The sequence below is a fragment of the Cystobacter fuscus genome, assembly GCF_002305875.1.
GTDB lineage: Bacteria > Myxococcota > Myxococcia > Myxococcales > Myxococcaceae > Cystobacter > Cystobacter fuscus_A.
In genome coordinates this window covers 1,608,173-1,721,702 of record NZ_CP022098.1, presented here as the reverse complement: position 1 = coordinate 1,721,702, position 113,530 = coordinate 1,608,173, and the positions used below count along the sequence as shown (strand labels likewise).

Genomic DNA, 113,530 nt, shown 5'->3' with positions numbered 1-113,530 from the left:
TCTTCTCAGGAAGCCATCTGGAGGGCTGAAGGCGGTGGGGGGGAACCTCCTTCGACCAGCTCCGACGTGCTCCGTCTCCATGCTTTAGCACTCCCCGTGCCACTCCTCTCCTCCACCAGAACTCCAAGGATTCCAGTGACTTGGCTCCTGGGCGAGAGACGCGGGAGCCGGGCCGCTTTCAGCTCTGCATTGCAACCCTGCAATCGCCTTTCACATGTGAAAAACCCCCAGCCCTTCCTTCCCGGGAGGCGGAGTTGGATCAGCGCCCGAGGCCCAAAAAGAAGGCGGCCCGGACCCCTCGAAGAGGGGACCGGGCCGCGGGTTCTTCTAAAGAAAACACACCGGAGACACTGAAGCGGTGGGGGGGAACCTCTTCAGCGCCACATCAGCGCATTCTGACTCCAACCTTTAGCACGCTGCATGCCAGCTCTCCCGGCGCCTCAAAGCCCCGTCATTTCAAGGACTTGAGCGGCACTCCCCTCTCCAAGGGACACCTTCCGGCATTGCAGGGCTGCAATGCGTTTTCAGCGCTGCAAATCCGCTGTCATCCCGGGGGGTTCCAGTTTTCATCATTGAACGGCCCTTGCAGCTCCGCTGTCACTCCCGATGTTCTCCCCCAGGTGGACGGAGGTTGAGGCGCTTCATCTTCCGCCACAGCGTGGTGGAGGAGACGGCCAGTTCCTCGGCCACGCGGCCCAGGTCCATCGCGTAGCGCTCCAAGGCCTGGGCGATCGCCCGCCGCTCGGCCTCCTCCACCGCTTCTGCCAGCGTGGGCACGCGGGAGCTGAGGTCCGTGGTGAGCGGCGCGGGCGGCGCATCCGGCGTCCCCCCCACCCGGGTGTGCGGACGCAGGGGAAAGTCCTCCGGGAGCAGCTCCTCGCCCTCGGACAGCGCCGCCGCCTGCTCCACCAGGTTCTCCAGCTCCCGGACGTTGCCCGGGAAGTTGTGGCCCATCAGGTGCTCCACCGCCGCCGCCGACAGGCGCTTGGGGTTGGGGCTGCGCGCATTGGCGCGCTTGAGGAAGTGCTCGGCCAGCGCGGGCACGTCCTCCAGTCGCTCGCGCAGCGGGGGCACTCGCAGGGTCACCACGTTGAGCCGGTAGTAGAGATCCTGCCGGAAGCGCTTCTCCTGCACCTCCAGCTCGATGTCCCGGTTGGTGGCGGCGACGATGCGCACGTCCACCTTCACCGCGGTGGACTCGCCCACGCGCCGCACCTCGCCGTCCTGCAACGTGCGCAGCAGCTTGGACTGGAAGGCGGGCGTCGTCTCCGTCACCTCGTCGATGAAGAGCGTGCCCCCGTCCGCCTCCTCCACCAGACCCCGGCGGGCCCGCACCGCACCCGTGAAGGCGCCCTTGGCGTGGCCGAACAGCTCGCTCTCGAGCAGCGACTCGGAAATGGCGGCGCAGTTGACGGGCACGAAGGGCAGGGCCTTGCGCCGGCTGTGCGCGTGCACCGCGCGCGCGACGAGCTCCTTGCCCGTGCCGCTCTCGCCCTGCACCAGCACCGTGGCGTCACTCTGCGCCACGCGCATCAGCCGCGACGTCAGCTCGAGCATCGCCGGACTGCGGCCCACCAGCGCGCTCAAGCCGTGACGCTCGTTGAACTCGCCCGCCAGCATGTCCACCGTGGCCTGCAACCGCGCCCGCTCCTGCGCCCGCTCCACCCGGTAGCGCAGCTCCCCTTCCTTGAAGGGCTTGGTGACGTAGTCGAACGCCCCCTGGCGCATGGCCTCCACGGCGCTCTCGATGGAGCCAAACGCCGTCATCATGATGACCTGCAGGCGCGGCGACACCTCCAGCGCCTTCTTGAGCAGGGTGAGCCCATCCATGGGCTCCATCTTGAGGTCGGTCAGCATCAGCTCCACGCGGCCGCCCGACAGGATCTGCAGCGCCTCCTCGCCCGTGGCGGCCTCGAGCACGAAGTAGCCCTCGGAGCGCAGGAGCAGCGCGGTGGTGGCGCGCATGTTGCGCTGGTCATCCACCACCAGGATGCGGCCACGAGGAAGAGTAGTCGTCGATGGGTCTGTCACGGCGGACTCGTCGGCTGGTTGAGGGGGAGACGGATGGAGAAGGTGGTGCCACGGCCCGGAGTGCTCTCCAGGGAGAGTTCCCCGTGGTGCTCCTCGATGATGCGTTTGACCACCGCGAGCCCCAGGCCGGTGCCCTGGGCCTTGGTGGTGAAGAAGGGCTCGAAGACGCGGTGGATGAGCTCGGTGGGAATGCCGCTCCCCTGGTCCACCACGTCGATGCGCAAGAGCTCCCGGTCCTCATGCAGCTCGCGGCGGGCGAGCACCCGCACCCCGCCGCCCTGGGGCATCGCCTGCATGGCGTTGACCAGCATGTTGATGAGCACCTGGCGGATGTGGCGCCGATCCAACGGCACCCGGGGCAACTGCGGCTCCACCTCGATGGTGGGCGTGATGTGGCTCGGGCTGCCCTGCTGCTTCCACGCCGCCTCCACCGCGTCCTGCAGCATGCGCGCCACGTCCTCGAGCTGGCGGATGGGCTCGCGCGGCCGCGTGTAGTCGAGCAGGTCGCTCACCATCCGGTCCAACCGGTCACTCTCCTCGGCGAGGATGTCCAGGAGCATGGCCGTGTCGCCATCCGGCTTGAGCAGGTGGCGCAACGAGGCCACGGCGTTGAAGATGGCACCCAGGGGATTGCGCACCTCGTGGGCCACGATGGCCGACAGCTCGCCCAGGGCCGCCAGGCGCTCGCGCTTGACCATCTCCGCGCGCGCGGCGGCCAGCTCCGCGTAGGACGCCCACAGAGACTCGTACAGACGCGCGTTGGTGATGGCCAGGGCGATCTGCCCGCACGTGGCCTCGGCCAGTTCGATGAACGCCGTGGGGAAGATCCGGGGCCGGCGGATGTCGTCCAGCAACACCACGCCGATGAGCTGCTCGCGCGAGGTGAGTGGCAGCGCCAGCATCGCCTTCTGCTCGAGCTGCTGCACGAGCGAGCGCCGCCCGATGGACCCGGCCTTCGACAGGTCCGGTACGGAGATGGACCGGCGCTCGCGCGCCACGCGCGCCGCGAGGCTCTCGGGGTCATCCACCGGCACCACCAGACCCCGGAAGAAGTCGCGATGGGTGACGGAGGCCGCGGCGCCCCGCAGCACCCCCGCCTGCTCGTCATGCAGGAGGATGAAGCAGTTGGAGACATCCAGCAGCTTGACGAGGAAGTCCGAGGCCACGTCCAGGATGCTCGCCACCTCCAACGTGGTGGCGGTGGTGCGCGCCAGATCCAACAGCAGGCGCGAGTCGGTGAGCTGGCGCGCGGACTCGGCCCGCAGCCGGCGCTGCTCCAGCAACATCATCAACAGCTCGGCCAGCGTGCCCAGCAGCCGCAGCTCCTCCGCGCTGAAGGGAGGGTCCGCGCCGCGCAGCACCTGCAAGAGCCCCCCGGGCTGACCTCCCAGCAACAACGGCACCGCCGCGCTCCGGACCAGACGGCCCGCGGACAGCGCGCTCCACTCGCGCTCCTCCGCTTCGCTGGAGAGCACCACGCCCCGAGCCGACAGCTCCGCCGACAGCCACTCCTCCCGCGGCATCGGGAGTGCCTCCACCTGGGCCGGCTCCAGACCCACCTGCGCCACGAGCCCAGGAGGCCCCTCCGGCGAGTCCGACCCGTACAACACCACGGCCTCCGCGCCCACCAGCAGCGACAGCCGCGCGAGGAAGTCCTCGGGCGAGGGAGGCTCGGGCAGCGCGACGAAGCGCGCCACCTCGGCCACGGACGACAGCTCCCAGCGGCTGCGCTCCACGTCCGCCAACAGCCGCGCGTCGGTGAGCGCCGCCCCCACCACCTTGGCGAAGAGCTCCAGCACCGGACCGTACGAGGGCCGCACCTCCGGGCCCGCCACCCACAGCATCTCCGACGACGTGGTGCCCAGCGCGAGGTAGACGGCCGTGGACTCGTTCTCGAAGTGGCCGAAGACGGGGCGTCCCTCGGTCAGGGCCCGCCAGGCCAGCGCCTCCTCGAAACCCTCGAAGGGGCTGAAGCGCTCCCCGTCCCGCGCCAGGAAGCGCGCGACGAGCCCCACCCCCTGGAAGCCCTCCAGGGCGATGCGCCGCACCGCCTCCTCGGAGCGCGCCGCGACGAGCTTCGCGGACGTCTCCACCAGGCGCTCGGCCATCTCCAGCTCGCTCGGACGATCGCCCAGCACCAGGTGGTTGCACAGCAGCGCGAAGCCACTGCCCTCCAGCTCCACCTCCTGCACGTGCACCGCCAGCTCCCGCGGCCCCACGCCCGGACGCGACGGGAGCACGTAGCGCCGGGGATCGCTCTCCGCCAGCATCCCCTGCTCCCGCAGGCGGTAGCGCGTGCGCAGCCTCGCCAGGTCCTCCGGGTGGAGGAAGTCGAAGAAGGAGCGGCCCTCGACCTGCTCGCGCGACAACCCGTGCATCGCCAGGTAGGCGTCGTTGGCCATCCGGATCCGACCATCCTGGACCACGGAGATGGGATTGGTGAAGTGGTCGATGAGGCTGCGCAGGGTCGCCTCGTTGTAGAGATTCCTCGTCATGCGCGCCGCAGCACCCGTTTCTCTCCGACACGAAGCGTGACCTTCTCGCGATCGAAGTACTCCGAGAGGGGAATGACGAACTTCCGGCTCTGCCCCACCAACTCCTTGAACGCCTGGGTGGAAATGTCGCTCTTGTCGCGCAGGTAGGCAACGAGCCTCTCCTTGAGGCCAGCCAGCGCGCCCGCGTCGAAGTAGAGTTCCTCGCTCACCCCCACCGCCCGGCCCTCCGCCACCGCCACCCGCAGCAGCTCCCTCACCCGGGGCACGGGCAGGCGCAGCCGCTCGGCCAGCTCGTGGAGCGTGGGCGGAGCGAGCCCCGCCGCCCCCAGGTCCGCCACCAGCCGCGTGCGCGCCGCGTCCTCATCCAGGGACAACGTGCGGCCCCGCCCCACCCGCCTCACCGTCTCGCGCTCCACCTCCACCTTGCCCGCCTCCACCAACGTCTGCACCAGCCGGGAGAACACCCGGGCCTCGAGCTCGCCCGACAGGCGCTGGCGCAGCTCCTCCCTCGACAGCCCCTCGCGCAAGGGCTCGCGCTCGTGGAAGGCGTCGAGCAGCGCCAGGGCCCGCGCCCGCATCCCCTCGAACACCTCGCCCGAAAGGTAGAGCCGCCGCTCCTTGTCCACCAGTAGCGCCGCGCCCCGCGCGCCGAGCGTCTCCAGCGCCCGCGACAACACCCGGGACGCCAGGGCGGAGCGGGCGAAGAGTTCCTTCCAGGTGAGGCCCCGGTAGCCCGCCTGTCTCAAGAGCCACGCCACCTGGGTGCCCGGGTCCGCCTCCAGCAGGGGCGCCACCACCCCGGCCCCGCCCCTGCGCCGGCGCGGAGGCGAGATGGACAACACCCGCCCCCCGGCCAGCGTGGCACCCCGGCCCGGCAGCGCGCGCGGACCCCGGAGGATGAAGCGCTGGCCGGGCAGCGCCGCCACGGGCGTCGCCAGCCGTAGCTGCGCGAGCCCCGTCTCGCCCGGCTCCAACCGCTCCAGGTCCAACAGCGCCACCGTGGCCTCCGCCTGCGCCGTGCCCAGGTGAAGGAGGAGCTTGCGGCGCCGGGGCAGCGCCTCGGGCGCCGCGGCCAACAGGCTCAGCTCCACGTCCAACATGGACGTCTCGGACACCTCGCCCGCGTGCACCAACACCGCGCCCCGCGCGACGGCCTCGGCCTCCACGCCCACGAGGTTCACCGCCGCGCGCTGCCCGGCCACCACCCGCGGCACCCCCTCGCCATGCCGCTGCACTCCGCGCACACGCCAGGGTCCGGCGAGGCCCGGCAGCAGGGAAGCGGAGTCCTCCGCCGCGAAGGCCCCCGACAAGAGCGTGCCCGTCACCACCGTGCCAAAGCCCTTCAAGCTGAAGGCCCGGTCCACCGGCAGGAAGGCGGGGCCGTCCACGCCGCGCGCGGGCACGTCCCTGGAGACCTCGACGAGCGCGGCCCGCAGCGCCTCGAGCCCCTCGCCCGTGCGCGACGAGACGGGCACCACGGGACGGCCCTCGAGGAAGGTGCCCGCCACCAGCGTGGCCACGTCCGCGTCCACCAGCGCGCGCCACTCCGCGCCCAGCCCCGGAAGCAGATCCGCCTTGGTGAGCGCCACCACTCCGGCCTTCACGCCCAGCAGCCGGCAGATGTCCAGGTGCTCGCGCGTCTGGGGCATCACCCCCTCGTCCGCCGCCACCACCAGCACCGCCAGGTCCACCCCGCCGGCCCCCGCCGCCATCGCCTTCACGAAGCGCTCGTGGCCGGGCACGTCCACCACGCCCGCCACCTGCCCCTCGCCCAGCGCGAGGTGCGCGAAGCCCAGCTCCAGGGTGATGCCCCGGCGCTTCTCCTCCTTCAGCCGATCCGTGTCGATTCCGGTAAGCGCCTTGACCAGGGACGTCTTGCCGTGATCGATGTGCCCCGCGGTGCCGATGATCATCGTGCTCCGCGCCCCCCCGCGGCCTTCACGCCCCCGCCTTGTCCGGGTCCACGTCGAAGCGCCCGTCCTCGGCGACGTCCTCGTAGTCCCACGGAAAGACGACCAGGGCGTCGGTGGACAGCGCGAAGAAGTCCGGCTCGAAGCCACCCGGCCGGGACACCAGCGCCGCGGTGCTCACCTCGCGGGCCCCCACCTTGCGCGCCATCGCCACGGCCAGCGCCAGCGTGTCGCCGCTGGCCACCACGTCGTCCACGATGAGCACCCGCTTGCCCTTGAGCTCGCGCGGCATCTCCCCGCTCAGCTTCGGCTTGGCCTGGCCCTTGTCCCGGCTGCGGCGGCTGATGCGCACCGGGAAGAACTCGGCGCCCAGGGCGCTGGACAGCGCCCCGCCCACGAACACGCCCCCATGCGCCACGCCCACCACGGCCGCGGGCGAGTACGACTGGCGGATGGCGAGCGCGAGCGTCTGCACGGCGCGATCGAACTGCGCCCACGTCAGCTCCTGCACCTGGGTCCTGGCACGCGACTGGTCGCGCCCGGTGGCATGACGGGGGGCTTCCACCTGGGGCGCGAGCACCACGTCGGGTGGAATGGAGACGAGTTTCTCCACCTGTTTCTGGGAGGGCTTGCCCTTGGTGACCTTGGGTGTTGCCCGCTTGGTGGCCACGGCGCGGACTCCAGTGTGAGAGGCGGGGCCCGCGTCATACCCCGGGCCGTGCGCTACCGCCACTCCCGGCAGCAACCCCGCGCCCGCCTCCTCGCTCAGCTCGTGGAGGCCTCCATCTCCCCGAGCAGGCCGCGAATCTCCTCCCCGGTGATGACGTAGTGCATCGTGCAGAAGTGGCAGTCGGCCTCGGCCTTGCCATCCGTGGCGAGGATGTCCTCCAGCTCCGCCTGGCCCAGGGTCATCAGCGCGCGCTTGACCCGCTCCTTGCTACAACTGCACGTGAAGGACACCGGGTAGCGCGACATCACCTCCAGGTCCGGCTGGGCCACCAGCGCCTTGAGCAGCGCGCTCGTGCCCTGGGAGGCGTGCGCCCGCACCGCGGACTCGAAGTCCCGGGCGAGCCGCTCCCCCAGTGTCCGGAAGGCCTCCATGTCCCCCTGCGGCAGCGGCTGCAGGAGCATGCCGGCCACGAGTCCCAGCGGCTCGACCTGCCCGCCCTGGGACAGCGGCTGCACCGAGAGGTAGACCCGCGTGGGGAGCTGATCCGAGATGCGGAAGTAGCGCTCCAGGTCACTCCCCAGGTCGAAGCTCTCCAGCTCCACCGCCGAGCGGTACTGTTCGCCCCCCCCCAGGTCGCGCAGCACGGACAGGAAGCCCTTGTTCCCGAGCGCCGGACGCCAATGGTACTCGCCCTCGGCGCCCACGTGCGACACGAGGGGATTCTTGGCGTAGCCCCGCACCACCCCCGCCCCATCCCCATCCACGAAGAGGCCGCGCAGGGGGCCATCGCACTCCACCTGGAGGTTGATGCGCGAGTCATTCTTCTGCAACGAGCCGAGCAGGGCCCCGGCGGTGAGGGCCTGCGCCATCAGCGAGGCCGACGCCGACGCCGAGCGGTGCAGCTCGCGCGCCCGGCGGGCCAGGTCGCTCGCGGTGACGAGCACCACGCGCAGGTCGGTCTCCTTCAACAAACCACTGACGAGTTCATCGGCCATGAGGGGGCAATAGCCTGCCGTCCCCCGGGGCGCTCGCCAATGACAATACGCACCCGGGCGCTCCCCCGGTGGCTCCCCCGCCAGGAGCGGAGCCGGACCCGGTCATCACCCCCGCTGATACCTCCCTGTGGCCCGGAGGCGTCTTCCCATGGCGGAAAATCCTACCCCGGTCCCAGGACCGGCTATAACACCCCGTCCGACTGACTTCCTGGCGCGGTCCCCTCGGGCCCGCGCGACGTCCGGAGTTCCGATGAGCACCCAAGCCGCTACCGCCGACGCCCTTCCCCAGAAGACGCCCTTCATCCAGTCCCGTCTGGGCTCGTTCCTCGCCGTGGTGCCGCTGAGCATCTGGGTGGTGAACCACCTGTGGGACAACCTCGCCGCGTTCCAGGGCGCCCAGGCCTGGCAGTCCGCGGTGACCGAGTACAAGCACCCGTACTCGATGATCTTCACCTTCATCATCGTGCTGCTGCCGCTGCTCATCCACACCGCGTGGGGCGTGGCGCGGCTGTTCAGCTTCCGGCCCAACCTGGGCGCCTACCCCAACTACGGCAACCTCAAGTACATCCTCCAGCGCGCCGCGGCCCTGGGCGTGCTCGGCTTCATCGGGGCCCACATGTGGCTGGCCTTCCTCCAGCCGCGGCTGGTGCACGGCGCGGCCGAGCCCTTCGCCGCCATCGCCTACGAGATGCGCTGGCACACGCCCACCATCGTCGTCTACGTGCTCGGCATCCTCGGCACCGCGTACCACCTGGCCAACGGCCTCCAGGGCTTCGCCATGGGCTGGGGCCTCTTGGCCAGTGAGCGCTCCATGCGCCGCTTCGAGCCGTGGTCCATCGTCCTCTTCCTGGTGCTGCTCGCCATGGGCTGGGGCGTGCTCTTCGCCATGTACCAGGCCGGTGGCACCCAGGCCGTCATCGACGCGCGCAACGCCATCGTCCAGACGCAGGGCGACATGCACTGAGTGGCGCGCAGGGCGCTCCCCCCGAGCGCCCGCAACGACAACGGCCGCCCCGGTCTCCCGGGAGCGGCCGTTGGTGTTTCAGCGGGAAGGCCTAGAACGGGATGTCGTCGTCCCCGCCGTGGCCGCCGCCCATGGGGCCACCGCCATCGTCCATGGGAGGAGCGCCGTAGTCGTCGTAGCCGCCGCCCTGGGACTGGCCACCGCCACCACCGCCGCCGCGCTGCTGCGAGTAGCCGCCACCGCGGCCCCCACCACCACCGCCGCCACCACCACCCATGCCCGCTCCGTCACGGCCCCCGAGGAAGGTCACCGCGTTGGCCACCACCTCGGTGGTGTAGTTCTTGCGGTTCTCCTTGTCCGTCCACTCGCGCGTCTGCAGACGGCCCTCGATGTAGCACTGGCGGCCCTTCTTCAAATACTCACCGCACAGCTCCGCGAGCTTTCCCCACACCACGATGCGGTGCCACTCGGTGCGCTCCTGCTTCTGGCCGCTCTTGTCGGTCCAGTTGTCGCTGGTCGCGATGCGGAAGTTGGCCACCGCCTGTCCGCCCGGGGTGAAGCGCACTTCCGGGTCCGCCCCCAGGTTGCCAATGAGGATGACCTTGTTGACGCCTCCAGCCATGATGCCGTCCTTTCTCGAGCACCGGCCCACCACGGGCCGGTTACCTACATCCAAGAGCGGGAATGCCGCTCGCGCCACTTCCCTACCATAAGGGGCTGACAAGCACCTGAACAGGGCTTCAGCCCCCGCCCTTCCCGGACGGTCGGAAGAAGGGAAGGAGGGAGGGCGAGCGGGCGGGCCCTCACCCGCCGGGACGGGTCTCCGAGAGGCCGCTGCCGATGACGGGCGGCGAGGCCAGGACAGGGTTGCCCAGGGGCGGCTCGGCCCGGGGGGCCTTGGCCTCGGCGACCTTGCGCGACATCAGGCCCTCGAGCGAGCGGGAGAACTCCGCCACCTTGGGATCCGACGCGCCCAGGCTCTTGCGCAGCGCCTTCCAGAAGGGGTGCTCCGCCTCGCCGGTCTGCACGAGGCCGCGCGCGAGCAGCGTGGTGGCCGCCTCGCGATCCTTGTCGCTCGCGACGCGCAGCGCCTGCACCAGATCCTCGGGCGCCGAGCGGGCGATGGCACCCAGGCCCTCGGCCATCTCCCCCTCGGCGAGGTTGTCGCCGGCGGACGCCCCGGCCAGCTCGGCGACGCGCGAGAGCGCCTCGACGTTGCCGCTCGCGGCGAGCTCCACGAGGCTGCCCAGCCCCGGCACCCCCACCGACAACTCCCGCGCCACCGTGCGCAGCCGGCCGTACACCTCCGAGCCCGCCGAGTAGCTGTCCAGGAGCGTGCGCACCCCGAGGTAATCCTGGGGATTGGACTGGTAGAGGCCCTCGGCCACCACCGCGCGCACCGCCGGGTCGCGCTCGCTGCGCCACGCCGTGCGCAGGAAGCCGATGTTGCGCGGATCATGCTGGCTGCTCAGGGCGAGGTACGTCTTCACCCGGCTGCTCATCTCGCCCATGGGGCTGCTGGACTTCTCGCCGCTGGCGAGCTCGGCCACCGCGCGCCCGGGGCCCATCGTCGAGCCCACCGAGGCCACCGCCGTGCCCAGCGCGTCCAGGCCCCGCACCACCGGTCCCGAGCGGCCCGGGTAGTCGTTCACCATCATGGAGAAGATGAACTTCTCGCCGCCCGCCGCCTGCACGTAGCCACTGAGCGCCGACACGTTCTCCAGCGTGCCCGTCTTGGCGCGCAGCCGGCCCACCGCCTCGGTGCCATCGAAGCGGTACCTGAGCGTGCCGTCCTTGCCGGCGATGCCCAGCGAGGACAGGTACTCGGGCGCGAGCGGGAAGCGCTCGTACATGTAGCGGAGGATCCGGTCGAGCTGCGTGGCGGAGAAGCGGTTGGCGTCGTTGAGTCCGCTGCCGTTCTTCATCACGTAGGTGCCACGGGGGATGCCCACCTCGCGCGCGAGGAAGTCCTCCACCACGTCCAGCCCCTTGGCGAACGAGCCCGGAGCGCCCCGCGCCTCCGCGCCCATCGTCTTGAGGAGCGTCTCGGCGATGAAGTTGCTCGACAGCTTGTTGAGCCGCTTGAGCACGATGTCGAAGGTGTCCGAGTGCGCCACGAACACGAGCTTCGCGCGCTGCGGCGTCAGCCCCGCCTTCACCTTGCCCTTCACCTTGACGCCCCGCGCCACCAGCATCTGCTTGAGCGTCTGGCCGAAGTAGAGCGGCGGGTTGTCGATCTTCTTGTACACGCTCATGGCGCCGCCGGCCTCGGGCACCAGGCCGCGCACGATGATCTTCTGCTGCGCGCCCGCCGCGTCCGACGACACCGAGAAGCGGCGCGCCCGCCGGTCGCCCGTGGTGAGCGCGTTCTCCACCACGAAGTAGTCGCTGGGCGGCTCGATCTCCACCACGCCCTTGGCGCCCAGGCGCTCACCGGGACGCAGGAAGACACCCACCGCGTTCCAGTTCAGGCTCAGGGCTCCCGTGGGAGCCATGTAGGCCCGGTCCGAGTCCTCCTGGTCATACCCCGGCGGGGTGCGCTCGTCGTCGAACCACGCCTCGTCCACGACGATGTCCTGCACCTCGCGCAGGCCCGTGTGGAACAGGTCGCCCACCATGCCGTACAGGCGCTCGGTGGTGATGGAGGGGTCTCCCTTGCCTCGCACGTAGAGCGTCTTGGCCTTGAGACCATCGGACTCCGCCTCCACGAGGAACTCGGTCTCGAAACGGAACTCGGGCCCGAGCGTGGAGAGCGCCGCCGCCGAGGTGACGAGCTTCACGTTGGAGGCGGGGTTGAGCAGCTCGTCCGCGTTGTGGCTGAACACCACCGAGCCGTCGTCGAGGCTCATCATGTGGACGCCCACACGGCTGGCGTTGAGGGGGTCGCGCTGCAGCACCTGCAACAACGACGCCTTGAGGGCCTCGCGCTCGGCGCGCTTCTTGTCATCCGCGGCGGCACTCACGCGCGGATGGGCGACGAAAATGGCAATCGTCACGGCCAAGAGGGTTCTGGCTCGGGGGACCTGCACACACTCTCCGGGGAAGGTGTTGGGCATTATGAAAGGGGGAGTCTGGGGCGGCAAGGGAGACACACCCGAGCACCCCGGCTCCGGGGTGCCCGGCCTTCCACCAGGCGGCAAAGCATGCTCGCGCGAGGCCGGGAATTGATCGCTGGCCAACGCGAGGAGCCCACCGCCGAGCGGAAGCAATCGGCTACCAGGCGATGGGCTGGCGATCCCGGAACAGCCGTCCGGTGGGTCCATCGGGAGGGAGGAGCGCCGCCCACACGAGGGTGTCGGCTCCCTGTTCCACATCCCGCGTGGCCCGGGGTCCGCCCATGCGCGTGCGCACCCAGCCCGGACAGACGGCGTTGACGAGCAGGTGCCGGGGTCTCAACTCCTCGGCGAGCAGCCGGGTAAGCGCGTTGAGGCCCAACTTCGAGACGCGGTAGGCCGAGCCTGGCCAGCCCTTCTGCTCATACTGGCCGGCGCGCACGGCCTCGGCGAACTCGTCCACCCAGGCGACCAGCGCGTCCTTCGAGGGGGGTGGATCGATGCGCTGGCGCAGGGCGGGAGCCAGGCCCTCCAGCACGCCCATCCCACTGGACACCATGACGATGCGGCCGTGTTCCCCCATGAGCGGCAGCAGGTGTTCGGTGACGCGCAACACGCCCGTGAAGTTCACGGCGATCGTGCGCTCGACGACATCCGCGTTGAAGCCCTCCAGGGCGATGCCCGCGTTGTTGACGAGCGCCGCGAGCCGCAGTTCCTGACGTCCGAGCCGATCCGTGAGCTGGGCGATGCTCTCCTCGGAGGTGACGTCCAGGGGCTCGAAGCTCACCTCGAGGCCCTCCTCACGCAGCGCGGCGGTGGCCCTGGCCCCCTCGGCGATGTCCCGAGCCGAGAGCAACACCCGCATGCCCCGCTGACCGAGCTGCCGGCAGACCTCGAACCCCAGTCCCCGGTTGCCGCCCGTCACGAGCGCCACTCCCGTTGCCTTGTCCATGAACCCGCTCCTCTGATGAGAAGGGAAAAGTAATGATGGACGGAAGCACGGGTAGGGGCACGCGCGCGACGTGTTCTGTGACACAACGCTCCTTCCATGCTCCCGCCACTCCGATCCGCCCACCTGGGGCTCGTCATGGCGTTCGTCATGGCGCTCGTCGTCACGCTCGGGAGCGGCTGCCGCGCCGAGCCTCCCCTCGAGGGCATCACCGTGCTCATCGAGGCGCCGCCGGACAGCCTCGACAGCCGGCTCGCGCTCACGGCGATGGGCCAGCGTCTGTCCCAGTTGCTCACCCCGGGCCTCGTCACCGTCGATGACAGCGGCAGGCCCGTGCCCGACCTCGCCGAGTCCTTCCAGGAGCTGAGCCCCACGCTCGTGGAGTTCACCCTGCGACCGGGACTCACCTTCCACGACGGCAACCCCCTCACCGCCTGGGACGTGAAGGCCACCTATGACAGCGTGAGGGAGCCCGCGCTCGCGAGCCCCCGGGCCGAGCGCTACTCGGCACTCGAGTGGGTGGAGGTGAAGAACGCGCGCACGGTGCGCTTCCACCTGCGCCAGCCCTTCGCGCCCCTGCTGGCGGACCTGTCCCTGGGCATCCTCCCGGCCCGGCGCGCGTCGGCCGCCTTCAAGCAGGCCCAGGACGAGGCTCCCGTGGGCGCGGGCCCCTTCCGCTTCGAGTCCCAGCCGGACGAGGAGCACCTGGCGCTCGTGCCCTTCGCGGGCTACTTCCGGGGCGCGCCCGCCATCCCCCGGCTGCACTTCCGCGTGGTGCGCGACGAGACGACCCGCGTGCTGGAGCTGCTCAAGGGCCGCGCGGACCTCGTCCTCAACGCGCTCTCCCCCGCCACCCTGCCCGCCCTGGAGCGAGAGCCCTCCCTGCGCGTGCTCACCCGGCCGGGCACGGGCCTCGCCTACCTGGGCATGAACCTGCGCGAGGGGGCCCTCGCCGACGCGCGCGTGCGCCGCGCCCTCTGCCACCTCATCGACGTGGAGCCGCTCGTCACCTACAAGCTGCACGGCCTCGCCCGGCCCGCCCAGGGCCTGCTGCCGCGCACGAACTGGGCCTGGGCCCCCGTCTCCGGCTGCCGATACGCCCCGGAGGAGGCGGCCCGGCTGCTCGACGAAGCGGGCTACCCGGATCCGGATGGCCCCGGCGGCGCTCCCCGGCTCACGCTCCAGCTCAAGACGAGCACCGACCGGCTGCGCCGCTCCATCGCGCTCGTGCTGCGCGAGCAACTGGGCCGCGGCGGCGTGGCCGTGGAGGTGCGCTCGCTCGAGTTCGCCACCTTCTTCAACGACGTGCGCCGGGGCAACTTCGAGCTCTTCACCCTCAAGTGGGCCTCCGTCGTCGAGCCGGACCTGATGCGCGGCGCGTACCACTCGGCCAACGTGCCCTCGGAGAAGAACCACTTCGGCGGGCTCAACCGGGGGGCGCTCGAGGACGCGGCGCTCGACGCCCTGCTCGACGAGGCCAGCCGAGTCCCCACTCCCGAGCGCCTGCGCCTCTACGCCCGCGCCCAGGAGCGCCTGGACGAACTCGTCCCCGTGGTGCCGCTGTGGCACGAGGACTCGGTGGCCGTCGTCTCCCGGCGCCTCCAGGACTTCGAGCCGAGCCCCCATGGCTTCTTCACCCCGCTCGCGCGCGCCCGCCAGGTGGGGCCATGAGGCGGCTCATCTCCACGCTGCTCTCGGGCGTGGGCGCGCTGCTGCTCGTCTCGCTCTTCCTCCACCTCGTGCCGGGAGACCCCATCGACGTGATGCTCGGCGAGCAGGCCACCCAGGTGGACCGCGAGGCGCTGCGCCGCGCGGTGGGCCTCGACGAGCCCATCCCCGTGCAGCTCTGGCACTTCACGAGGGAGCTGTTCACCGGCGAGCTGCGCACCTCGCTGCCTCCCTTCCAGAAGAAGGTGATGCCCGCCATTGGCGCGGCCCTGCCCTTCACGCTGGTGCTCGCGCTCGCGGCCCTTTGCGTGGCTTGCGTGCTGGCCCTTCCGCTCGGGGTGCTCGCCGCGTCGCGCCGGGGTACCTGGGTGGACGCCGCCGCCATGAGCGCGGCGGTGGTGGGCGTGGCCCTGCCTCGCTTCTGGCTCGGGCCCGTGCTGCTGCTCGTCTTCTCCCTGCGGCTCGACTGGCTGCCCGTGTCCGGAGCCGGCTCCTGGCGCCACCTCGTGTTGCCCGCCTTCACGCTGGGCACCGCGCTCGCCGCCTTCCTCGCACGCATGACGCGCGCGAGCCTCCTGGAAGCGCTGCGCGAGGACTACATCACCGTCGCCCGGGCCCAGGGACTCAGCGCCCGGCGCGTGCTCTGGCGCCACGCCCTGCGCAATGCCCTCCTGCCGCTGCTCACCGTGCTGGGGCTCGAGTTCGGCGCCCTGCTGGGCGGGGCCATCGTCACCGAGAAGGTGTTCGCCTGGCCCGGCATGGGCACCCTGCTGCTGTCCGCCATCGAGCGGCGCGACTACAACACCGTGCGCGCCACCGTGCTCGTCTTCACCGGCTGCTTCCTGCTCGTCAACGCGCTCACCGACATGGCCTACGCGCTCGCCGACCCGAGGCTGCGGAGGCGCGCATGAGGCGGCTGTCCCCCGGAGGACGCCTCGGCCTGGCGCTCACGGGCACGCTCGTGTTCGCCGCGCTGCTGGCCCCCGTGCTCAGTCCCTCGACGCCCGAGGCCATCGATCTGGCCGCCGAGCTGTCCCCGCCCGGCCCCGGCCACCCCCTGGGCGCGGGGGAGAATGGGATTGATCTGCTCACCCACGTGCTCCACGGCGCCCGCCTGTCGCTCACCGTCGCCGTGTTCACCGTGGCGCTCTCGGCCGCGGTGGGCACCGTGCTCGGAGGAATCGCCGGCTGGGTGGGCGGGCTCGTGGACGAGGTCCTCATGCGCCTGACCGACGTGCTGCTCGCCTTTCCCGGCCTGCTGCTCGCGCTCTTCCTCACCGCCGTGCTCGGACCCTCGCTCGCGCACGTCGTGCTCGCCTTGAGCCTCACCGGGTGGACCGGCTACGCCCGGCTGGCACGCGCCCAGGTGCTCACCCTGCGCGAGCGCGACTACGTGCAGGCCGCGCGTGCGCTCGGGGCCAGTGACGCGCGCATCCTCTGGTACCACCTGCTGCCCAATGCCGCGGGGCCGCTGCTCATCCAGGCCACCTCCGCCCTGCCGGGCACCCTCCTCGCCGAGTCCTCGCTGAGCTTCCTCGGGCTCGGCGCGTCTCCGGGGACGCCCTCCTGGGGGGCGCTGGTGGATCAGGGCACCCAGTACCTCCTCGTGGCGCCCCACGTGGCGCTCTTTCCCGGACTCGCCCTGGCGCTCGCGGTGCTCGGCTTTCACCTGCTCGGCGACGCGGTGCGCGATACGCTGGATCCCCGGCATGCGGAACGCCGATGACAGGAGAGCCATGCTGACGTGGAAGTGGAAGAACTTCGCGGAGCTGACGCCCGACGAGCTGTACCTGGCGCTCGAGCTGCGCCAGCAGGTGTTCGTGGTGGAGCAGCGCTCCATCTACCTGGACGCGGATGGCTATGATCGAAGCGCCTACCACCTGCTCGGGATGGAGGACCAACCGGAGGCGCCCTGGCTCGCGGCCTACCTGCGCGTGCTGCCCCCCAAGACGAAGTACCCGCAGGCGAGCCTGGGCCGGGTGGTGGTCGCCCCCGAGGCGCGGCGTCATGGCCATGGACGGGTGCTGGTGCAGAAGGGGATCGACTTCATCGAGGCGCGCTACCCGCGCGTGCCCATCCGCATCGGTGCCCAGAACCACCTGCGCGCCTTCTACGAGGACTTCGGCTTCCGGGCCATGGGAGACGTCTACGACGAGGACGGCATCCCCCATGTCGACATGGTGCGCTGAGCCACGCCGCGAGAGGAAAGGAGAGACACGATGAAGGCAGTGGTGCAGCGGGTGCTCGAGGCCTCCGTCACGGTGGCGGGCGAGCGCGTGAGTCAGATGGGGCCGGGGCTGCTGGTCCTGCTCGGCGTGGGCCAGGGAGACAGCGAGGCGGAGGTGGCATGGATGGCGGACAAGCTCGCCACCCTGCGCATCTTCGAGGACGCCGCGGGCAAGATGAACCTGTCGCTGGAGGACACCTCGCGCCAGCTCATCGTCGTCAGCCAGTTCACCCTCCATGGCGACACGCGCAAGGGCCGCCGGCCCAGCTTCATCGAGGCCATGGAGCCGGTGGGGGCCAAGGCGCTCTACGAGCGCGTGTGCGAGGTGCTGCGCGCCCGCGGCCTCACCGTGGGCACCGGCGTCTTCGCCGCGGACATGAAGGTGGCGCTCGTCAACGACGGCCCCGTCACGATCCTGCTGGAGACTCCTCCGAAGGCGCCTGCTCCGGCTTCTCGTTGAGCGGGCGCACCACGTGCGCCACCAGGCCCGCTTCCTCCCGGGCCGCCTCGCGCACGAGCGACGCCAGCAGACCGATGCGCTCCACCCATGCGCCGCCCTGGGACCCCGCCAGCGGCTCCGACAACGCCGGACACTCGGTGGAGTGGCCCAGCAACCAGGCCCGGACCGCCTCCCACTCCGGAGGCTGCGCCGACTCGAGCCGCTCGCGCTCGCGCTCCAGCAGCCGCTCCAGCTTGGACTCCAGCTGCGCGCTCCATTGCACCACCGTGCTCGCCGGCCGCCACGCCCAGTCCGCGAAGGCATACTGCTGGCGCGACGCGTACTCGCCCCGCCCCAGGGTGGAGAAGACGCGATCTGGCGGGAAGGAGGGGAAGGGCTCCCACTGGCCGCCAATCAGCGACGCGAGTCCCAGGTCCGCCATCGGGTAGCGCCGGAAGCCCTCGCGCCGGCCATGCGAGGCGCGCGCCTGGGCGTAGGGATAGGAGGGATCCTCCAGCATCAGCGCCAGGTGCAGGGCCTCGTCCCAGTCCCCCACGTAGCCCGCACGCTCGCCCAGCACCCGCCAGCCCGAGGGGCCAGGCCCCCACTGCATCCGCGTGAGCCTGTCCACCAGCGCCACCCAGGACGTCTGCTCCACGCCCCCGAGCCCACCGCCGATATGCGAGGCGAGCAGCTTGCCGGCCAGCAGGCTCGACTCGTCGTCGTCGAGCTGCCCCAGCAGCGACTGCAACGCGCTGGCCGAGTCACTCATCGCGAGCGACAGGAAGGACAGCACCTGCTCATGGAAGAAGCGGTCGTTGACCGGCCGAAGGACCAGATCCATCCCCGCCAGCCTACCACGGCCCCTCAGGGCCGAGCGTCTTCCTGCACGATGAGGGCGTGAATGGCCTCGACGGTGGGCGCTTCGAGGATGGAAGCGCGGAAGCGCGGATTTTTGAAGAGACGCGAGATCCGCGCGAGGGCCTTGAGGTGCACGCCCGCGCTGTTCTCCGGGGCCACCAGGGCGAAGAAGAGGTGCGTGGACTTGCCGTCGATGGCCTCGAAGTCGACGCCCTGACGGGACACGCCGAAGGCGGCCACGAGCTGGCCGAGCCCCGGCAGCTTGCCGTGGGGAATGGCCACGCCCTCGCCGATGCCGGTGGAGCCGAGCTTCTCGCGCTCGCGCAGCACCTCCACCAGCCGCTCGGCCTTCAGGGTCGGATGGGCATGGGCGAGTGCCGCGCTCAATTCGCGCAACACCTCTTGCTTGTCCCGGGCCTTCAGGTCCGAGACGACGGCTGGTGGGCTGAGGAACTCGGAGATTCGCAAGCTGGCGCTCCCGGCGGTGGCGCTCCCTGCGCGGGCAATTACTCCTGGCCCTTCATTCGCGCAAGGGTCGCCTGCCCTCCTTCGCAACTCCTTGTCCGTCTTCGTGTGTTCCCGCGCCCTGGCGGCCGGAAGATGGAGGGGGTGGAAGGGCTCGTCTAGTCTCCACGGGAACGTGTCCCTCCGGCCCTCGCACGCCCTCGCGCTCTCCCTCGCCCTGCTGCTGGGGGCGTGTACCCTGGCGCCGGCCCCGCGCCCGGCCCCATCCCCTCCCCCGCCGCCGCTCGCGCTCCCCCTGGTCGTCCCCGTCCCGGTGGACGCGCTCGCCGACGAGGTGGAGCGGCTGCTCACCAGCCTCTCCGTCGAGGACAAGGTGGGACAACTGATGATGGTGGGCATCGGGGGACGCGAGGTGGATGGCGCCGTGGAGGCGTTGGTGCGCGGCCACCGGGTGGGGGGCGTCTGCCTCTTCAAACACAACATCTCGGACGGCGAACAGGTGGCCCGGCTCAACCGGGACCTGCGCGGGCTGCTGTCCGATGGCATCCCCCCCTTCCTCGCGCTGGACCAGGAGGGGGGCAACGTCGTGCGGGTGAAGGACGACGTGGTGGTGCTGCCGGGCAACATGGCCCTGGGGGCCACGCGCTCGGCACAGCTCGCCTACGCGGCGGGGCATGCCCAGGCGGAGGACCTGCGGCGGCTGGGCTTCAACATGAACCTGGCGCCGGTGCTGGACGTCAACCTCAACCCGCGCAACCCCGTCATCGGCAGCCGCTCCTATGGGGACTCGATTCCCCTCGTGTCCGAGCTGGGGCGCGCCTTCGTGCGCGGCCAGCAGGACGCGGGGCTCGTCACCGTGGCCAAGCACTTCCCCGGCCATGGCGCCACGGACGCCGACAGCCACCGCGCGCTGCCCGTCATGCTCGAGTCGCGCGAGGAGGTGCTCGCCCAGATGGAGCCCTTCCGGGCCGTCATCCGCGAGGGACTGGACGGGTTGATGACCGCGCACGTCGCCGTGCCCGCCCTCACCGGAGACGACGCGCCCGCCACCGTCCACCCCCGGGTGCTGCGCGGCCTCTTGCGCGAGCGGCTCGACTTCCAGGGTCTGGTCCTCACCGACGAGCTGGAGATGGAGCCCATCGCCCGACGCTACGGCGTGGGTCAGGCCGCGGTGCTGGCGGTGAACGCCGGCGCGGACATGGTGCTCGTGCCCTGGCACTCGGAGAAGAAGCGCGAGGTGCACGCGGCGCTCCTGTCCGCGGTGCGCGGTGGCGAGCTGTCCGCCGCCCGCCTGGATGAAGCGGTGCGTCACATCCTCGCCACCAAGGTGCGCCGGGGGCTGTTCGCCCCGCCCCGCCCCGTGGAGGAGCGGCTGGCCACCCCGCGCTCGGCCGAGCACGAGGAGGTCGCCCACCGCATCGCCCGCGCCGCCGTCACCCTGCTGCGCACCGACGGCGAGCACTTCCCCCTGCCCTCCGGCGTGCGCCTGGGCGTCATCACCGCCGAGGACTCGCTCGGAGACGCCATCCGCGAGCGGATGCCGGGTGCCCGGGTGCTGGACGTGCCCGCGTGGCCCTCGCGTGCCCAGCGCGCACGCGTGCGGCAGCGGGCCCGCGCCCTCGCGCTCCAGTCGGACGTGGTGGTGGTGGGGATGATCAACTCGCGCCAGCTGGAGCTCGTCACCCTGGCCGCCTCGCTCGGACGGCCCGTGGTGCTCGTGTCCATGGGCCTGCCCTACCTGGCCGAGCGAGCCACCGCGGCGCGGGCGGTGCTCGCCGTCTACTCGTACCAACCCACCGCCACCGAGGCCGCCGCGGCCGCGCTCTTCGGGGAGATTGGCACGCCGGGCCGGCTGCCCGTGGGACTTGGCCGGCTCACCTTCGGGTACGGCCTGGAGGTGCCACGCCGTCAACAGGCCGCCGCCCCACCCGCCCCTCGGGGAGAGGCGGGAGGCGGCCGCCAGCGCTAGCCGGCGTTGGGCGGCGCGTGCACGCCGATGAGGCCGAACTGCCCGTCGTCCTTGCGCCGGTACACCACGCACACCTCGTGCGTCGTCGCGTGCTGGAAGACGTAGAAGTCCTGGTTGAGCAGGTTCATCTGCATCACCGCCTCGTCCACCGACATGGGCTTCACGGTGATCTCCGAGGTGCGCACGATGCGCTGCGCGGGGGCCGGGGTGGCCGGAGCGGCCGCGGGCGTGGCCGAGCGCAGGGCCTCGGCGGTGTCCGCGGCGTCCGCGAGCGCCTCCTCCTCGGGCAGCTCGAACACCTTGTGGCGCACCTTGAAGTTGTTCACCAGCTCCTGCCGGTGGTGCACGCGCTCGCGTCCGTGGTGGTTCTTGATCTTCTCCTTGTACTTGCGCAGCTGCGCCTCGATCTTGTCCATCGCGCTGTCGATGGACGCGTACATGTCCTCGCTCTTCTCCCTGCCGCGCAGCACCCAGGCGCCCGAGTGGATGGTGATGTCCGCGTGGTGCAGGTGACGCTCGAGCGACAACACCACGTGGGCCTCTCCGGCTCGATCCAGGTACTTGTTCACCCGCTCGACCTTCTCCTTCGCGTACTCCTTGAGGGAATCGGACGAACCGAACTGGCGGAAGGTGATGTTGAGCTGCATGCGTTTCTGCCTCCTGTGTTGGGGCCGAAGTGAGACGACCGGGACCGCACCCCGATCAGAAACGCTCCACCGCATCGAATGCAACCCACCCACTTCACAGGATGGCTGCCCGTACACCACTCGACAGGCAGTCTCGCCTGGACTTTCCAATTGGGCTGGATTTCCAACACGCGATGTGTGGGCGAGACCACCGCGCGTCGAAGCCAGGGAGAAGCGAGGGATTAGAGGGGCAACTCGACGACGAACGCCGCGCCTCGTCCGCCCGGTCCGGGCCGCACGTACACGCGGCCCCGGTGGCCCTCGACGCACTGGCGCACGACGAAGAGTCCCAGGCCGAGTCCTCCCGCGCGCGCCCCCCCCTGCACCTGCTCGAAGCGCGCGAAGATGCGCTCGCGATCCGCCTCCGGCACCCCGGGTCCCTCGTCGCTCACCACCAGCCGCGCGCCCCCGGCGTAGCGCTCCAGCACGACTTCCACCGGGTGTCCCCCGCCGTGGCGCAGGGCGTTGAACAGCAGGTTGACGAGCACCTGCTCCATCCGCAGCCGATCGAAGCGTCCCACCACGCGCGGCTCGATGAAGCCGACGAGCGACACGCCGGCCGTGCGCGCCTCGTCCTCGGTGCGCGCCACCACCTCGGACACCAGCGCCGACAGGTCTCCGGTGGTGAAGATGAAGTCGAGCTGGCCGTGGCGGATGCGGCTGACGTCCAACAGGTTGTCGCCCAGCGTGCCCAGGCGCCGCAGGCCCCGATCGATGGCATCCAGACGCGCCTGGACGCGGGGCGCCCTCAAGGGGGTGGAGACATCCTCCTCGCCCAGCCGCCGCAACATCTGCACCTGCAGGTTCAGGCCCGTCAGGGGCGTCTTGAGCTCGTGGCCCGCGAGCGACAGGAAGTCCTCGCGCACGCGCACCGACTCCTGCAGCGCCAGCTCCGTCTCCTTCAACGGGGTGATGTCGAGGATGGCACCGCGCACCACCAGGGGCCGCCCCTCCGCGTCGCGCAGCACCCGGGCCCGGCTGGTGAGCCAGCGCCACGAGCCCTCCACGCCCCGGACGCGGAAGGTGGAGGTATAGGCCTTCACGTCCTGGGAGAAGACGGTGGCGACCTGCGCCTCCACCTCGGGCCTGTCCTCCGGATGCAGCGCCTCCAGGAAGCGCTCGTGCGTCCACGTGGGCAGGGGCTCGGGGTAGCCGTAGAGCCGATCATGCCCCTCGGAGCGGAAGACCTGACCGGTGGCGAGGTTCGTCTCCCAGACGGCCATCTGCGCGGAGTCGAGCGCCACCTGGAAGCGCTCGCCCAGCAGCCGGAAGCGCTTCTCCGTCTGCTCCACCAGCGCCTGGGCCTCCTCGCGCTGGGTGATGTCGGTGGCGAGCACCCACAGCTCCTCGCCCACCGGCACCACCGACACCTCCAACCAGGTGCGCGGGGGCAGCGAGGCGAGAAAGCGCGCGGGCTGGCGCGACTCCAGGGCGGCCACGAGCCGCTCGTGCAACGTGCGGCCCATCAGCCCGGGCGCCGCCGTCCACGGCTCCTGGCCCCGAAGCCGCTCGGCCTCCACGCCCAAGAGCGCCGCCGCGCGCGTGTTGCACCGCAGCACCCGGCCCCGCTCGTCCAGGGACAGGAAGGCCTCGGCCATGTGCTCGAGCAACAGCGCGAAGCGCTCGTCCTGCGGAGGACGCGAGGTGTCGGAAGTGGAGTCACGCGCCAGGTGCGAACCGGGCACGGATGAAGCGAGGGGCGCGCTCACCCCCTCACGGTCGCTGGAGCGCCTGTTGCCGTCAAGCACCGCGACAGGTCGGGTAGGAAAGAAGACGCCGCGGGTGGACCACACCGTCTGGCTTCAACAGACGGTGCGGCCGACCCGGTGCATCAAACCCGCCGGTACGTCGTCCGATGGATGGCCCGCAGAATCAATAGCAGGACGACGGCACCCACGAAGGCCACGATGATGGTCGAGACGATGCCGCTGCCCGGAGCGCCCACCCCCAGGGCGCGGAAGAGCCATCCGCCCAGGAACGCGCCCACGATGCCCACGACGATGTCGCCCACGAGGCCATAGCCCCCGCCCACGACCGCCGAGGCCAACCAACCCGCGATGAGACCGATGAACAGCCAGAGCACCAGTGTTTCGAGACCCATGTGAGTACCCCTCCAAGAGATGACCATCGAAGAGGTAAGCACCCTGGGGCTCGGTGGGAGGGGCGGCCGGGCGGACGAGCCCCCCTCCGATCCCTTCAGCCGGGATGGCGAACTTCCACGCCCCCGGAACCGGCCACGATGAGCTCCGACGTCAGCCCGAGGAACAGGCCATGCTCCACGATCCCCGCCCGGGCCTGGAGCCGCGCGGCCAGCGCTTCCGGCTGCTCCAGGGCCCCCCAGGCGCAGTCGAGGATGAAGTGGCCCTGATCCGTCACGAAGGGTGAGCCCCCGGGGCCCAGACGCTGGGTGACCCGGGCGCCCAGTCCTTCCAGGTAGAGCGCCTGCGAGCGCCAGCCAAACGGCAGCACCTCCACCGGCACCGCCCAGCGCGTGCCCAGCCGGGGAGACAACTTGCCCTCGTCCACCACGATGATCACCCGACGGCTCGCCTGGGCGACGATCTTCTCGCGCAACAGCGCGCCGCCCCCGCCCTTGATGAGCCGCAGCTCCGGGTCCACCTCGTCCGCGCCGTCGATGCAGAGATCCAACACGGGGTGCGCCTCCAACGTGGTGAGGGGAATGCCGAGCGACTCCGCCAGGACCGCCGTTCGATGCGACGTCGGCACGCCCTTCACGTCCAGCAGCTTCCCCTCGCTCCGCAAGGCCGCCAGCCGGTGCACCACGTGGGCCGCGGTGCTTCCCGTGCCCAGCCCCACCACCATGCCCGGCTGCATGGACTCCACCGCGCGCTCGGCGGCCTCTCGCTTGTGCCGGTCGATGTCGTTGGCGGCACCCTTCTCGACGGATGGGCTCATGGCGGGGCTCCTCGTGTTCCCGACGCGGGGGGAAGTCCTTCAGACAAGGTGTGCAGCCTGCCCCGAGCCCCGCGCTCCAGCCCGCAAAAGGTTTGGGGAGGAGCCGCCCCCCAGCGGCTCCTCCCCAACGAACAACGAACTACCCCCCACTACCGCCCCTGACTGGCACTCCCCTCCAACAACCCTTCGACCCCCCGCCCCCGACCTGCCCCACGCCCCTCGACCCGACCTGCCCGCCCCCCACCTGCCCACCCTTCCCCGCCCCTGCGTGAGCGGAGATAAAGCATCGCGCGTGCCAAGGGGTCCACGGCCAGAAAGTCCTGGGATTTCAAGTGCTTGGGTTCCAAGCGAGGAATGACCCGTCCCCGAGCCGGTAAGACTTACGCGGGCCCGGAGACGGGGGAGGACAGCGCGGCGGAGGGAACTCAGGCGAGCAGCTTGCCGCCGGTGACGCCGAGCACCTCGCCATTGACGTAGGTGGACTCGTCCGAGGCGAGGAACACGTAGGAGGGCGCCAGCTCGACGGGCTGACCGGCGCGGCCGGTGGGGTTGCCCTCGCCGAAGGACTTCACCTTCTCCGCGTCGAAGGAGGCGGGGATGATGGGCGTCCACACGGGGCCGGGCGCCACGCAGTTGACGCGGATGCCCCGCTCGATGAGCTCCTGCGCCAGCCCCTTGGTGAAGGTGACGATGGCGCCCTTGGTGCACGCGTAGTCGAGGATGTTGGGCGAGGGCTGATAGGCCTGGATGGAGGCCGTGTTGATGATGGTGGAGCCCTTCTTCATGTGCGGCAGCGCGTAGCGCACCAGGTGGAACATCGCGAGGATGTTGGTGCGGAAGGTGCGCTCGAGCCGCTCGGAGGAGATCTCCTCGAACTTCTCCACCGCCTTGCCCTGGTAGGCGGCGTTGTTGACGAGGATGTCGATGCGGCCGAAGCGCTTCACCGTGTCCTCGATGAGGCGGCGGCACACGGCCTCGTCCGTGAGATCTCCCCGGAAGGACACCACCTGGTGGCCGGACTCCTCGACGGCGCGCCGGGTCACCTCGGCGTCCTGATCCTCGTTGAGGTAGCCGAAGGCCACGTCGGCGCCCTCGCGGGCGAACGCGAGGCACACCGCGCGGCCAATGCCACTGTCGCCGCCGGTGACGAGCGCCACGCGGCCCTTCAATCGGCCGAGCCCCTTGTACGAGGTCAGCCCGTAATCGGGCTCGGGCGTCATCTTGGATTCGAGCGCCGGGGCCGACTGCTCCTGCGGAGGCTGCGGGGGCGGGTTGCCGGCGGAACGCGGATCTTTCTGAGCCATGTGGGAAATCCTCGGGTTGGGTGTACCCAGCCCACGGTGGGGAGGCCGGGTGTGACTGGCAACCAACGCGTGAGGACCCCACGCCCGGGAGGCGGGCGGGCTCAGCGACCGGTGACGTCCAGCTTGCGCGCGAGGCCCGCCTTCACCTCGGGCCACTCGGTGTCGACGATGCTGTAGTAGGCCGAGTCGCGCACCTGACCGCCGCGCACCAGCATGTGGTGACGCAGGATGCCCTCGAAGCGCGCGCCGAGCCGCTCGATGGCCGTGCGCGAGCGGGTGTTGCGCCGATCGGTCTTGAACTGCACGCGCATCACCCCGAGCGTCTCGAAGGCATGCCGCAGCAGGAGGAACTTGCACTCGGTGTTCACCCGCGAGCGCCAGACGCGCCGGGCCAGCCACGTGCTGCCAATCTCCAGCGTGCGGTGCGTGCGTTGGATGTCCAGGTAGCGCGTGGTGCCCACCGGGGTGCCCGTCTCGCGCTCGAGGATGACGAAGGGCCGCTCCACCCCCGCCTCCGCGGCCTTCAGCGCGGCGGCGACGTAGGCCTCCACGTCCGCGGGCGTGCGCAGCACCAGGTTGAAGTGCTCGAAGATCTCCGGCTCGAGCAGCGCCACGAGCCCGGGGGTATGCGCGGAGGCGAGCGGCTCGAGGCGCACGCGCTCGCCCTCCAGGGTCACCGGGGGGACGACGAGCGGCGTGAGTTCACGCGTGGGGACGGGGTCGGACTCGGGGCTCATGGCGGACATGGGCCGCATCATGAACCCCCTCCGGCGCATCCGGACAAGGCCTGTCCGGGAAGGGGGGCGCGGGGCTAGAAGTAGCGCTTGCGCTTGCTGCTCGGGAGGATGTTGAGCACCTCGCGGTACTTGGCCACGGTGCGCCGGGCGATCTCCGTGCCCTGGGCCTTGAGCAGCTCGACGATCTTCTGATCCGAGTAGGGGTTGCGCGGATCTTCCTGGCTGACGAGCTGCTTGATGTGGTGCTTGACGGCCTCGCTCGCGGTGTCGTCTCCGGACACGCGGGCGATGGACGAGTTGAAGAAGTACTTCAGCTCGAAGATGCCCTGGGGCGTGTGCACGTACTTGTTCGTCGTCACGCGCGACACGGTGGACTCGTGCATGCCGATGTCCTCGGCCACGTCGCGCAGGATGAGCGGCTTGAGGTGCGCGATGCCCTGGTCGAGGAACTCGCGCTGGAACTTCACGATGCTCTCGGTGACCTTGTAGATGGTGCGCTGGCGCTGGTGGATGGAGCGGATGAGCCACTGGGCGCTGCGCAGCTTCTCCTGGATGAACTCCTTGGTCTGCCCGGGGCCCACCCCGCCCGCCTTGAGCGCGTTGCGGTACATGCCGGAGATGCGCAGCTTGGACAGGCCGTCGTCGTTGAGCACCACCGTGTAGTCGTCCTCCATCTTGTAGACGAACACGTCCGGGGTGATGAACTGCGCGTCGTCGCCGCTGAAGTTGCGGCCCGGCTTCGGGTCCAGGCGCGGCAGGAGCTTGGAGGCCTCCACCACCTCCTCGAGCGACACCTTGAGATCCTTGGCGATCGCCGGGAGGTTCTTGCTCTCCAGGTACTTCATGTGGCGCTTGATGATGAGGCCGAGCAGCGGAGCGTGCTTGTCCTTGAGCGCGGCCACCTGGATGAGCAGGCACTCCTGCAAGTCGCGCGCGGCGCAGCCCTTGGGCTCCAGGTTCTGGATGCGGCGCAGGGTGCGCTCGGCCACGCTCATGGGCACGTCCGCCTCGTTGGCCAGACGGATGAGGGGGTCTCCCTCCACCTCCTCCAGCTTGAGGTAGCCGTCGTGGTCCAGGTTGCCGAGGATGAGCATGCCGATGCGGCGCTCGGCGTCGTTGAGCCGCAGCGTGCCCAGTTGCTCCTGCAGGTGGTCGACCAGATCCTCCTTCTCCACCATGTTGGCTTCGAAGGAGGGCATGTCGTCCGTGGCCACGTTGCCCTTGTTGGACGCCGTGGTCGGCTCGTTGAACTGGTAGCTGTTGAGGTACGCCTCCCAGTCGATCTCCGGCGGGCCGTCCTTGTCGGCCTTGAACTCCGTCGCCGTGTCCGGGGTGCGGGGCTCCAGATCCCGGGGAATCTCGGTATTCGCCGCCTCCATGGAGGCCTCGCCCGGCTCCTTGTCCGTCAAGTCACCGAAGGGCGCCTCGTCTGGCTGCTCCAGGAGCGGGTTCTGATCCATCTCTTCCCGGACCTGCTCCAACAGCTCCATGCGCGAGAGTTGCAGCAGCTTGATGGCCTGCTGCAGCTGGGGCGTCATCACCAGCTGCTGCGAAAGCTTCAGGCTCTGCTTGAGTTCCATCGCCATTTCTGGGGTCTCCCGCCCTTTTCAATGCTCGACTTGACGGCGACCCGCCATCAAGGACCGTGCCAAGCTAACAAGGCCCCCCGACTTCGTCCAGTGCCCCCGGGTCCGGCGCATCCCTTGCAGTGCGTGAATTTCTCCTTTTATTCCGCGAGTTTAGCCAATCTCGCGAGCCGCAGGAGACGTTCAGGAATGGACGAGTGGACACCAGGCGACGAGGCGGACGCGAACGGGCCGGCGGCCCCGCGGGGGCGGACGATCGGCCCTCACCCGGACTGCAAGCGAAACCGCTCGCCGAGATACACCGCTCGCGCTCGGGGTGAAGCAACGAGCCGCTCGGGAGTCCCCTCCTCGAGGATCTGCCCCTGTGCGATGATGTACGCCCGATCACAGATACCCAGGGTCTCCTGGACGTTGTGGTCGGTGATGAGCACGCCCAGGCCCCGGGACTTGAGCAGGGAGATCTGCGCCTGGATGTCGCCCACGTTGATGGGGTCCACGCCGGCGAAGGGCTCGTCGAAGAGGATGAAGCGAGGCTCGGGGATGAGCGAACGGGCGATCTCCGTGCGGCGGCGCTCGCCCCCGGAGAGCACCTCGCCGGGAGCCTCGGCCACGTGGCGCAGGTCGAACTCCTCCAGCAGCTGCTCGGCCCGGCGCTCGCGGGCGGCGCGGTCCAGGCCCTTCTGCAGCTCGAGCACGGACAGGAAGTTCTGCCGCACGGTGAGCTTGCGGAAGATGGAGGACTCCTGGGGGAGGTAGCCCAGGCCGTGGACGGTGCGCCGGTGCATGGGCAGTCCGGTGAGATCCGCGCCCTCCATGCGCACGCGGCCGGCGTCGGGCCGCACCAGGCCCACCACCATGTTGAAGCTCGTCGTCTTGCCGGCGCCGTTGGGGCCCAACAGCCCCACCACCTCGCCCTGCGCGACCTCGAAGGACACGCCCCGCACCACCTGACGCTTGTTGAAGGTCTTCTGGAGACCCTCCGCGAACAACCGGCCACTCATGGTTGCCTGGTACTCCCCGTCTGCGAGTTGTCAGGCGACTTGCCTGGAGGCCTCTTGCCCGCCCCCTTGCCCTGGGGCGCGGACGGCGCGGACTCGACCGTCACAACGGCGTCCTTCACCTCGAAATTCGCGTCGCCGATCGTCATCCGCACTTCCGAGCCGCGCAGGTGGGTGGTGGCGTCGCGCGCCTCGGGGTTGCCCGTCAGCCACAGCACCCCGGTGGGGACGTTGAACTCGGCCCGCTCGCCCCGCGCCTGCCGCGCCCCGTCCTGGGCGCGCACGTGCCCCACGCACTCGGCCCGGCTCACCTCCCGCGTCGCGCTGAAGTAGGTGATCATCTTGTCGCACCGCAACTCCAACGTCCGGTGCTTCACCACCACGTCACCCGTGAAGACGGCCTGGGTGGACGAGCCGACGACCCGGCGGGCGGTGATCTCCGCGGGAAACCGCTGCGCGCCGCCCTCCTTGCCCCCACCCTTGCGCGGCGTGCGCAGCGGAGCCGCCTCGAGGGTGACGACGGCCTCGTCCACCTCGTACTCCATGCCCCGCGCGCCCATGAGCAGGCGCACCTCGGAGCCGCGCAGGTGGGTGGTGGGATCCCTCGCCTCGGGGTTGCCCGTCACCACGAGCCTGCCGCTGGGCACGTCGAGCACGGCGCGCTCGCCCTGGGCGGTGCGCCCCTCGTCCACCAGACGCATGTTCCCCGCGCACTCCACGCGCGTCACCTCGCGCGGGCCCGTGTAGAAGGCGGTCATCTCGTCACAGCGCAGGTCCATGGTGCGCTGCTTGACCACCACGTCGCCGGAGAAGATGGCCTGATCGCGCGAGCCCCTCACCCGCTTGGAGGTGATCTCCACCGGATCCTTCAGCCGCGGCTCCTCCTTGCGGGGCGCGGAGGAGGGACCCGGGGCGGCGCTGGCCACCGGCACGGGCTGGGCCACGAAGAAGGCCGTCAGGAGGTACTCAATCATCCGCGGCCTCCAACACGGTGTGCACCGAGCCTTCGAAGGTGAATTGCCCGTCGGGCATGGAAATCAGGAATGTCTCGGCGCTCAGGCGGTAGTCGGGGCCCTGGACCTGGACGCCCTCGGAGCCGCGCGCCGTTTGTTGGACCGCGTCATAGGCGACCCGGGGGGTGCGCGCCACCATGCCGGAGGGGTTGCGCACCACCACGTCCCCGGAGGCCACGAGCTGCCGGGTGCCCAGGTGGCCCTCCAGCTCCCGCGCGGTCACCACCGTGACGTCCCCGGGCGTCTTGCCGGGCACTCGGATCGTGGCCTCGGAGGCCGTGAGCTCGCCACTGCGCTCATAGGTGGCACTGCGCGCCTGACCCTCCAGCGAGGGGGTATCTCCCTCGAACGAGCGCAAGCGCACCCCGTGCATCACCACCGCGGGCGGCGCGGAGGCATCCGCCTGCCCCTGGGGGGGAGTACAAGCCGACCCAAGGAAGAGGACACAACCTAGGAAAATGACGGCGCGTGTCACGGCTTCCTCTCTATCACCCCATGAGAAAAGGTTGTGGCATCCGAGCGCCCGGCTGGTGGTCTGGTTCATGAATGATCCAGGGAAGGGTGCACGAACTCCCTGGACATTTGGCTGTCGCGTCCATCACATCTCGGCGCGCTCTCCGACCGCGGCCGGCCCCCCGTCCGCACCTCGGGTCGGAAGCTCCTGGGCCGGTCTTCCTCGTGGATTCTATGAAACGCATCCTGCTCGCCACCATGCCTGTCGGAGGAGGCCACACCGCACTACGCGACTCACTGCGGACGGCGTTGGCCTCCCTGGATCCCGGAAACCGCGACTACGAACTCCTCAGCTTCGACAGCCAGGACACCCGGGTCAGCGGCTTCTATGACTTCTGCATCCATCGCGCGCCCTGGATACAGGCGCTCCTGTTCAGCCTGGGCCACGCCCGGGGAGCCCTGACCCCCCCCGTGTTGCTCAATCCGCAGCTGGAGACCGAGGCCCGGCAGGCCCTGGTGCAGCACCGGCCGGATCTCGTGGTCTCCACGCACTTCCTCCAGTCGGCGATGTTCGTGCGCGCCCGGCGCCAGCTCGGGCTGGACGTGCCCATCGTCAGCGCCATCCCCGACTATGGCGAGCCGACGGAGATCTTCGCCCCGTCGCAGGAAGCCTACCGGCTCGATGCCCTCATCGTGATGGTGCCCCAGGTGCGTGAGCGGCTCCGGGTGCGTGGCCACTATCCGCTCTCGCGCGTGCACCTGTCCGGGTTCATCCCCAAGGCCCCCTTCCTGGAGGTGGGCCGGGAGATGGGCGCGCGGGGCCGGCTGTCGGAGACGCGCCGCCGTGCCCTGCTGGAGACGCTGCGCGCCGAACACCCCCAACTCGAGGGTGTGGATCCCTCGCGCCCGACGCTGCTGTTCCTCGGGGGCTCCGCCTGGACGAGCAAGACGATGCCCGTGCTGGAGCGGCTGCTGCGCACGCCCGCGCTGATGGAGCGCCTCAACGTGATGGTGGTGTGTGGGCGCAACGAGCGCTTCCATGAAGCCTTGAAGGCCCGGGTCCAGGGTGTGCCGCGCGTCGCGCTCTTCGGCTTCGTCAACGCCTCGCTGATGGCGCGGCTGATGGCACTGGCGGACCTGCCCGTGCTCGGCAGCCTGGCGCCCGCGTCCATGCACGAGCTGATGGAGACGCGCTGCGGCCCGCTCATGCTCTTCCACATCATCCCGGGCAGCGAGGACGCCCATCCCGCCTACATCCAGGAGCAGGAGATCGGCGTGTACGAGACGAACCCGGATGCCATGCTCAACCTGCTGGCGCAGGCCACGGGCATCACCCCGCCGGGGCCCGCCATGACGCGGCTGCTGCGCGTGTGCCCCGAGCGCATGCGCACCCTGCGCTCCACCCACATGGAGCGAGCCTCGCAACTGGGCACGTTCCTGGAGCGGCTGGCGGGGCGCGAGCCTCAGACGTCCCTGCTGCTCGAGCCGGCACGCGCCCGGCGGCGCGCGCAGGCCGACAGCACGTCCTGAACGCGGCGGCCCGGCGGGCTCACGCGGCGCCGGAGGGTGCCCCGGGCCCGCCCGGCTCCTGCCCGTGGGGCTTGGACACGCGGAAGACGATCCGCCACGCGGGGTAGCTGAAGCCCACGTAGATGACGAACGTCACGATGAGGTTGGCCAGCTCGATGGGCAGGTGCAGCGATCTGATCAGGAAGCGGAAGAGCAGCCAGTTGAGCGTGAGCGTGATCGACTCGACGCAGCAGAACAGCAGGGCCTGGCGACGCAGGCTGCCGCCGGTGGCGTGGAAGGCGAACGTGCGGTTGCCGAAGAACTGGACCGAGAGCCCCACCAGGAAGGAGATGATCTTCGCGGTGGAGGGCTCGACGTGCAGCAGCCGCACGCAGATCTCCAACGCGACGAAGTCGGCCACCGTGGCCAGGATGCCGACGAAGCTGGAACGCAGGAAGCGGAAGAAGCGCGAGAAGAACGACATCACGCGCCCGACCCTAACCCAGAGCGGGTCAGCCCGTCCTGGCCGCGTCGGCCTTCCAGTCGTAGCGCATGCGGAACTTGCTCAACTGGGCGGAGGCGACCTGGACCCGCTTGCCGTCCTCCACGAGCTTCCAGGCCTGGCTGTGCGTGAAGATGAGGTTGCGCCCGGAGCGCACGACCTCGGCTTCGAACAGCACCTCGGTGCCCAGCGGCGTGGCCGACATCATCATGCTGTTGAAGCTGTTGGTCAGCGCGTACTCGTCCGGCCCGAGCAACGGCAACGTGGCCAGCATGCTCACCACGTCGAGCATGGAATACAGCACCCCGCCGTGCAGGGTATGGCTGAGGTTGTCGATCGCCTCCGTCACCCGCAGCCGGCACTGACAGAAGCCGGGACGCTGCTCGATCAGGCGCAGGCCACAGTAGCGTTGGTATGCATGCTCCAGCAGCGCCCGCGAGTGTGCCTGGGCATGTTCACTGATGCTTGTCACGGTGTGCCCCATCACAAAGTCCTTCCGATGATTTCCAACATGACTTCCCGGGCCCCCCCACCGATGCCGAGCAGCCGCGCATCGCGGTAGATGCGCTCGACCACCGAGGGCTCCACGCAGCCGTGAGCGCCATGCACCTGCACGGCGTCGTGGGCAATGCGCTCGAGGACGTCCACGGCCGTGTTCTTCGCGATGGCGACCTGGGCCGCGCTCAGCTCGCCTGCCGCCTGCCAGCGTACGGCCTGCTCGACATACACGCGCACCAGACTCAGCTCCGAGTGCCTCTCCGCGAGCCGCTGGCGGATCACCGACTTGTCCAGCAACGCCTCTCCACCCACCTGGCGCCCGCGGCAGTGCTCGATGGCCGCGCGCAGGGCCAGCTCCGCCGAGGCCATCGCCATCACCGCCAGGTTCAACCGCTCCTGTTGCAGGCATTGCTGCAAGAGCCGCCCCACCCCGTTGCCCTGGGTCAGACGGCGTGCGACCGTCCGCTCGAAGCGCAGATCGGCCAGGGGCAGGCAGCGCCAGCCGAGGCAGGCCTGACGCGTACCGCGCGACCCCGCCGCATCGCCGTCCACCAGGAACAGCTCCAGCTTGCCCTCGAGGAGCGCGCCCACCAGGAGCCAATCCGCGCGGGTGCCATTGCAGATGAAGGCCTTGTCGCCGGTGAGCCGGTACTCGCCGTCGATGAAGTCCGCCCGGCACTGGAATGCCCGGAGATCCGAGCCCGCCTGGGGCTCGGTGAGCGCCAGGACGATGCTTCGCTCTCCCTTGAGCACGGAGGGAATCACACGGGCCGCCACCTGGGGATCGCCGCCCTGCACCGCCTTCAGGCTGACGAAATGCGAGGCCAGCCCCATGGTGATGCCCTGCGAGCCCCCCAGGGTGAGCTGCTCCACCAGCACCGCCAGCGCCGCGGGATCCTCCGGAAGCCGCTCCGGCGAGTGCCCCAGCGCCAGCAGACCGGCCTCGCCGGCCCGCCGGTGCAGTTCCATCGGATAGGCCCCGTCGCGCTCCCACTCCGCCACGTGGGGCCGCACGAAATCATTGACGAAGGCGCGGACCGCGTCTCGAAGATGATCAGTCATGGTCCTTGCCTAGAACACCGTGCTCTGCGCGAGGTGGTGGAAGCGCTGGACGATGGGGGTGAGCCGCGCCTTGCTGACCTCGCCTTCGCGCTCGAAGTAATACAGGTCCGTCATGTCCCGCATCACCTTCAACATGTCGCGCGAGCGCTGCGCCGCGCGCAGCTCGTAGCGTCTCAGGGCGGACTCCAGGCTGTTGTCGCAGTGGCCGACCAACGCCTGGGCCAGCATGAAGCCGTTCTCCAGTCCGAGCGTCAGTCCATAGCCCAGCGTCGGCAGCATCGCGTGGATGCTATCGCCGAGCATCACGACCCGTCCCCGGAACCAGTGCCCCTCACCCGTCAGGGCCTTGAGCTTGTGGGTGAGGATATCCTTCTCCTCGGTCACCCCGATCATCCGCAGCAGCTCCTCCGGCAGGGGAGCGAACAGCTCCAGCAGGCCCGCGCGGTCGAGCAACGGCTGATTGCGATGCTGGTAGGCGGCGAACCAGTAGCGCAGCGAGGTGGCCTCGTTGAGCGGATAGGTGACCACCCGGGAGTGCGTGGAGGTGAAGATCTGGCACCGGTCGGCATGCAGCAGCGGCGAGCGGAAGGCCACCACGCCCCGGCTCGCCACCAGCCCGGTGTCATAGGGGATCATGCTCGGGTCGACGAAGCTCCGCACGGTGGAGGAGACGCCGTCGGCACCGATGAGCAGATCGAAGTCCGCCACCTGCCCATTGCCGAAGGTGACCCGGACCTGGTCCCCCAGGTCCTCCAGCCGCTCGCAGCCCATGCCGTAGCGGATGTCCCCCTCCTCCAGGCTGGCCGCCAGCAGACGGAACAGCTCCGTGCGCAGGAACATCATCGCCGGCGCCGGAATGCCGAGCCCCTCCGGACGCACCGGCTGGCTGTGAATCAGCCGGCCCTGCTTGTCATGGGTGTCCAGGAACTCGATGGGCTGGCCCCGGCCGAGGAAGTCCCGGTTCTTCAACACGAAGCGCAGGACCTGCATGGCTTGCGGCCAGACATAGATGCCCGTCCCCGAGTCGCGTGGCCCCTGACCGCGCTCGAAGACGGTGCACTCCAGACCGAAGCGCTTCAACATGATGGCGCAGGCCAGGCCATTGAGGCCCGCGCCAATGATGGCGATTCTCATGCCGCGACTCGCGAGTTCCAGTGAGCGGAAGCTCCGGAAGACCCCATGGCGAAGCGGCGCTGCAACAGGCAGAGACTCGTCAGCTCCATCAACATCGGATCGAGCAGACCCTGCTCCTGGGCCGACAGTTGCGGCAGCTTCTCCAGCAGCGAGCGGACCTTCGCCGGCTCGAAGAACGGCAGCGCGTCCAGCTCCCCGCCGCGGAGCACGTCCTGGACCAACTGGTACAGCCGGCCCTGCTGCTGCAGGGTCGCGGGCGGAGCGCGGAAGTAGTGCTTCTTGCGCTTGTACAGGGCATCCGGCAGGTACGGCCGCATCGCCTCACGGAACACGTACTTCTCCGTGGAGCCCCGCACCTTCATCCACACCGGCAGCCGGCAGGCCAGCTCGACCACGTGGTGGTCCAGCAACGGCACACGCCCCTCGATGCTGTTGGCCATCTCCATGCGGTCGCCCAGCGTGGTCAGGACGAAGTTGGGCAGATAGGACTTGGCCCACAGGTACATGGACTTGTGCACCGGATCCCGGCCCTCGAGGTTGCGGTGATCCAGCCGATCGAAGAACTGGCGGTAGGGGTCCACGCCCTGGAAACGGTCGTGGAAGTCCACGCGGTAGAGCGACTCCAGGGCCTTGAACCAACCGGCCTGGTTGTCCAGCCAGGAGACGCCATGGCGCAGCTGCTGGATCATCCAGTGGATGTCCTGGGGCATGTCCGGCTGCACATAACCCTGCTCGCTTTCCTGGATGCGCTGGCGCAGCTTGCTGACCACCTCCGGGTCCTGCTGCTCGGAGTTGTACAGCAGCATGTCCCGGCGGAAGTGCGGGTAGCCGGCGAACACCTCGTCGGCGCCCTCGCCGGTGAGCACCACCTTCATCCCGGCCTCGCGCACCTGCTGGCTGAGGATGTACTTGGCCACGCCGTGCGCGTTGAAGAACGGCGTCTCGTTGTGCCACAGGGCCTGCTCGAAGAAATCGGCGAGGTTGTCCTGGGAGACGGCGATGGTGTGGAAGCGCGCGCCGTTGTGCTCCGCGGCGAGCCGGGCGAACCGGTTCTCGTCATAATCATCCATGTCCGTGAAGGACAGGTTGAAGGCGTTCAGCGGCTGGCTGGACAGGTGCGTGGCCATGCCCAGCATGGCCGAGGAGTCGATGCCACCACTGAGGTAGACACCCATGGGCACATCCGCCCGCAGGCGCAGGCGCACCGACTCCTCCACCGCCGCGCGCACGGCCTCGATCATTCCCTTCTCGTCGGCCGGATAGACGGCGTCCTGACGGGCGAACTCCATGTCCCAGTAGCGGCCGTTGTGCAGGCCGCCGTTGTCGACCATCACCCAACAGCCTGGCTGCACGCTGCGCACGCCCTTGAACAGGGTGTGATCGCGCAGGTAGAAGGCACGGCTCGCGTACGCATCCTCATCCCACTCCGCGGGGATGCCGGCGGCGAGCAACGCCTTGATTTCCGACGCGAAATACCAGGCGCCACCGTGCTGGGCATAGAACAACGGCTTGATGCCCATCCGGTCGCGCACCGCCATCATCAGCCGGCGCCTCCGGTCGAACAGCACGATGGCGAACTCGCCACGCAACTGCTTGAGCCCCGCCACGCCGGAGCGGCGGTAGAGATGCAGCGCGATCTCGCTGTCCGAGGCGGTCTTGAAGACACACCCCTCGGCCTCCAGCTCGCGGCGGATCCGCTCATGGTCATAGAACTCCCCATTGACCACCAGGGACAGATCCCCCTGCTCCGCGACAATGGGCTGACTGCCATTGTTCAACCCGATGATGCTCAGACGCACATGTCCGAGCGCCGCGCGGCCCGACGGATCATGCCACACACTGCGCTCGTCGGGACCCCTGTGGCTGATACTGCTCAAGGCATTGAGCAGGGAGTGTTCATCAATGACAGCGGGGTTGCGTTGATAGACGCCAATGAAGCCGCACATAAGATGTCTCTTCCTCGCGAATGCAGATGTTCCATCGGCGCCAGGGACGCGAGGCTGGTGAGCACTCACCGCCACGGCGCGACCATGGTTGACAGATCAGACACAACAAGACAGGACGGGACTCCCCATCCGGTCAGCACTCTATTGAAACGCTTGGATGACCGAATCAGCCCTTGACGCGGGCACGCGCTCAGACACTCATTCCACGGCAGTTGTTCTCAAGGCAGGACATCGTGGATCTCCAGACTCCGCAAGGCGCCCTTTACAACTCTCGTGAAACTCGGCTCGATTGACACATACCGCGATGTGTCGTCCCAAAATGATTCGCGGCGTACATACCATTCTTTAGGAGAAATTCAAAGCGGGGAAATGTCACAGACACACCACGACCGATTTCCAGAAATTGACACACAGGAAACCAGCAACGCGGTCGAAGCCATGTCCTGACGGATGAGCTGAGTACGCCACCGAGCTCCATGACTCGGAGAATCGCGTCCTCGGCTGTCTGGCATGAGTCAGGGCAATTGCGTTCATGGCGATCTCTCGGCACCGAGCGGTATCGTGGAATCCACTGATTGCCCTGATTGCGAGACGCCTGCTTTCCTACAACCGCCAACCGCTTCCACCAGGACGCCAAACCATGAAGACCCCGCCGTCACACGTCGGGCGACGAGCAACCCCTCTCACCGACGACGCCATCTCCCGAAGCCAGGCGTCTCGAGGATTCCGTCAGGGATTCGAGGCAGGTGCCGCCCAGGCGGAACACCGGCCGCCCTTCTCGGAGCGGGACGGGCGCGCCCGGGGGGACACGGACTCAGAGCTGGGGCGAGAGGGGGAGATCGAAGAACAACACCTCGGTCTCCTCTTCCGCCACGAGCTCCACGGAGGGTGTCTCCACCAGCTTCAGCGCATCGCCGGCGCGCAGGAGCAGCGGCTGCTCTCCCTCGGGACGAGCCTCCAGCCGGCCCCGGGCCACGTGCAGATAGCCACCACGTCCCGCCGCCAGTTGGCGGGAAAGACGGATGCCAGGCTCCATGATCGCGGCGGAAATGCGCGCGTCCTGATGCAGCTTGACCGAGCCGTCCTGACGGTCCGGCGACGCGATCAGACAGAAGCGATTGTGTTTGGCGGCGTCGTCGAAGTGCGCCTGCTCGACGCTGGGTGGCAGACCGCTCACGGAGGGAAGGAGCCAGATCTGCAGGTGGTGATCCAGCTTGCTCTGCGATGCGTTCATCTGGCTGTGCGTGATGCCATGGCCGGCACTCATGCGCTGCACGTCGCCGGGGCGTACGAGGGCGTGGGTGCCCAGGCTGTCACGGTGCTCGATGACGCCGGACAGCGGATACAGCACGATTTCCATGTCGCTATGGCCATGAGGGCCAAAGCCGGTCCCAGGAAGGATCACGTCCTCGTTCAGCGCGCGCAGGGGGCCAAAATTCTCGTGCGCCGGATCCTGGTACGAGGCGAACGAGAAGCTGAAGCGCGCGTCGAGCCAGCCGAAGTTGGCGTGTCCACGGTCCTGCGCGCGCCGCAGCGTCACCCGCCGCGACTCAGGAGGAAGGGAAACAGCGATGGCGCTCATGTGCGTGCCTCTTCGAGCAACGCCCCCATGGCGAGCAGCAACAACAGCGGCGAATCGCCGAGCTGACGCAGCCTCGGGTCCAGACGAAATCCGGTTTTCAACGAACTCCCCCATCGAGCGGAATTCAATGTACCGGCTTTCGCAACCCTAAATTCGGCTGAAAAAGAAAACAGTCAATTTCCAAGGAGAAACAATCCCCTATTGAAATTGAAAGGGGGAGCCCCCCGCATGGAAAAAGGGGCCCGTCACCGGGCCCCTTCGGACAACCCACTGCGCTCGCGACGGACTACTTGGTGTCGGTGGACGTCTGGGCCGGCGCCTGCTTCTTGGTGAGCTGCAGGTCGATGGTGATGGAGACCTCCTCGCCCACGGCCACGCCGCCCGTCTCCAGCACCTTGTTCCAGCTCAGGCCGAAGTCCTTGCGGTTGATCTTCGTGGTGGCCGTGCCGCCACGCTTGAAGTTCCCCCAGGGATCCTTCGACTCGGTGGTGAAGCCCTCCACGTCCAGCACCACCGGCTTCGTCACGCCGTGCATGGTGAGCTCACCGGACACCTTCAGGTTCTTGCCCGCCTTCACCACCTTCGTCGACTTGAAGGTGAGGGCGGGATACTTCGCGGTGTCGAAGAACTCCGGGCCGCGCATGTGCTCATCACGGGCGGTATCGTTGGTGTTGAAGGTCGTGGCGTCGATGCTCGCCTCGATGGTCGACTTGGTGATGTCCTTCTCGTCGATGTTGGCGGTGCCCGTCACCTTCGAGAAGGAGCCGCGCACGTTGGACACCATCATGTGCTTCACGGCGAACTGGGCGCTCGAGTGGGCCGCGTCGATGTCGTACTCGGTGGCGAAGGCGAACGACGGGGCGGCGAACACCAGGGCGGCAACGGCGGGCTTCAGGAACTGCTTCATGGGGTTTTTCTCCAAGTGGGAACAACGGGGAAGGAACGCGCTCAGCGCCGCGCGTAGGAGCCGCTGCGCAGCTCGTCGATGATGCTGGGTCCGCGGGGCGACCAGCCCAGGGACTGCTCCGCCCGGCGGGCGGAGAACTTCTGGTCGAGCGCCAGCGCATCGGCGAACGCGCCGAACTGCGTCCGGGCCTCCTCCAGGGGCCAGGCCACGGTCTTGCCTCCCGCCCCGGCGCCCTCGCTCGCCGCGGCGGCGATCTCCTTCACCGTGAAGGAGGGGCCCTGGACGGCCAGGAGGATGGCGCCCGCGGACGCCCGCTCGACGGCGCGCACATACAGGTCCGCGAGATCATCGATGAACACCACCGGCCAGTGGTTCTCGCCGGTGCCCACGAAGCGCGCGGCGCCCCCCTCTCGCGCGGACGCGCCGAGCATCCCGGGGATTCCACCCGCGCGCCCGTAGACGATGCCCGGGCGGATGACGATGCCCCGGATGCCCTGCGTGGCAAGCACCCGCTTCTCCACGGCCGGGCGCCAGGCGACGAGCTCGGCCGCGTTGAGCGGGCTGTCCTCATCCGCCACACCGCCGCGCGTGCCACCATGCACCCACACACCGCTCGTGTAGAGGAAGGTCTTGCCCGTGCCCGCCAGCTTGCCGAGCACCGCCGCGACCGCGGGCGCGTCCACGGCCTCGCTGTTCGCGGTGGCGGTCCAGACGATCGCGTCGAAGTCCTGCACGAGGGCGGACAGGCCCGCGGCATTCGTGAGGTCGCCCCGCACGGGCTGGATGGCCAGCGACTCGAGCTTGCGCTGCGCGTCGTCGGAGCGGGCGAGTCCCTTGACCTGATGGCCGGCCTTGGCGAGCGCCCCGGCGACGGCCGAGCCGATGTAACCCGTTGCTCCAGTGACCAGAATCTTCATGTTCGTCCTCTTTCGCGTCTGTTGAATCAATCGACCTGGACGTCCACGGCCTGGCCCTCATGGGCCCAGACGTAGGAGCGCAACAGCAGTTGCCACACCACCTCGAGCTCGGCCGCGTCACGTGGCCCGAAGACCATGGGAGTCCCGGAGCGGGGATGAGGCGCGCCCCAGCCCTGCTGGTACACCTTCTCCGCCAGGCCGGGAGGAAACTTCATGTGAAGGCTGCCATCGTGCGCCGGGTGGATGTGAGCGAACTCGGTTCCCACCTGGAAGGCCGCGCGGGGCCCGAGGACCGCCTCGGGCCGGAGCCAGAAGGCACGAGCGCCCGGGACCGAGATGCCGCTGGGTGCCACCACCACATCCGTCAGGGCCGCGGCCCGGGTGAAGAGCGCCTCCTGCATGTCGATGGGGGATTGCTGGCTGAGCTGCCGGTGCGCGAGCGGCGTGCCTGGCGGCGCGTCACTGACCTCGGGTGCCGGCCCCTGCCGTCTGCCCAAGCGGAAGGCCGTCTCCAGGAGGACCCCCTGGGTGGCGGGCGCGGCGGGGGCTTCCTTGGCGGGGGGCTCGCGCGTGGCCGAGGTGCAGGCCACCAGCACGAGGAGCTGAGCCGCGACGAGCACGAACACCCACCTCTTTGAGGTCATATCTTGATCTCTGCCGCGCCGCGTGAGGGTCTGGGAGGTCACCTTCCAGCAGCGTTTATTTGTTTCCCCGGGGTAGAAACAATGAGGGGAATGGAAAAGGATTGTTTCCAGGAGAAGACCAATGAAGGACGTGGGGTGTTACTTCACCTTCGCGGAGGTCGTGCGAACCGGAAGTTTCACAGCCGCCGCCCGAGCGCTTGGGGTCACCAAGGCAACGGTCAGCAAGCAGGTGATGCACCTGGAAAACACGCTGGGCATGCGGCTGCTGCACCGCACGACGCGCAAGCTGTCCCCGACGGCCGAGGGCGAGGCGCTGTACGTGCGCTGCCGGCGCATGGCCGAGGAGCTGGAGGCGGCGGAGGCCGAGGTCATGCACCTGCGCAGCAAGCCCCGGGGCCGGCTGCGCGTGAGCGTGCCCATGACGTTCGGGCTGCAGCACATCGTCCCGGCCGTGCCGGAGTTCCTCAACCGCCATCCGGAGATCGAGTTCGATCTCCAGCTCGATGACCGCGTGGTGGATCTCGTCGAGCAGGGCTTCGACGTGTCGGTGCGGATCGCCGAGCTGCCCGACTCGTCCCTCACCGTCAGGAAGCTCGCCACCAGCCGCCGCGTGGTGTGCGCGACGCCCGAGTACCTCAAGCGCCACGGCACGCCGCGCAAGCCCGAGGAATTGCGCCAGCACCGGTGCCTGCAATACACCTATCTCGCCTCGGGAACGACGTGGCGGATGAGCGGCCACGGAGAGGACTTCCTCGTTCCGGTGGGAGGACCGCTGCAGGCCAACAGCAGTCTGGCCCTCAAGGCCGCGGTGCTCGCGAACATCGGGATTGGTCAGTTCCCCCTGTTCGTGGTCTTCGAGGAGCTGCGCAGCGGCCGGCTGGTTTCCGTGCTCGAGGACTACACGCTCCCGCGTCTGACCATCTGGGCCGTTCACGCCTCGGGACGCACCGTCACGCCGAAGGTGCGCGCGTGGGTGGATTTCCTGGTGCGTCGCTTCGAGAAGGAGACGGGCTGGAGCGAGGGGCCCGGCGGTTCAGCGCGCGAGCATCCCCATCCATGACTTCACCTCGGCCGCGCGCTGGGAACTGCCCGCCCGGGTGAAGCGCTCGAGGGCCCGGGCCGCCTCGAGCTGGGCCTCCTTGACGCGGCCGTCGCGCCACAACGCCTGGGCCAGGACGAAACCCGTGCCGCCGAGGACCTTCTCGGGCACGTTCTCGAAGGTGCCGGCGCGCCGCAGGATGGCGATGGCCTCGCGCGTGTGGCCCAGGGCCAGCAGCGCCTGGCCGACTCCGTCATAGGAATACTGCAACTCGCTGTCATCGGGCCGCAGGTTCTGGAGCTTGAGTCCGAGCGCCTCGCGGAAGACACGCAGGGCGTCCTCGTTGCGCTCCAGGGCCAGCAGGCACATGCCCTGCGAATCCAGGGCATCGGCCAGCGCCAGCGGATCCACCGCGGCGGCTCGGTAGAGGTCCGCCGCGAAACGCACGTGCTCCAGGGCGCGAGCCGGCTCCGCGTTCTCGCGCAGCGCGCGCGACAGCGCCCCGTGAAACCACGCCAGCTCCAGGTGCCGCGGGCCCACCGCCGATTCCATCTGCCGCAGCGCTTCCTCCAACATCTCCACCGCCTGCCGCGTCTCGCCCAGGTCCAACAGCGCCCGCCCGAGGGTGTACGTCACCCGCGCCCGCTTCGGATGCCCGGGTGGCAGCCCTCCCAGCAGCGACAGCGACCGCTCCAACAAGACGCGCGCCTGCTGGGGCTTCTCCTGCCAGAGGGCCAGGTTGGCGCGGTTCATCAGCAAGTCACTCTCCAGGAGCGCGTCTCCGCCGAGCCGCCGCACCATCGCCTCCCCCAACCGGCCCCAGCGCTCCGCGTCCGCGTAGTGCTCCAACTGCCCCGTCACGAAGAGCAGCTTGTTGAGGATGGACACCTGCAGGCGGTCCGCCCTTCCCGCCGCGGCGTCATACACGGCCTGCTCCAGCAGCGAGGCGCCTTCCTCCGTCCTGCCCATGAGCGCCAGGAGCCAGCCCTGATGCAAGCGCATCTCCGCCAGCAGGGGCAGATAGCCGCTGGCCAGCACCCGCGGCGCGAGCGCCTCGGCCTCCTCGAGCGCCGCCGGATAGCGGCTCACGTCGAGCAGGGCCTTGAGCTCGGCCACCCGCGTCTCCAACCGCTCCAGATCCGCGCGCCGGGAGGGATCCAGGGGCCGGGGCTGCTGCTCGGACAACGTCCCCACGTTCGCGCAATCCGAGGGAGCGGGCAGCGCGTACACCGCGTCCAGCGACTTCTCCACGCCCCGGGCATCCACCTCGCCCAGCACCTTCACGAGCGCGCGCAGGCTCTCGCGCCGCAGCTCCAGGCACACCACCTGCTGGGACAACAAGAGCTCCGTGCGCTCATCGCGCAGGCGCGTGGCCTCGCAAGCCTCGGTGCTCTGCCGGGACCACGCCACGGAATACGCATCGAGCACCGCCGAGGCCCGGCGGAACATCTGCCCCGCCACGGCGCCCCCGGCCTTCTCGAAGGCGGCCTCCACTCGTTGACGCTCCGGCGCCCCCCACACCTCCGCCATCTGCCGCTCGGCGCCCGTGCACAGCCGTGAGCGCCAGACGGCCGCGCCCCCCACCGCCACGAGCGCCAGTCCCGTCAGGGCCCCCACGCCCAGCCAGCGCCACCGCGTCAGCCTCCGCTCCTGGGAGAGCGCCCCCAGCAGCGCATCCATGGAGGCGAAGCGCGCACCGGGCTCGAGCGACAGGCCCCGCATCACCGCGCGCCGCACCCAGACGGGTACCTTCACCCCGCGCGGCGGCTCCTGGATGACGGACGGCGAGGCCCCCCGGTGCGCCGCGACCCGAGTCATCTCCTCGGGATCGAAGGGACGCGTGTTGAACAGCGCCCGGTAGAGCGCGGCGCAGAAGCTGAACTGGTCCGAGCGCGCGTCCAGCGCGTCCCCCCGGAACTGCTCCGGCGACATGTAGTGCGGCGTCCCATGCACCACGCCCACCTGGGTGAGCGACCGCCGCAACACCGACACCGGCCTCGGCAGCGGCAGTTCCTCCTGGGTCAGTCCCCGCGAGGGAGTGAACCGGGCGTCACGCCGGGCCAGGCCGAAGTCGGTGACGTAGACGCGGCCGTTGTGGCCCACCAGGACGTTGGCGGGTTTGAAGTCGCGGTGGACCAGTCCCGCCGCGTGCGCGGCCGCCAGGCCCTTGCCCGCCGCGACGAACTTCTCCAGCACCTCGCGCCAGGAGCGTGGCCGCTCGCGCAGCCATTCGCGCAGCGTGCCTCCCTCCACCAGCTCCATGGCCACGAAGACCTGATCGTCCCAGGAGCCCACCTCGAAGACGGGGATGACGTGGGGATGGGAGACACGGGCCATGGCCTGGGCCTCGCGCACCAGCCGCTCCCTGCCCTCCTCCAGGTTCGTGCCCTCGTTCTTCACGAGCAACAGCTTGAGGGCCACCTTGCGATCCAGGTCTGGATCATACGCCGCGTACACCATGCCCATGCCGCCCTGTCCCAACTGCTTGAGCAGCAGGAAGCGGCCCACCTGCCGCGGCGGCTGCCGCTCGGGGAGCGGCTCTCGCTGGGCCTGCTCCACGGCCGGAATCCCGGTGGAGGCCAGCTTCGGCTCCGTCTCGGTCTTCTCCTCTCCGTGCGGCGCGGGTGGGGGCGTGGCTTCGTCGCGATGGGACATGGCGGCTCACCCGTATCCTAACGGCTTCTCCACCCCTCCACGCCAGGGGGCCGCAACTCCACCCGCACCCGTTCCGACAATGCATCTCCAGCCGATTCAGCGCGGCTCCACGGGACGGATGGGTATCTGATGGATGCTCAGGTCCGTCCCGGTGACGCGGCGCCCGCATGCGCGGCACGTCAGCACCGCGTGCAGGGGCTCCCCACAGTCATGCACGAGCGCCCCCGGCGTGGCGGGCGCATCCGACGTCCACCGCCGCCCCCACTGCAGCAGGCAGAGCAGCGTGGGCGCCAGGTCCAGTCCGGCCTCGGTGAGGTGGTACTCGCTCCTCGCGGGCCGCTCCGAGTACTGCACCCGGCGCAGCACGCCCGCCTCCGACAGCTTGCGCAGCCGCGCGGTGAGCACGTCCCTCGGCGCCCCGGTGTTCTGGGCAATGCCCTCGAAGCGCCTCACGCCATAGAACACCTCGCGCACCACCAGCAGGGACCACTTCTCTCCCACCACTTCCAGCGCATCGGCCATCGAGCACACCCGAGGACCGGCCTCCTTCTTCGGCATGCCCTCCATCCTAACGAATCAGTTGGAAATCCCAACCCATGTGCTACGGTACATAGTTGGAAAATCCAACTGACTCCGGGAGACGTCCGAGAACGCACCGGGGCCACTCGAGGAAAGCCGCATGAGTCTGCTCGCCGTGCTGTTCGTGGGACTGGTCGCCGCCATCCATGTCTACATCGTGGTGCTGGAGATGTTTCTCTGGACGAAGCCCCTGGGAATGAAGGTGTTCAAGACGGAGCCGGCGTTCGCCGCGCAGTCGGCGACGCTCGCCGCCAACCAGGGGCTGTACAACGGCTTCCTCGCCGCGGGCCTCATCTGGGGCCTGGTGGCCGCGGAGCCGGTGGCGTTCCAGGCCAAGGTCTTCTTCCTGGCGTGCGTGATGATCGCGGGCCTGTACGGAGCGGCCACGGTGAGCCGGCGCATCCTCTTCGTGCAGACGGTGCCCGCGACCATCGCGCTGGCGCTGGTGGTGCTCGCGCGCGCGTGAGTCAGGAGGCCGGGGGAGGCCGGGTCTTCCAGCGCTGGTGCATCCACACCCATTGCTCGGGAGCACGGCGGATGGCGGCCTCGATGCGCTCGGAGAGCGCCGCGGTGAGCGCCAGGGCGTCCGCCTCGCGGTCCGTCCCCGCCCGCCACGCCACCTCCTCCATCCACAAGCGGTAGCCCTCGCCCTCGCGCTGGCAGAAACCCACCACCACCGCCGCGCCCGTGCGCAGCGCCAGGTCCGCCGCCGCCCGGGGCGTGGCCGCCAGCTCCCCGAAGAAGGGCACGAAGAGCGACTGCACCCGCGTGTCCTGGTCGATGAGCAGCCCGAGAATCTCCCCCGCCTTGAGCGCGCGCAGCATGGCGCGCGCCGCGCCTTCCTGGCCGCGCCAGATGCTGCGCACCCCGCCCAGCTCCCGGAAGCGTCCGACGAGCGCGGTGAGGCGCGGGTCCGTCGTCTCCTTGGCGATGCTCTGGCTCGGGTAGCCCGCGCGCGACACCCGCCGCGCCAGAAGCTCCCAGTTGCCCACGTGCCCCGAGACGAAGACGACTCCCTTGCCCCGGGCGAGCGCCGCGTCGAGCACGCGCCGGTCCGCGTCCCCCCAGCGCACCAGCCGCTCCAACTGTCTATCCATGGACGAAGTGGCCCCCACCTCGAAGGCGGCCATGCCCAGGTGCCGGAAGGAGGCGCGGGCGAGCGCATGACGCTCCGCGTCGGGCTTCTCCGGGAAGGCGCGGGCGAGGGACTTCAAGGCCTTGCGCCGCTCCCCCCCGGCCATGGCGAAGGCGAGGCGGCCGAAGCCCGCGCCGAGCCACCGGGCGAAACCGAGCGGCAGGGCCCCCACCAGGGCGAGGGCGGCGCGCACGAGGAGGTAGCGGAGGAAGCGCTTGAGGCGCTTTGTTAGGGGAGGACGCTCCACGAGCGTGTCCATACCTCATGCGCGAATACAACTTCGACGGCCTCGTCGGTCCCACGCACAATTACGGCGGTCTCTCGCCCGGCAACCTCGCCTCGGCCCAGCATGGCGGCACGGTGAGCCATCCCCGCACGGCGGCGCTGCAGGGGTTGGAGAAGATGCGCTTCGTCGCGGGCCTGGGTGTCGGCCAGGCGGTGTTGCCCCCCCATCCCCGGCCCTCGCTCAAGACGCTGCGCGCGCTGGGCTTCACCGGCACGGACGAGGAGCTCATCACCCGGGCGGCCCGCGAGGCGGAGCACCTGTTGCGGCTCACCTCCAGCAGCGCCGCCATGTGGACGGCGAACGCGGCCACGGGGGCGCCGAGCGAGGACACCGCGGACGGGCGCATGCACCTGACGGTGGCCAACCTCCAGCAGATGTTCCACCGGGCCCTGGAGGCGGAGACGACGCACGCGGTGCTGCGTGCCATCTTCGCGGACGAGCGCCACTTCGCCATCCACGCGCCGCTGCCCGGAGGCGGGCACTTCGCGGACGAGGGCGCGGCCAACCACACCCGGCTCGTCACGCCCGGCCATCGCGCCGTGCACCTGCTCGCGTGGGGCCGCAGCGCGTGGCGCGGCGACGTGCGCCACCCCACCCGCTTTCCCGCCCGGCAGACGCTGGAGGCCAGCGAGGCACTGGCGCGGTTGAACCAGCTCGCTCCCGCCCAGGTGCTCCTGCCCCAGCAAGCCCCCGAGGGCATCGACGCGGGCGCCTTCCACACGGACGTGCTGGCGGTGGGCAGTGGGGGCTTCCTCATGCTGCACGAGCTGGCCTTCGTGGACGCGCCGGGGCTGTTGCGCACGCTGGGCGAACGGCTCGGCGAGGGCTTCACGTACGCGCTCGCCACCGAGGACGAGCTGCCCGTGCGCGACGCGGTGAAGGCCTACCCGTTCAACTCCCAGGTGCTCGCGCTGCCGGACGGCTCGCTCGCCATCGTGGCCCCGGAGGAAAGCCGGGACACGCCCACCACGCGGCGCTTCCTCGAGCGCGTGGTGGCCGGAAACAACCCGGTGAAGGCGGTGCACTACCTGGACGTGCGCCAGTCGATGAACAACGGAGGTGGTCCGGCGTGCCTGCGCCAGCGCGTGTGGCTCACCGACGCCGAGCGCGCCGCGGTGAAGGCCCACGTCTTCTACACGCCGGAGCTGCACGCCTCGCTCGCCGACTGGGTGACGCGGCACTACCGCGAGGAGCTGCGCGCGGAGGACTTGAGGGATCCCCGGCTCGCGCGCGAGACGATGACGGCGCTCGACGAACTGACGCGGCTGTTGCACCTGGGCCCCGTCTACGACTTCCAGAAGTAGCCCTCGCACGCTCCCCCCGCGCCCAGGTGGCCTCCGCTTGCATCCGGGGCCCCATCTGGCATCTTCGGCCCCCTCATGCGCCGATCCGCCGTCCTCTGCCTGGGCTTCTCCGCCCTGCTCGCCCTCGCCGGTTGCAAGAATCCGTGCCGGCAGCTGTCGGAGCTCTACTGCGACTGCCTCGATGAGTATCAGCGCGCCGACTGCGTCCTCGAGGTGGCCAATCGCGAGCGCAACGTCGAGCCGACCGACGCGGACCTCATGGCCTGCGAGCAGCGGCTGGAGACGTGCACCATCCAGGCGGACAATCGCGCCAGCTGCGACATCCTCCAGACCGACGAAGGCAAGCTGGCCTGTGGGCTGTCCCGCTAGTCTGGGGGAATGACCAGGCCACTCGAAGGACGTACTCGGGGAGGCGCCGTGGAACTCGCCTTCCCCGACTGGCCGCTCGAGTGACGGCTACCGGCGGCCGAGGCCCATGTACGTGAAGCCCAGCTCGCGCATGCGCTCCGGATCATAGATGTTGCGTCCGTCGAGGATGACGGGCGTCTTCATCAGCTTCTTCATGCGCTCGAAGTCCGGGTGGCGGAACTCGTTCCACTCGGTGACGACGAAGAGCGCGTCCACGCCCTCCAGGGCCTCGTAGGGCAGTTGGGTGTAGCGGATGCGCTCGCCGAAGACGCGGCGCGCGGTGCGCTCGGCCACCGGATCATGCGCCGCCACCCTGGCGCCCTTGGCGAGCAGCCCCTCGATGACCTCGATGGAGGGCGCCTCGCGCATGTCATCCGTCTTGGGCTTGAAGGCCAGGCCCCACACCGCGAAGGAGCGCCCGTCGAGCGAGCCGAAGTGCTTGAGCGCCTTCTGCACGAGCGTGCGCTTCTGCCGCTCGTTGGTGCGCTCCACCGCGCGGAGCAGATCCAGCTCCAGCCCCAGCTCGCGCCCCTTGGCCACCAGCGCCTTCACGTCCTTGGGAAAGCAGCTGCCGCCGTAGCCCACGCCGGGGAAGAGGAACGGGTAGCCGATGCGCTTGTCGGCGCCCATGCCCTTGCGCACGAAGTCCACGTCCGCGCCCACCTTCTCGCAGAGCGCGGCCATGTCGTTCATGAAGGAGATGCGCGTGGCGAGCATGGCGTTGGCGGCGTACTTGGTGAGCTCCGCCGAGTGCGTGTCCATGTAGAGGATGGGGTTTTCCGTGCGCACGAACGGCGCGTAGAGCTGGCCCATCACCTTGCGCGCCCGCTCGGACTCGGTGCCGATGACGACCCGGTCCGGCTTGAGGAAGTCGTCCAGCGCGGCGCCCTCCTTGAGGAACTCGGGGTTGGAGACGACGTCGAACTCCACCTGGGTCACCCGGGCGATGGTCTCGCGCACCTTGTCCGCGGTGCCCACCGGCACGGTGCTCTTGTCCACCACCACCGTGTACTGCTGGATGGCCCGGCCGATCTGCTCCGCCGCGGACAGGACGTACTGGAGGTCCGCCTCGCCGCTCTCGCCCTCGGGCGTGCCCACGGCGATGAACACCACCTGCGAGCGCGCCACCGCCGTGGCCAGCTCCGTGGTGAAGGACAGGCGCCGCTCCCGCGTGTTCTTGCGGATGAGCTCCTCCAGGCCCGGCTCGTAGATGGGAACCTCGCCCCGCTGGAGCTGGGCGATCTTCTCCGCGTTGATGTCCACGCAGATGACGTCGTTGCCCGAGTCGGCGAAGCACGTCCCCGCGACGAGTCCCACGTAACCTGAGCCAATGATGGAGATGTGCATGAGCGTCCTTGTGGGCGGAAGGTGTGCTCCCGCTCTTACGCCGACCGACGCTCCGAGGGAAGGGGGAGCGCCCTCACTGGCCGGTCAGCAGCCGGCGCAGGCGATCCGACCCCCGCGCATGGCTCATCTTTCCGGGTTCACTGGAGGGAAGGACGACGAGCCGATCGAGCAGCTCCCGGGTCGCCCGGCGCAGGGGTGGGAGAGCGGGCGCGACGAGGGCGGCCGTCTCGGGGAAGAGCCGCGAGACGATGGACAGCGAGGTGTAGAGGGCCCGCTCCAGCCGCCACGCGCGGGCCCGCTCCAGCAGCGCCGCCACGTCCAGGGGACGCGAGTAGACGCCGCCCATCGACGGCGCCCCCAGCACCAGCTCGCGCAGGTCCACGAAGGACAACCAGGGCACCTGGTAGCCCTCGCGCGCATGCTCCAGACACACCAGCAGCAGCGCGTCCTCCAGGTCCGGACGGAACAACGACGGGCCGTACATCTTCAGGGGCCTGGCGCGCTCGAAGACGCCCCGCAGCTCGGCCTGGCGCTGGGAGCCGAGCACGTCGGCGTAGAGGAAGATGGGGGTGCGGGTATCCGACAGCACCTTCTGGGCGCCGTGGAGCGGCTCGTCGGGCTCGGGGCGGAACTCGTGCTGGGCGAGGTAGCCGGTGAAGCCCTCCACGTCCATGCGCCGCAGCAGCACCTGGATCTCCAGCACGGGGCGGAAGCCCACGTGGGGGTAGAGCGCGTCGGCGAAGGACGCGGCGCCGATCAACAGGAGCTGGCGGCCCTCGAGCTCGTCCACGCACTGCTTGAAGTTGACGAGCTTCATGACGTTGTCGTTGACCGAGCCCGAATAGATGCTCAGCAGCCGATCCCTCGCCCACTCGGGAGCCCCCGAGCCGGGCAGGCGGTACTCGAGGTTGTAGGACGCCAGCGGCGCCAGTCCCTGGGCGATGGCCCAGTCGACGTATTGCTCCCAGGGCGCCCCGCGCAGCGAGCCCCGAGGCGGGTCGAACGAGGAGAGGACGCGGAAGGTGTCGAGGAGACTGATGGCCATGGGAGCGCTTTAGCGACTCCCGCGCCCGGGACGCAATCGGAAGACCACGGCCCCGCCATTCTCCGAACGGTATAGAAACCAGGGGGTCATGAACCCACCCCCCTCCCCCGCCCTCGCGGACGAGGCCCGGCCCATCGACACCAACGAGCGGCTCGTCCTGCTGGACGTGCTGCGCGGCTTCGCGCTGGGTGGCGTCTTCGTGTCCAACGTCTTCGGGTGGTTCAGCGGCCGCGCCTTCGTGTCGCGAGAACAGCTCCAGGCCGCCCAGGACACGGGGCCCTGGTGGGACGCGCTCGCCATCCACGGCGTCGCGGCCCTGGTCAACGGCCGGTTCATGACCCTGTTCTCGTTCCTGTTCGGACTGGGCTTCTCCGTGCAGTTGCTCCGGGCCGAGGCGCGCGGAGCCTCCATCGTCCCGCTCTACACGCGGCGGCTGTGTGTGCTGTTCCTCATCGGCGCCGTGCACCTGCTGGGGGTCTGGTACGGCGACATCCTCACCACCTACGCGCCCGTGGGCCTGCTGCTGCTGCTGTTCCGAGGACGCTCGGACAAGGAGCTGCTCGTCTGGGCCACCCTGCTCATCCTCGTACTCCCCATGGGCGTGGCCGCCGGCATGCAGTGGCTGTCCGGGCCGGAACCCGCGGCGGGGACGGAGGCGGCCCGGGTGCTGAAGGAACAGGCAGCCGCGACCCGGGCCGAGCGGATGGACACCTTCCTGCACGGCTCCTACCCGGACGTGGTGCGCGCCCATGCCCGGTTCTTCTTCGGCGAGTTCGTCGGGAGGCTGCCGCCCATGCTGTGTGCCCTCTTCGGCCGGTTCCTGCTGGGCTTCCTCGCCGGGCGGCGTCGCCTCTTCCACGAGGTGTCCCGGCACCTGCCGTTCTTCCGCTCGCTGTTGCGCTGGAGCCTCGTCGTGGGAGCGCTCGGCACGATCGCCACGCTCGGGGCGCAGTACCTGCTCCGCCAGAAGCTGCTGGATTCGCAGGGGCTGTCCCAGTACTACCTGCGCCCGGTGCGCCAGCTCGGCGAGCTGGGACTCGCCGCCTTCTATGCCTCGGGCCTGGTGCTCCTCTTCCAGCGCGAGGGGTGGCGGCGACGGCTGCGGGTGCTCGCCCCCGTGGGCCGTATGGCCCTGACGAACTACCTCGGCCAGAGCGTGCTCGGCCTCCTGATGTACTACGGCTTCGGCCTGGGACTCATGGGCCGGGTGGGCCCCGCGGCGAGCATCGCACTCACCCTGACCGTCTTCGCGGTGCAGGTGGCCTTCAGCCATGCGTGGCTCGCCCGCTTCCGCTTCGGTCCGGCCGAGTGGCTGTGGCGCTCGCTGACGTACGGCAAGGCCCAGCCCTTCCGCCAGGACAAGGGCGTGGTGGCTCCCAGCCCTTGAGAAGGCCGCGACCTACCGTCCCCCCTCATGGGACAGGAGCCGCCGTGAAACCAGGCGGCCTCGGATGTCGCTTTTCCGAAGAGTGCGTCCCGCCCCACGCGGAAGCCGGGGGTGTGATAGGCACGGAGCCGTGAGCCTCTCCGTATCGATCGTCATCCCCTATACCCCCCAGTCCGCTCCGGCCGCGTCGCGCTTCGCGCGGGCGCTCGCCCAACGGAACGAGACCGAGGTCATCCTCGTGGGAGACGGCCCCCTGGACGCGCCGCACGCCCCCAACGTGCAGGTCATCCCGGGCGTGGCCGGCAAGGGAGTGGCCATCCGGACGGCGCTGGACCGGGTCAAGGGCGGCATCACGGTGCTCCAGGACGCGGATGGGGCCTACTCGCTGGAGTCCTGCGAGACGCTGTGCCGTCCCATCCAGGAGGATCGGGCGGACGCGGTGTTCGGCAACCGCGCGGGCACGAGGATGGGCGCGAGCGTGCTGGCGGACCGGGCGCTGGGCCAGGTCACCCGCTTCGTCACCGACGTGCCGCTCGCGGATCCCCTCTGTGGCCAGCGCGCCTTCCGCACCGAGGCGCTCAAGTCCGTGGCGCTCACCAGCGACGACGACGCGGTGGACGCGGAGATCGTGGTGAAGCTGGCGGCGCAGCTCTACCGGCTGGCGGAGGTGCCGGTGGGGTTGGACACGCCGCCGCACCAGCCCCTGGCGTCCCAGTGGTCGCGGCTGCGCACGCTCGTGCGCTACGCCACGGTGCGCGACGACGCGGACAACCAGCACGAGGGCTACACCACGCTCGAGCGCATGGACGGCGCCAGCAACTACAACGCGTGGCTCGGCCAGCGCTTCCGCGAGCACCTGGGCCGGCGAGTGCTGGAGATCGGCTCGGGCATCGGCACCATCACCGAGAAGCTGGAGCCGGGGCTGGAGCTGCTCATCGCGCTCGAGGTGGACCGCTTCTACGTGGACCGGCTGAAGAACAAGTTCCGGGGCCGCCCCCATGTCCGGCCCTACCTGTCGGACGTGGCGCTGGCCGACTGGGAGGCGTTGAAGGCCGAGCGGCTGGACACCATCGTGCTGTCCAACGTGCTGGAGCACATCCCCGACGACGCCTCGGCGGTGCGCCGCTTCCGGCAGATCCTCCCGCCGGGAGGCCGCGTGCTGGTGCTCGTGCCGGCGCTGCCGCAACTCTTCGGCACCATCGACGAGGCGGTGGGCCACCACCGCCGGTACACGAAGGAGGGGCTGATCCAGGTGCTGGAGGGCAACGGCTTCGAGGTGGAGACGTTGGAGTGGATGAACCTGGTGGGTGTTCCCGGCTGGTTCATGAACAGCCGGGTAATGCGTCGTCGTTCGGTGCCCAAGTTGCAGCTCAAGGTCTATGATCGGTTCGCCCCGCTGTTCGCCAAGGCAGAGAGCCGGGTGAAGCTGCCCGTGGGAATGAGCCTCTTCGCCGTGGCGCGGGCCACGGGAGGTGCGCAATGAAGAAGATCGAAGCCATCATCAAGCCGTTCAAGCTCGACGACGTGAAGGACGCGCTGCACGAGGTGGGAGTGCACGGCCTCACCGCGGTGGAAGTGAAGGGGTTCGGCCGGCAGAAGGGCCACACGGAGCTCTACAAGGGCGCCGAGTACGTGGTGGACTTCCTGCCCAAGGTGAAGGTGGAAGTGGTGGTGGACGACGACCTGGCCGAGCGCGTGGTGGACGCCATCGTGCGCGCGGCGCGCTCCGGCACGGAAGGGAAGATCGGCGACGGGAAGATCTTCGTCATCCCCGTGGACGAGGCCGTGCGCATCCGCACGGGGGAACGCGGCAGCGACGCGCTGTGAGCGTCCCGTCCCGAGCGGTCCTGGCGGCGCTGGTGGCGCTGTACGTACTGCTCTTCCCGTACCACCCCGGCCTGCGCTCGCCCAACGAGCTGTGCCGGTTGTGGCAGACACGCGCCCTGGTGGAGTACGGCACGCTCGACATCAACCGGGCGCTGCGTGACTTCGGCTACGTGGGCGACCTGTCGGTGAAGGACGGGAAGTACTACCCGTCCAAGGCGCCACTGCTGTCCTTCGCCGCGGTGCCGGTCTACGGCGTGCTGCGCGCGGCGGGTGGAGGCACGCTCCGCGCCGTGGGCGAGGTGCCCCTCGTCTTCTTCAGCCGGCTGCTGCTCACGGTGCTGCCCACGCTGCTCCTGCTGGGGCTCGTGCGCCGCTTCCTCGGGGCCTACGTGTCCGCCGGCGTGGCCGACGCGGTGACGGTCACCTACGGACTGGGCTCGCTGGCGTTCAGCTACTCGCTGCTCTTCATGAGCCATCAGACGACCGCGGTGCTGCTCTTCGGCGGCTTCTACGCGCTATGGCGGGTGGCGCGCGACGAGTGGAAGCCGTGGGGCTACCTCGTGGCGGGAGCCTGCGCGGGCGCCACGCTGGCCGCCGAGTACACCGGAGGCCTGGGCGTGCTGGGCCTGGTGCTGTACGCCGCGCTGAGCGTGCTCTGGCGCGAGGAGCCCCCACGGGCGCGCGCGCGCCGGTTGCTCCAGGGCGCCGGACTCACCGTGCTCGGGGCCCTGCCGTTCGTGGTGGGGTTGATGCTCTACCACCAGGCGGCCTTCGGACATCCGCTCGAGACGGGGTACAAACACCTCAACGACGCGGCCTACCAACCCTGGCACCTGGGGGGCTTCCTCGGCATCCGCTACCCGGATCCGCGCGCCTTCGCCCTCTCCTTCTTCTCCCCGCTCCGGGGCTTGTTCACCCTGTCGCCCTTCCTGCTGCTCGCGCTGCCCGGACTGGGCGTGCTCGGACGCGAGGCGCGCACCCGCCCCGAGATGCGGGCGCACCTGTGGCTCACGGTGGCACTGCTGCTCGGGTACACCTACTTCACGTCCTCCTTCTCGTATGACTCCTGGGGCTGGACGACGGGCCCCCGTCACCTGACGGGACTCGTGCCCTTCCTCCTGCTGCCCGTGGGCCTGCTGCTGGAGCGCGCGCGGAGTGCGCAACGGAAGGCCTGGGCGGGCGTCGCCGCCGCGCTGTGCACCGCCTCCATCGTGTTCACGGGACTGGCCACCTTCGTCAACTACGTCCCGGACGACGTCTCCAACGCGGTGCTCGGACTGGCCATGCCGCTGCTCCGGGCGGGCTACGTGCCCCCGAACGTGCTGAACCTGCTCGGCCTGCCCAACCCGGTGGCGGGCCTCGCCCTGGGACTCGTGCTGCTCGGCGTGGCACTCTGGGTCTTCGTTCGTCTGGCCTCGATCGGGGAGCGGCCCGGACGTGCTCCCCTGCTCGCAGGGCTGGCGGCCTTCGCCGTGCTGCTCGGCTTCCAGGCCGTCACCGTGCGGCATGACGCCCCAGACCAGGGCGCGGTGAACCTCCTGGAGAAGGTGTGGCTCGTTCCCCCCGGCCGGACGCTGTCGTTTTGACCCTCCATGAACGTCCGCGCCGGGGGAACGGGGAAGCCTCCGCCCCACCGGCACGCCGCCTCCACGGCCACCGGGGAAACCCAGGAAGAGGGTGGGTTTCTCCCTGGCCATCTCCGGCCCGATGAGTTGACATCAACACATCGCGCCGGGCTGACGCCCGACTGGAGGTCCCACATGAAGTTCCGGTTCGCCCTGTTGATGCTCTCCCTCGCGGCCACCGCCGCCCAGGCCCAGGAGGACACCGTCGCCGAGACGTGGACGGCCAAGTGCAAGTCCTGCCATGGCCCGGACGGCAAGGCGCAGACCCAGATGGGCAAGAAGGAGGCCATTCAGGACCTGTCCCTGCCCTCCTGGCAGAAATCCAGGACGGACGCGCAGATCCGCGAGGTCATCGCCGAGGGCTCTCACGACAACAAGAAGATGAAGGGCTACAAGGACAAGCTCACCCCTCAACAGATCGACGCCCTCGTGGCGTACGTCCGCGGGTTCCAGAAGAGCTGATCCGCCCGGGGCTGAATATCTCCGTGGACCCCGGCGTCCTCGCCGGCCAGGAGGCACACCCATGCGCACGCTGACCTTTGCCCTCGTCTCCCTGCTCGCCCTGACCTTCGCCTCGCGGTTGTCCGACCGCTCGGCCGCTCGCCCGGGCCCGGCGGACGCCCAGCCCACGGGCACCTCGCTGTCCAAGGGCGGTGGGAACGGTGAAAAGGACGGGGGGAGCGGAGGGGATGACGACGACGAGGACTTCCACGTGGTGCACGCGTAGGTGGTCGGACGCCTGGGACTCTGGGTGACCTCCACCCATCGCTTCCCGCGCTCTTCCGTTGACCCCCCGGAGTTCGGCTCCTAATTACCGGAAGGCGCTTGCTCGCACCTCCGGATGGACACTCCTTTTACCCAGAAGCTTGATGCGGAGGGCCTCCGAGCGCCTCCAGTGGCCGGTGACCCCGTGGCGCGCGTCGTGGAGCTGCTGCGCCCCGGCCAGCGCGTCCGTACCCAGGGACTGCAGGGGGCGGCTCGCGGCCATGCGCTCGCCCGGCTGCTACGTACCCTCAAGGCGCCCCTGGTGTGCATCGCTCCCGACGAGGAGGCCGCGGACGCCCTCGCCCACGATCTCGCCTTCTTCCTGGGAGGCCCGGGCACGCCCCGCGAGCCCCGCGTCCTGCGGCTCCCCGCGGACGAGATCCTCCCCTACGACGAGCTGTCCCCGGACGCGGACGTCGTCGCGGACCGGCTCGGCGCGCTCTTCCACCTGAACCAGGGCACGCGCTTTCCCGCGCTCGTGCTGTCCCTGCGCGGGCTCTTGCGCAAGGTGCTGCCCCCCAAGGTGATGAAGGAGCTGTCCGAGCGGCTGTCCGTGGGTCAGGACTTCGATCGCGACGAGCTGGCGCGCAAGCTCGCCAACATGGGCTACCAGTCCAGCCCCCTCGTCGAGGACCTGGGCACGTTCTCCGTGCGCGGCGGCCTCGTCGATATCTTCGGCCCGCTCCACGACAAGCCCATCCGCATCGAGTTCTTCGGCGACACCATCGAGTCCATCCGCGTCTTCGATCCGGAGACCCAGCGCACCGTGGACTCGCTCAAGGAGATCATCCTCCTGCCCGCGCGCGAGGTCATCTTCTCCGAGCAGACGCGCGGACACGCCGAGGCGGCCGCGCGCGCCGTGGCCGATCGCATCAACCTGCCCACCACGAAGCTGCGCGAGCAGCTCGACGCCCTCCACGAGGGACTGCCCGGCTTCGGGCTCGAGGGGCTCCTGCCCGGCTTCTTCCCGGGAGGACTCGGCACCGTCTTCGACTACCTGGCGCAGTGGAGCGCCGAACCGCTCTTCTACCTGGATGATCCGCTGAGCCTCGAGCGCGCCGCCGAGGACCTGTGGGCCGACCTCGCGCGCGCGTCCCAGTCCGCCAACGAGCGCCAGGAGCTCACCCTGCCCCCCGAGGAGCACTTCCTCACCCGGGAGCAGGCCGAGCAGCGGCTGCGCGCCTTCCGGGTAATGGAGGGCGGAGGCCTGTCGCTCTCCCAGGGCGAGCCCCCCGTGCTCTTCCCCTACGGCACGACGCAGGACGTGCGCGAGGCCATCCTGGCGCACCACGGAGAGGAGGGCGCGCTCACCCCGCTCATCGAACGGCTCCAGCGCTGGAGAGACAACCACATCCCCTGCGCCGTGGCGTGCGGCACTCTGAGCCAGGCGGACCGGCTCAAGCGCCTGCTGCTCGACCGCAACGTCATGGTGCGCGTGCACACCGAGCCGCTCGCGGACGCCGCCCGGCTCTACGATCCCGCCATCTCCGCCCATCTCTTCACGCTCGAGGTGAGCCACGGCTTCGTGGACCCGGGAGCCGGGGGCTTCGCGCTGCTGTCGGACGAAGAGATTTTTGGAGCCCGCTCGCGCCGCCGTGCGCGGCGCTCCAAGAGCCTGGATGCCTTCGCCGCGGGCTTCAAGGATCTCAAGGAAGGCGACCTCATCGTCCACACCGACTTCGGCATCGGGCGCTACCAGGGCCTGACGAAGATGCAGGTGAACAACGTGCCCGGGGACTTCCTCGTGCTCGAGTACGCGGGCAAGGACAAGATCTACCTGCCCGTGGGGCGCATGCGGCTCATCCAGAAGTTCACCGGAGGCGACCCCGCCCAGGTGACGCTGGACAAGCTGGGCACCACGTCCTGGGAGAAGACGAAGAAGAAGGTCAAGGAGCAGCTGCTCAAGATGGCGGCGGAGCTGCTCAACATCGCGGCGGCGCGCCGAGCGCACCCGGGCCACGCCTTCACGCCGCCGGACCGTTACTTCGCCCAGTTCGAGGCGGACTTCGAGTTCGAGGAGACACCCGACCAGGCCAAGGCCATCGAGGACGTGCTCGCGGACATGCAGAAGAGCGAGCCGATGGACCGGCTGGTCTGCGGTGACGTGGGCTATGGCAAGACGGAGGTGGCCATGCGCGCCGCCTTCAAGGCCACGTTGGATCGCAAGCAGGTGGCGGTGCTGGTGCCCACCACGGTGCTGGCGCAGCAGCACTACCTGTCGTTCAAGAAGCGCTTCAAGGACTACCCCGTCACGGTGGAGGTCATCTCCGGCCTGAAGAAGCCCGCCGAGGTGCGAGAGCTGCTCAAGCGCGCCAAGGAGGGCAAGGTGGACGTCCTCATCGGCACGCACAAGCTCCTGGGCGGGGACGTGGCGTTCAAGGACCTGGGGCTCTTGGTGGTGGACGAGGAGCAGCGCTTCGGGGTGAAACACAAGGAGCAGATCAAGCGGCTGCGCTCGCAGGTGGACGTGCTGACGCTGTCGGCCACGCCCATTCCGCGCACGCTGCACATGGCGATGTCGGGCGTGCGGGAGATGAGCATCATCGCCACGCCGCCGCAGGACCGGCGCGCCATCCGCACCTTCGTGATGAAGTACGACCCGGCCACCATCAAGGAGGCCATCGAGCGGGAGATCGCCCGTGGCGGCCAGGTCTTCTTCGTGCACAACCGCGTGGAGTCACTGCCCGCCACCGAGACGCGGCTGCGCGAGCTGGTGCCGCAGGTGAGCATCGGCGTGGCGCACGGGCAGATGGGCGAGGGGCAGCTCGAGAAGGTGATGCTCGACTTCACCGAGAAGAAGTACCAGGTGCTGTTGTGCACGAGCATCATCGAGAGCGGCATCGACATCTCGAGCGCCAACACGATGATCGTCGACCGGGCGGACACGTTCGGGCTGGCGCAGCTCTACCAGTTGCGCGGACGCGTGGGGCGCTCGCGCGAGCGTGCCTATGCGTACCTGCTGGTGCCGGCGCGCAAGACGGTGACGAAGGACGCGCAGCGGCGGCTGGAGGTGCTGCAACGCTTCACCGAGCTGGGGGCGGGCTTCTCCATCGCCAGCCATGACCTGGAGATCCGCGGTGCGGGCAACCTGCTGGGTGCCGAGCAGTCGGGCTCCATCTCGGCCATCGGCTTCGACATGTATGCGCAGTTGCTCGAGGAGGCGGTGTCCGAGGTGCGGGGCGAGCCACCCCAGGTGAGCATCGAGCCCGAGGTGACGCTGCCCATGGCGGCGCTCATTCCGGACGACTACGTGGCGGACGTGCACCAGCGGCTGGTGTTCTACAAGCGCTTCAGCCAGGCGGGCACGCCAGACGAGGTACAGGACCTGCGCTCGGAGCTGGTGGACCGCTTCGGCGAGGCGCCGGACGAGGTGGACAATCTCTGCGAGCAGGCACTGGTGAAGATCGACATGCGCGAGCTGCGCTTGCGTGGGTTGGAAGGTGGACCGGGCCGACTGTCGGTGATTCTGGGCGGAGACGCGCTGCTGGATGGAGCGAAGCTGCTCGCGCTGGTGCAGAAATCCAAGGGCTACTACCGGCTCACTCCGGACATGAAGCTGCTGGTGAAGCTCGGCGCCGAGGTGAAGGGCCCCGCGCTCATCGCCGAGGCCAAGAAGGTGATGCGCGACCTCTTCACCTGCGCCCAGCCGCAGCATTAGGGCTATGCTCGCGCATGCGCCTGCTCCGTTTGAGTGGCTCTCCCACAGGTTGTGGGATTCCCATGCGCTCGTTCGACTGGCTTCACGAGGGTGGCCGTCCTATCAGCGGCTGCGGAACCACATGAAATGCGGTGGAGCCACTCAAACGAGGCAGGATCAGTTCCTGGAGGGCGGCGCCAATGAGGCGTACGCATGGCCAGTTCCCCGCCTATGAGCGTGGCCTCCTAGCCATCCTCGTATTGCCCAGGAAGGTGTAGAGGAGCAGGTCAGCACGGGTGGAGCAGAGCTCTTCGCTCAGCTCAACGAGAGGGCAGGGCTGAGACATGGGAGGCGAACACTACGACACCGCCCCCCTACGAGCACGGTGGCCGAAAGGTGGGTGCATGGAGTAAGCAGGCGGGACGGTCGTAAACCCCTTGCCCTCGCGGTCATCAAGATGAGACTCCGCACCTTTGAAGTTCAGGGATTCAAGAATCTGACGCAGCCCGTGAAACTGGAGGAACTGGGTCCCATCAACGTCATCCACGGGCCTAACAACGTGGGCAAGTCCAATCTGCTTCAGGCCATTCAGGTCTTTTTCGCGCTGGTAGGTACACGGCTTGGCGATTGGCTACCCGTCGGAGAACTGTCCGTAGATGTGAGCACCCGGCTTAAAGAAATGGGCTTTGAACCAACGGAGATTTTCAACCTTGAGAGCCCCAAGCCTATCACCTTGAAAACGGTGATTGAGACCGACGAGGACGAACTACTCAGGGCAGGTCTTGAGACGGAGGCAGATACTCATCAAGCAAGTATCGAAATAGAGCTTCGTAGAGAAGTCGGCAACGTATTATTCAGTTTGAAAAGCTTCGTGCTCGACGATTATTTCGATGTCGTGTCTTTCAAGCTCCGAGTCAAACAACAAGGCGCACACCCGGCCATCCCCACCAGGGATTTCCTCCGTCAGTTCTTGTCGTTTCTAACCTGGAATCCTTTGTTTCAAAAGCAGCAGATTGAACGCTTCGCCTTGATTGATGTGGAGCGGCTCCCAAGTTCAGAGCTTGCCCTCAAGCTCTATGATGCAAAGGAATCTCCAGAGCTTGAGCAGGCTCGGAGATGGGAAAAATTCCTGGACGCCATGAGTGCCTTTTCCGACATTCTTGGCGACGGCATGTTTATTGCCATTTACGACAGACATAAAAACAAGGCAAACCTATCCTATCAGACATCTTTTGCACGCATGCCCTTGCACCTGCTAGGCTCTGGCGTACAACAGTGTGTCTCATTGGTTGGCCTATTGCTGATGACCAATGCGACCATCGTTTCCATTGAAGAGCCAGAACTCAATCTCCGCTACTCGCTTCAGGAACGACTCCGGGATGTGTTCAAACAGAAGCTCGTGGGAGTTCTTGGTGGACCCAGCCAGATTTTCCTGACAAGCCACTCACCCGCGTTCGAGTCGGGTCCCTTTTTCTACCAGATGGAGCGCACTCCCAAGGGACCAGTAGTGACCAAGCGAAAGGTCGAGCAGGCGCGACTCGCCGTTGGCTTTCCACAAGAGGTTACTCCTCCTGGCATGAACGCGGCCAATTGTTACCTCTCGACGGATGGAATCGTCCGCGTGCCCGAGCGCATCCGTCAGGTGTTGGGCCTACCCAATGGTGGGGGGGTTATGTTTCTTGAGCGTGAAAATCGCGTCGAGATGCTCTCGGATGAGCAGTTCGCGATGATACTCGATGAAGAACCGGGTGATGACGGCGATGAACAGTCCTGAAGCGCGTATCCGTGCAGGCGAAGTCTCCCTTGCTCTCGACACAAACGCAATGTTTGGGGCAGGAAGGCGCCTGACTGAACTCTGCAATCGCGTCAATCAACTCAATGCAGGTCCGAGAGGGCTCAACCTTCGTTTATGCGTACCGGCCATCGTTCACATGGAGATGCTTCTCGACATCCGGCAAAAACTCTCTAAGAGGGGCATGCGCTATGATGCTTCCGTGGTTGATCAAGGCCTTCAGGACAAGGGACTTCACGTTGTCGCTTTCGAGAAGCGTCATTCCGAGCGCTCCGCCGAACGGATCGCCGGGAAATTTCCCGACATTGATGCTTGGCGTGAGGCGAAGCGATTGCGCTACGTTAAGAGTCTCGGGCTGACGGATTCGGAGGAACTCAAGAAGAGAGGTAAGCGCTACAGCGCGACCGTCGACTGGCTTATCGCCGCCCAAGCATCCCAAGAAGAGTGGATCTTGGTGACGAATGACAAGGGAGATGAATTCGCTGGTATGGAGTTGATAATGTCGCTCAACGCACTTGAAGAACTCTTGGATGAACTTATCGAGCACAGGAGGACGAAGGGCACGTTATGAGGGATAAAGTTCGGTCCCTCTTCCACCCTGGAAGGTGTTAAAGAACTCGTACCAGCACTTTGCTCCCTACCAGTCGCCCCCCAACCTGCGGACACGGGCGGTGTTTTCGTCGGCCCGTTTGCGATGAGCCATGTGGCGCCCGGACAGTCTACCTCAGCGCGTGGGCAGTTCGCGGAAGTCGATCTCCTCCAGATTCAGGCGCCTCACCGTCAGATTCAGGCGCCTCACCGTGTCCACGAAGCGCTCGGTGGCGATGAAGATGGTCTCGAAGTCGCTCAGCCGGAACAGATCAATGTGAGCCGGAAGCGACGCTGCATCCAGGATGGGGTCCTCCGGGAAGGCGAAATCGTCCCAGCCGCACTTGGGGCACTTGGGGGGCCGCTCCGGCGTGCAGTCCGGGTGCAGACGGCCATGGGGAGGAATCTCCAACTCCAGCAACTCGGGGGGGTTCTTCTGCCGGAAGCTCAGCTCCGTTCGGAATCCTCGCAAGCCCCGCACTCCTGCGGCCCGCAGCCGCTCCAGTGCCTCGGGATGCACCAATGGCATCTCGACGTAGTGGAAAAATAGCGGGCTGAAGGTGCCGGTGGCCGTGCCCACCAGTGGGCCGAATCTCGTTCCAGGCAGCAACGGGCTCTCGGGAGGCACGAGGGGCCGCACCCGCTCACGTAGCCGCGTGAACTCGTCGAATGGCTCCGGCCTGGGCGTCTCGTACTCGCCGCGCTCGGGGATGGCGGACATGTCCACGCCCGGGTACGCGGTGAAGCCCCCGGCCCAGGTGGCTTTGCATTCAGGGCAGCTCAGCCCGGGAAGGGCCCACTTGTGAGTGGCGCTGAGGTGACCTGTGTACCGTGATTGTCTTGGCGCTCGGAGCCGGTAGAACTTCGTCATCTCACCTGACCTCCGTGGCGGTATGGCATGATGGGGCCCGTCAGTTCAAAGCGATAGAACCATTCCCGGAGTTCCTCGGCCAGGGGAAAAGCCATGCGACGCCGAGATCGAAGCTGGGCGAACATTGACGCGAAACGAAGTCCTGGGCATCGTCGCGAGGTATATGAAGAGTACAAGCTCCCGATGAATTTCACGCGTTGGGGTGGAAGATGAGCAAGGACCGTTCCTGGGAAGGTAACTGGAAGGTGCGTTTATATGAGCGGGTCCGCGAGCGAGGTTATGATTCGCTCACCGCCTTCACCGAGGCGTATCCTACCGCCTCGCTGCTGGAGCTGGCCGAGGAGCTTGGCAAGGATGACATTGCCGCAGTGCAGGTGTTCAGTGGGCTGGTCGCCGAGGCGGAGCGGAGTCGTCGGCTCTCTCGTTTGGTGCGCAGCCAACTCGTGCGCGAGCTGGCCGAAGCACTCCCAAACGGCTGGCCGACCGTGATGGATGATGCAAACCGCTTCAAGGTTGCCGTGGCAGTCTCCCGTTGGGGCACATACACGCCAGAGACTCATCAGAAGCGCGTCGAGCAGGCCAAGGCGGCGCTCCGAGCCACGCCACCACCGCCCGGATGGCGCCCGCTCGGGCCTGACGACGAGTTGCTACGAACGCTCCTACCTGACGAGGAAGTCTGAACTTCATTCCTTGGAGAGAATAATGAGCGAGGAGCGGTCCTGGACTGGCAACTGGGCGGTCCGCCTGTACGAGCGAGTCCGCGAGCGTGGTTACGATTCGCTCACTGCCTTCGCGGATGCGCGCCCCACCGCTTCTCTGGTGGCTCTGGCCAAGGAGCTTGGCGAGGACGACATCGCCGGGGTGCAGGTGTTGCGCGGGCTGCTCGCCGAGGCGGAGCAGCGCAAGCAGGTCACGCGCTTTGTGCGTGATGTATTCGTGCGCCTGTGGTCTCAAAGCGTCCCCGGCGGTTGGCCAGCAGTGATGGACGACGCCAACCGTTTCAAGGTCGCCAAGGCACTCGGCTCGTGGTTTGCCTACACCCCAGAAACCCATAAGGAGTGCGTCGACCAGGCCAGCGATGCACTCCTCGCCTCACCACCGCCGCCAGGCTGGCGTCCACTCGGCCCCGACGACGAGTTGCTGCGCACACTCCTGCCCGATGAGTTTCCCAGACCGGTGAAAAAGACATGACAACCCAGAGACCACCACAGCAGACTTGGTGGGCCGAGCACCTCGCCACCGTCCGCCGATACGATGAGATGGAGTCCCGCCTCACGGCGTCCGTCAGCGAACGGATGCTCGATCTGGCCTGCCTTCGGCCGGGCATGAGGGTGCTCGATGTGGCTTCGGGGATGGGCGAGCCTTCCCTGCGCGCCGCGCACCGGGTGGGCCCCTCCGGCTTCGTGCTGGGAACGGACCTGTCCGACGGCATGCTGGAGGTCGCACGGGAGAAGGCACGTGCCCAGGCCCTCTCGAACATCGAGTTTCGTACCGCAGATGCGGAAATGCTCGAGGTGCCGGAGCAGTCTTTCGATGCGGCGACCGTGCGCTGGGCGTTGATGTACATGCCCCGGCCCGAGCGGGCACTCGAGCGGCTCTGGCGGGCGCTCCGTCCATCCGCTCCCCTGGTGTGCGCATGTTGGGCGGGGCCCGGGCAGGTCGAGTACGCATCGCTGCCGCGCAGGAGCCTGGCCCGCTTCCGTCCGCTTCCCCCTGTCGAGCCCGAGGCCCCGAGCGTGTTCCGCTTCTCCGACCCCGAGTTGCTGCGCCCGTTGTTGACGCGCACCGGGTTCGTCATGGAGCACGTCGAGTCCATGCATGTGCCCGTGATGGAAGCCGAGGATGGAACAGGAGTCGTGCGATGGATTCGCGAGCTGGGGGGCCCCGTGGCGAAGATCGTGGAGGAGCTGCCGCCGGAGACACAACGGGCGTGGGAGGAGGAGGTTGCCCGCGAATGCCAGCCCCATCGGACAGGAGGGAAGGTCCTGCTCGGCGGAGTGACATGGCTCGTCGTGGCGAGGAGGCCATTGCATCTTGATACCCATGCCTGAACACAGTGCATCGGTTGCATATCGGTGACTCGCATGTCACCGGTTCGCCGGCGCGGGTGAAGTGCCGCCATGCATCGGCATACCGCCAGAGTCCTGGCGGCGTTGACTCGCGCGGAAGGTATCCCACCCGTGGAGGGACGCTCCGCGCGAACGGGCTAACCCGGCCAGGATATGCGCCGCAGGACCGCTGGTTGCAGATGGTGGGTGAGGTCGCCGACGAGCTCGGTGTGCATACGCCGCTCCACGAAGCACCACTTCCCGTCACGGCGCTCGAAGCGGTCGTCGTAGCGGCCGGCGGCGATCGGCTGCAGGCTCAGACCGGACACGGCCTGCAGAGCGGTGAAGGAGGAGCGGGCGATGGCGGTCCCCGCCTCGTCGTCGACATCGACGAGGATGTTGCTGACGATGTGGCGGGTCTTGGGAGTACCATCCTCGTAGAGGATGAGAGTGTCACGGTAGAACTGCTCGATGGCCGCGGCGCCGGTCATCGGTGGGCCGCCGCCGGTGACGATACCGGCACCGAGCAGGGCACCCACTCCGGCGAAGTCTCCCGTATCGATGAGCCAGGCGTACGCGATGATGAGATCCTCGATCGCCCGGCGGCTGGCGCCGGAGGCATCGGGTCGTCCGAGCAGTGCCCGTCTGGACAGCTGCAACCATGAGTCGTGCTGGGTCATTGCATCTCCTGTCTCGCCCTGAGGAGCATTTCACCACACCAGAACTCGCTTGGGGAGATTCTCCACATCCAGATAGAGCAGAAATAAATGGAAATATTACCTTCCCAGCTAGTACGGACCTTGCGTTTCACGTAAACTGACACGGCACATGTGGTCCCGGTCCATCCCACCGGCCAGGGGAGACCCAATTGCGGTCTTCGTGACTTCGACTCCCGCTCTCCCCCAAGCGGGTACAAAGCCTGAGCCACAAGACCCTCTCCGTCTCATCCTCACGAGGAGGTGCATATGTAAAGCATCCCGACAGCTCGCCTCCTGGTAGCGGCGTTAGTTGCAATGGTTGGCCTGGCCTCCATTGCGGAGGCACAGAACGTCACGCTGACGGACTACGGCACCTATGTCGTCCTGTCCAACGGCCTCGTCTCGGCCACGGTCACCAAGGCCAACGCCACGATCACGAAGTTCACAACGGGCAGCAGCCCGAATCTGACTACACGCCCAATCCGCAAGGGATGATCGGCCTGAACTACAATCTCAAGCCGACCTGGACCAAGTATGACTGGGCGGTCTACTCCGGCCCGGAGACTTCGTCGCTGAACACGTTTGGCATCGCGAATGACCAGTATGGAATCTGGATCCTCAACGGCAGCCAGGAATACCTGAATGGTGGCCCGACGAAGCTGCGCGGGGCGGTGCAAGGCATGGGGATGAACATCAACACGAACGAAAACCACGGGAGCGGCGAGGGCCCCGACCAGACCCTCCCGACAGGCAAGGTCTGGCAGAAGATCTATGGCCCGTATCTGGTCTACGCGAACACCGGCACCAGCCACACGGCGCTGCTGCAGGATGCGCAGACGAAAGGCGCGCAGGAAGTGGCCGCCTGGCCCTACTCCTGGCTGGCGGTCAGCGAGAGCGTATATCCCCGCAATCGCGGCACGATCACGGGGACGCTGAAGATCCCGGGACAGTCCACCGCGAACGCCCAGATCGTCGTGGCGGATCCGGGCATGGATTGGATCTTCCAGGGCGCGATGAACTACATCTACTCCACCCAGGCGGATGCCAATGGCCATTTCACCGTGCCGAAGCTGCGCCCGCACACCTACACCCTCTACGCCTACGTGCCCGGCGTGCTGGGAGATTATCAACTCGGTAACGTGACCGTGACCGCCAACACGACGACCGATCTGGGCACGTTGACGTGGAATCCGCCGCAGCAACAGCAGCGGCTGTTCCGCGTGGGGACACCCAATCGTTCCGCCGGTGAGTTCCGCTTCGGCAATCTGCCCCGGCAGTTTGGCCTGTGGTTCCGGTATTACGATGAAATGGGTAGCGACGAGCTCACCTACACCGTGGGCAGCAGCACGAACGACGACTGGTATTATGCGCAGCCAGTCGTCGCCGGACCGGATGGTCTCTACCATTCGAACAAGTGGAACATCAACTTCAACCTGCCAGCGGTTCCGCCCAACCCATGCACTTTGACGGTGGCGCTCGCGGGCGCATCCGGCCTTGGTGCATTCCATGTGTATGTGAACGGAACCGATATCTCGCCGGACACCTATCGCGGAGTCTATACGTCTGATGATGCGGCGTTGTATCGGGATGCCGTGTTGCGGGGAGAGTATCAGGTCTATCCCATCACGTTCGACGCCAGTCTCCTCCACGCCGGCCAGAACACGGTCTCCATTACCGTCCGCAAATCAGGCTCGGGCACATACACTGGCGAGCGCCCGGTCTGGCCCGCCTATGGCATCATGTATGACGCCGTCCAGCTCGAAGCCGGTGCGCAGACGACCAATACCCTGCTCTCGCAGGGCAGAGCGGTCACGACCAGCTCCTCCGACGGCTCGAACACTTCGGGTAAAGGCAACAACGGCAGCACCGCCGACCGTTGGAGCGCCTCGACGAGCACCTTCCCGCAGTGGTGGCGCGTGGATCTCGGCTCGGAGAGGACCCTGCGCTCGATCGTGACCCACTGGTATCAGAACTCCACGATCGCCTATAAATACAAGATTGAGGTCAGCAACGACGACGCGAAATACACGACCGTGGTGGACAAGACGAAAAATACCACCCCGGGCGTGAGTTACGACACGCTGCCGAGTACCACGAAGTATCGTTACGTGCGCGTGACGGTGACGGGCTCGAGCGGTGGTGCGGCATCGTTCTACGAAACCCAGGTCTACGGCGACTGAGCTGACTCCGGGGCTCGGATATCCCCCAGCGCGCCCGCCGGGCACGACGCCTGGCGGGCATCCCACTGGAGGGCAACGACTGCTGAGTGGAAGCCGCGAGTGGCGAGCCGGCCGCCTTGGCAGCGGCGAGGATGGAGCCCCTGAACAAGGGCGGGACGCTGGCATGGGTGCAAGCGATGACACCATCGCCTCGCGTCCCATCGTCTCCTGTGAACGCTACCTTCCCGAGAGTTCGCGGCGAGCGGCCTCGGCGATCTCGGCATTGGTGTAGGCGTGCCCATCGATGCCCCACCCCCCGTCCGGTGCCTCGGCGATGAGGACCCAGGTGCGCTCCACGAGGCTGGGATCCCCCGCCGCGGAGGCGATGATGTCGGTCAGCTCCTTGACCACGCCAAGCTTCTTCTCGCGGTCGAGCGTCCCGACCGGGGTCAGGATCTGGACGCGGACGTAGTTGCTGTCTCCCCGGGCCGTGGCGAGCGCGTCGGGTTGCAGGTCGTGGATGAACGCGGCGGTATTGTCCAGGAACAGCGGGATCCTGGGAACCTTCTCCCACTTCATCAGCGCCGCGTTGAGCGCCTGGGTCAGCTCGCGTTTGTTGCCGAAGGTTCCCGCAACGGCGTACACATCAATCATGGGCATGGGGTGCTCCTCGTCACTTCGGGCGATGGTGGACTCGATCGCGGCAAGACAATCAGGATGACGACCGTCATCCACATGAACCAGGATGACGACCGTCATCCTCCTTGTCAAGCCAGCAGCAGGAGGTATTTTTCGGATGGGCCATTCACGGGAAGACAAGGCAGAGAGTCACGAGCACATCGTGCGGATCGCCGCCGCGCGGTTCCGCGAAGCGGGTATCGACGGCATCGGCGTGGCAGAGCTCATGAAGGAGGCCGGCCTGACGCACGGCGGCTTCTACCGGCACTTCGCCTCGCGCGACGAGCTGGTGGCCGAAGCGATCGAGCGCGCGCTACAGGATGGAGGAAAGCGGGCGACGGCCGTCCTGACGAACAGCTCGCAGTCCCCCCTGGCGGCGCTGGTGGATGGCTACCTCAGCGCGGCGCACCGCGATCATCTGGCGACCAGTTGTGCCGTCACGACCCTCGCCGGAGACGTGGCCCGCAGCAACGACCGGGCGAGGTCCGCCTATACACAGCAGGTGGGCACGTACCTGGAGCTGCTCACCCGGCTGATCGCCGCTGACACCCAACCCGCGAGAAGAAAGAAGGCCATCACCGCGCTCTCCACGCTGGTCGGCGCCGTGTCCATGGCCCGCGCGGTGAACGACGACAAGCTCTCCCGGGAGATCCTCAAGTCCGCCGCCGACGAATTGAAGGCCCACCTGGGGTGAGGAAGATGTCAGGGTGTTTCAGCCGCGCAGGGTGAGCAGGCCCACCAGGGAGACGAGGAAGTAGGGAACCAGGCCCGCGGCGCCCGCGTAGTCCTTGGCCATGCGCTGGCCGAAGAAGAGGGCCACGAAGGAGAGCCCCGAGAGGGCCGCGCCCCACATGGCCACCCGCGTGGCGCCAGAGAGCACCAGGAACGCGACCCCGGCCGCGCTCAGCGCGCCGGCGGCCAGCTCCAGCACCGTGAGGGTGGCCAGCAGCAGCGGCACCACGCCGCGCAGCGGGCTCTTGGAGAAGTGTCCGGTGAGCCACCCCAGGTTTCCCTTCCAGTCGATGACCTTGTCGAGGCCGGACTGGAGGAAGGTGATGGCCAGGAAGAGCGCACACAGGACCTGGACGAGCCAGAGGGGGAAGAGGTTCGAGTCGAAAGACGGCATGGGCACGCACTCTAACCCCGGCTTGATCCACTGGAAGTGCATTCACACCACGGAGTCTCGTGGACGCCTGGCGGTAGCGTGTGCCCTGGTGACGAGGGGTGTGCCCATCCTGCAATGCGAAGCGGGCTCACGTGACGGTCAGCCGCGGAACAGGGTTTCACCGTCGAAGGTGAACCTCCCCTCCTCGAGTTGATCCAGGTACCACTCGAAGAACTCCTGGAGCGATTCCCGGATGGGAGGGAGGGGCCCGTCGTGGCTCTCCCACTTGAACACCTGCCCGCGGGTCCCCTCGGGGCCGGGCGCCAGGTCCACACAGTACAAGTTGCCCCCGCTGTCGCGGGCGAAGGGAACCCAGCCGGGGTGCCACCAGGTCCACCGCAGGGTTCGGTCCGACTCGGGCAGCTCGTGAGGCGTGGCCGTCTCGAAGGAGCCTTGCTTCCGGAGTTCCGCCAGCCCCTTCCACTGCGACAGGAGGAGGTCCACGCTCATGCCGGAGTATTCGAAGACGCCTGCGCCCCCGGGCGGATGCGCTCCACCACCTCCGAAGCGCAGCAGGAAGGCACGGAGGTCCGGGGGCAGCCCGGTTCCGAGGGCCTGCTCCAGGGCGGCGAGCTCCTCTGGTGCCGCGCGCTGGGCCTTCCTCAAGGCCTCGGCGTACGGCGCGCAGTGCTCCGCGTACCGCGCCTCGATGCGCGTCCAGACCTCCGTCATCCGCGCGGTCGCCGTCTCCTCCAGCGAGGGACTTCCGGCCGCGAGCAGGCGCTTGACCACCTCGTGCTGGCCATGGGCCTGCGCGGTGTCGATGGCGTGATACCCACTCGACCTCGGCGCCTTGACGTCCGCTCCGGCCGCGAGCAGCAGCTCGATGAGGGAGAGGTCCGGAAAGCTGGCCGCGCGATGGAGCGGAGGCCAGCCGACCGCGTTGGGGGTGTTCGGATTCGCCCCCGCGCGGAGGAGCTTCTCCACCATGGCCGCGGAGGGCTCGCCCGGGAGCTCGTTCTTGTCCAGCGCCAGCGTCAGCACGGTGTTGCCCAGGTCGTCGTCGCATTGATGGTTGACGTCGGCGCCGCTGGCAATCAGCCGCTCCGCTACCTCGATGTTCCCGGACAGGACGGCATACATCAGAGGCGACATCCCGAGCGCGTCGACCGCATCGACCTCCGCGCCCGCGCCGAGCAGCAGCTCCACGAGCGCGAGCTCCTCCTCGGAGGCCACCCGCAGCAGCACCGGCGCGCCATCACTGTCGCGGGAGTTGGGATCGGCGCCGGCGGCCAGCAGCTTCGCCACCGCCTCGGCATCCGTGTCTTCGATGGCCGCGACCAGGTTCGTGTTCAGCTTCGATGCCTTCTTGCCTGACATGGAGATGCTCCTGGGAGCTCGTGCGCCCCAGAGCATACGAGTTACGGGCGTAACGCGAATTTCCCTGGGCCAACGTACTGGGCCCCCCCTCACGCCGACAGGAAGGCGTTGACGTCCCCGGCGACCTCCGCCGGGTACTGGAACAGGAAGGCGTGTGCCGAGTCCGGGTAGATCTTGATCCTGGCGTTGGGGATGAGCCCGGCCATGAGGTGGCTGAGCCGGGTCGGGATCATGAGGTCATCATCCCCCTGGATGACGAACGTGGGCTGCTGGATGGCGGTCAGGCGCTGCAGCTGGCCGTGGTCGGGAATACCCCAGTCCAGGATCGCGTCGTACTGCGCATCGCGGGCGGCCAGCGAGCTGGGCTGGTCGCGCTCCACGCCGCGCTGCATGAAGCGGCCGAGGAACTCGACGCCCCTGGCCTGGCTGGTCTGGGTATGGGCGAAGAAGATGTAGAGCAGATCCTCCCCACTCGGCTCCGGGCGGCGCGCATGAGCGGTGATGTCCTGCCGCCAGCCATGCATCCCGGGCGCCCCTTTCGGGCCCGTGCCGGCGAGCACGAGCCGTCGGACCAGCACGGGGCGAATCAACGCGATTTCCTGCGCGATGAAGCCGCCAAGCGAGAAGCCGAGCAGGTCGGCCTGCGTCACGTTCAAGGCATCGAGGAACGCGATCGCGTCGCGCGCCATCTGCGCGACCGTGCTCGGCACGGGTCCATTGGACAGGCCCACGCCCACGTTGTCGAACAGGATGACCTCGCGACTGGCGGACAGCGTGTCGACGAACGCGGGATCCCAGTTGTCGAGGTTGCCGCGGAAGTGTTGCAACAAGACCAGCGGTGGCACGGAAGGGGAAGCTGCCCCCAACCGCCGGTAGGCGTAGCGGACTCCGTTCGCGCCCTGGACGAACTGGTTCTTGGCGGTGACGGCGGTGGATTGGGCGGACATGGTGTGCTCCTGAGTGTGCTCTCGATGCCCAATATGACCGGTCGTCTTGAAGGTGTCAATTCCTTCGTGCCGCGCGTGGACGCCCTGGAAGCGGGGAGTACATGGACGCGACAAGAGAGCCGTTAGCGCTTGCCCTGGCCGCCCATGTCGAGGGAGCCGCCACGCTGGATGGCGCGCTGATAGGCGGGGCGGCCGTGCAACCGCTCGAGATAGGCGCCGAGATTGGGAAAGGGCGCCAGGGCGCCCGAGGACCGCGCCACTTCCAGCACGAAGCTCATCTGGATGTCGGCGGCGCTGAAGTCGTTGCCCACCAGGTAGTCCCGCTTCCCGAGCGCTCCCGAGATGTAGCCCAGGTGGTTCGTCACCTCGCTGGAGATGCGCGGCTTGAGCGGCGCGCCGGCCTCGCCCAGACGTCCCATGTACACCCCGAGAATCAAGGGCAACATGGCCGAGCCCTCGGCGTAGTGCAGCCAGTGCACGTAGGCGTCGTACTCGGCCGAGTCCGGCGCGGGCGCGAGCCGGCCCTGACCATGGCGGCGCACGACGGAGTCGATGATGGCACCGGACTCGGCGAGCACCCGTCCGTCGTCCTCGAGGAGCGGAGACTTGCCGAGCGGATGGATGGCCTTGAGTTCGGCGGGCGCGAAGTTCGTCTTCGGGTCGCGCGGGTAGATGACGAGTTCGTAGTCGAGCCCCAACTCTTCCAGGAGCCAGAGGATGCGCTGCGAACGGGAGTTCACGAGGTGGTGCAGTTTGAGCACGGGGCTACTCCTTCGCGGTTCACGTCCAGGATACGCGAGGACCCACCCTGCTCCGAGACCGCCGCGCCAGGGGCCATCACGGTGCCTTCGCGACGAAGAACTCGGTGAGCACATCGATCATCCGGCGGCCCGTGTCGCTCTCGAAGGTGTGGGAGCAGTTGTCGCCGGACATGCAGTGATCGGCCTCGGTGACGCGGACGAGCTGAAGCGCTCCGTCGCAGTCGCTCCAGGTCGTCCAGGCGCCCCCGCCGCCAATGACTGGCGTGTGGACGGTCCCCGCGCACGTCCTCGGCACGCGGATGGTCTTGTGGAAGGTGAGCTCGTTGACGAGGTTCGGATCGACGAAGCCCGGTGTATTGGCGAGGATCGGCTTGACCGTCCAGACGGAGTCGAGCCAGTGCCCATCGGTCTGGAGCACGGTGTCCTTGCCCCCGATGTAGCCGAGATAGGGCCGGGTGACGCTCGGGACGCACGCATGATCGGCCCCCACCCCCAGGTGAACCGACGCGGGGCCCGCGAAGGCGATGAAGGCATCGAAGGAGGCGGGTGCTTCGCACCAGAGCCGGTTGGTCATCATGCCGCCATTGGAATGGCCGCTCACGGCGATCCGGGCGGTGGCCGGGAGCGCCGGGTCGAGGGTCCCCGCGCGGATCGCACCGGCGAGCGCGGAGAGGAAGGCCACGTCATCGACGCCGGAATCCATGACATGGTTGCGCCAGGTCCGCCCGTTCGTTCCCGTGAGCGCCTGTCCTTGGGGAAAGACGAAGGCGACGTCATGCGTGGCCATCCACGCGGTGTCGTAGGAAACCACCGTCCCATTCACGATCCGAAGTCCGAGATTCTCCGCGCCGCCCTCTTTCGTCCCGCCCCCGCCATGCAAGAACACCACGACCCGCTTCGGATTGGCGGGGATGTAGAGATCGATGAGGTGGGGAAACGAGGCGAGCGTGAGATTGCTCTTCACGGTCAGGGAGGAAGAGGTCTCGGCGATGCCGCTGGCCATCGGCGGTCCGCCGCACGCGGTGGCGAGCGCGAGCAGCGTGAGCAGCACATGGGACGAGCGAGGAAGTGTGGGCATGCGAAGGCTTTACCGCGCGCATCTTTCGAAACGGTTGCGATCGAGCGGAAACACCCCCTTCGCACGCGAGCGTGCCTCGCCCGGCCCCGCGGGGTGAGCCTATAGTCGTAAGTCATGGCAGCGCCCCCAACCCCATCCATCGTGGTGATCGAGGACGATGCCGCGATCGCCGGAGCAGTGGTGCGCGCGCTCGTGCGGGCTGGGTTCTCGGTGACGCTCGCCACCGATGGGCCGCGGGGCCTCGCGCTCGCGCGGGCGCCCGGGACGGCGCTGGTGGTCCTGGATCTGATGCTCCCCGAACTCTCGGGGCTCGACGTGCTCCAGCGCCTGCGGGCCTGCACGCCAGCGCCGATCATCGTCGTCACCGCGCAGACCGAGCTCGAGACACGCATCGCGGTCTTCGCGGAGGGAGCCGTCGACTACCTCCCGAAACCCTTTTTCGTCGAGGAGCTGCTCGCGCGAATCCACGCCCGTCTGGGTCCGGCTCCAGTGGGAACCAACAGCGCTCCACTCGGCTTTGGTCCGCTCACCATCGACCTCGATGCGCGTGAGGTGCGGGTGGACGGTGACACCGTCTCGCTCACCCCGACGGAATTCCTGCTGCTCGCCGCGCTCGTGCGTCGTCCCGGCCGTGCCTTCGCCCGGAGCGAACTCGCCCTCGCCCTCGCCGATCCCGAGGAAACGTCGCCTCGCCAGCTCGATGTCCACATCATGCGCCTGCGCAAGAAGCTGGGAAGTGTTGGAGCGGCGATCCGGACCGTGTGGGGGCACGGCTACCGGTTCGATCCCCCTGCCCCCCGTACGGAGTCAGGGCGATGAGAACACGCGTGGCGACGGTCCCCCGGCTGCTGGCCACCACGCTGGGGATTTCCTTCTTGGGGATTGTCCTCGCGCTGGTGGCCAGTCGCGGCATTTCCCGGCGCCTCACCGCCGAGCGGCTCGCTCCCGTCCTGGCGGAGGCGATTCCGTCGTCGGCGCTCCAGGCCTGCCGGGAGGGCCGTCCATCGACCGCGAGACTCTCCGAGGCGCTGGAGTTTCATTTCCACGGCGCCCGGGGCGAGGCGCTCACGCCTGGGGCGCCGCCACTCGACACGCACCTGCTCGCGCGGCTCTCTCGCGGTGAGCGGAGCACGGGCACCTCGGACATGCGAGAGGTGCGGGTGCTCATCGCCCTTCCCGACGCGGGCGGCTGCGCCTATGCCCAGGCGCATTGGCGGACGGCTGGCCGTGCCTACACCGCGCTCGGCGGGTGGCTGCTCGCCTCATTGGCGCTCGTGGGGGCGGCGCTCGCGGCCGGAGTGATCGCCTTCGTCGCGCGTCCCTTCGTGATGCAGCTCCAGGCGCTCGGGAAGGCCTCGCGATCGATCGGAACCGCGGCCTGGACGCCGCCCCCGGTGGTGCTCGCCGAGGCCACGCCAGTCGCCAGCGCGCTCGCCGACGCCCACGCTCGTGTCCTGGACGATGCGACGCACCTGCGCGGGCGCGGTGACGCCCTCGAGGCGCTCCTGGCCGAGCTCACCCACGACGTTCGCACACCCCTCGCATCGCTGCAGCTCGCCCTCGACGAGATCGCCGAACAGACTTCCGAGGAGGCGCTCCCCGCGCTCCGCCGGGCGCTCAGCGATCTCATGTACATGAAGTCCCTCACCAGCAACCTTCGGCTCGCCGAGCGGCTCCAACCTCGGGACCCGGTGGGCGGCGCGCGGGAGCCACGCCCCGCACTGGATGCGACTCCCATCGAGGTGAGTGCCATCCTCCGTCGGGTCGTCGAGCGCGCCCAGCCGTTCGCACTTCGCCGGGGAGTCGAGCTCGTGAGCACCCTCGCCGAGCACGTGCAGGTGCGAGGCGACGCCACCGCGACCGAGCAGACGTTCACGAACCTCCTCGACAACGCGATCGCCTACGGCGATCCGGGGACCCACGTCTCGGTCATGCTCGACGCCACCGGCGTCGTCGTGGAGGATGACGGTCCCGGTGTCATTCCCGACGAGCTTCCCCGGCTGGGGACCCGCGCCTTTCGCGGACACACCGCGCGAACCCGGGATGCCAAGGGAAGCGGCCTTGGCCTCGCGATCGCCCGTGAGGTGTGTGAGCGAAGCGGGTGGACGATTGCCTTTGCCCGCAATGAAACGCCGACCCCCCAGAGTCCGCGGCCCCATGGATTCCGGGTGACGATCCGGTTTACCGCCACGCCCTCGTCGAATGAGCCCCGGCGGGACGGCTCGTGAAGCAGCATGCTCTTTCCCGAGAGCTCGAGTCCTGGTCTCCACCCCAGAGCACCCCGTGCCTCAGGCGGGGATGAACCGGAGCGGCAGGTGTTGGGGTCCACGAACCGTGATGGCCTGGCCCCAGCTCAACTCCGTGGAGGTCCGTGTGAAGCCGCTGAAGCGGGAGAGCAGCGCCTCCAGACCGCAGCGCGCTTCCATCCGGGCCAGCTGCGCGCCAATGCAGTAGTGGATGCCATACCCGAAGGAGAGGCCAGGCTGCCCTCGGTGGACATCGAACCGATCGGGCTCGGTGTAGTGGCGCTCGTCCCGGTTGGCCGAGGCGAGGAGGGCGAGCACCACATCCCCCTGGGGAATCTTCACCCCGGAGAGCGTCACGTCGGAGGTGGCGACGCGCAGCAAGGCCTGGACGGGAGCCTCGTAGCGCAGCATCTCCTCGACGAACCCTGGCACCAGCGCGGGCTGCGCGCGCAACCGGGCCTGCTCCTCCGGGCGCTCGGCCAGGAAGAGCAGGGAGTGGGCCAGCAGGTGGACCGTCGTCTCCAGGCCCGCGATGAGCAGCAGCACCAGGAAGTCGACGATCTCCCGATCCGTCAGGGATTGACCCTCCACCTCCGCGTGGATCAGATCACTGACCAGATCATCGGCGGGCGAGCGGCGGCGGGCCTCGATGATCTCGGAGATGTAGCGCGTCGCGTCCGTGATGGCGGTGAGCGTGCGCTGGGCATGCTCGGGATTGTGGGGCACGGGCGTGACACTGGTGATGTCGTCCGACCAGTCCTTGAACCGATGATGGAGGGAGACGTCCAGCCCGAGCAGCTCGCCGATGACGAAGGCGGGCAGCGGCATGGCGAACGAGGAGACGGCGTCCGCCTCACCCTTCTCCGCCAGCTCATCCACGAGCCGGTTGGCGAGCTGGCGGATGCGTACCTCCAGCCGGCTGATGGCGCTGGCATTGAAGGCCCGACTCACCAGGGTGCGCATCCGGGCGTGCCCCACTCCATCCAGGACGAGCATCGAGTTGGCCAGCGGGTTGTACCCCACCCACTCCGGCTGCCATGCCGCCTTGAACCCTTGCGAGGAGAAGAGCTGGGGATTCTTGATGACGAAAGCCACGTCCTCATAGCGGGAGATGGCCCAGAACCCGGCGGGCTCCACCTGGGTGACGGGCGCGTTGCGGCGCAGCTCGGCATAGCGGGGATGGGGATCGGCCCGGAACTCGGGCGCCAGGATGTTCACACGTTGAGTCGTCACGGAGGGTCTCCAGTCCGTGCACCGCCGGGTTGATTCGAAGGGTGCACGGGAAGAGAATCCTCACACACTTTTCGTGCGTGTTCCTTCACGACACGATCTCACAGGCGAATGCCGGCGAGAACGATCTCCACGTAGCGCTGTGCGGCCTCTCTTGGCTGCGGACCCACCCGTGCCGCGAGCTCGATGCCGCAGACCAGTCGCTTGAAATCACCCACTCCCACGTCGGGTCTGATCACCTTCGCCTTCTTCGCGCGTGTGACGACGGCTTCCACCTTCGTTTCCATCGCGCGGAATTCGTCCTTCGAGCCGGCGAGCACCCTCGCCACCAGCGGCCGATGAACGACGAGCTCGACGGCTCCACGGAACAACTCCTCGAGTGCGGCGTCGACGTCTTCATTCGCCACCGCGTGCTCGATGAACGCTCGAAAGTCCTCGAGCTGCTCTTCCACCAGCCCGGCCAGCAGCGCCTGTTGATCCGCGAAGTGCCGGTACACGGTGCCAACGCCGACCTCGGCCTTCTTCGCCAGCTCGTTGAAGGAAGGCACCTCGCCGTCCTTCGCCATGGCGCGCGCCACGGCGAGCAGGTGCGCCCGGTTCTGCTTCGCGTCCGACCGCTTCGAGGCCATGCCTGGAGGTTAGCACGAGCAAACGGATACGAAATCCGTTTTTGTTGCACCGCACGTGAAGCGGATTAATAATCCGCTTATGAGAACCCATCTCGTCACAGGGGCCAACAGCGGCCTCGGTCTGGAAACGGTGCGCGCGCTCGCGGGGAAGAACGAGCGCGTCATCATGGCGGTGCGCGACCTTGGCCGTGGAGAAGCAGCACGGGCGGAGCTCCTCCGTGAGCACCCGAGGGCCGTACTCGAACTCGAGCAGGTCGACCTCGCGGACCTCGACAGCGTGCGTGCGCTCGGCGCGAAGCAGCTCGGGCTGGACGTGCTGATCAACAACGCCGGCCTCGGCACCGCGCCGCTGCGCAGGACGGCCGAAGGTGTGTACGCGCAGTTCGGCGCGAACCACCTCGGGCATTTCCTGCTCACCGCGTTGCTGTTGCCGCAACTCGAGAAGGGCACCGACCCGCGGGTGGTGACGGTGTCTTCTGGCTTCGGCCGCAAGGGGAAGATGAACCTCGACAACCTCGACGCGAGCCAGGGCTACAACCAGGGCACCGCGTACATGCAGAGCAAGCTCGCCAATGCGCTGTTCGGCGCGGAACTCGACCGCCGGCTCCGCGCGAGGGGCTCGCCGGTGAAGAGCGTGCTCGCGCACCCGGGGGTGGCGGCGACGCCGATGCAGCAGAAGCCCACGGGGTGGATGGGCGTCGTGTCACGCGGAATCAGCGCGCTGTTCGGCCGGCCCGCGGCGAACGGTGCGTTGCCGACCCTCGAGGCGGCTGAGGGCGCGAACGTGCGGAGCGGCGAAGTCTACGGCCCGGGCAAGGGGAAGACCGACCCCGCGCGCAGAGAAGAGCCATGGCCGTCGATGCGTGACCTCGAAGGCGCGCGCGCCCTGTGGGAACGCTCGGAGCAGCTCACGAAGACGCGCTTCCTGCCTCCCTCCCTCTGAAGAGGCGGAGGGTCGGGCCACGCCCTGGGGTCGCGCCCGGCCCGACCCGACGCTGCCTCGACCGCCCGGTGCGGCAGCGAGCAGCCACCACGCATCCACGGGGTCTTGTCCTGACACCGGCCGATGTGTACGTTCGTACACATCACGGCTTGTTTCGCGGGCACTCCCTCCTGCCCGGAAACCAGGAGACGCGAGTGGTGACCCGCCGGCACGACCCCGATCGACGCGACCGAATCATCGACGCCGCCCTCGCGGTCATCGCCGAGGGCGGCGTCGCCGGCACCTCGCACCGTCGCGTCGCCGACCGCGCCGGGGTGCCGCTTGGCTCGATGACCTACCACTTCACGAGCATGGACGAGTTGCTGCGCGAGGCGTTCACCCGCTTCGCCACGCGCATGAGCGAGCGCTTCGCCGCGCGCCTCGAGGCGGCGACCGATCTCGACACGCTGGCCACGGCGGTCGTCCACCTCGTGCACGATGAACTCGCGACCGGCCGGGACGACCTCGTGCTCAGCCTCGAGCTCTACACACTCGCCGCACGCCAGCCCGCCTTCCGGCAGCTCACCCACGACTGGATGCGTCGGAGCCGCGAAGTGCTCGAGCGGCTCGTCGATGCCCGGACGGCGTACGAGCTCGACGCCTTGATCGAAGGGCTGTTCATCCACATCAGTCTCGACCCGACCCCGCGCGACCGCGCCATCACGCGTGACGCCGTGCGCCGCATCCTCTCACGCTGAACCTGGACCCTCATGACCCCCTCTCCTCCCCTGGTACCCCGCCAGCTCCGGGCGGCCCGCGCCGCCGTCGCGGCGCTGTTCCTCACCAACGGCGCGATCTTCGCCAACCTGCTGCCGCGCTACCCACGGCTCAAGGCCGACCTCGGGCTCAGCAACGCCGAATACGGGCTCGCCATCGCGGCGTTCCCCTGTGGCGCCCTGATGGCCGGGCTCGCCGCCGGAGCACTCATCCGCCGCTTCCGGTCGTCGCGGGTCGCCGTGGCGGGCACGCTGCTCACCAGCGCGGGCGTGCTGCTCGCGGGGCTCGCTCCCTCATGGGGGGTGCTCGCCGGGGCGCTCTTCTTCGCTGGCTGCATGGACGCCATCACCGACGTGGCGCAGAACTCGCACGGTCTGCGCGTGCAGCGGCTCTACGGCCGGTCCATCCTCAACTCCTTCCACGCCGTCTGGAGCATCGGCGCGGTGACCGGTGGCCTCATGGGCGGTCTCGCCGCGGGCCTCGACGTGCCGCGTGGCGTACATCTGGGCATCTCGGCCCTGCTCTTCGCCGTCGTCGCGCTGACGGCGCTGCGCTTCACGCTCCCCGGCCCGGAGCCCATCGAGCCCGACGAGCGCACTGAAGAAGGCGCTCGGGCCGACGACTCCACGGCACGGCGCGGGGCGAGGGTCCCCGGTCGCATCTGGCTCATGATCGCGGCGCTCGTCCTGATCGCCGTCGGCGGCACGCTCGTCGAAGACGCCGGCAGTACCTGGGCGGCCGTCTACCTTTCCGGCACGCTCGGCGCCGAGGCCGCCGTCGCCTCGTTCGGCTTCATCGCGCTGGTGGGAGCGCAGTTCATCGGGCGGATGCTCGGCGACGGTCTCGTCGACAGGTTCGGCCAGCGTGCCGTGGCCCGGACAGGAGGCGTGACCACGGCGGCGGGCATGGGCGCGGCACTGCTGTTTCCCTCGATACCAGGCACCATCGCGGGCTTCGCACTCGCCGGCTTCGGCGTCGCGACGCTGGTGCCCGCCGCGATGCACGGCGCCGACGAACTGCCCGGCCTGAGAGCCGGCACCGGCCTCACCGTCGTTAGCTGGCTGATGCGCCTCGGATTCCTCCTGTCTCCACCCATCGTCGGGCTCGTCGCCGACGCCGAGGGCTTGCGCGTGGGACTGCTCGTGGTGCCGCTCGCGGGCACGCTCGTGCTCGTGCTGGCGGGTGTGCTCTCGGCTGTCCGCGCCCGAGCTGGAGGCCAGCAGCCGAGCGGAGTGCCGGAGAACGCGTAGGGGACGTCTGGCGATGTCGCCGAAGCCTTTGGAGTCAGCGTTCACCGTCTCGGAAGGTCCAGACGGTGGACGCCAATCCAAAAGCAGTCAGGGCATCAGCCCACGACGGTGAAGCTCCCCAGGTCAGTGGCCCGACCATTCACGAGGGCCTCGACCCGGTGCGAGCCCGCGTAGTGCTTGCGCGTCGTCATCGTGGCGAAGGAGATCGTCTTCTCGAGGGTGCAGGACGCACCGGGGAGGAGAGCGACCTTGCCCCCCTTGAAGACCTTTGGACTGGCCGAGCCGTTCGACTTGATGAAGTGCACGGCGAAGTCGACGATGGCCTGCTGTCGCGTCTCCGAGCGATTGCTGACGGACAAGGTCATTTTGATGCTCTCGCCGATCCGGACCCGCTTGGATGGGAATGAGGCCGTCACCTCGAGCGCTCCGCCACCGCTGAACCCGAGCACCGAGAGCGCGCGTGTGTCCCCTCGCTTCACCGCGGAGCGGAGCGCATGGCGGATGATCCACAGCCGCTCCGGTGAGGCGCCATCCTTCCACCGTGCACAGGTGTCCACCAGGACATCCGGGTGGTCCTTGCCAATGTCATTCAGGTTGTTGGCGACGGAGCGCCGGACGTAGAGCTCCGGATCATCCTTGAGCAGCTCGAGCAACTCGAGCACCGGACGTGGATCCTCCTGGAACGCTCGCAGCCGGGAGGCCCAGGGCAGCCTCGGCCGCGAGCCCTCGGAGACGAGCCGCCGGACGTGGACGTTCGGATCCTTCGCCCATTGGGAGAGTCGCTCCAGGGTCTCTCGAGGGTAGCGCTCGAGGAACGGCCGGATGGAGAACTCCGCGGTGAAGCGTCGGGTGAGCTCGTAATGGGCTCGCATCGACGTCTCGAAATGGCCGAGGCCATGCTCCGCGACGTACATGGTGTGAGGAAGGTAGATGAAGACTTCCATCCCCTGGCTCTCCGCGCGTTCGCGCTCCGGCCCGAGCGACCGCAGGAGGATTTCAGCCGCGTCCTCGAAGTCCGCGGGAAGCGCCCGGTGCATCGCCCGCATGATGTGGCGGGCACGGCCCAGGAGTTCGTGGGTCTCGAGTCCCTCGGTGGCCTCGGCCAGGAAGCGTTGCCTCGGGAAGGAGGGATGGACGGCACGCAGCATGGTGGCGATGCGCTCCACCACGCGCTGGTCGAAGAAGGTCTTGAGCTGCTCCGGCATGGGAACGGGGAATTATCGCGTCTCCGCGACTGGCACCATGCCCCTGAGCGCACCCCGATCCAGGAAGCATCCACGACCCCAGGCGCTCAATCGAAGCTGGCCGGATGTTGGCGCGGAACGAGGTTCTGGACATCGCTGTGGAGGCCATGCAGCGTTACAAAATCCCGATGAACTTCGTTCGCTGGAGGGGACCGATGAGCGAGGGACGTTCCTGGGACGGCAACTGGAGGGTCCGCCTCTACGAGCGGGTTCGCGAGCGCGGTCATGATTCACTCACCGCCTTCGCCGAAACACGTCCCACCGCCTCGTTGGTGGAGCTGGCTGAAGAGCTTGGCAAGGATGACCTCAACGCAGTGCAGGTATTCAGCGGATTGGTGGCCGAGGCGGAGCGGAACCATCAGCTCACACGTTTGGTGCGCGGACAGTTCGTTCGCGAATTGTACGAGGCTCTCCCCGAGGGGTGGCCCGCCGAGATGGACGACGCAATTCGTTTCAAGATTGCCAAGGCGCTCGGCTTTTGGACGTCCTTCACCCCTGAAACTCACAAGGAGCGCGTCAGGCAGGCCAGGGCCGTACTCCGCGCCACACCGCCTCCGCCCGGGTGGAAACCGCTCGGCCCCGACGACGAACTCCTGCTCACGCTTCTGCCTGACGAAGAAGCCTGAACTTCACACGCAAGCGGTGAAGGAGTCCTAGCGCGCCGCGCTGGCCTGGTCGCCCGGCGCGAGGACGATCTCGATGCGCCGGTTGAGGCTGCGGTTCTCCGGAGAGTCGTTGGCGGCGATGGGCTGGTAGGGCCCATAGCCCGCGGCGGACAGCCGGGTCGGGTCCACGCCCGCGTCCTGCAGCGCCCGCACCACCGCCATCGCCCGCGCCAGGCTCAGCTCCCAGTTCGACGGGAACTGCCCCTTCGGATCCGTGGGCACGTCATCCGTGTGCCCTTCCACCCGGATGATCTTCCCCTGCACGCCCTTGAGCGCCTCGGCCACCTTCTTCAGCGCCTCGTCCCCCTCCTTGCCCACCCGCGCCGAGCCCGAGGCGAAGAGGATCTTGTCCTTGAGGTTCACCGTCATCCGGCCCTTGAGCTCCGACAGCTCCACCTTGCCCTCGGCGATCTCCTTCTCCAGGCTCTTGGAGAGGTTCTCGTACTCGGCGCTCTTCTTCTCCAGCGCCTCCTTGGCCTCGGCGAGCTTCTTCGTCGAGCGCGCCAGCTCCTGGTTGAGCGCCGTCAGCTCCGCGTTCTTCTGCTCCAGCGCCCGGCGCTCGGCCGTCCCCGCGGACAGTCCCGCCTCCGCGGTGTTCAGGCGCGTGTTCAACGCCTCCTTCTCCGCCTCCAGCCCCTTCACCTGCTCCTCCAACTGGCCCACCTTCTCCTCCGCCGCCGTGCGCGCCGTCTTCTCCGCCTGGAGTTGCTCATCGAGCGTCCGCGCGTTCTGCATCGCCAGGTCGTACTTGCCCTGGGTGACGCAACCGGTGGTGAGCATGAACGTGCAAAGGGAGATCAGCAGCCTGGACCGCATTCGGGTTCTCCTGGAATACAGGTTGAAGCTCCAAGCATATGCCCGAAAGGCTAGTGGGAGTCACGCCTGGACTCGAGGATGTTGCGGGACAGCTCGTCCATGAGCGCGAGCAGCTCCTGGCGGACGGCGTCGGAGGACTGGCGAAGCTGAGCGGTGAGGATGTGCAGCGAGTCACCGGGAGCACTGGCCTCGTGCAGCATGCGGGCGGCCGTGCGCGTGGCGGACAGCGGGCCGTCCAGGTCCTCGGCCACCAGCCGGCGCAGCCGCTCCAGGGGATTGGGCGGCGAAGCCGGCGGCGGAGCGGAGGCCGCCGCGGGAGCCTCGGGGAGGTTGGAGACGGCGCACACGCGGTTGCGGCCCTGGCGCTTGGCCTTGTAGAGCGCCGCGTCGATGAGCTCGATGAGCTCGGTGACGGACGAGGCGTGCGCGGGGTAGCAGCCCACCCCGGCGCTGATCGTCAACGCGCGGCTGCCGCCCCGGGCGCCCTTCACCACGGCGCCCTCCACCGCGGCCCGGAAGCGCTCGGCGGCGATCAAGCCCTGCTCCAGGTCCGTCTCGGGGAGGATCATCGCGAACTCCTCGCCGCCGTGGCGCGCCACCACGTCCGTGGAGCGCGCCGTCTGGCGCAGCCGCGTGGACACCTCGCGCAGGGCCTGATCTCCCGCGGTGTGGCCGAGCGTGTCGTTGACCTGCTTGAAGTGGTCCAGGTCCAACAGCACCAGCGTCATGGGGTGTTTGTAGCGCTGGGCGCGCCGGAACTCGACGCCGAGCGCCTCGTGGAAGTAGGCGCGGTTGTACAGCCCGGTGAGCGGATCCGTCACCGCCACCAGCATGGCGCGGTCGCGCGAGGTGCGCAGCTGGCTCTGGCGGCGCTGGCGGCGCAGGGCCGTCCCCATGCGGGCGATGAGCTCGGCCATGGGCGTGTTCAGCGTGAGGTAGTCGTCGGCGCCGGAGTCGAACGCGGAGACGCGCCGCGAGGTGGACTCAACCTCGTCCACCACGATGATGGCGGGCGCCTCCTCGTCGAAGCCGAAGCGCTTGAGCAGCGGCTGGTCTCCCTCGAGCGCGACCGGGTAGCTCACCACGAGCAGGTCCGCTTCCGTGGTGGTCATGCGCTGCTGGGACGGGGCGCGCAGGGTGAGGTGGAAGTCGCCGCACAGGGGCGAGCCGCGCAGCGCCCGGGCGAGCCGCTCGCCCATCACGGGCAGGTGGTGGATGATCTCCACCCGGGCCTGGGGCGGCAGGGGGGCCTCCGGCTCGCGCATGACGCGCGCCATGGCCTCGTGCTGGGCCTGGAGCTGGGCGCGCATCTTGCCGAGCGAGATGAACGAGCGCACGCGGGCGATCATCTCGGCGTCGGGAGCCGTCTTGGTGAAGAAGTCGTCGGCGCCCGCCTTCAACCCCGTGACACGATCATCCGTGGAGTCGAGCGAGGTGAGCAGGAGGATGGGCGTGTTGAGGGTGCGGGCATGGCCTCGGAGCTGGCGCGTCAGCTCGTGGCCATTCATCTGCGGCATCATCACATCCACGATGAGCAGATCGAAGAGCTGGGGGCCCTCGGTGGCGAGCGCCAGCGCCTCCAGGGGCGAGGTCGTCATCGCCACCTCCAACCCGCTCTCCTTCAGGCGCGAGCCGATGGTTTCGAGGGCGATGATGCTGTCATCCACCAGAAGGACACGACCGGTCGTACTGAGGCTGTTCGTGAATGCAACCATGGTCCGCTCCGAGCTCAGGCTATCAAGCGGGATCGCCGAGGAAGGCAAGGGGCCGGGGAACCGCGCCCCCGCGACCCCCCCCCCGCGTCGTCCCTTCCATCCCAAGAGGAACCCTCTTGTGCGGATGCGCTCCCCCACTCCCTCGCCACGCAACGAAGCATACGCGGGGAGCCTGCCCGCCAGACATGCCCCCCCCCGCTCATTCACGCCATGGGCTCGAGCCGAGCAGGTACCGGAAGTCCGGGTGCCCTACTCCCCGACACGCGAGGAGCCGTCCCCACAGAAGTGCGCGATGGCTCGGGAGAGGTAGGCCTCGCACCGCACCAGGTCCTCCACCGGCACGTACTCCCCCGTCTGGTGCGCCACGCGGATGTCTCCCGGGCCGAACACCACCGCCTGCGCCCCGAGTTCCGTGAGTTGAGGGGCTTCCGTGCCGAAGGGGACGGTGATGGGGGCATTGCCGGAGAGCTTCGCGAGCACCCGCACCACCTCCGCGTCCGCGCGCGTGTCCACCGCGGGCTCGGCCCGTACCAGGCGGATCCGGGCCTCATAGCCGGGCTCGTCCCGCACCAGCTCCTGGCGGATGGACTCCAGCAACTCCAACACCCGCTCCCGGGGCTGGCGCGGAAGGGGCCGCCACTCCACGATGAAGCGGCACGCGCCGGGAATGATGTTGGACGCCTTGCCGCCGCTGATCCGGCCCACGTTCACCGTGGTGAAGGGAGGCTCGAAGGAGTCGTCCCGCTCCTCGCGCAGCCGCGTGCGCGCCAGCGTCTCCAGCTTCTGCAGGAAGCGCCCCGCGCGGAAGATGGCCGAGGCGCCCTCGTCCGGATAGGCGCTGTGCCCCTCGTGGCCCAGCACCTCCACCTCCGCCAGGCAATACCCCTTGTGCGCGCGCACCGGCACCAGGCGCGTGGGCTCGCCGACGATGGCATGCCGCGCCCGGCCCTTGCCCAGCGTCACGAGCTGCTTGGCGCCCTCGCACCCCAGCTCCTCGTCCGCCGTCAGCAGCACCATCAGGGGCGCGCTCGGCGGCCGCGGCAGATGGGTCACCGCGTGCAGCGCGCAGGCGATGAAGCCCTTCGTGTCACACGCGCCCCGGCCATACAGCCGCCCCTCGCGCTCGGTCAGGCGCAGCGCGTCCGTCCACGCCGCGTCGTACGGCACGCAGTCCGTATGCCCCACGAGCACCAGGGCGGCCCGCTCCTCCAGCGCGCCGCCCAGCACCGCCACGAGGTTCACCTTCTCCACCCCGGCGTCGTCCCGGTAGGTCAGCAGCTCCACCTGGAAGCCGACCGCTTCCAGCTTGCCCCGCGCCAGTTCCACCAGCGGCGCGTTGGAGCGGGAAGACGTCGTGTCCACCGCGACCAGTTCGGCCAGCGTGGCGCGCAGCGCGGGCAGGGTGTCACTCATCGGGAGGGCCTCCGAGGCTCGGGCCACCGCGCGTCACGCGGCGCCCGGGCTGGGACTGTAGACCCTCGGACGGCCTTGTCCCAGGGGAAGAGCGCCCCGAGCGGAGCGCTCCGTGCGGCGCGTCAGATGTGGGCCCCGGCCTCTTCTCTCGTCCAGGGGCGCATGCGCACCGCATCCTTGATCCACGCCAGGTGCCGCGCCTCGTCCTCGCGGTTCTTCTCGATGAGCTGACGCACCTCGGGGCTCCAGTCGAAGCTCAGCGCCAGCTCGTAGGTGCGGTTGGTCAGCTCCTCGTTGCCGAGCATGGCCACCAGCGCGGCCTCGGTCCCCATCATGCTCGTGATGGCCGTCATGCCCTTCATCACCGCGCCCTTGAGATCCGGCCGCAGTTCCACCGGCTCTCCCCCCTGTTGGCGAATGAACACGTTGAGATCCTGCACGTGCCGCACATGGTCCACGCGGAACTCGTTCAGGCGCTCGCGCACCAGTTGATCCTTCACGCGGGCGATGGCGGCCTCGTAGGTCCCCACCGCGTCCACGTCCAGTTGAGCCAGGCTCCTGAGCTTCTCCACCTCGGGAATGATCGCCATCTCGAGTCCTCCCCCATCTAGAATTCACGGTTCGCGCAAATCTGTTTCGGGGACCCGGTCCGGCCAATCCCACCCCCCTGGTGTCCGTCCGCACAGCGGGCGGACGGGCGGGCCCTCGCCGTGCGTCCGCCCCGGGGAACAGTGGGGCGGGCCCGCGGGACGGGCGGCATTTCCCGCCAGGAGGGCCCACCGTGTGGCCGGGAGCAGTTCTTCCACCGGGCGCGAGGTGTGCCGTGAAGATTCATGAGGTGATGACCCCGGACGCGGTCTCCGCCCATCCGGAGACGACGCTGATGGCCGCCGCCGAGATGATGCGGCTGCTCAACGTGGACACCCTTCCGGTCGTCGAGGACGAGCGGGTCATTGGCCTCGTCACCGATCGCGACATCGTCGTGAAGGGGCTGGCCCTGGGGTTCGATCCGCGCGCCACGCCGATCGTCCGGGTGATGGCCCGGCACGTGCCCGGGTGCGAGCCCCAGGAGGACGTGCGGGAGGTCGCCGAGCGGATGCGGCAGTTGCGCGTGCGCCGCCTGTTCGTCCTGGACGGGCAGGAGCGGCTGCTGGGCAGCGTGGGCCTCGGTGAACTCCAACGGGGGCCCAGGACCGCGCCCCCGGAGGACGAGGAGATCTTCGTGCACCCCCGTTCCTGACGGACGGGGGCGGGGCGTCAGAAGGTGAGCGGCAACATGAACGCCGTGCCGTTCTCCGCGCCGGTGCGGTAGCTGAGCGGCGCGCCGATGACGAGCGTGGGCGGCGTCTTGCCGTCCCCGGGGGTGAGCGCCAGGGACTGGCCGAAGTTGGAGCGCTCCGCCGTGTCGCCCGTGAGCAGGAGCCAGGGCGAGGGCGCCCCCTTGATGGCCGGCCCGCCCTCGTACACGAACACCGCGCCCCCACCGTCCGAGGCCATCGAGGCGCCCGAGGCGCTCACGATCAGCTCCGGCACGCCATCGTTCGTCAGGTCCACGTTGCCGCGCACCGCCGCTCCGAAATTCACGGCCCGCGTCGGACTCACCACCATGACGGGATTGAGATCCACGGCCTTCACGTTCACCTCGCCCGTGGTGGGCCGGCGCTTGAGCACCTCCGCCACGTCGATCAGCAACACCGACGGCTGCGTCACGCCCTCATAGGGAATGTTGGTCGCGGTCACCGCCAGATAGTCCGGGCCGGTCTTCCCGAGCACCCGGCCCACGCGCGCCGTCGAGCCCCCCAGCCCGGCGAAGAGACCCGGAGCGTCGGCTTGCCGATCCGCCAGGCGCACCGTCGTCGGCACCTTGCGCCCGCACTTCGCGCCGCTCGCGTCATAGCCGAACAGGATGATGACGTTCGACGCCGAGCCATCCGCGGCGCGCCACGCCACCTCGTCGCACCCGTCACCATCCAGGTCGCCCAGCGCCGCCGGGACCGAGGTCTGCCGGTCGTAGTACGGCGACGAGTAGACGGGATCGCACCCCATGGACAGCTTCGCCAACGAAACGTCATCCGGAGCGCGGCCCAGGAAGAGTTCGAAGCCGTTGTTGCGCAGCACGCCGATGTCCTGCTTGCCGTCGCCATTGAAGTCGAAGCCCCCCAGGACCGAGCGCCCGAGGGCGCGGCGCTGACAGGCGGAGCCTGTTTCGGTGCAGCCGGCGATGGACCCCGGAGCCCACAGCCAGTAGGCCTGCTTGAAGCTCCCGTCCTCCTGGCCGAGTGACACCAGCACCCCGCCCGCGCCCGCCAGACTCGACGCCGGCACGCACGCCGCGTTCTCCTTGAAGTAGGGGGCGATCTCCGTGGTGCGCACGCTGGCGCCCGGCTGGGTGAAGTTGCTGGCCCCCACCACCGCGTCCGCCCTCCCATCCCCGTTGAAGTCCGTGAAGGCCACATCCGTGCCCACGTTGCGCCCGCGCCAGATCGGCGCGGAAGCCCCCTCCGCCACGAGCGTGGCCCGCGTGGCGTCGCGCACCCAGGCGCGGCCGGCGTTCAGGTCGTTCCCATCCTCGTTGGGCCCCGGGCCCCCCCAGCCCTGCGAGCCAATCAGCGCCACCGCGCCACCCTGGGCCCTCCTGGCCACCGCCACGCCCTCCCCATAGCGCTCCTTGCTCGGCCGCGCCGGCACCAGGGCGCTCGTGCGCGTCCACTCGGCGAGCGAGGCCCCCGCCTTGAAGTAGGCATCCACACGGCCGGTGAAGGCCAGCCCGGGACCCGAGGCCCGTCCCGCGAAGGCCACCAGCGCCGAGGTGCCGGGCAGCGACCACGCCGCGAGCCCCGCGCCCAGGATGTCCGACTTCGCCTGCCCCTGCAGGGCGAGGAGGGGTTTGTTGAGCACCGCCCCCTTGGTCAGGGTCGCCAGGGGGTGGACGATGATCCTCCCCGCCAGGCGCAGCGGCGTGCTCGGGGACACGTAGGGCTCGCCCAGCAGCAATTCCGGACCGGGGTTGCCATCCACGTCCATCACCGCCCAGCTCCGCCCCGCGACGCCGCCCGCCGTGTCCCCATACAGACGGGCGAAGGCCGCCTCGCGCTTGACCTGCACGGGAGTCGTCGTGGGCGCGCCCTGGGGCTTGTACGCGCTCAGGTCGAAGAGCAGCGCGCCCCCCGCGTCGGTCATCGTGCCCAACCCACCGCTGGTGCGCAGGTCCGGCGCGTCCGCCCGGTCCGCCAACACCATCAACAAGGGAGGCCGGGAGCCCTCGCCCGGCACCGTCGCCAGCCGCCACGTCCCCTCGAGCTCATCCGCCAGGTTGGAGGGCAGGACGATCAGGTCCGGCGTGGAGCGGACGCGCTCGCCGTCCCCGCGCGCGAAGAACACCGCCACGGTCTGCTGCATCGCGTCCTCGTAGGAGCCATCCGCTTTGAAGCGCGACGCCCTGCTGAGCACCGCCAGGTCTCCCAGCCCGTCCCCGTTCAGGTCCGCCACCACCAGCGCGCGGCCCAGCTCCGTGCTCTTGCGCGGCTCGAGCGTGCCGTTCTTGCCCAGGTCCGCGCCGCCCAGGCGGATGGCCGGCAGCTGCGGCACCGTCTGGCCCGGGGTGAGCAGGAAGATGTCCACGATGCCGCGGCTGGACACCGACGACGTGGGTGCCAGGTCCGCCGTGGGCGAGCCCACCACCAGATCCAGGTCCCCATCCCCATCCATGTCCGCGAGCGCCAGGCCCGAGCCGAAGAAGCCGCGGCCCGTGCTGGTCACGGGATTGCCGATGCGCTCCGGGCCATTCGCGCCGAAGCGGTACAGGTACACCGCGCCGGAGTCGGCGATGGTGGTGTCCGCGCCCGGCGAGGACACCACCAGCTCCGCCCGGCCATCCTTGTCCAGGTCCCCCGCGAGCACCGTGTCGCCGAAGAGGGCCGAGTTCGTCTCACCGACGAGCACCCAGGTGGGTTGCGCGGGCAGGCCCGACAGGCTGCCCTTGAAGATGAACACCGCGCCCCCGGACGGTCTGCCCAGGTCGCTCTCGCGCCGGCCCACGGCCACGTCCTCCACCCCATCCCCATCGAAGTCCGCCGTCACCACCGAGGCCACGTCCGAGAGCAACCCGTGCGCCTGCGTCTCGCGTGTCAGCTCCGTCATCACGTGCACCGACAGGGTCGCCTTCTCGCCGGTGAACGCGTCCGTCGCCTGCACCTGTGCCGTGCCCGTCTCCTCCGGCGAGCTCACGAAGCGCCCGCCCTCCACCCGGCCCGGGCCCGACAGCTTCGCCCAGAGCATCCGGTCGGTGCCCCCCTCCGCCCGCAGCGGAATGGACGAACCCGCCGGCAGTCCCAGGAACGCCGGGCTGCCCCGCAGCATCGCGTCCTTGCGCACCTGGAACTGGAGCTGGGCCACGTCACCCGAGCGGGCATCGCGCACGCGCACCAGGTCCACGCCCTCGCCCTGGCCGGCCGTGTACACACCCGTGGGCGACACGGTGCTGCCCGTGGGCCCCGCGTCCAACGAGAAGACGGCCGAGCCCAACAGGCCCGTCACCTCCACCTGGAAGCTCGTGCCCGGCTTGAGCGTGGCCCGCGTGGGCGCCACGCCGAAGGCCGCCACCACGGACAGCTGCAACCGCGCGTCGCCGGGGCAGCGCATGTCCTCCACCACCACGGTGTCCGTGCCGGGCGTGGGGCCGGCGACGAAGCGCGAGCCGTTCACCTGGCCCGAGGAGCCACCCGGCTCGAGGCGGTAGGAGTAGTAACCGCTGCCACCCGTGGCCTTGAGGTTGACGCCCACGTTCACGCGCACCTGGGTGCTATCCGCGGTGAGGGCCAGGGGCGCGAGGCCCGCGCAGGAATCCATCGGATCCTCGCCGGGATCCGTGCAGGCAGACAACAGCAACGCGAGCGCGAGCGAGGCGCGGAAGGCTCGATTCATGGGGGAGCGGCTCAGGGGTTGGCGCCGGTAGCGGCCCAGCGCTGGATGAGGGTGATGAGCTGCGGATCCAACGGACCGTCCGCGGGCATGCGCTGCTCACGCACCGCCGCGATGATGAGGGAGGAGTTCTCCTTCCACAGCTCGTACGTGGACAGCGACCGACCCGGCCCCGTCGACTCATGGCACCTGGCGCAGCGAGCCACGTGGATGGGACGGATGTCCTTGTCCCAGCCGAGCACCACCGTGCTCAGCGGCTCGTAGGAGAAGGCCACCGAGCGCCGGGCCCGGGTGCCATCCGCGTAGGTGGCCATGGCGCTCAGCGTGTGCAGGCCCGCCTCCAGGCCCGCGAAGGAGTAGGAGCGGGGCGTTCCGTCCGCCTCCACGCCCCCGAGGCTGTACGCCGGCCCCTCCACGGTCACCTCCGCGCCCCCCACCGCGAAGGACAGGCGCTCGGGCGGCGTCGCGCCCGGGGCCACGCGCGCGCTCACCACCAGCGTGTCCTGCACCACCGTCATGCCCTCGTACAGGCCAATCACCCGGGGAACCGGACCCCAGCTGAGCGCCAGCGTGTCCGCGCCCAGCTGCACCCACGCGCAGCCGCTCTCATCGGCCGCCAGGAAGCGGAACTCGCGGGTGTCCACGTTGGCGGCGCTGCCCCACGTGTCCGCGTCCGCGTCATAGGACAGCAGCGCGTCGCCCGACTTCACCCAGACGAAGCGGCCCGCGGCCAGCACCTGGGTGGGCGGCCGCTCCAGCAACACCGCGCGCCAGCCCCGCGCCGTGTGCCGCAGCAGCCGCTCGGACGTCATCACCCACGCCTCCGCCCCGCCCTTCTCCGAGGCCCCCAGGCCCACCAGCGCCACCACGCGCTCGCCGTCCTGGAGCGGCACCGTGGCGGGACGCACCTGCCACGCGTCCAGCGCCGTCTGCACCGCGACGCGCAGCTCACCGTCGCGCAGCAGCCACAGCGCCGAGGCCACCTTGTCCGCCGGGGCCGCCACCATCGAGGTGATGCCATCCAGCGTCTGCCCCTCCACCTTGAGCGCCGCGAGCTGACCGTCGCGCAGCCGGTACAGGCCCGACTCGTGCGCGAGCCACGCCACGCCCTCGCTCGTCGACGCGGTGGCCTTGAGCCCCGGGCCGAGCAGCTCGCGCCAGGGCGGCGCGATGAGCCAGCCCGCCTGGGCCAGGAAGAGGCCATTGGCCGCCTCCACCAGCGCCGAGTTCGTCCCCATCCGGAAGGCCGCGTGCACCCGCCCCGGGGCCACCCGGTTGCCCGGATGGTTCTCCAGCGCGCCCCGCGTCCCGTCCAGTCGCAGGCGGATGGCCTCGCCCGAGGCCGTCGCGAAGATGCCGCCCCCCGTCTGGTCCGCGAAGCCCGGCGCCGCCGCCACGTCCGCCTGCGCCTTCACCAGCATGGGCTGGAAGGGCACGGGGCTCGGACGATCCACCGCGACGGACGGGCCACACCCCCACAGCCCCATCCCCACCAGACACACCCACCGCCAGCCCCACGACCGCCAGGGCGCACGGCACTCGAAGTTCGAGGCTCGGGTCTTCATCACGTCACGCCAACAAGGACCGCAGGGGCTCGACACGCGTGATGCTGTAGTCCAGCCCAGCGGACGCCAGCACCGTCGCGATGATGTGATCGGGAAGGATGTTCTGGCCGTTGATGGGATCGGACTCACCCGTGCCCAGGTTCACCACGGCCGGTGCCATGGCGATGTCACCGCTGCGCCCGAACACCGTGTTGTGCTTGAGCCCCGCGCCCATCATCAGACAGCTGTTGGTGAGGTGGTGGTCGCGGCCAGACGCGGCGTTCATCAGCGGCGTGCGGGCGAACTCCGAGTAGACCAGGATGGTGGTGTGGTCCATGAAGTTGCCCCCGGCCCAGTGCGGGGTGGCGCGCAGGTCCTTCACCAGCATGGCGAGCGATTCGAAACCCTTGCGCAGATTGAGCGCATGCGTCGTCTGCGAGCCGAAGTGGGTGTCCAGCCCTCCGGCCAGGTTGATGGACACGCACTGGCTGATGCCCTTCTTGAGCGCCGTGGCCACCAGCGCCGCACGCCCCGCCGCGTCGTCGTACGGACCACTCTCGCCCAGGCCATAGGCGGCCCGCACCGCCTTGGCCTCATCGGTGTTCTGTTCGAAGCGGAACGCGTTGTCCAGGCGGCTGGAGATGACCTGCCGCATCTGGCCGCGGCTGGACGAGTACATGGAGCCCACTCCACCAGCGCCATAGGCGGCCGCCTCGCAGGAGATGGGCTGGCCGCTGAAGTCCACGAGCTGCTTCTCCAGCTCGCTGTCGAGCTGGGTGGGGCTGGGCGCGAGCGCGAGCAGCAGATCGCTCGACTTGCTCACCTTGAGCGCGTTGGCGGCGCCCGGGTAGCGATCGTTGTACGTCTCCACGTTGTAGGCGATGGAGGGGATGGGCACCGGAGGCGCCATCTGCCCCACCACCTCGGTGGCCGTGGACGAGCCCCGCGCCGAGGCACCAATGGGACGCTTGCCGGTGATGAAGTAGCGCCTGCCCTCCTCATGCGCGAGCGTGGTCATGTTGATGCCCCGCACCACCGTCATGAGATCGTAGTGGTCCGCCAGGGTGCTCACCGCCGGACCGAAGGTGATGTTGGAGAGGGCCGCGCCCGCGCGCTTGTCCGGCACGATGGGCCGGGTGGGGATGCTCGGATCGGTGAAGCTGTAGCCCGGCTGGATGCGCGTCTGGGACACCCGGTCCGGAGTGAAGACGTCGGGATCCCTCGGATCGAAGGCGAGCAACTGGTCCCACCCGCCATCGAAGTAGACGAAGACGAAGCAACGCTCGGAGGGCTTGAGCGCGGTGCTCTGCGCGAAGGCGCGGAAGGGCACGCTCCCGAACAGGGTGGTGCCCATGAAGCCCGCGGCGGCCTTGAGGAAGCTGCGGCGTCCGGCGGACATGTCGTGGTTCTTCTTCATGGGTGCATCTCCCCGGAGCGGTCAGTAGGTGAGGAAGCGGGAGTCGGTCATCATCGCGATGCACAGGACCGCGATGGCCTGATCCCGCTTCTTGATCGTCTCGGCGCGAATGGCCGCCTGGGTGAACAAGCCCGCCCAGCGCGTCAGCTCCTCGTCATGCAACGGCGAGCCCCAGAAGCGGGTGGACAGGTACACGAGCAGCTCGCGCACCTGGGCGTCGGTGAGCTTGCGCAGGTCGCCCACGGTGCCCTCGGGCAGCGTGCGGGCGAGTACCCGATCCTTCGCCACCGTCAGCTTCAGGTCCGCGCTCGCCCGGGCCACGCACACCTCGCGCGCCCCGTCGTCGAGGAACTTGGCGAACACGAGGTTGGCCTCGGTGCTCTCCGCGTTGACGAGCGCGTAGTCCGCGCGGCCCAGCGACGCCGCCCGGCTGCTGAGCTTCGACCAGGGCTGACCCAGCGCCGTCTGGATGGAGGCGCCGAGCTGATCCACGGTGAGGCGGCGCGCGGAGCGGCCCACGCGGCCGTCCTGCTGCTCCGGATCCGGCAGGGGAACCACGCCCCCATTGCCGTGGAGGTCGTCGTCGGGGGGTTGCTGGACGTCCACGGGGGTGAGCGTGCCAGAGGAACCGCTCTGGTCACACGCGGCGGTGCCGAGCGCGACGAGCGCGAGCAGGAGCAGGCGGCGCATCAGTCGATCCTCCGGTAGGCGTCGGACAACAGCAGACGCTCGATGAGACCCTTGAGACTGTGGTTGTTGGCGGCGAAGTCCGTGGAGAACTGCTCGAGATAGAGCGCCTGCTCCTGCGCCGACATGGGGCGGCCGAGGAACTCCTGCCAGATGCGCCGCACCGCGCAGCGCTCCAGGTCCCCGCCCTGCATGAGGCGCTGCACGAGCATCTGGGGCCCGCCCTCGATGTTCTGCTCCTCGGCGGCGTTGCGGTAGAGGTACGAGGTGAGCGTGCCGAGCGCGCGCGCGCCCTCCTCGTCATAGGCCTGCATCACGTACTGGGAGCACTCGCCGTTGCAGGACGTGTTGCCCGCGATGGCGCAGTCGTAGCACTTGGGATCGAAGCGGGGAAAGCGCGAGGGCTCCAGGTAGAGTGCGGCGCGCTCGGCGAAGCGGCCCCAGTGCGCGCCCGTGGGCTCGATGGTGGCGTGGCAGTCCTTGCAGGCGCAGCGCGTGGCGAGGTTGTTGTCGCGGTTGCACGCGTCCTCGGCCGCGGGCGGGCGGTTGTTGGACGGCACGAACGTCTTGCACAGGAAGGCCGAGTAGAAGTGGTTGACGCGCGCGCGCTGGGTGGGGAAGCGGTAGAGCCAGGCCGGCGTGGTGAGCACGCCCGAGTGCTGGGAGCCGCGCACGTACTCGCGCCACGTGTTCGCGTCCGCGAACGGCAACACCGGCATCGACTCGGCGGGGGCGGGCGAGGACAGGGAGAAGACCCCCACGCCCTGCTGGGGATCCCGATACAGCTCGGACAGGGGGCCATTCACGAAGGAGCGGCGCGTGGTGAGGAGGTTGAAATACGGCTCGTCGTTGCGCACCACCGCGTCGGCGATGAGCTCGGGCTCGGTGTTGATCGCCGACACGCGGGAGGCGTGGGTGACGGCGGCCGTGGTGGAGGTCGCCGAGTCCTCGCAGCGGCGCATCTTCTCGCCACACCCACAGCTGCGGTCGCCATTGAAGCGCGCCGTGGTGCACGACTCGAGCGTCCAGGGGTTGACCGAGCGCTCCTGCGCCTCGATGGCGCAGATGCGCACCTCCGGCCCACCGATGTTCCAGAAGGGCGCGGGCCGCGTCACGTACCCCTCGCGCTGGAAGCACCCGCGCTGCGGGACGTAGGTGCCCTCCACGCCGTTGCGCGGACTCATCGTCAGCGTGCACCGGTCCAGCCGCGTGAGCGTGGTGGTGCTGGACGGATTGGGATGCGTGAAGGCCACCACCTTGCCCGAGGCGTCCGTCTCCTCCGCGGTGAGCGCGGACGTGGACGCCTTGGTCGGGTGCGGCTTGCACAGGTGCGGCACCAGCGCGGTGCCCACCCGCCTCATGTCGCAGAAGTACATGTACTTGGGATCCAGACGGTCCCCCACCGTCTTCTTCGTCGCCGCCTCGCACGAGTTGATGGCCGGATCGGGAACGGGCTCCTTGGTGGGGTCGGCGTTGGGCACCAGATCCAACCGGCTGCACTGGTAATAGGAGGTGGTGTCGTAGTCCCAGCTCACCGGCAGCGGCACGCCCCGCGCGTCGTAGCAGGCCTTGGTCGTGGTGGGCTCGGCGTGAGGATCCTGCCGGGGGGCGGTGGCGCACGAGTCCTGGGGAATGTAGCTGTCACAGCCAATGCCATTGGCCCCGCGCAACGGGACACTGCTGTTGCCGCGCATGGACAGGGCGTCCGTCGCGCTCCCCGCGCCAAACAGGCGCGAGTTGGTGTTGTTATTGACGCTGCCGTTGACGTTGCTCCAGAGCAGCGCGCGGTGATAGCCGCGCATGCGATTGTAGAACTCCTCCGAGTTCATCATCGAGCGCACGTCCTCGACCGACACCTCGCCCTTGGCCCGCACCGCCGCGTATTCCTCCACGGTGGGCGGGCGGCCGAGCAGATCCAATGACAGTTGGCGCAGGTAGCGCTCCAGGGGAAGCTTCGTGACCGGGGCGCACACAGGCCCATCCTCGGCCAGAACGGGCGTCGACCCGAGAATCAGTGCGGCGGCCATAAGGGCGAGGACGCTGCGTGCAAGGGGCACGGGCACCTCCTGGGACTGCGGGTGGGGGGAAACCGCAGTCGCGCGTTATGGCATGAATTCAAACCAATGAATAGGGGCCTTTCTCATTAGGCGGGAAAATCACGTCCCCACGGTTCGGTTGCATCGAGGGCGCGGCCGGGTCAAAAGACGGGCCCATGTCCAACGCCGCCGGTGCCCCCCTGTCCCGGGGGGAGAACGATCGTCCCTTCTACATCTTCACCGCGGTGGTCTCCACCGCGGCGCTCGCGTTCCTGGCCTGGCTGCTGCTCATCCGCAGGGGAGGCGCGGTGGGAGGGGTGGACTTGCGCTTCCTGCCCGCGGTGAACGCGAGCCTCAACGCGCTGGCGGCGGTGTTCCTCACCGCGGGCTGGGTGGCCATCCGCCAGAAGGCCCGGCGCGCGCACCAGTACCTCATGGTATCTGCCTTCGCGTCCTCGTCGCTCTTCCTGGTGTGCTACCTGGCCTACCACTACGTGCACGGGGACACGCGCTACGCGGGCGGCGGCGCGCTCAAGGTGGTGTACCTGCTCATCCTGGCCAGCCACGTGCTGCTGTCCACCGCCGTGGTGCCGGGCGCGCTGCTGGCCTTCTACTTCGCGTGGCGCAACGCCTTCGAGCGGCACCGCAAGGTGACGCGGTGGCTGGCGCCCATCTGGCTCTACGTGTCCGTGACGGGCGTGGTCATCTTCTTCATGCTGCGCGGCAGCCTGCCCTCCTCGCCCTGAAGCGGGCCGGGCGGCTCACTCAAGGGTGGGCCTCGGGCTTGGGGCTCGTCCCCTGAGAGAGCGTCTCGCGGGGCAGGCGCACGGTGAAGGCCGAGCCCCGCCCCTCCTCGCTCTCCACGGTGAGGGTGCCACCGTGCATCGTCACCATCCGGTAGGCGCTCGCCAGACCCACGCCGCTGCCGGAGATGGCCGGCGCCACGTTCCGGCCGCGGCGGAAGCGCTCGAAGATGTGGGGCAGGTCCTCCGCGGGGATGCCCATGCCCTGATCCCTCACGCACAGCCGCACCCAGCCCTCGGGGCCGGGAGACTCCTCGCTCAACGACACGTCGATGGTGCCTCCGCGCGGGCAGTACTTCACGGCGTTGCCCAGCAGGTTGTCCAACACCCGCTCCAGGCTCGACGCGTCCCACTGGCCCTGGAAGTCCACGCCCTCCACGTGCAGTCGTACCGGGTGCGTGGCCGCCAGCGGCCCCAGCTCGCGCACCTTGGTGCGCACCAGCGCGAGCAGATCCACCGACGCGCGCTGCAGGGGGCGCTCGCCTCCCTTGGACACCGCGAGGAAGTGGTCGATGAGCTCGCTCATGCGCTGCGTGCCCCGGAGGATCTGCGCCAGCCGCGCCTCCACGCCCGGCGTCTGCGCCTCCTGGGGGAGCTGGCGCCGCAGGAGCTGGGTGCTCAGGAGGATGCTCTGCAGCGGGCCCTTGAGGTCATGCGTGGCGATGGCGAAGAACTCATCGCGCACCGCCAGCGCCGCCCGGGCCGCCTGCTCGGCGACCTCCGCTTGCAGGCGCCGCGCCTCCAGCTCGCGCGACATGCGCATGGCCTCCACCGCGTTGTGCAGGCTGTGGCGCAGACGCTCCGGGGAGAAACCGTCCTTGAGGAGATAGTCATGGGCGCCCGCGCGCATCGCGTCCACCGCCACGCGCTCGTTGCCGCTGCCCGTGAAGACGATCACCGCCGGCATCTGCTCGCCGCAGCGCTCCTTGAGCCGCTGCAACAGCGAGATGCCATCGATGCCCGGCAGGTGGAAATCCAGCACGAGGGCATCGGGCATCGGGGGGCGCTCGAGCCGCTCCAGGGCTTCCTCGGCCGAGCCCGCGAGCTCCACCTCCCAGCGCGTCCCGGTGTCCTTCTCCAAGGCTCGCCGCAGTGCCTGCTGATCCGCCAGGCTGTCGTCGACAAGGAGTACGCGCAAGCTCATCCCAGGGGCAGACCTCCGAGCCCGGGAAGCCGCGCGACGTTGAACCAGAAGTGATGCAGGGCGCTCACGACGTCCTCGAGCTCCTCGAGTCTGCTGGGCTTGAAGAGATAGCTGTTGGCGCCCAGCTCATAGGCACCATCCACGTCCTCCACGCGCTTGGAGTTGGAGAAGACGATGACGGGCAGCGAGCGCAGGTGGGCATCCGCCTTGAGCGTGGCGAGGATCTCCCGTCCCCCGACTCCGGGTAGATGCAAGTCCAACAGCACCAGCATGGGCCGGGGCGCATCCACGTACGCGCCCCGCTGGAACAGATAGTCGAGCGCCGACTCCCCGTCCGCCACCCGCATGATGGGCCACGACAGCGAGAGCTTGCGCACCAGACGCTGCAACGCCTCGGCGTCGGGATCGCTGTCCTCGACGAGCAGCACTGGCCGTTTGAGCTCATCCATCATCCGGGCCCCTTGCCCAGGGTGAAATAGAAGGTGGAGCCCTGACCGGGCGCGGATTCCACCCAGAGATCGCCACCGTGCAATTGAATGAGCCGGCGCGCGATGGCCAATCCCGCCCCATTGCCTCCTCCATATGCATGCGCGGGGTGCAGGCGACGGAACATCTCGAAGATGGTCTCGTGGAACCGCTCCGAAATACCGATGCCATTGTCGCGCACGTAGAAAACGTACTCATCCGCCCGCCGACGCGCCGGGTTGGACAGGGGCTCCTCGGGGGTGATGAAGCCCGCCTCCACCCAGCGTGGCTTGCCTGCCTGGTGGTACTTGGCCGCATTGGTGAGCAGGTTGGACCAGACCTGGTGGATGCGCACCCGGTCGCACGCCAGCACGGGAAGCCGACGAGGGACTCGCACCTCGATCTGGTTCTCATGGATGCGCGACGACACGATGGTCAACACGTCCTCCAGGATTTCCTGCATGTCCGCCTGGCCCCAGGACAGCTCCACGCGTCCGACCCGGCTGTACTCGAAGAGCGCCTCCATCTGCCCCTGGGTGCGCCCGGCCAGCCAGCGCACCTCCTCCAACTGCTTGCGCCCCTCGCTGCCCACGGCCTCCCCCACGTCCTCCAGGAGGAAGCTCACGTACTGCTGGATGCCGCGCAGGGGCTCCTTGAGATCGTGCGCCACGGTGCCACCAAAGGCATCCAGCTCCGCGTTGGAGCGAGTGAGGGCGGCGGCATGGCGCAACAACACGCCCACCAGGGCCCCACGCAGTCCGGCGGCGGCGGTCCGATCCTCCGATGTCCACGGCAGGCTCGCCCCCTGCACCGTCTCCTGCCAGGCCACGAAGGAGGCACGCGGGTGCAGCCGCTGGGTGCCGGGGCCCTGGACGACGGGCTTGGAGGGATTGCCCGCCCAGGTGACGGTGCGCGTGACTTCCGGACGGAACCAGATGACGAAGCGGGGAGCGCTCGGATCCAGACGCACCGCGAGCAGGCCACTGGCCACGTCCAGGTAGGCCTGCGCGGGTTCGTACACCTGACCGAGCCGCTCGGTGTGGAAGGTGGTGCCCTCGAAGGACTGCCGGGCGAGCCACTCGCCCAGGGCCTTCACCTCGTCCAGGGTGGGCGTGGCCCCCATGAGGATGGGCGCCTCACCGAGCAGGAGCGCCGCGCCCGTCGAGCCCGTGAGTCCCAGCACCGAGTCCGCCTCGCGCGAGAGCGACACCGGCAGGGAGCTGGAGCCCGCCGACAGGCGCTCCATCAACTGCGTCTGGAATTGCGCCCGGCGGGCGAGCTCGGCGGCCGTCGCGGCGCGCTCCTCCGACGCCAGTTGCAGCGACACCAGCCGGGCCAGCACGTCGCACGCCCGACGCGCGGCGGCCGGCACCTTCAAGGGGGTGCGGTGATGGCACGCGATGAGGCCCCACAGCGCGCCCTCGCGCAGCAGGGAGATGGACATGGACGCGCCCACGCCCATGTTGGCCAGGTACTCCAGGTGCACCGGCGACACGCTGCGCAGGGCCGCGCCGGACAGGTCCAACGGCCGCCCCAGCTCGGGAAGCACCGCGGGTACCAGCGGCACGGGCCGCGCACGCGCGTCGGCGATGAGCCGCAGGGTGTTGCGGACATAGAGCGCACGGGCCTGCACGGGGATGTCGCTCGCGGGGAAGTGCAACCCCAGGAAGCTGTCCATCGCCGGATCCCTGCTCTCGGCCACCACCTCGCCATGCCAGTCACTGTCGAAGAGGTACACCATCACCCGGTCGAAGCCGGAGAGCGTGCGCACCGCGCCCGCCACCTCCTGCAGGAGCGCCCGTGGCCCCTTGGCCCGCGTCAGGGGCGAGAGGATCTGATCCACCATGACCAGGGCCCCCTCCTCGCCGACGTCGCCGGTGACGGGCTCCAGGTCCAGCACCGCCAGCCCATCGCTGCGGTGCAGGAGCCCCACGAAGGCGTGCCCCGCGGCCTCGATGCGCAGGGTGCCGACGGGTGCATGCTGGGACAGGGCCCGGGTGAGCAGGGCGAGCGACGTGGGGTGGAGGAACTCCGCCAGCGGCTGGCCCAGCAGGGCCTGGGGCGCCCGTCCCAACCAGGCCTCGATGTTGGCGCTCACCACCCGCAGGGTGAGGTCCGGCTCGGAAAAGGCCACCAGGGCGCCGTGCGGTTGGATGCCGCCCAACAGGTGGATGGGCTCCCGGTCACATTCCGTGAGTTCGGTCTGGGAGACAGGGGGATTCATGAACGGGAGACCTCACGGAAACGGGCTTCGAAAGCGTCGAACGTGGCCTGGGCCCCCCGGATGACACGGGGAGCGAGAGCGGGCTCGGGACAGGCGCGCAGCAGGGCGTCACCGAAGGACTTCCACATGGGACCCACGTTCTCGCCATAGGCGCGGAAGAAAGCGAAGCGCCCCACGGGCCTGCCCTCGAAGTGGCGCACGAGGTGGCGCAGGATGAGTTGGCCTCCGAGCGTCGAGCCCTCCAACACGTAGAGGGCCCCGAACGCCTCGGGTACCCCGGGCAGGGCGGGAGGGCGCGCGAGGGGCGGCAGCCGGGCCAGGGAGAGCGCGTCGTGACCGAGCGCCAGGAGATCCTCGCGCAACAGGTGCAGCTTGCGGCGCTCGTTCACGCGCAACTCGGGATGGGACACCTCCAGGTGCTCGGCCACGGCCGGCTCCAGGAAGGCATGGAGCGCGTGGAGCGCCTCCAGGTGCGCGCGGTAGCCGGACACGGAGAGCTCCGGCGCCATGAGACGCACCACGCTCTCGGCGCGCTCATGGTGGGGGCGGGTTTCCGCCTTCAACGACTGCAACAGGTTGGGGGACTCGAGGGAGAGCAACACCCCTCCAAGCATGGATGTGGGGAGAAGGCCGGGAAACAAGCCCGGCGCTCAAGTGTCCACCTGTCGCCAGGAAGGCTAGTCGGGGGAGGACTCGGTGGGTGTGAGGGCGAAGTTGATGCCACTCACAGTCTTGGACGCGCTCACCTCGATGGGCTCGATGTTGGCGGCGTCACGCCAGGCGCCCACCCGCTCTCCGTCCTCGAAGAACTCCTCGTCCCCATCCTCGTCGATGGTGGCGATCGCGTAGTAGGTGCGCGGGGTGAGCTTCATGCTGTAGGAGTAGCCACTGGACGAGGGCACCAGCGCCAGCCCCTCCTCCTCGAGGTCCAGGTCACCCGCGGCATCCTCGAAGAAGAAGGCGAGGATGATGTCCTTGTCCTCGATGCTTCCCACCTGGATCTTCACCGCCACGGTGGCCGACTGCCCGTTGTCGCCCGTCAGGGTGAGCTGCGCCGGGTACTCGCCGCGCGACAGGTTCCCGGTGTCGACGGCCACCGGCAGCGAGACCGAGCGATAGGCGGACACGGTGACGGTGTTGCCGCTCGGGAAGGACAGCGCGGAGGCGTACGTCCCCGAGGCCTTCACGGTCACCTTGAGCGAGCCGCCGCCAAGGTTGCGCACCGCGAGCGACTGGGTGCCGGTGCCCTGGAAGGAGATCTGGTTGGCCCCCACGCCGAGCTTCGACGGGGCGTCGGGATCCAGCCCATTCCTGGCCGCCAACACGGCGGCCTGGGCGTTGACGAGCCCCTCGCCACAACCTTCGCTGCACTTGCTCGCCGGATCCGCGGTGGCGGTGAGGATCTGCTCGACCTCGGCCGAGGTGAGAGCCGGATTCTGCGCCTTCATCAGCGCCACGATGCCGGCCACGTGCGGCGAGGCCATGCTGGTGCCCTGGTAGTAGGCCCACACGGGCGTGTTGTTGTCGTCCAGGACGGGAGAGAGCACGCCGTCCGGCTTGCCATCACCATCGAGGTCCTCCGCGACCTCACCGCCAGTGGCCATCACGTCCACATTGGCGCCGTAGTTGGAGTAGCTGGCGCGCTTGCCGTTGAAGCGCGTGGCGCCCACGCAGATGACTTTGTCCTGGTTGCACGGAGAGAAGGCGCTCGCGTCGACATTGTCGTTGCCCGCCGCCACGACGATGATGACGCCCCTGGCCACGGCGTTGTCGATGACCTCCTGGAGCGCCTGGCTCGGGGGAGACGCCCCGCCGAGGCTCATGTTGATGACCTGGACGGGATTGGCGTTGGTCCTCAATCCGGGAACCGACAGGCCCACGGCCCACTGGATGCCCGCGGCGATGTCGGCGAACGAGCCGCCATCCGAGCCCAGCGCGCGCACCGGAACGATGGGGCCCGACCAGGTGACACCCGCCACGCCCGCGCCCTCGTTGCTCACCGCGCCGATGGTGCCCGCCACGTGCGAGCCATGCCACGAGGAGCTGCCGTTGGGCTGGTCCTTGCCCATGTCCGTGGGATCCATGTCGCGCCCGTCGCCGTCCCCCGAGCTGGAAACATCGGAGATGAGGTCCACGCCCTGCACGACGCGGCCGTTGAGGTCCGGGTGCTTGACGATGCCCGAGTCGATGATGCCCACGGCGACCCCCGTCGTGGTGATGTCCCAGGCGGCGGGCAGGTTCATCATCCGGTAGTGCCACTGGCGCGAGTAGCCCGGATCATTGGGCGTCTTGAAGGCGTACACCCGGGCGTTCTTCTCCGCGTAGCGCACGCCGCGCATCCCCTCCACCTCCTGGGCGAGGGACTCCGTCGCGAGTGCCCGCATGACCCCGGGATACAGGGGCTCGTAGCCGATGAGGTGCAGGTGCTCGGTGATGGCGCCCTTGTACACCGCGCGGTAGCCGGACAGTTGCACGCGCGAGAGGGCCTCGGACCCGGAGAGGTCCGCCTCCTCGAAGCGGACGATGACCTCACCCGGGACGGAGTCCACGCCTTGCGTCCCTTGCGCGGACAGCGCCGAGCGCCGCGCCGCCTTCTGCGCCGTGACGGCCCGCGTCAGGGAGTCGGACAGCCGCCGCCGGACCGCCGGATCCTTCAACTTCTCGGGCCAGGCGGCCGTGGACGTGGCGGACTGCCGACGGAAGGGCGTCAGGGTGCCCTTCACCGTGCCCGTGGCCGTGGGCGAACCCGGCTCGGGATCGACGAGATCCTCGAGGTTGCAGGCGGAAACGGACAACAACCCCAACAGGGCGAGACGACGGAACATGCGGGTTTTCCTTGGACGCATGAGGACCCTCCAACAATCTGGACGGCGAGAGATTCCGACTCCTTACTCGCCTGACCCTGGACCGGGCGAGAACCTTCTCCCTACAGTGCGCGCGCGATGACAGCGGCCTGGAGCAACGAGGGATACATCTGGTGAAGCAAGGCATCGAGCTGGACGCAATCACACGCGTGGTCGGCGGAGAAACGCACCTCGCGGACATTCACTTGACGCTCGAACCCGGCTCCTTCCACGTGCTGCTGGGCCGCACGCGCGCGGGCAAGACGTCACTCTTGCGCCTGCTGGCGGGACTCGACAAGCCCACGCGGGGCAAGGTGCGCGTGAACGGCACCGACGTCACCGGCGTGGACGTGCGCAAGCGCGACGTGGCCATGGTGTACCAGCAGTTCGTCAACTACCCCTCCCTCACCGTCTACGAGAACATCGCCTCGCCGCTGCGGCTGGCGGGCAGGCTGGACGCGAAGGAGCTGGACCGGCGCGTGCGCGACACCGCCGCGGCGCTCCGCCTGGAGCCCTTCCTGCAACGGCTGCCCGCGGAGCTGAGCGGAGGCCAGCAACAGCGCACCGCCATGGCGCGCGCGCTCGCCAAGGACGCCTCGCTCCTGCTGCTCGACGAGCCCCTGGCCAACCTGGACTACAAGCTGCGCGAGGAGCTGCGCACGGAGATCCGCCAGCTCTTCCGGAACCGACCCGCCGTGGTGGTGTACGCCACCACCGAGCCCACCGAGGCGCTGCTGCTCGGCGGCCAGACGGTGGTGCTCCACGAGGGGCGCGTGCTGCAGACGGGCCCCACGCTGGAGGTGTACCAGGCCCCCACCACCGAGCACGTGGGCCAGGTGTTCAGCGATCCCCAGATGAACCTGTGGGACGCGGAGGTGACACAGGACGCGCGCATGCGCCTGTCCCCCGAGGTGGACTTCCCCCTGTCCGGCCACCTCCAGGGGCTCGCGCCGGGGCGCTACCGCCTGGGCCTGCGCGCCCACCACCTGCGACTGGCCCCCGCGTCCTCCACGGACGTGCGCATCCCCGCGCACGTGGAGCTGGAGGAGGTGAGCGGCTCGGAGACACTGCTGCACGCGGCGCACGCCGGGCTCGCGCTCGCCGCGCAGGTGGACGGCGTGCACCGCCACCACTCTGGCGCGCCCGTGGAGCTGTTCGCTCCGCCCTCGCGCCTGTTCGTGTTCGCCCCCGGAGGCCGGCTCGTGGCCGCGCCGCCGTTCGCCCGCCAGGAGGCCGCGCATGGCCAGGATTGAGCTTCGCGGCGTCGCCCACGCCTACCGCCCCTCGCCCACCACCGACGCGGACTACGCGCTGCGTCCCCTCGAGCTCGTCTGGGAGGACGGAGGCGCCTACGCGCTCCTCGGCCCTTCGGGCTGCGGGAAGACGACGCTGCTCAACATCATCTCCGGGCTCTTGAGGCCCTCGCGCGGCCAGGTGCTCTTCGATGGCGTGGACGTCACCGCCGCCCCGCCCCAGCAGCGCAACATCGCCCAGGTGTTCCAGTTCCCGGTCATCTACGACACGATGAGCGTGCACGAGAACCTGGCCTTCCCGCTGCGCAACCGGGGCATGAGCCCGGGCGAGGCGCGCGCGCGGGTGGAGGAGGTCGCGGAGCTGCTGGAGCTCACCGGCGACCTGCCCCGGCGCGCCAGCGGCCTGTCCGCGGACATGAAGCAGCGCGTGTCGCTCGGCCGGGGGCTCGTGCGCCGGGACGTGGCGGCCATCCTCCTGGACGAGCCCCTGACGGTCATCGACCCGCACGTGAAGTGGCTCCTGCGCCGCAAGCTCAAGCAGGTGCACGAGCAGTTGAAGATGACGCTGGTGTACGTGACGCACGATCAGGTGGAGGCGCTGACGCTCGCGGACCGGGTGGTGGTGATGAACCAGGGCCGGGTGGTGCAGGTGGGCACGCCGCGCGAGCTGTTCGAGCGCCCGCTGGACACCTTCGTCGGCTACTTCATCGGCAGCCCGGGCATGAACCTCCTGCCGTGCGCGGTGGAGGACGGCGCGGTGGTGGTGGAAGGACAGCGGCTCGCGCTGGACGCGGGTGTGTGCGCGCGGGCGCGGACGGCCGGGGGCGAGTTGCAGCTCGGCATCCGGCCCGAGTTCCTCCGGCGCGTCCCCGAGGGCACGCCCTCCTCGGTGCGCGTCGAGGTGACGCAGGTGGAGGACCTGGGACGGCACAAGCTGGCCACGGCGCGGCTGGGCACCCAGACGCTCAAGGTGCGGCTGCCCGAGGACGAGCGGGTCGCCCCCGGAGAGACCTGCTGGTTGGAGCTGCCTCCTCCCTGGACGACGCTGTACGCCGCGGGCCGCGCCGTCTCCTGAATCCCCGAACGAGAACCCCCTTTTCTTCTCAGGATCCGACTTCATGGAGAAACCCACCCGACAGAGCGCCTGGCTCCTGGTCGCCCCCGTGTTGGTGGCCGTCGCCTTCAGCGCCGTCATTCCCCTCATGACGGTGGTGAACTACTCGGTGCAGGACATCCTGGGCCCCGACCAGCGCGTCTTCGTGGGCACGGAGTGGTTCCGCAAGGTGCTGAGGGATCCCGAGCTGCATGGCGCGCTGCGCCGGCAACTGGGCTTCTCGCTGGCGGTGCTGGCGCTGGAGATTCCCCTGGGCGTGGCGCTCGCGCTCGTGCTGCCCAAGGCGGGACGGGCCGCGTCGGCGAGCCTCGTGCTGGTGGGCCTGCCGCTGCTCATCCCCTTCAACGTGGTGGGCACCATCTGGCAGATCTTCGCCCGGGGCGACATCGGCCTGTTCGGCGTGGCCATCAACGCGCTGGGCATCTCCTACAACTACACGGCGAGCGCCCTGGACGCCTGGCTCACGGTGCTGCTCATGGATGTCTGGCATTGGACACCCCTGGTGGCGCTCTTGTGCTACGCGGGCCTGCAAGCCATTCCCGAGGCCTACTATCAGGCGGCGCGCATCGACGGCGCCACGGTGTGGGCCACGTTCCGCTACATCCAACTGCCACGGCTCAAGGGCGTGCTGACCATCGCGGTGCTGCTGCGCTTCATGGACAGCTTCATGATCTACACCGAGCCCTTCGTGCTCACCGGCGGCGGGCCCGGCAACGCCACCACGTTCCTGAGCCAGTACCTCACGCGGCTCGCGGTGGGCCAGTTCGACCTGGGCCCGGCGGCGGCCTTCTCGCTCGTCTACTTCCTCATCGTGTTGCTCTTCAGCTACGTCTTCTACACCGCCATGACCCACCAGAAGGAGGCGCGATGAGACGCCTCGCCGTCCCCCTCTATCTGGCGCTGAGCTTCGTGCCCATCTACTGGCTCGTGTGCATGTCGCTCAAGACGAACGAGGAGATATTGGGCGACTTCTCCGCCTGGCCGCGCTCGCCCACGCTCGACAACTACACCACCATCTTCACGGACCCCTCGTGGAGCATGAGCTACGTGCACTCGCTCACCTACGTGAGCATCAACACGGTGCTCTCGGTGCTGCTCGCGCTGCCCGCGGCGTATGCCTTCTCGCGCTATCGCTTCCTCGGCGACACGCACCTGTTCTTCTGGCTCTTGAGCAACCGCATGTCGCCCCCGGCGGTGTTCCTCCTGCCCTTCTTCCAGCTCTACTCGAGCATCGGCCTGTTCGACACGCCCTGGGCCGTGGCCTTCGCGCACATGCTCTTCACCGTGCCCCTGTCCGTGTGGATCCTCGAGGGCTTCATGTCCGGCGTGCCCCGGGAGATCGACGAGACGGCGTACATCGACGGCTACAGCTTCCCGCGCTTCTTCCTGCGCATCTTCTTCCCGCTCATCCGCTCGGGCGTGGGCGTGACGGCGTTCTTCTGCTTCATGTTCAGCTGGGTGGAGCTGCTGCTCGCGCGCACGCTCACGTCGGTGGAGGCCAAGCCCATCGTCGCCGCCATGACGCGCACGGTGAGCGCGGCGGGCATGGACTGGGGCGTGCTGGCCGCGGCGGGCGTGCTGACGCTCGTGCCGGGCGCGGTGGTCATCTACTTCGTGCGCAACTACATCGCCAAGGGCTTCGCCCTGGGGAGGGTGTGAGCCCCATGGACATGGAATGGATGGCGTGGACGGCCCCCACGGCCGGCTTCTTCGGCTTCATCGTGCTCGTGCTCGCGGCCTACACCGTCTGGGGAATCCGATCCCCGTCCCTGCCTCGCAAGGGCCTGCTGCCCATGAGCACCACCCGCGGAGACCGCCTCTTCGTCGGGCTGCTGGGCAGCGCCTTCGTGCACCTGGCCTGGGTGGGCCTGACGGATGCGTCCGTCTGGGTGGCCACCGCTCTGTCGTTGCTGTTCCTCGTCTTCGTTTCTCGCTGGGGGTAGACCGATGAAGAAGACCGTATGGACGTTGGCCTTGGCACTGGCCGTTCCGGTGGCGGGCTGCAAGAAGGAGTCGAAGCCGGCGGAGGGAGACAAGCCCGCCGCCACCGCGCAGCCACAGGTGGACGTGGCCGCCCTGGAGAAGGCCGCCGAGAAGTGGGTGGACGAGGAGTTCCAGCCGAGCACCCTCACCCGTGAGCAGCAGCTCGCGGAGATGAAGTGGTTCCGCGAGGCCGCCGCGCCCTTCCGCGGCCAGACCATCAACGTGGTGTCCGAGAGCATCGACACCCACGTGTACGAGTCCAAGACGCTCGCCAAGGCGTTCTCGGAAATTACCGGCATCAATCTCAAGCATGACATCATCCAGGAAGGCGATGTCATCGAGAAGCTCCAGACGCAGATGCAGTCGGGCCGCAACATCTATGACATGTATGTCAATGACAGCGACCTGATTGGCACGCACGTGCGCTACGGCCACGTGGTGCCGCTCACGGACTTCATGGCGGGCGAGGGCAAGGACGTGACGCTGCCCACGCTCGACATCGACGACTTCATGGGCAAGAGCTTCGTCACCGGGCCGGACGGGAAGATGTACCAGTTGCCGGACCAGCAGTTCGCCAACCTGTACTGGTTCCGCCACGACTGGTTCAGCCGGCCGGACCTGCGCGAGCGCTTCAAGAAGAAGTACGGCTACGAGCTGGGCGTGCCGGTGAACTGGTCGGCGTACGAGGACATCGCGGACTTCTTCACCAACGACGTGAAGGAGATCGACGGCGTCAAGGTGTACGGCCACATGGACTACGGCAAGAAGGACCCGTCCCTGGGCTGGCGCTTCACGGACGCGTGGCTGTCCATGGCCGGCGCGGGTGACAAGGGTCTGCCCAATGGCAAGCCAGTGGACGAGTGGGGCATCCGCGTGGAGGGCTGCAATCCGGTGGGCGCCTCGGTGACGCGCGGCGGAGACACCAACGGCCCCGCGTCCGTGTACGCGCTCACCAAGTACATCGAGTGGCTGAAGAAGTACGCGCCGCCCCAGGCGGCCGGCATGACGTTCTCCGAGGCGGGCCCGGTGCCGGGCCAGGGCAACATCGCCCAGCAGATCTTCTGGTACACGGGCTTCACCGCGCCGCTGATGAAGCCGGGCCTGTCCGTGGTGGACGAGAAGGGCCTGCCCAAGTGGCGCATGGCGCCCTCGCCGCACGGGCCGTACTGGGAGGAGGGCATGAAGCTCGGCTACCAGGACACGGGCTCGTGGACGATGCTCAAGAGCACGCCCCTGGAGCGCCGCAAGGCCGCATGGCTGTATGCGCAGTTCGTGGTGGCCAAGACCACGTCGCTCAAGAAGTTCCTGGTGGGGCTCACGCCCATCCGCGACTCGGACATCCGCTCCGAGCACGTGACGAAGGTGGCGGACAAGCTGGGCGGCCTGGTGGAGTTCTACCGCAGCCCCGCGCGCGTGGCGTGGACGCCCACGGGCACCAACGTGCCGGACTACCCGAAGCTCGCGCAGCTGTGGTGGCAGAACATCAGCCTCGCCGTCGAGGGTGAGAAGACGCCCCAGGAGGCCATGGACACGCTGGCCTCGCAGATGGACGACGTGCTCGGCCGTCTGGAGCGCGCGGGCATGAAGAACTGCCCGCCCAAGCTCAACGAGGTGAAGGACGCGAAGTTCTGGTTCGACGCGCCGGGCGCGCCCAAGCCGAAGCTCGCCAACGAGAAGCCCAAGGGCGAGACCGTGCCCTATGAGCAGCTGCTCCAGGCGTGGAAGGAAGGCCGCGAGAAGTAGCCGTCACGCGGGGAGGAGGCTCCGTGACATGGGGCCTCCTCTTCGAGGCGGACGTAGAGCACAGCAGTGGTTGGTACCGGGGGCAGTGGAAAAGGAGCGAGGATGAGAGCCACGTCGTGGATCTGGATGGGCGTCTTGCTCCTGCTGTTGGGGGGATGTCGGGAGCCCGCGCCCGCGCCTCCACCTGCCCCCGGGACCCCCGAGAACCCGCTCCTCACCGTGGAGGGAACCACCGTACGCTACAACGGGCAACTCCTACCCTGGGAGGACACCGGGGCCTGGCGGCGGGTACTCGGTCCGCCCAGCCGAGAGACGGAAGGCATCCTGACCTGGGACGAGCTAGGCGTTTTCCTCTACGACCAGGATCCCCAACGTCCCGGGCCTGAATCCTTCGAGGTTCTGCTGGGCCGCACGAGGCACTCCCCGCATACCGAGGGAGAGCCCGAGAGCTGGCCACGCAAAACCTTCACGGGCCGGCTCTTCGTAGATGGCGCCGCCATCACCAGCCGGTCCAAAATCCATGAAATCAATCGGGACAAGAAAGGCTCTGATTTTGCCCGCGACTACATGAGCGGGATATTCAGCTACTACATGGGGGATTTCTACGTGCGGCTCGACTATGGCCATGACCGCTCTCTCACGGCCTTCAGCATCTCCAAGTGATCGTCAGCGGTCGTGCTGCTGGTGTCCAGAAACGCTCGCACGAGCCGCTCAGTCGTAGGCTCTTGTTCCGCCTCTTCCGCCTTGCCACAGTAGCCGGGCAGCCGATGCGCCCAAGTGCGCACCCAGGGGGGAACATCCATGGCGGACAAGCCACGAAGCCACACGCGCACCCAACAACTCCCGCCCAACGCGTCCCATCCCTTACCGCCACCAGGACTCACTCCCCGAACACATCGGGTTCGCGCAGGGGACACCCTCTCCCGGCTGGCACTGGGCTACCAGGTCTCGCTGGAGTCACTCGTCGCCGCCAACCGCATCCAGGACGCTCGTCTGCTCTGGGTAGGACAGGTACTGACCATTCCGCCGGTAGACCCATCCTCCACCCGGCCCGCACCCTCCCCCGCTTCTCCTTCCACGGTGCCTCTCTCGCGGCGCAACACGGTGGTGCCTCGACTTCGCACCAGACCCTTCGGGAACTCCTCGGTCACGCCTACCTGGATCGCCATGGAAGGCGAAGTGCTCCAGAGCACCTTGGCTCTCGAGGAGCTGCACTCGCTCGTCACGTCGATGACGCCGGACGAGTTGCTGTCGTGGTTTCAGCTCATCTTTGGCGAAGAGATTCCTCGAACCGCCATCCAGCGCCTGCGCTCCGCCGTGCTCAACGGCTCCCTGCCCCCACCTCGGATCTTCATCGTTCGCGATGAACTCGACGGGCACCCAGCCGCCTACCACGGTCCGAGCCGCTCCATCCTCATCTCCCGTGGGCTCGTGCTCCAGGCGCGGAGCGACAACAACGAGGCCTGGAAACTGCTCGTGTGTCTCATCGAGGAGTTTGGCCATCACCTGGACCGGCTGCTGCGCACGCACTACTCCTCCGTCGGAGGAGATGCACTTCTCGATGAGGGGGCCCGGGTGGCATATGCCCTCATCGACTTCGGGTACAGCCGAGGGCAGCAACGCCGCGAGTTCGCCCGCTACACCACAGCCAGGGGCTCGGTGGCCTTGGAGGTGGAGTTCGCGGACATGACAACGGCCGTCCAGCGCTTCCTGAACGCGACAGAACAGCGTGAGGATGCCCGCTCGGGGGACCTGGAGTACTTCGGCGCGGGACGTGGCTCCGGACGCGAGGGCTCCTTCGGACATGAGTCCATCGAGGATGCCCTGGAAGACGCCAATTTCAAACTCGATGCACTCAAAGCCATCTATTTCGGCAATTGGCTGCGTGACCATTCGCAGCTCGTAGACCCCAAGCTGGTCCGCAAGAAGGGCGCCCGGGTCGACATGAGACTGTCCCGAGAATCCATCACGCGCATCGTGGACGTCATGGCACGAGAGAAGTTCGGGAATGTGCCCAAGTTCCGGGTGAATGCCCAACGTCTGGGCGTCTACCGCAACGAGGAGCACATCGATAATCCAAACGGCATCACGGACGCCCGCGCCATCGATCCCGCCTTCCGGGGCGCCTGCCTCGCCGAGGAGCTGGCCATCAAGTCCCTGCGGATGAAGAACTTCATTCGCACCGGGGGCCTGACCGGAGGCCGACCGCCGCG

Annotated in this window: 102 protein-coding genes (1 of these 102 only partly in view); 43 read left to right on the top strand and 59 right to left on the bottom strand. The window is 68.8% G+C overall.

What is annotated here, in order from left to right; translation table 11 throughout:
- Positions 1–597: 597 nt before the first annotated feature.
- The 5 genes from CYFUS_RS07205 to CYFUS_RS07185 all read right to left on the bottom strand — a co-directional run bounded on the left by CYFUS_RS07205 (position 598) and on the right by CYFUS_RS07185 (position 8,101).
- Positions 598–2,031 carry a sigma-54-dependent transcriptional regulator gene (locus tag CYFUS_RS07205; protein ID WP_232537417.1) on the bottom strand — a complete coding sequence of 478 codons (1,434 nt, stop codon included), beginning with the start codon at positions 2,029–2,031 and terminating at the stop codon, positions 598–600.
- Positions 2,028–4,526, bottom strand: coding sequence for an ATP-binding protein (locus CYFUS_RS53800; RefSeq protein ID WP_095984567.1), 2,499 nt, complete (start codon positions 4,524–4,526; stop codon positions 2,028–2,030). The genes CYFUS_RS07205 and CYFUS_RS53800 overlap by 4 nt, the downstream gene beginning before the upstream one ends.
- A complete protein-coding gene (gene selB / locus CYFUS_RS07195; RefSeq protein WP_095984566.1) occupies positions 4,523–6,439 on the bottom strand; it encodes a selenocysteine-specific translation elongation factor in 1,917 nt (638 codons plus the stop codon). Before selB ends, CYFUS_RS53800 begins: the two co-directional genes overlap by 4 nt.
- A gap of 25 nt (positions 6,440–6,464) precedes the next feature.
- Positions 6,465–7,106 (bottom strand): phosphoribosyltransferase, encoded by a 642-nt coding sequence (locus tag CYFUS_RS07190; protein ID WP_095984565.1) that lies wholly within the window; start codon positions 7,104–7,106, stop codon positions 6,465–6,467.
- Positions 7,107–7,201: 95 nt separating this feature from the next.
- Entirely contained in the window at positions 7,202–8,101 is a 900-nt protein-coding gene (locus tag CYFUS_RS07185; RefSeq protein WP_095984564.1) for an Hsp33 family molecular chaperone HslO, read from the bottom strand.
- Between the two features lie 250 nt (positions 8,102–8,351).
- On the opposite strand from CYFUS_RS07185, the gene CYFUS_RS07180 reads away from it, so the two are divergent.
- Positions 8,352–9,065, top strand: coding sequence for a succinate dehydrogenase (locus CYFUS_RS07180; RefSeq protein ID WP_095984563.1), 714 nt, complete (start codon positions 8,352–8,354; stop codon positions 9,063–9,065).
- A gap of 91 nt (positions 9,066–9,156) precedes the next feature.
- Here CYFUS_RS07180 and ssb read toward each other — a convergent pair whose 3' ends face one another.
- The 3 genes from ssb to CYFUS_RS07165 all read right to left on the bottom strand — a co-directional run bounded on the left by ssb (position 9,157) and on the right by CYFUS_RS07165 (position 13,070).
- A complete protein-coding gene (gene ssb / locus CYFUS_RS07175; RefSeq protein WP_095984562.1) occupies positions 9,157–9,687 on the bottom strand; it encodes a single-stranded DNA-binding protein in 531 nt (176 codons plus the stop codon).
- A gap of 181 nt (positions 9,688–9,868) precedes the next feature.
- Positions 9,869–12,094, bottom strand: a complete 2,226-nt coding sequence (dacB, locus tag CYFUS_RS07170) for a D-alanyl-D-alanine carboxypeptidase/D-alanyl-D-alanine-endopeptidase (RefSeq protein ID WP_095984561.1) — start codon at positions 12,092–12,094, stop codon at positions 9,869–9,871.
- Between the two features lie 184 nt (positions 12,095–12,278).
- A complete protein-coding gene (locus CYFUS_RS07165; protein WP_095984560.1) occupies positions 12,279–13,070 on the bottom strand; it encodes an SDR family oxidoreductase in 792 nt (263 codons plus the stop codon).
- Positions 13,071–13,205: 135 nt separating this feature from the next.
- On the opposite strand from CYFUS_RS07165, the gene CYFUS_RS07160 reads away from it, so the two are divergent.
- From CYFUS_RS07160 to dtd, 5 genes are read left to right on the top strand one after another with little or no spacing between them, the layout of a single operon-like run.
- The gene (locus CYFUS_RS07160; RefSeq protein ID WP_232537416.1) at positions 13,206–14,738 is read left to right on the top strand and encodes an ABC transporter substrate-binding protein; all 1,533 of its coding nucleotides are present in this window, start codon (positions 13,206–13,208) and stop codon (positions 14,736–14,738) included.
- A complete protein-coding gene (locus CYFUS_RS07155) occupies positions 14,735–15,646 on the top strand; it encodes an ABC transporter permease (RefSeq protein WP_095984559.1) in 912 nt (303 codons plus the stop codon). The genes CYFUS_RS07160 and CYFUS_RS07155 overlap by 4 nt, the downstream gene beginning before the upstream one ends.
- Positions 15,643–16,461 carry an ABC transporter permease gene (locus CYFUS_RS07150; RefSeq protein WP_095984558.1) on the top strand — a complete coding sequence of 273 codons (819 nt, stop codon included), beginning with the start codon at positions 15,643–15,645 and terminating at the stop codon, positions 16,459–16,461. The genes CYFUS_RS07155 and CYFUS_RS07150 overlap by 4 nt, the downstream gene beginning before the upstream one ends.
- 10 nt (positions 16,462–16,471) lie before the next feature.
- Positions 16,472–16,924 (top strand): GNAT family N-acetyltransferase, encoded by a 453-nt coding sequence (locus tag CYFUS_RS07145; protein WP_095984557.1) that lies wholly within the window; start codon positions 16,472–16,474, stop codon positions 16,922–16,924.
- Positions 16,925–16,954: 30 nt separating this feature from the next.
- Entirely contained in the window at positions 16,955–17,422 is a 468-nt protein-coding gene (gene dtd / locus CYFUS_RS07140) for a D-aminoacyl-tRNA deacylase (RefSeq protein ID WP_095984556.1), read from the top strand.
- Here the strand turns inward: dtd and CYFUS_RS07135 are convergent.
- Both CYFUS_RS07135 and CYFUS_RS07130 read right to left on the bottom strand, forming a co-directional pair.
- The gene (locus tag CYFUS_RS07135) at positions 17,370–18,245 is read right to left on the bottom strand and encodes a hypothetical protein (RefSeq protein WP_095984555.1); all 876 of its coding nucleotides are present in this window, start codon (positions 18,243–18,245) and stop codon (positions 17,370–17,372) included. The genes dtd and CYFUS_RS07135 overlap by 53 nt on opposite strands.
- A 23-nt stretch (positions 18,246–18,268) precedes the next feature.
- On the bottom strand, positions 18,269–18,730 hold the full coding sequence (locus CYFUS_RS07130; protein WP_095984554.1) for a PTS sugar transporter subunit IIA: 462 nt from the start codon (positions 18,728–18,730) through the stop codon (positions 18,269–18,271).
- Positions 18,731–18,902: 172 nt separating this feature from the next.
- On the opposite strand from CYFUS_RS07130, the gene CYFUS_RS07125 reads away from it, so the two are divergent.
- The gene (locus tag CYFUS_RS07125) at positions 18,903–20,696 is read left to right on the top strand and encodes a glycoside hydrolase family 3 protein (RefSeq protein ID WP_232537415.1); all 1,794 of its coding nucleotides are present in this window, start codon (positions 18,903–18,905) and stop codon (positions 20,694–20,696) included.
- Here CYFUS_RS07125 and hpf read toward each other — a convergent pair.
- The 10 genes from hpf to CYFUS_RS07075 form a co-directional block, all read right to left on the bottom strand.
- Positions 20,693–21,343 (bottom strand): ribosome hibernation-promoting factor, HPF/YfiA family, encoded by a 651-nt coding sequence (gene hpf, locus CYFUS_RS07120; RefSeq protein ID WP_095984553.1) that lies wholly within the window; start codon positions 21,341–21,343, stop codon positions 20,693–20,695. The two genes, CYFUS_RS07125 and hpf, sit on opposite strands and share 4 nt — an antisense overlap.
- A 221-nt stretch (positions 21,344–21,564) precedes the next feature.
- Positions 21,565–23,091, bottom strand: coding sequence for a sensor histidine kinase (locus CYFUS_RS07115; protein WP_095984552.1), 1,527 nt, complete (start codon positions 23,089–23,091; stop codon positions 21,565–21,567).
- Between the two features lie 122 nt (positions 23,092–23,213).
- Positions 23,214–23,483: a GlsB/YeaQ/YmgE family stress response membrane protein gene (locus CYFUS_RS07110; RefSeq protein ID WP_095984551.1), complete on the bottom strand. Its 270-nt coding sequence runs from the start codon at positions 23,481–23,483 to the stop codon at positions 23,214–23,216.
- A gap of 95 nt (positions 23,484–23,578) precedes the next feature.
- Entirely contained in the window at positions 23,579–24,298 is a 720-nt protein-coding gene (gene rpiA / locus CYFUS_RS07105) for a ribose-5-phosphate isomerase RpiA (RefSeq protein WP_095984550.1), read from the bottom strand.
- A 425-nt stretch (positions 24,299–24,723) separates the two neighbouring features.
- On the bottom strand, positions 24,724–25,602 hold the full coding sequence (locus CYFUS_RS07100) for an SDR family oxidoreductase (protein ID WP_095984549.1): 879 nt from the start codon (positions 25,600–25,602) through the stop codon (positions 24,724–24,726).
- Between the two features lie 101 nt (positions 25,603–25,703).
- Positions 25,704–26,360: a GNAT family N-acetyltransferase gene (locus CYFUS_RS07095; protein WP_198316486.1), complete on the bottom strand. Its 657-nt coding sequence runs from the start codon at positions 26,358–26,360 to the stop codon at positions 25,704–25,706.
- Positions 26,361–26,413: 53 nt separating this feature from the next.
- Positions 26,414–27,925, bottom strand: a complete 1,512-nt coding sequence (gene rpoN / locus CYFUS_RS07090) for an RNA polymerase factor sigma-54 (RefSeq protein WP_095984548.1) — start codon at positions 27,923–27,925, stop codon at positions 26,414–26,416.
- A 263-nt stretch (positions 27,926–28,188) separates the two neighbouring features.
- On the bottom strand, positions 28,189–28,926 hold the full coding sequence (lptB, locus tag CYFUS_RS07085; protein WP_095984547.1) for an LPS export ABC transporter ATP-binding protein: 738 nt from the start codon (positions 28,924–28,926) through the stop codon (positions 28,189–28,191).
- Entirely contained in the window at positions 28,923–29,897 is a 975-nt protein-coding gene (locus CYFUS_RS07080; protein ID WP_095984546.1) for an LptA/OstA family protein, read from the bottom strand. The genes lptB and CYFUS_RS07080 overlap by 4 nt, the downstream gene beginning before the upstream one ends.
- Entirely contained in the window at positions 29,890–30,300 is a 411-nt protein-coding gene (locus CYFUS_RS07075; RefSeq protein WP_157758296.1) for a hypothetical protein, read from the bottom strand. The genes CYFUS_RS07080 and CYFUS_RS07075 overlap by 8 nt, the downstream gene beginning before the upstream one ends.
- A 323-nt stretch (positions 30,301–30,623) precedes the next feature.
- On the opposite strand from CYFUS_RS07075, the gene CYFUS_RS07070 reads away from it, so the two are divergent.
- Positions 30,624–31,919, top strand: coding sequence for a hypothetical protein (locus CYFUS_RS07070; protein WP_095984544.1), 1,296 nt, complete (start codon positions 30,624–30,626; stop codon positions 31,917–31,919).
- Between the two features lie 19 nt (positions 31,920–31,938).
- On the opposite strand, the gene CYFUS_RS07065 is transcribed toward CYFUS_RS07070, so the two are convergent.
- From CYFUS_RS07065 to CYFUS_RS07025, 9 genes are all read right to left on the bottom strand, one after another.
- A complete protein-coding gene (locus tag CYFUS_RS07065; RefSeq protein ID WP_095984543.1) occupies positions 31,939–32,382 on the bottom strand; it encodes a GtrA family protein in 444 nt (147 codons plus the stop codon).
- 28 nt (positions 32,383–32,410) lie between these two features.
- On the bottom strand, positions 32,411–32,872 hold the full coding sequence (locus CYFUS_RS07060) for a PaaI family thioesterase (RefSeq protein WP_232537414.1): 462 nt from the start codon (positions 32,870–32,872) through the stop codon (positions 32,411–32,413).
- Between the two features lie 11 nt (positions 32,873–32,883).
- A complete protein-coding gene (locus CYFUS_RS07055; RefSeq protein WP_095984541.1) occupies positions 32,884–33,960 on the bottom strand; it encodes an acyl-CoA dehydrogenase family protein in 1,077 nt (358 codons plus the stop codon).
- Between the two features lie 9 nt (positions 33,961–33,969).
- Complete coding sequence (locus CYFUS_RS07050; protein ID WP_095984540.1) at positions 33,970–35,094, bottom strand: FAD-dependent monooxygenase; 1,125 nt, start codon at positions 35,092–35,094, stop codon at positions 33,970–33,972.
- A complete protein-coding gene (gene asnB / locus CYFUS_RS07045) occupies positions 35,091–37,040 on the bottom strand; it encodes an asparagine synthase (glutamine-hydrolyzing) (protein WP_095984539.1) in 1,950 nt (649 codons plus the stop codon). The genes CYFUS_RS07050 and asnB overlap by 4 nt, the downstream gene beginning before the upstream one ends.
- Before the next feature lie 814 nt (positions 37,041–37,854).
- A complete protein-coding gene (locus CYFUS_RS07040) occupies positions 37,855–38,622 on the bottom strand; it encodes a pirin family protein (protein ID WP_095984538.1) in 768 nt (255 codons plus the stop codon).
- 286 nt (positions 38,623–38,908) lie between these two features.
- Complete coding sequence (locus CYFUS_RS07035) at positions 38,909–39,529, bottom strand: YceI family protein (protein WP_095984537.1); 621 nt, start codon at positions 39,527–39,529, stop codon at positions 38,909–38,911.
- Between the two features lie 41 nt (positions 39,530–39,570).
- Entirely contained in the window at positions 39,571–40,446 is an 876-nt protein-coding gene (locus tag CYFUS_RS07030) for an NAD-dependent epimerase/dehydratase family protein (protein ID WP_095984536.1), read from the bottom strand.
- Between the two features lie 26 nt (positions 40,447–40,472).
- The gene (locus CYFUS_RS07025) at positions 40,473–41,090 is read right to left on the bottom strand and encodes a luciferase family protein (RefSeq protein WP_095984535.1); all 618 of its coding nucleotides are present in this window, start codon (positions 41,088–41,090) and stop codon (positions 40,473–40,475) included.
- A 121-nt stretch (positions 41,091–41,211) separates the two neighbouring features.
- On the opposite strand from CYFUS_RS07025, the gene CYFUS_RS07020 reads away from it, so the two are divergent.
- Positions 41,212–42,150, top strand: a complete 939-nt coding sequence (locus CYFUS_RS07020) for a LysR family transcriptional regulator (RefSeq protein ID WP_095984534.1) — start codon at positions 41,212–41,214, stop codon at positions 42,148–42,150.
- On the opposite strand, the gene CYFUS_RS07015 is transcribed toward CYFUS_RS07020, so the two are convergent.
- Positions 42,124–44,784, bottom strand: coding sequence for a serine/threonine-protein kinase (locus tag CYFUS_RS07015; protein WP_095984533.1), 2,661 nt, complete (start codon positions 44,782–44,784; stop codon positions 42,124–42,126). The two genes, CYFUS_RS07020 and CYFUS_RS07015, sit on opposite strands and share 27 nt — an antisense overlap.
- Positions 44,785–44,880: 96 nt before the next feature.
- Positions 44,881–45,342 (bottom strand): winged helix-turn-helix transcriptional regulator, encoded by a 462-nt coding sequence (locus tag CYFUS_RS07010; RefSeq protein ID WP_095984532.1) that lies wholly within the window; start codon positions 45,340–45,342, stop codon positions 44,881–44,883.
- Positions 45,343–45,463: 121 nt separating this feature from the next.
- Between CYFUS_RS07010 and CYFUS_RS07005 the strand changes: the two genes are divergently transcribed.
- Entirely contained in the window at positions 45,464–45,829 is a 366-nt protein-coding gene (locus CYFUS_RS07005) for a DUF1304 domain-containing protein (RefSeq protein WP_095984531.1), read from the top strand.
- 1 nt (position 45,830) lies between these two features.
- On the opposite strand, the gene CYFUS_RS07000 is transcribed toward CYFUS_RS07005, so the two are convergent.
- Entirely contained in the window at positions 45,831–46,757 is a 927-nt protein-coding gene (locus tag CYFUS_RS07000; RefSeq protein WP_198316485.1) for a lysophospholipid acyltransferase family protein, read from the bottom strand.
- A gap of 5 nt (positions 46,758–46,762) precedes the next feature.
- Between CYFUS_RS07000 and astB the strand changes: the two genes are divergently transcribed.
- Positions 46,763–48,088, top strand: a complete 1,326-nt coding sequence (gene astB / locus CYFUS_RS06995; RefSeq protein ID WP_095984530.1) for an N-succinylarginine dihydrolase — start codon at positions 46,763–46,765, stop codon at positions 48,086–48,088.
- Between the two features lie 75 nt (positions 48,089–48,163).
- Entirely contained in the window at positions 48,164–48,457 is a 294-nt protein-coding gene (locus CYFUS_RS06990) for a hypothetical protein (RefSeq protein ID WP_095984529.1), read from the top strand.
- An 87-nt stretch (positions 48,458–48,544) separates the two neighbouring features.
- Here CYFUS_RS06990 and CYFUS_RS06985 read toward each other — a convergent pair whose 3' ends face one another.
- On the bottom strand, positions 48,545–49,843 hold the full coding sequence (locus CYFUS_RS06985) for a UDP-glucose dehydrogenase family protein (protein WP_095984528.1): 1,299 nt from the start codon (positions 49,841–49,843) through the stop codon (positions 48,545–48,547).
- Between the two features lie 73 nt (positions 49,844–49,916).
- Positions 49,917–50,888: a nucleotidyltransferase family protein gene (locus CYFUS_RS06980; protein ID WP_095984527.1), complete on the bottom strand. Its 972-nt coding sequence runs from the start codon at positions 50,886–50,888 to the stop codon at positions 49,917–49,919.
- 88 nt (positions 50,889–50,976) lie between these two features.
- Here CYFUS_RS06980 and CYFUS_RS06975 point away from each other — a divergent pair, with 88 nt between their 5' ends.
- The 9 genes from CYFUS_RS06975 (at position 50,977) to CYFUS_RS06935 (ending at position 62,492) form a co-directional block, all read left to right on the top strand.
- On the top strand, positions 50,977–52,275 hold the full coding sequence (locus CYFUS_RS06975; protein ID WP_095984526.1) for a DUF418 domain-containing protein: 1,299 nt from the start codon (positions 50,977–50,979) through the stop codon (positions 52,273–52,275).
- 130 nt (positions 52,276–52,405) lie between these two features.
- Positions 52,406–53,758, top strand: coding sequence for a bifunctional glycosyltransferase/class I SAM-dependent methyltransferase (locus CYFUS_RS06970; RefSeq protein ID WP_095984525.1), 1,353 nt, complete (start codon positions 52,406–52,408; stop codon positions 53,756–53,758).
- Complete coding sequence (locus CYFUS_RS06965) at positions 53,755–54,102, top strand: P-II family nitrogen regulator (RefSeq protein ID WP_095984524.1); 348 nt, start codon at positions 53,755–53,757, stop codon at positions 54,100–54,102. The genes CYFUS_RS06970 and CYFUS_RS06965 overlap by 4 nt, the downstream gene beginning before the upstream one ends.
- Positions 54,099–55,688 carry a hypothetical protein gene (locus CYFUS_RS06960; RefSeq protein ID WP_095984523.1) on the top strand — a complete coding sequence of 530 codons (1,590 nt, stop codon included), beginning with the start codon at positions 54,099–54,101 and terminating at the stop codon, positions 55,686–55,688. Before CYFUS_RS06965 ends, CYFUS_RS06960 begins: the two co-directional genes overlap by 4 nt.
- Positions 55,689–55,862: 174 nt before the next feature.
- Positions 55,863–56,189: a c-type cytochrome gene (locus tag CYFUS_RS06955; protein WP_095984522.1), complete on the top strand. Its 327-nt coding sequence runs from the start codon at positions 55,863–55,865 to the stop codon at positions 56,187–56,189.
- A 61-nt stretch (positions 56,190–56,250) separates the two neighbouring features.
- On the top strand, positions 56,251–56,454 hold the full coding sequence (locus CYFUS_RS06950; protein ID WP_095984521.1) for a hypothetical protein: 204 nt from the start codon (positions 56,251–56,253) through the stop codon (positions 56,452–56,454).
- A 114-nt stretch (positions 56,455–56,568) separates the two neighbouring features.
- Positions 56,569–60,150: a transcription-repair coupling factor gene (mfd, locus tag CYFUS_RS06945; RefSeq protein ID WP_095984520.1), complete on the top strand. Its 3,582-nt coding sequence runs from the start codon at positions 56,569–56,571 to the stop codon at positions 60,148–60,150.
- A 487-nt stretch (positions 60,151–60,637) separates the two neighbouring features.
- On the top strand, positions 60,638–61,903 hold the full coding sequence (locus tag CYFUS_RS06940) for an ATP-binding protein (RefSeq protein ID WP_157758294.1): 1,266 nt from the start codon (positions 60,638–60,640) through the stop codon (positions 61,901–61,903).
- Entirely contained in the window at positions 61,866–62,492 is a 627-nt protein-coding gene (locus CYFUS_RS06935) for a type II toxin-antitoxin system VapC family toxin (RefSeq protein ID WP_157758293.1), read from the top strand. The genes CYFUS_RS06940 and CYFUS_RS06935 overlap by 38 nt, the downstream gene beginning before the upstream one ends.
- Positions 62,493–62,645: 153 nt before the next feature.
- On the opposite strand, the gene CYFUS_RS06930 is transcribed toward CYFUS_RS06935, so the two are convergent.
- Positions 62,646–63,380: a double-CXXCG motif protein gene (locus CYFUS_RS06930; protein ID WP_095984517.1), complete on the bottom strand. Its 735-nt coding sequence runs from the start codon at positions 63,378–63,380 to the stop codon at positions 62,646–62,648.
- 209 nt (positions 63,381–63,589) lie between these two features.
- Here CYFUS_RS06930 and CYFUS_RS06925 point away from each other — a divergent pair, with 209 nt between their 5' ends.
- Genes CYFUS_RS06925 through CYFUS_RS06915 form a run of 3 tightly spaced genes read left to right on the top strand, consistent with a single transcriptional unit; the run spans position 63,590 to position 65,431 of the window.
- Positions 63,590–64,060, top strand: coding sequence for an NUDIX hydrolase (locus tag CYFUS_RS06925; protein ID WP_095991847.1), 471 nt, complete (start codon positions 63,590–63,592; stop codon positions 64,058–64,060).
- A 22-nt stretch (positions 64,061–64,082) separates the two neighbouring features.
- A complete protein-coding gene (locus CYFUS_RS06920) occupies positions 64,083–64,571 on the top strand; it encodes an NUDIX hydrolase (protein ID WP_095984516.1) in 489 nt (162 codons plus the stop codon).
- Positions 64,568–65,431: a class I SAM-dependent methyltransferase gene (locus CYFUS_RS06915; protein ID WP_095984515.1), complete on the top strand. Its 864-nt coding sequence runs from the start codon at positions 64,568–64,570 to the stop codon at positions 65,429–65,431. The genes CYFUS_RS06920 and CYFUS_RS06915 overlap by 4 nt, the downstream gene beginning before the upstream one ends.
- A 155-nt stretch (positions 65,432–65,586) precedes the next feature.
- On the opposite strand, the gene CYFUS_RS06910 is transcribed toward CYFUS_RS06915, so the two are convergent.
- Complete coding sequence (locus CYFUS_RS06910; RefSeq protein WP_095984514.1) at positions 65,587–66,108, bottom strand: nuclear transport factor 2 family protein; 522 nt, start codon at positions 66,106–66,108, stop codon at positions 65,587–65,589.
- Positions 66,109–66,441: 333 nt separating this feature from the next.
- Here CYFUS_RS06910 and CYFUS_RS06905 point away from each other — a divergent pair, with 333 nt between their 5' ends.
- Positions 66,442–66,621 (top strand): hypothetical protein, encoded by a 180-nt coding sequence (locus tag CYFUS_RS06905; protein ID WP_095984513.1) that lies wholly within the window; start codon positions 66,442–66,444, stop codon positions 66,619–66,621.
- Positions 66,618–68,306, top strand: a complete 1,689-nt coding sequence (locus CYFUS_RS06900) for a polysaccharide lyase family protein (protein ID WP_095984512.1) — start codon at positions 66,618–66,620, stop codon at positions 68,304–68,306. The genes CYFUS_RS06905 and CYFUS_RS06900 overlap by 4 nt, the downstream gene beginning before the upstream one ends.
- 216 nt (positions 68,307–68,522) lie before the next feature.
- Here CYFUS_RS06900 and CYFUS_RS06895 read toward each other — a convergent pair whose 3' ends face one another.
- Positions 68,523–69,044 (bottom strand): tautomerase family protein, encoded by a 522-nt coding sequence (locus CYFUS_RS06895; RefSeq protein WP_095984511.1) that lies wholly within the window; start codon positions 69,042–69,044, stop codon positions 68,523–68,525.
- Positions 69,045–69,081: 37 nt separating this feature from the next.
- Between CYFUS_RS06895 and CYFUS_RS06890 the strand changes: the two genes are divergently transcribed.
- On the top strand, positions 69,082–69,657 hold the full coding sequence (locus CYFUS_RS06890) for a TetR/AcrR family transcriptional regulator (RefSeq protein WP_095984510.1): 576 nt from the start codon (positions 69,082–69,084) through the stop codon (positions 69,655–69,657).
- 18 nt (positions 69,658–69,675) lie between these two features.
- Here CYFUS_RS06890 and CYFUS_RS06885 read toward each other — a convergent pair whose 3' ends face one another.
- The 5 genes from CYFUS_RS06885 to CYFUS_RS06865 form a co-directional block, all read right to left on the bottom strand.
- Positions 69,676–70,089, bottom strand: a complete 414-nt coding sequence (locus tag CYFUS_RS06885; protein WP_095991846.1) for a DoxX family protein — start codon at positions 70,087–70,089, stop codon at positions 69,676–69,678.
- 138 nt (positions 70,090–70,227) lie between these two features.
- Complete coding sequence (locus tag CYFUS_RS06880) at positions 70,228–71,448, bottom strand: ankyrin repeat domain-containing protein (RefSeq protein WP_198316483.1); 1,221 nt, start codon at positions 71,446–71,448, stop codon at positions 70,228–70,230.
- Positions 71,449–71,537: 89 nt separating this feature from the next.
- On the bottom strand, positions 71,538–72,395 hold the full coding sequence (locus CYFUS_RS06875) for an alpha/beta fold hydrolase (RefSeq protein WP_095984508.1): 858 nt from the start codon (positions 72,393–72,395) through the stop codon (positions 71,538–71,540).
- Between the two features lie 122 nt (positions 72,396–72,517).
- Entirely contained in the window at positions 72,518–73,156 is a 639-nt protein-coding gene (locus CYFUS_RS06870) for a glutathione S-transferase family protein (RefSeq protein ID WP_095984507.1), read from the bottom strand.
- Positions 73,157–73,232: 76 nt separating this feature from the next.
- Entirely contained in the window at positions 73,233–74,234 is a 1,002-nt protein-coding gene (locus CYFUS_RS06865; protein WP_095984506.1) for an alpha/beta hydrolase family esterase, read from the bottom strand.
- A 114-nt stretch (positions 74,235–74,348) separates the two neighbouring features.
- On the opposite strand from CYFUS_RS06865, the gene CYFUS_RS06860 reads away from it, so the two are divergent.
- Together CYFUS_RS06860 and CYFUS_RS06855 are read left to right on the top strand one after the other, a co-directional pair.
- The gene (locus CYFUS_RS06860) at positions 74,349–75,053 is read left to right on the top strand and encodes a response regulator transcription factor (RefSeq protein WP_095984505.1); all 705 of its coding nucleotides are present in this window, start codon (positions 74,349–74,351) and stop codon (positions 75,051–75,053) included.
- An 8-nt stretch (positions 75,054–75,061) separates the two neighbouring features.
- Positions 75,062–76,462 (top strand): sensor histidine kinase, encoded by a 1,401-nt coding sequence (locus CYFUS_RS06855; RefSeq protein ID WP_095984504.1) that lies wholly within the window; start codon positions 75,062–75,064, stop codon positions 76,460–76,462.
- A gap of 60 nt (positions 76,463–76,522) precedes the next feature.
- Here CYFUS_RS06855 and CYFUS_RS06850 read toward each other — a convergent pair whose 3' ends face one another.
- On the bottom strand, positions 76,523–77,713 hold the full coding sequence (locus CYFUS_RS06850) for a cytochrome P450 (RefSeq protein ID WP_095984503.1): 1,191 nt from the start codon (positions 77,711–77,713) through the stop codon (positions 76,523–76,525).
- Positions 77,714–77,811: 98 nt separating this feature from the next.
- Positions 77,812–78,276, bottom strand: a complete 465-nt coding sequence (locus CYFUS_RS06845; RefSeq protein ID WP_157758292.1) for a TetR/AcrR family transcriptional regulator — start codon at positions 78,274–78,276, stop codon at positions 77,812–77,814.
- 142 nt (positions 78,277–78,418) lie between these two features.
- Between CYFUS_RS06845 and CYFUS_RS06840 the strand changes: the two genes are divergently transcribed.
- The 3 genes from CYFUS_RS06840 (at position 78,419) to CYFUS_RS06830 (ending at position 81,288) form a co-directional block, all read left to right on the top strand.
- Positions 78,419–79,282 carry an SDR family NAD(P)-dependent oxidoreductase gene (locus tag CYFUS_RS06840; protein ID WP_095984501.1) on the top strand — a complete coding sequence of 288 codons (864 nt, stop codon included), beginning with the start codon at positions 78,419–78,421 and terminating at the stop codon, positions 79,280–79,282.
- A gap of 194 nt (positions 79,283–79,476) precedes the next feature.
- Positions 79,477–80,019, top strand: a complete 543-nt coding sequence (locus CYFUS_RS06835) for a TetR/AcrR family transcriptional regulator (protein WP_095984500.1) — start codon at positions 79,477–79,479, stop codon at positions 80,017–80,019.
- Positions 80,020–80,031: 12 nt separating this feature from the next.
- Positions 80,032–81,288: an MFS transporter gene (locus CYFUS_RS06830; RefSeq protein ID WP_095984499.1), complete on the top strand. Its 1,257-nt coding sequence runs from the start codon at positions 80,032–80,034 to the stop codon at positions 81,286–81,288.
- A gap of 95 nt (positions 81,289–81,383) precedes the next feature.
- Here the strand turns inward: CYFUS_RS06830 and CYFUS_RS06825 are convergent, their stop codons facing one another.
- Positions 81,384–82,493, bottom strand: coding sequence for a DNA alkylation repair protein (locus CYFUS_RS06825; RefSeq protein ID WP_095984498.1), 1,110 nt, complete (start codon positions 82,491–82,493; stop codon positions 81,384–81,386).
- A gap of 194 nt (positions 82,494–82,687) precedes the next feature.
- Here CYFUS_RS06825 and CYFUS_RS06820 point away from each other — a divergent pair, with 194 nt between their 5' ends.
- Complete coding sequence (locus CYFUS_RS06820) at positions 82,688–83,158, top strand: NUDIX hydrolase (RefSeq protein WP_095991845.1); 471 nt, start codon at positions 82,688–82,690, stop codon at positions 83,156–83,158.
- 27 nt (positions 83,159–83,185) lie between these two features.
- Here the strand turns inward: CYFUS_RS06820 and CYFUS_RS06815 are convergent, their stop codons facing one another.
- The 4 genes from CYFUS_RS06815 to CYFUS_RS06800 form a co-directional block, all read right to left on the bottom strand.
- Entirely contained in the window at positions 83,186–84,013 is an 828-nt protein-coding gene (locus tag CYFUS_RS06815; RefSeq protein WP_095984497.1) for an OmpA/MotB family protein, read from the bottom strand.
- A 50-nt stretch (positions 84,014–84,063) separates the two neighbouring features.
- Positions 84,064–85,728: a diguanylate cyclase gene (locus CYFUS_RS06810; protein ID WP_095984496.1), complete on the bottom strand. Its 1,665-nt coding sequence runs from the start codon at positions 85,726–85,728 to the stop codon at positions 84,064–84,066.
- Positions 85,729–85,977: 249 nt separating this feature from the next.
- Positions 85,978–87,141 carry an acetylornithine deacetylase gene (gene argE, locus CYFUS_RS06805; protein WP_095984495.1) on the bottom strand — a complete coding sequence of 388 codons (1,164 nt, stop codon included), beginning with the start codon at positions 87,139–87,141 and terminating at the stop codon, positions 85,978–85,980.
- 122 nt (positions 87,142–87,263) lie between these two features.
- Complete coding sequence (locus CYFUS_RS06800) at positions 87,264–87,731, bottom strand: ferritin-like domain-containing protein (RefSeq protein WP_095984494.1); 468 nt, start codon at positions 87,729–87,731, stop codon at positions 87,264–87,266.
- Positions 87,732–87,964: 233 nt separating this feature from the next.
- Between CYFUS_RS06800 and CYFUS_RS06795 the strand changes: the two genes are divergently transcribed.
- Entirely contained in the window at positions 87,965–88,381 is a 417-nt protein-coding gene (locus CYFUS_RS06795; RefSeq protein WP_157758291.1) for a CBS domain-containing protein, read from the top strand.
- A gap of 17 nt (positions 88,382–88,398) precedes the next feature.
- Here the strand turns inward: CYFUS_RS06795 and CYFUS_RS06790 are convergent, their stop codons facing one another.
- From CYFUS_RS06790 to CYFUS_RS06770, 5 genes are read right to left on the bottom strand one after another with little or no spacing between them, the layout of a single operon-like run.
- On the bottom strand, positions 88,399–92,064 hold the full coding sequence (locus CYFUS_RS06790) for an FG-GAP-like repeat-containing protein (protein ID WP_095984492.1): 3,666 nt from the start codon (positions 92,062–92,064) through the stop codon (positions 88,399–88,401).
- Positions 92,065–92,075: 11 nt separating this feature from the next.
- Entirely contained in the window at positions 92,076–93,626 is a 1,551-nt protein-coding gene (locus CYFUS_RS06785) for a hypothetical protein (RefSeq protein WP_232537412.1), read from the bottom strand.
- A 4-nt stretch (positions 93,627–93,630) separates the two neighbouring features.
- A complete protein-coding gene (locus CYFUS_RS06780) occupies positions 93,631–95,022 on the bottom strand; it encodes a DUF1501 domain-containing protein (protein WP_095984491.1) in 1,392 nt (463 codons plus the stop codon).
- A gap of 21 nt (positions 95,023–95,043) precedes the next feature.
- Positions 95,044–95,712: a hypothetical protein gene (locus CYFUS_RS06775; protein WP_095984490.1), complete on the bottom strand. Its 669-nt coding sequence runs from the start codon at positions 95,710–95,712 to the stop codon at positions 95,044–95,046.
- The gene (locus CYFUS_RS06770; protein WP_332468344.1) at positions 95,712–97,682 is read right to left on the bottom strand and encodes a DUF1585 domain-containing protein; all 1,971 of its coding nucleotides are present in this window, start codon (positions 97,680–97,682) and stop codon (positions 95,712–95,714) included. Before CYFUS_RS06770 ends, CYFUS_RS06775 begins: the two co-directional genes overlap by 1 nt.
- Before the next feature lie 239 nt (positions 97,683–97,921).
- On the opposite strand from CYFUS_RS06770, the gene CYFUS_RS06765 reads away from it, so the two are divergent.
- Positions 97,922–98,491 (top strand): DUF420 domain-containing protein, encoded by a 570-nt coding sequence (locus CYFUS_RS06765; protein WP_095984488.1) that lies wholly within the window; start codon positions 97,922–97,924, stop codon positions 98,489–98,491.
- Between the two features lie 19 nt (positions 98,492–98,510).
- Here the strand turns inward: CYFUS_RS06765 and CYFUS_RS06760 are convergent, their stop codons facing one another.
- From CYFUS_RS06760 to CYFUS_RS06740, 5 genes are all read right to left on the bottom strand, one after another.
- Entirely contained in the window at positions 98,511–99,692 is a 1,182-nt protein-coding gene (locus CYFUS_RS06760; RefSeq protein WP_198316481.1) for a hybrid sensor histidine kinase/response regulator, read from the bottom strand.
- Entirely contained in the window at positions 99,689–100,144 is a 456-nt protein-coding gene (locus tag CYFUS_RS06755; RefSeq protein WP_232537411.1) for a response regulator, read from the bottom strand. Before CYFUS_RS06755 ends, CYFUS_RS06760 begins: the two co-directional genes overlap by 4 nt.
- The gene (locus CYFUS_RS06750; RefSeq protein WP_095984486.1) at positions 100,141–102,381 is read right to left on the bottom strand and encodes an ATP-binding protein; all 2,241 of its coding nucleotides are present in this window, start codon (positions 102,379–102,381) and stop codon (positions 100,141–100,143) included. The genes CYFUS_RS06755 and CYFUS_RS06750 overlap by 4 nt, the downstream gene beginning before the upstream one ends.
- On the bottom strand, positions 102,378–102,983 hold the full coding sequence (locus CYFUS_RS06745) for a biliverdin-producing heme oxygenase (RefSeq protein ID WP_232537410.1): 606 nt from the start codon (positions 102,981–102,983) through the stop codon (positions 102,378–102,380). Before CYFUS_RS06745 ends, CYFUS_RS06750 begins: the two co-directional genes overlap by 4 nt.
- Before the next feature lie 75 nt (positions 102,984–103,058).
- Positions 103,059–105,206: a S8 family peptidase gene (locus CYFUS_RS06740; protein ID WP_157758290.1), complete on the bottom strand. Its 2,148-nt coding sequence runs from the start codon at positions 105,204–105,206 to the stop codon at positions 103,059–103,061.
- 152 nt (positions 105,207–105,358) lie between these two features.
- On the opposite strand from CYFUS_RS06740, the gene CYFUS_RS06735 reads away from it, so the two are divergent.
- From CYFUS_RS06735 to CYFUS_RS06700, 8 genes are all read left to right on the top strand, one after another.
- Positions 105,359–106,477, top strand: coding sequence for an ABC transporter ATP-binding protein (locus CYFUS_RS06735; RefSeq protein WP_269770215.1), 1,119 nt, complete (start codon positions 105,359–105,361; stop codon positions 106,475–106,477).
- A complete protein-coding gene (locus CYFUS_RS06730) occupies positions 106,464–107,552 on the top strand; it encodes an ABC transporter ATP-binding protein (protein ID WP_095984483.1) in 1,089 nt (362 codons plus the stop codon). The genes CYFUS_RS06735 and CYFUS_RS06730 overlap by 14 nt, the downstream gene beginning before the upstream one ends.
- A 43-nt stretch (positions 107,553–107,595) precedes the next feature.
- Complete coding sequence (locus CYFUS_RS06725) at positions 107,596–108,462, top strand: carbohydrate ABC transporter permease (RefSeq protein ID WP_002628065.1); 867 nt, start codon at positions 107,596–107,598, stop codon at positions 108,460–108,462.
- On the top strand, positions 108,459–109,250 hold the full coding sequence (locus CYFUS_RS06720; protein WP_095984482.1) for a carbohydrate ABC transporter permease: 792 nt from the start codon (positions 108,459–108,461) through the stop codon (positions 109,248–109,250). The genes CYFUS_RS06725 and CYFUS_RS06720 overlap by 4 nt, the downstream gene beginning before the upstream one ends.
- Positions 109,251–109,255: 5 nt before the next feature.
- Positions 109,256–109,534, top strand: a complete 279-nt coding sequence (locus CYFUS_RS06715) for a DUF2160 domain-containing protein (protein WP_198316479.1) — start codon at positions 109,256–109,258, stop codon at positions 109,532–109,534.
- 4 nt (positions 109,535–109,538) lie between these two features.
- Positions 109,539–111,317, top strand: a complete 1,779-nt coding sequence (locus CYFUS_RS06710) for an ABC transporter substrate-binding protein (RefSeq protein WP_095984481.1) — start codon at positions 109,539–109,541, stop codon at positions 111,315–111,317.
- Between the two features lie 135 nt (positions 111,318–111,452).
- The gene (locus CYFUS_RS06705; protein WP_157758289.1) at positions 111,453–111,980 is read left to right on the top strand and encodes a hypothetical protein; all 528 of its coding nucleotides are present in this window, start codon (positions 111,453–111,455) and stop codon (positions 111,978–111,980) included.
- A 516-nt stretch (positions 111,981–112,496) separates the two neighbouring features.
- Positions 112,497–113,530, top strand: the beginning of a protein-coding gene (locus CYFUS_RS06700; protein ID WP_232537409.1) for an HET-C-related protein. The gene runs 1,147 nt beyond the window's last position; 1,034 of the gene's 2,181 nt are visible here — the first part of the coding sequence; the start codon lies at positions 112,497–112,499; the stop codon falls past the right edge of the window.

Excerpts from the sequence above, each read along its gene's own strand:
- CYFUS_RS06890 (WP_095984510.1), top strand. The coding sequence starts at position 69,082 with ATGGGCCATTCACGGGAAGACAAGGCAGAGAGTCACGAGCACATCGTG.
- CYFUS_RS06815 (WP_095984497.1), bottom strand. The coding sequence starts at position 84,013 with ATGCGGTCCAGGCTGCTGATCTCCCTTTGCACGTTCATGCTCACCACC.
- CYFUS_RS06755 (WP_232537411.1), bottom strand. The coding sequence starts at position 100,144 with ATGATGGATGAGCTCAAACGGCCAGTGCTGCTCGTCGAGGACAGCGAT.
- CYFUS_RS07055 (WP_095984541.1), bottom strand. The coding sequence starts at position 33,960 with ATGACTGATCATCTTCGAGACGCGGTCCGCGCCTTCGTCAATGATTTC.
- CYFUS_RS06860 (WP_095984505.1), top strand. The coding sequence starts at position 74,349 with ATGGCAGCGCCCCCAACCCCATCCATCGTGGTGATCGAGGACGATGCC.
- CYFUS_RS07180 (WP_095984563.1), top strand. The coding sequence starts at position 8,352 with ATGAGCACCCAAGCCGCTACCGCCGACGCCCTTCCCCAGAAGACGCCC.
- rpoN (WP_095984548.1), bottom strand. The coding sequence starts at position 27,925 with ATGGCGATGGAACTCAAGCAGAGCCTGAAGCTTTCGCAGCAGCTGGTG.
- CYFUS_RS07010 (WP_095984532.1), bottom strand. The coding sequence starts at position 45,342 with ATGCCGAAGAAGGAGGCCGGTCCTCGGGTGTGCTCGATGGCCGATGCG.
- dtd (WP_095984556.1), top strand. The coding sequence starts at position 16,955 with ATGAAGGCAGTGGTGCAGCGGGTGCTCGAGGCCTCCGTCACGGTGGCG.
- CYFUS_RS06750 (WP_095984486.1), bottom strand. The coding sequence starts at position 102,381 with ATGAATCCCCCTGTCTCCCAGACCGAACTCACGGAATGTGACCGGGAG.
- CYFUS_RS07040 (WP_095984538.1), bottom strand. The coding sequence starts at position 38,622 with ATGAGCGCCATCGCTGTTTCCCTTCCTCCTGAGTCGCGGCGGGTGACG.
- CYFUS_RS06985 (WP_095984528.1), bottom strand. The coding sequence starts at position 49,843 with ATGCACATCTCCATCATTGGCTCAGGTTACGTGGGACTCGTCGCGGGG.
- CYFUS_RS06780 (WP_095984491.1), bottom strand. The coding sequence starts at position 95,022 with ATGAAGAAGAACCACGACATGTCCGCCGGACGCCGCAGCTTCCTCAAG.
- CYFUS_RS07050 (WP_095984540.1), bottom strand. The coding sequence starts at position 35,094 with ATGAGAATCGCCATCATTGGCGCGGGCCTCAATGGCCTGGCCTGCGCC.
- asnB (WP_095984539.1), bottom strand. The coding sequence starts at position 37,040 with ATGTGCGGCTTCATTGGCGTCTATCAACGCAACCCCGCTGTCATTGAT.
- CYFUS_RS07025 (WP_095984535.1), bottom strand. The coding sequence starts at position 41,090 with ATGACCTCAAAGAGGTGGGTGTTCGTGCTCGTCGCGGCTCAGCTCCTC.
- ssb (WP_095984562.1), bottom strand. The coding sequence starts at position 9,687 with ATGGCTGGAGGCGTCAACAAGGTCATCCTCATTGGCAACCTGGGGGCG.
- CYFUS_RS07160 (WP_232537416.1), top strand. The coding sequence starts at position 13,206 with ATGGCGTTCGTCATGGCGCTCGTCGTCACGCTCGGGAGCGGCTGCCGC.
- CYFUS_RS07150 (WP_095984558.1), top strand. The coding sequence starts at position 15,643 with ATGAGGCGGCTGTCCCCCGGAGGACGCCTCGGCCTGGCGCTCACGGGC.
- CYFUS_RS07165 (WP_095984560.1), bottom strand. The coding sequence starts at position 13,070 with ATGGACAAGGCAACGGGAGTGGCGCTCGTGACGGGCGGCAACCGGGGA.
- CYFUS_RS06965 (WP_095984524.1), top strand. The coding sequence starts at position 53,755 with ATGAAGAAGATCGAAGCCATCATCAAGCCGTTCAAGCTCGACGACGTG.
- selB (WP_095984566.1), bottom strand. The coding sequence starts at position 6,439 with ATGATCATCGGCACCGCGGGGCACATCGATCACGGCAAGACGTCCCTG.
- CYFUS_RS06930 (WP_095984517.1), bottom strand. The coding sequence starts at position 63,380 with ATGACGAAGTTCTACCGGCTCCGAGCGCCAAGACAATCACGGTACACA.
- CYFUS_RS06905 (WP_095984513.1), top strand. The coding sequence starts at position 66,442 with ATGGTTGGCCTGGCCTCCATTGCGGAGGCACAGAACGTCACGCTGACG.
- CYFUS_RS06830 (WP_095984499.1), top strand. The coding sequence starts at position 80,032 with ATGACCCCCTCTCCTCCCCTGGTACCCCGCCAGCTCCGGGCGGCCCGC.
- CYFUS_RS06980 (WP_095984527.1), bottom strand. The coding sequence starts at position 50,888 with ATGGCCATCAGTCTCCTCGACACCTTCCGCGTCCTCTCCTCGTTCGAC.
- CYFUS_RS06935 (WP_157758293.1), top strand. The coding sequence starts at position 61,866 with ATGAAGAACCGGGTGATGACGGCGATGAACAGTCCTGAAGCGCGTATC.
- lptB (WP_095984547.1), bottom strand. The coding sequence starts at position 28,926 with ATGAGTGGCCGGTTGTTCGCGGAGGGTCTCCAGAAGACCTTCAACAAG.
- CYFUS_RS07155 (WP_095984559.1), top strand. The coding sequence starts at position 14,735 with ATGAGGCGGCTCATCTCCACGCTGCTCTCGGGCGTGGGCGCGCTGCTG.
- CYFUS_RS06710 (WP_095984481.1), top strand. The coding sequence starts at position 109,539 with ATGAAGAAGACCGTATGGACGTTGGCCTTGGCACTGGCCGTTCCGGTG.
- CYFUS_RS53800 (WP_095984567.1), bottom strand. The coding sequence starts at position 4,526 with ATGACGAGGAATCTCTACAACGAGGCGACCCTGCGCAGCCTCATCGAC.
- CYFUS_RS06990 (WP_095984529.1), top strand. The coding sequence starts at position 48,164 with ATGCGCCGATCCGCCGTCCTCTGCCTGGGCTTCTCCGCCCTGCTCGCC.
- CYFUS_RS07185 (WP_095984564.1), bottom strand. The coding sequence starts at position 8,101 with ATGGCCGATGAACTCGTCAGTGGTTTGTTGAAGGAGACCGACCTGCGC.
- CYFUS_RS06740 (WP_157758290.1), bottom strand. The coding sequence starts at position 105,206 with ATGTTCCGTCGTCTCGCCCTGTTGGGGTTGTTGTCCGTTTCCGCCTGC.
- CYFUS_RS06955 (WP_095984522.1), top strand. The coding sequence starts at position 55,863 with ATGAAGTTCCGGTTCGCCCTGTTGATGCTCTCCCTCGCGGCCACCGCC.
- CYFUS_RS07035 (WP_095984537.1), bottom strand. The coding sequence starts at position 39,529 with ATGAAGCAGTTCCTGAAGCCCGCCGTTGCCGCCCTGGTGTTCGCCGCC.
- CYFUS_RS06720 (WP_095984482.1), top strand. The coding sequence starts at position 108,459 with ATGAGACGCCTCGCCGTCCCCCTCTATCTGGCGCTGAGCTTCGTGCCC.
- CYFUS_RS06715 (WP_198316479.1), top strand. The coding sequence starts at position 109,256 with ATGGACATGGAATGGATGGCGTGGACGGCCCCCACGGCCGGCTTCTTC.
- CYFUS_RS06785 (WP_232537412.1), bottom strand. The coding sequence starts at position 93,626 with ATGAAGACCCGAGCCTCGAACTTCGAGTGCCGTGCGCCCTGGCGGTCG.
- CYFUS_RS06775 (WP_095984490.1), bottom strand. The coding sequence starts at position 95,712 with ATGCGCCGCCTGCTCCTGCTCGCGCTCGTCGCGCTCGGCACCGCCGCG.
- CYFUS_RS06790 (WP_095984492.1), bottom strand. The coding sequence starts at position 92,064 with ATGAATCGAGCCTTCCGCGCCTCGCTCGCGCTCGCGTTGCTGTTGTCT.
- CYFUS_RS06900 (WP_095984512.1), top strand. The coding sequence starts at position 66,618 with ATGATCGGCCTGAACTACAATCTCAAGCCGACCTGGACCAAGTATGAC.
- CYFUS_RS06725 (WP_002628065.1), top strand. The coding sequence starts at position 107,596 with ATGGAGAAACCCACCCGACAGAGCGCCTGGCTCCTGGTCGCCCCCGTG.
- CYFUS_RS07080 (WP_095984546.1), bottom strand. The coding sequence starts at position 29,897 with ATGATTGAGTACCTCCTGACGGCCTTCTTCGTGGCCCAGCCCGTGCCG.
- CYFUS_RS06820 (WP_095991845.1), top strand. The coding sequence starts at position 82,688 with ATGAGCGAGGGACGTTCCTGGGACGGCAACTGGAGGGTCCGCCTCTAC.
- CYFUS_RS06730 (WP_095984483.1), top strand. The coding sequence starts at position 106,464 with ATGGCCAGGATTGAGCTTCGCGGCGTCGCCCACGCCTACCGCCCCTCG.
- CYFUS_RS07020 (WP_095984534.1), top strand. The coding sequence starts at position 41,212 with ATGAAGGACGTGGGGTGTTACTTCACCTTCGCGGAGGTCGTGCGAACC.
- astB (WP_095984530.1), top strand. The coding sequence starts at position 46,763 with ATGCGCGAATACAACTTCGACGGCCTCGTCGGTCCCACGCACAATTAC.
- CYFUS_RS06925 (WP_095991847.1), top strand. The coding sequence starts at position 63,590 with ATGAGCAAGGACCGTTCCTGGGAAGGTAACTGGAAGGTGCGTTTATAT.
- hpf (WP_095984553.1), bottom strand. The coding sequence starts at position 21,343 with ATGCAGCTCAACATCACCTTCCGCCAGTTCGGTTCGTCCGATTCCCTC.
- CYFUS_RS07145 (WP_095984557.1), top strand. The coding sequence starts at position 16,472 with ATGCTGACGTGGAAGTGGAAGAACTTCGCGGAGCTGACGCCCGACGAG.
- CYFUS_RS06975 (WP_095984526.1), top strand. The coding sequence starts at position 50,977 with ATGAACCCACCCCCCTCCCCCGCCCTCGCGGACGAGGCCCGGCCCATC.
- CYFUS_RS06910 (WP_095984514.1), bottom strand. The coding sequence starts at position 66,108 with ATGACCCAGCACGACTCATGGTTGCAGCTGTCCAGACGGGCACTGCTC.
- CYFUS_RS06915 (WP_095984515.1), top strand. The coding sequence starts at position 64,568 with ATGACAACCCAGAGACCACCACAGCAGACTTGGTGGGCCGAGCACCTC.
- CYFUS_RS07000 (WP_198316485.1), bottom strand. The coding sequence starts at position 46,757 with ATGGACACGCTCGTGGAGCGTCCTCCCCTAACAAAGCGCCTCAAGCGC.
- CYFUS_RS07100 (WP_095984549.1), bottom strand. The coding sequence starts at position 25,602 with ATGGCTCAGAAAGATCCGCGTTCCGCCGGCAACCCGCCCCCGCAGCCT.
- CYFUS_RS07135 (WP_095984555.1), bottom strand. The coding sequence starts at position 18,245 with ATGGATCTGGTCCTTCGGCCGGTCAACGACCGCTTCTTCCATGAGCAG.
- mfd (WP_095984520.1), top strand. The coding sequence starts at position 56,569 with ATGGACACTCCTTTTACCCAGAAGCTTGATGCGGAGGGCCTCCGAGCG.
- CYFUS_RS06880 (WP_198316483.1), bottom strand. The coding sequence starts at position 71,448 with ATGTCAGGCAAGAAGGCATCGAAGCTGAACACGAACCTGGTCGCGGCC.
- CYFUS_RS07015 (WP_095984533.1), bottom strand. The coding sequence starts at position 44,784 with ATGTCCCATCGCGACGAAGCCACGCCCCCACCCGCGCCGCACGGAGAG.
- CYFUS_RS07095 (WP_198316486.1), bottom strand. The coding sequence starts at position 26,360 with ATGATGCGGCCCATGTCCGCCATGAGCCCCGAGTCCGACCCCGTCCCC.
- CYFUS_RS07110 (WP_095984551.1), bottom strand. The coding sequence starts at position 23,483 with ATGGGTCTCGAAACACTGGTGCTCTGGCTGTTCATCGGTCTCATCGCG.
- CYFUS_RS07030 (WP_095984536.1), bottom strand. The coding sequence starts at position 40,446 with ATGAAGATTCTGGTCACTGGAGCAACGGGTTACATCGGCTCGGCCGTC.
- argE (WP_095984495.1), bottom strand. The coding sequence starts at position 87,141 with ATGAGTGACACCCTGCCCGCGCTGCGCGCCACGCTGGCCGAACTGGTC.
- CYFUS_RS06920 (WP_095984516.1), top strand. The coding sequence starts at position 64,083 with ATGAGCGAGGAGCGGTCCTGGACTGGCAACTGGGCGGTCCGCCTGTAC.
- CYFUS_RS06885 (WP_095991846.1), bottom strand. The coding sequence starts at position 70,089 with ATGCCGTCTTTCGACTCGAACCTCTTCCCCCTCTGGCTCGTCCAGGTC.
- rpiA (WP_095984550.1), bottom strand. The coding sequence starts at position 24,298 with ATGAGCCCATCCGTCGAGAAGGGTGCCGCCAACGACATCGACCGGCAC.
- CYFUS_RS06760 (WP_198316481.1), bottom strand. The coding sequence starts at position 99,692 with ATGAGCTTGCGCGTACTCCTTGTCGACGACAGCCTGGCGGATCAGCAG.
- CYFUS_RS06800 (WP_095984494.1), bottom strand. The coding sequence starts at position 87,731 with ATGGCGATCATTCCCGAGGTGGAGAAGCTCAGGAGCCTGGCTCAACTG.
- CYFUS_RS07070 (WP_095984544.1), top strand. The coding sequence starts at position 30,624 with ATGAAACGCATCCTGCTCGCCACCATGCCTGTCGGAGGAGGCCACACC.
- CYFUS_RS07065 (WP_095984543.1), bottom strand. The coding sequence starts at position 32,382 with ATGTCGTTCTTCTCGCGCTTCTTCCGCTTCCTGCGTTCCAGCTTCGTC.
- CYFUS_RS07005 (WP_095984531.1), top strand. The coding sequence starts at position 45,464 with ATGAGTCTGCTCGCCGTGCTGTTCGTGGGACTGGTCGCCGCCATCCAT.
- CYFUS_RS06845 (WP_157758292.1), bottom strand. The coding sequence starts at position 78,276 with ATGGCGAAGGACGGCGAGGTGCCTTCCTTCAACGAGCTGGCGAAGAAG.
- CYFUS_RS06765 (WP_095984488.1), top strand. The coding sequence starts at position 97,922 with ATGTCCAACGCCGCCGGTGCCCCCCTGTCCCGGGGGGAGAACGATCGT.
- CYFUS_RS06895 (WP_095984511.1), bottom strand. The coding sequence starts at position 69,044 with ATGACGGTCGTCATCCTGGTTCATGTGGATGACGGTCGTCATCCTGAT.
- CYFUS_RS06810 (WP_095984496.1), bottom strand. The coding sequence starts at position 85,728 with ATGGTTGCATTCACGAACAGCCTCAGTACGACCGGTCGTGTCCTTCTG.
- CYFUS_RS06950 (WP_095984521.1), top strand. The coding sequence starts at position 56,251 with ATGCGCACGCTGACCTTTGCCCTCGTCTCCCTGCTCGCCCTGACCTTC.
- CYFUS_RS06825 (WP_095984498.1), bottom strand. The coding sequence starts at position 82,493 with ATGCCGGAGCAGCTCAAGACCTTCTTCGACCAGCGCGTGGTGGAGCGC.
- CYFUS_RS06875 (WP_095984508.1), bottom strand. The coding sequence starts at position 72,395 with ATGTCCGCCCAATCCACCGCCGTCACCGCCAAGAACCAGTTCGTCCAG.
- CYFUS_RS06865 (WP_095984506.1), bottom strand. The coding sequence starts at position 74,234 with ATGCCCACACTTCCTCGCTCGTCCCATGTGCTGCTCACGCTGCTCGCG.
- CYFUS_RS06840 (WP_095984501.1), top strand. The coding sequence starts at position 78,419 with ATGAGAACCCATCTCGTCACAGGGGCCAACAGCGGCCTCGGTCTGGAA.